Genomic DNA, 105,057 nt, shown 5'->3' on the forward strand with positions numbered 1-105,057 from the left:
GCCCGCCTGATGGCGGGTTTTGTTTTAGCAGTTTATGGCGTTATTATTCGACCGACTGCGGTTTTGTTGCTGGTGCCGTTGCCTGCGTTGCCGCAGCATGACCACCCGCAGAACCTTTGCCAGCAAAATCAAAGGCTGGACGTTCCCAGTTGCCTTGAGTTGTTGCTTGTGGCGCGTAGTTAGGTGCAGGTGCTTTCGTCATTGGTGCCGAGGCAATGTGTTTGAATACGGCACCATCTGGTTGAGTCATCACGGGGTGCTGAACCGCCACAGTAACCGGAGCAATGCTCACAACAGGCTCTGCTGTGATGGTTTCTTCGCTAATCGTGCCTTCAACGACGGCTTCTGACGCGATAGGCTCTTCAACGATGGTCGCTGCTACCGCCGTTTTTGCAACGCCTTCCGCTATAGTTTGTGCCATGACTGGAGCTTCAACCGCCAGCTCTTCAATAATTGGCGCGGGTTCAGCCGCAGCTACCGTTTCTGGTGCAATTTCTGCAACCGGGGCGGTTTCTTCCACAATCGTTTCTTCAACCACCGTTTCTGCAACCATCGAGTCTACAACAACCACGTCCTCAACCACCGGTTCAACTACTGCAACAGGTGCTCGGCCTGGAACGGCTGCCGCTGAAGATGATGACCCACCCGGTTTGTGTTGTGGTGCCGGTGTCGGGGCTACAGCCTCAACAACGGCGGCCACGACAGGCACTTCTGCCACAACCACGGTAGTGACCGGAGCCTCTATTGCTGCCACTTCAACGGGTTGTTCAACCGGGTTTTCGACGAAAACTTGTTGTTCAATAGGTTGAGCGACCGGATAACGCACCCACACTTTGCCTGATGCCATTTCTGGTGAGGCGAAAGCACCGGCCAGCGGCATGGCCGACTGTGTCGGATAACGCTCGTCACGATAACGGCGGCGGCGCTGACCACTGACACGCAGATGACGTGGTGAACGACGTGAACGACGCGGCATACCATTCTCATTATTGGCATTACGATCGTTTGCACTCTCTTCATCGGCCTGAGCTGTGACCTGTGGCAGTAATTTCACCTCTTCCTGTACGACAGGTGAAGCGATATTAGCAACCGGTGCGCTGATGCTGCTTTCTGGCGCTTTACTTTCCAGAACATTCAACTCGTCATTCGCAGATTGAATTCGAACTTTCTGATTCAATTGGCGACGTTGACGGCGCTGCATAACCTGCTGGCGCTCTTCTTGCTCAGGTTGTACATCCTCAACAACACTTACCTCTGCGACTTCAACTTTCGCTTCGACAGGTGCCTGACGTTTATCATCTTGACGGCGACGTTGACGATCACCACGGCGTTGCGGTTGTTGCTCTTGCGGAGTGTTATCCGCTTCTGCGACATCACTCTGCGCTTGTGGTGCCTGCTGAGTAGGGCGTTTATTGCGGCGCTGGTCTTCACGACCCTCACGGCTCGCAGTGTCGCGGCTGTTATTGTCACGAGAGTTGCTATCGCGAGAACTATTGTCACGGCTATTGTTGTCACGAGAGCTACTGTCACGAGTGCTGTTATCACGGCCTTCACGCGGTGTACGCTCACCCCTATCTTTACGGCCATTATTCTGGCGGCGAGGATTGCGGCGATCGTTACGGCGATTTTCGCTGGTTTCGGTTTTCTCAACTTCTACTGGTTTAACTTCTGCTTCAGTTGACGCTGCGGCGAAGATACCTTTCAGGCCACTGAATAGGCGACTAAAGAAGCCTGGTTGGTCTGTATTGACGGTGGTTGCAGGCTGTGGTGCAACTGTCGCGTTAACACTGGCGACAGCCGGTGCAGCTTCTGGTGGCACTTCTGTTGGCAGAGAGAACGTCGCCAGCGCTGGTTGCTCTGGGCGTTTGCGCTCGATGGCGGCTTCTTCCTGCGGCTGCGCCATTTCTGCTTCATGCAGTTGTGGCAACAAGTAGCTCAGGGAAGGAACTTCCTCACCTTTACGCACCCGTAGGACGGAATAGTGTGGTGTCTGCATCTGATCGTTTGGCACGATCACCGCACGCACGCCACCCTGACGTTTTTCGATAGCATTGACGGATTCGCGCTTTTCGTTCAGCAGATACGAGGCAATCTGTACTGGCACAATGGCGTGAACTTCATGGGTATTTTCTTTCAGCGCTTCTTCTTCAATCAAACGCAGAATAGAAAGTGACAGTGATTCGTTGTCACGGACAGTACCAGTACCGCTACAGCGTGGGCACACATGATGGCTTGACTCACCCAGGGATGGGCTGAGACGCTGACGGGACATTTCCAGCAAACCGAAGCGCGAGATGCGGCCAATCTGGATACGGGCGCGATCTTGACGCACGGCATCACGCAGGCGGTTTTCAACTTCACGCTGATGGCGCACCGGTGTCATGTCGATAAAGTCGATGACGATCAGGCCTCCGAGGTCACGTAAACGCAACTGGCGAGCAATTTCATCGGCGGCTTCAAGGTTGGTATTGAACGCGGTTTCTTCGATATCACCACCACGAGTCGCACGCGCGGAGTTGATATCAATTGCGGTTAGCGCTTCGGTGGAGTCGATAACAATAGATCCGCCGGAAGGCAGGCGCACTTCACGCTGGAAAGCCGATTCAATTTGCGACTCAATCTGGTAGTGGCTGAACAGTGGGATTTCACCGCTGTAAAGCTTGATTTTACTGCTGAAATCCGGGCGGCCCAGAGCAGAAATGTGCTCTTTAGCCAGATCAAGAACCTTAGGGTTATCAATCAGGATTTCGCCAATGTCCGGACGAAGATAATCACGGAAAGCACGGACAATCACGTTACTTTCCTGATGAATCAAGAACGGCGCAGGGCGACCTTCAGCGGCTTTTTTAATCGCATCCCAGTGCTTTAGGCGGAATGATAAGTCCCATTGCAGCGCGTCGGCAGATTTGCCAACCCCAGCAGTACGGACAATCAAACCCATGCCATCAGGCAATTGCAGGGAGGATAGGGCTTCTTTCAATTCTGTACGGTCATCACCTTCGATACGGCGGGAAATACCACCGGCACGAGGATTGTTTGGCATCAGAACCAAATAACTGCCTGCCAGGCTGATGAAAGTAGTGAGTGCGGCACCTTTATTACCACGTTCTTCTTTATCAACCTGAACAATAACTTCCTGGCCTTCGCGCAGCACATCTTTGATGTTTGGGCGGCCATGAGATGAATAGTTACTAGGGAAATATTCGCGAGAAATTTCTTTTAATGGGAGAAAACCATGTCGTTCAGCACCGTAATCAACAAAAGCGGCTTCCAGACTGGGTTCGATTCGGGTGATTTTGCCTTTGTAAATATTCGCTTTTTTCTGTTCATGGCCTGGGCTTTCAATATCCAAGTCATACAGCCGCTGTCCATCTACAAGGGCAACACGCAACTCTTCTTGCTGAGTTGCGTTAATCAACATTCTTTTCATCTTTAACTTACTCGTTATTTTTACATTGGCGTTAGAACTGCGGGCAAAATAACCTCATGGCCGGGTAAACCGATGACCCCGAGTCTTCTCGCAAAGCCGTCAACCTCACGGTTGTCGCCTGCATAGGGGCGCATTATTTCGGTAAGCCTGTGTTTCTTTCTGAAAAACAGCGCTTTTATATAAAGGGCAGCTTCTGAATGTAAGGCAACAGATCTGATCCCACTTGCCGGCCAAGCTGCAACCCGCAGCCCGCTAATTGTTTGATTTCACATTACGTCTTACGCCATTGCTGCGTTTTTGTGTTATCAGACAAAGTTTATTATTCCACAAGTCTCTTGGCCTAACGAGAATCAACGCAGAATTAAGGTCATTATTCCATTGCTGACACTGATATAGCAAGATGACTTTACCTGTCTACGTAAAGATTCTTTTACTGTATTCACAGTGTTGGCGGCTATCGTTGTCTTATTAAACAATAAAAGCGCGCAAACGATATCTTCTAATAGTCAGAATGACAGTTAAGCACAGAAAAAGGGGTGGCGCTAATTCCTCGGTGTATTTAGAATCGCGCCCCATGAAAACGAATAATCCAGTAGTACAATTAATCACCATTTCTGCCGACGAAGCCGGTCAGCGGATCGATAACTTTTTGCTCACTAAATTAAAAGGTGTGCCAAAGAGTATGATTTATCGCATTGTGCGCAAAGGTGAGGTCCGCGTTAATAAAGGCCGCATTAAGCCAGAATATAAATTGGTTGATGGTGATGTGGTGCGAGTGCCACCAGTTCGTGTTGCTGAACGCGAAGAAGTGCAGCTATCCCCTAAATTGGATAAAGTCGCGGCGTTGGCCGATTGCATTTTATTTGAAGATGATTACCTGCTGGTGCTGAATAAACCTTCTGGTACGGCGGTTCATGGTGGCAGTGGTTTAAGTTTTGGTGTCATTGAAGGGTTGCGTGCGCTGCGCCCTGAGGCCCGGTTCCTTGAGTTAGTACATCGCCTTGACCGAGATACCTCAGGTGTGTTGTTGGTGGCGAAGAAGCGTTCTGCGCTGCGTTCGTTGCACGAACAGCTACGTTTGAAAAACATGCAGAAAGATTATCTGGCACTGGTGCGTGGCCAATGGCAGGCACACTGCAAAGCGGTTCAGGCTCCGTTGTTGAAAAATATTATGCAAAGTGGTGAACGTGTGGTGAAGGTCAGCAGCGAAGGCAAACCTTCTGAAACGCGTTTTAAAGTCGAAGAGCGTTTTGAGCACGCGACGTTGGTCAAAGCCAGCCCGATAACCGGCCGTACACACCAGATCCGTGTTCATGCGCTACATGCAGGTCACCCGATTGCTTTTGATGATCGTTATGGTGACCGCGAATTTGATCAACAATTGCAGGGGACGGGATTGCATCGTCTATTTCTTCATGCTGCGGCATTACGTTTTGAACACCCTAATAGCGGTGAAACCATGCGTATTGAAGCACCACTGGATAATCAATTGCGTCACTGCTTGTTGATATTGCGCAAGAAAGCAGCAGAAAATAAAGTGTAGAAATAACGGATAAAAAACAGGGTGTCGTTAAACGTACCCTGTTTTATTTATCTGTTACAGCAGTGGGTTTACCCCTTGTTCAATCAGCATCTGATTGAGGGCAATTAATGGCAAGCCAACCAATGTATTAGGATCTCGGCCGGTCAGTCGTTCAAATAATGTAATCCCTAACCCCTCACTTTTAAAACTTCCGGCACAGTTCCAGGGTTGTTCACGCGTGAGATAACCGTCTATTTCTGCATCCGTTAAGGTACGAAAATAAACATCAAATGTTTCGCAGATGCCATTAATACGGTTATTTGTGCTATCCAGCAACGCCAGACCAGTATAAAAAGTGACACACCGACCACTGGCTTGCTGCAATTGTTTCACTGCATTTTCATAGGTGTGCGGCTTGCCGGTTATTTTTCCGTCAATAACACACACCTGATCCGATCCGATAATAAGATGCTGCGGGTAGCGCTCCGCCAATGAGCGGGCTTTTGAACATGCGAGCCGTTGTACCAGAATATCGGCAGCCTCGTTTGGCATCGGAGTTTCATCTGTTTGCGGTATGGCAGTAATAAAAGGTAATTGCAGTTTTTCCAGCAATGCGCGGCGGTATGATGATGTTGAGGCTAAAACTAATTGCGGCATAATATTTTCCATAAATCGTAGCGTAATTTTATCAGGCATTTTAAACTGTCTGCCGCTTCGGAAGCGAATATTGGTGAAAGGTGCGGTAAAAAGGCCTTTTTCTTTGACTCTATGTCGTTACAAAGTTAATATGCGCGCCCTATGCAAAAGGTAAAATTACCCCTGACCATTGATGCGGTTCGTACCGCTCAGAAACGTTTAGACTACGCAGGTATCTATTCGCCTGAGCAGGTTACTCGAGTAGCCGACTCAGTGGTAAGTGTGGACAGCGATGTCGTGGCCTCATTATCGTTTAATATCGATAATCAGCGCCTGGCGGTCATTACAGGTCTTGCGGACGTCGATGTAACATTGATGTGTCAGCGCTGTGGTAACACGTTTGCACACCATGTTCATACAACGTATTGTTTCAGCCCGGTCGTCAACGATGAGCAGGCTGAGGCATTACCGGAAGCGTACGAGCCGATCGAAGTCGACGAATTTGGCGAAGTTGATCTGCTGGCAATGATTGAAGATGAAATTATTCTTTCACTGCCTGTCGTTCCGGTACATGATTCTGAACACTGTGAAGTGTCCGAGGCGGACATGGTATTTGGTAAACTGCCTCCAGAGGCGGAAAAACCCAATCCATTTGCCGTATTAGCCAGTTTAAAGAAAAGTAATTAAGGAGTAAGGTCAATGGCCGTACAACAGAACAAACCCACTCGTTCCAAACGTGGCATGCGCCGTTCACACGATGCACTGACCACCGCCACGCTGTCTGTGGACAAAACTTCCGGTGAAACTCACCTGCGTCACCACATCACAGCCGACGGTTTCTACCGCGGCCGCAAGGTTATCGGCTGAGTAGTACTTGCTAATCTTTAGCAAGGCGATACCTTGACTTGTCTAACCCTCGCGTTAGATGCAATGGGTGGGGATTTCGGTCCCCACGTCACAGTGCCTGCTTCATTGCAGGCGCTGGCCTCTAATCCACAGCTTAAACTTCTGCTGGTCGGGAACCCCGACACCCTCACTCCGTTACTTGTTAATGCCGATCCTTTGTTGCTGGAGAGGTTACAGATAATTCCCGCTGAGCAGGTTATTGCCAGCGATGCTAAACCCTCACAAGCGATTCGTGCCAGTCGTGGCACCTCAATGCGTATTGCATTGGAGCTTGTCAAAAACGGCGATGCGGCAGCTTGTGTGAGTGCAGGGAATACCGGAGCATTGATGGGGTTGGCGAAGATGCTGATTAAGCCATTGGATGGGATAGAACGCCCGGCGTTAATGACGGTGATTCCCAATCAACAACGTAGCAAAACCGTGGTACTGGATTTGGGCGCGAATGTTGAGTGTGATAGCACGATGTTAGTGCAATTCGCCGTCATGGGGGCGGTGATGGCAGAAGAAGTTGTTGGAATAGCGCATCCCCGTGTTGCTTTGCTGAATATTGGCGAAGAGGAAACCAAGGGATTGGATAATATCCGCGAAGCCGCCGCAGTATTAAAAAATACACCGGCTATCAACTATATTGGTTATCTGGAGGGCAATGATTTGCTCACAGGTAAGACTGATGTGATGGTTTGTGACGGCTTCGTGGGTAACGTCACCTTAAAGACTATGGAAGGTGTGATAAGAGTGTTCTTGTCACTGCTCAAATCATCGGGCGAAGGCAGCAAACAGTCGTGGTGGCTTAAGCTCATCGGCCGTTGGCTGCAAAAACGCGTGGCGAAGCGGTTCGGTCATTTGAACCCCGACCAGTATAATGGTGCATGTCTGTTAGGATTACGGGGCATTGTAATCAAGAGCCATGGTGCTGCGAATCAACGTGCATTCGCAGTTGCTATCGAACAGGCGGTACAGGCGGTGCAGCGGCAAGTTCCTGAAAGAATTGCCGCGCGCCTTGAAGCGGTTTTACCCAAGAGTGACTGATCGTCCATGTATACTAAGATTCTCGGTACGGGGAGTTATCTGCCCGCACAAGTACGCAGCAATGCTGATTTAGAAAAAATGGTGGATACGACGGACGAGTGGATTGTCACCCGTACAGGTATTCGTGAACGGCGTATCGCTGGTCTGGACGAAACCGTCGCAAGCATGGCTTTCCAGGCGGCAAACAACGCGCTGGAAATGGCCGGTATTGATAAAAATGATATTGGGCTAATTATCATTGCAACGACGTCTTCAAGCCATGCATTTCCAAGTTCGGCCTGCCAGGTTCAGCAGATGCTGGGCATCAAAGATGCCGCTTCGTTTGATTTGGCGGCGGCATGTGCCGGTTTCACCTATGCGCTGAGTGTTGCGGATCAGTACGTCAAGAGCGGTGCGGTTAAGCACGCTCTGGTGATTGGTTCAGATATGCTCTCTCGGGCGTTGAACCCCGAGGATCGTGGCACTATCATATTATTCGGTGATGGTGCTGGTGCGGTAGTCTTAGGTGCATCAGAAGAGCCAGGTATTCTTTCGACCCACTTACATGCCGATGGCAAGTACGGCGAGTTGCTCGCACTGCCGTATCAGGATCGCCAACATCAAGACCAGCCAGCTTATGTCACGATGGCGGGTAATGAAGTGTTTAAAGTTGCGGTAACTGAGCTTGCCCACATTGTGGATGAGACATTACAAGCCAATAATCTGGATCGCACGGCGCTGGATTGGTTAGTACCGCATCAGGCGAACCTGCGTATTATCAGCGCCACGGCTAAAAAATTAGGCATGGGGATGGATAAAGTGGTGGTCACGCTCGATCGTCATGGCAACACCTCTGCTGCATCGGTCCCTGCGGCGCTGGACGAAGCGGTACGAGATGGGCGCATACAACGTGGGCAGTTAGTGCTACTGGAAGCGTTTGGCGGCGGCTTTACCTGGGGTTCCGCGCTGGTTCGTTTTTGATTTAACAGGCAGTTTTTTGTTTAACGGGAAAGCAAAATGTCGAAATTTGCAATGGTATTTCCAGGCCAGGGTTCGCAATCCCTTGGCATGCTGGCTGATTTGGCCGCACAATTTCCGATAGTTGAAGCGACCTTCAGTGAAGCGTCGTCTGTTCTGGGTTACGACCTCTGGCAGTTGGTCCAACAAGGCCCGGCAGAAGAACTGAACAAAACCTGGCAGACGCAGCCGGCGCTGCTCACGGCTTCCGTGGCTATTTGGCGCGTCTGGCAGCACCAAGGTGGTAAACCGCCTGCGCTGATGGCAGGCCATAGCTTGGGTGAATACTCAGCGCTGGTGTGTGCTGGTGTGCTAGATTTCAAACAGGCGGTTAGCTTAGTTGAATTGCGCGGCAAGCTGATGCAAGAAGCAGTTCCTGAAGGTACTGGTGCGATGTACGCGATTATTGGTCTGGATAACGATGCCATTGCTAAAGCCTGTGAAGCATCAGCTCAAGGTCAGGTTGTCTCGCCGGTAAACTTTAACTCACCAGGTCAGGTGGTTATTGCGGGCAACAAAGAGGCAGTAGAACGCGCAGGTGCTGCTTGTAAAACCGCCGGTGCCAAACGTGCCTTGCCATTGCCGGTCAGTGTGCCCTCCCATTGTGCGTTGATGAAACCTGCAGCGGATAGACTGGCTGAAGCGTTGGAAAACATTGAATTCCAGGCACCTGTCTTCCCAGTGGTAAACAATGTGGATGTGAAAGCTGAAGTCTCACCAGAGGCTATCCGTAGCGCGTTGGTGCGTCAGCTCTATAACCCGGTACGTTGGACTGAAAGTGTTGAATTCATCGCAGCAGAAGGTGTTGAGCTGCTGCTAGAAGTAGGGCCGGGTAAGGTCTTGACGGGTTTGACCAAGCGTATCGTCGATACTCTGGTTGCAGCACCGGTAAACGATGTTGCTACACTGACCAGTGCGCTTGAAAACGAAGAAAGAGGGTAACATGAGCTTCGAAGGACAAATTGCGCTGGTAACCGGCGCGAGCCGCGGTATTGGCCGTGCGATTGCAGAATTATTGGCTGAACGTGGTGCCCGTGTTATTGGTACCGCGACCAGTGAAAAGGGCGCAGAAGCCATTAGTGCCTATCTGGGTAAGAGTGGCAAAGGCTATATGTTGAACGTCGTTGACCCTGCGTCAATCGCGTCTGTATTGACAGCGATTCGTGCGGAATTTGGCGAAGTTGACATTTTAGTTAATAATGCAGGTATTACGCGTGATAACCTGCTGATGCGTATGAAGGACGAAGAGTGGCAAGATATTATTGACACTGATCTGACTTCCGTATTCCGTCTGTCAAAAGCGGTAATGCGCGCTATGATGAAAAAGCGGTTTGGGCGTATCATTACCATCGGTTCTGTAGTTGGGACTATGGGCAATGCAGGGCAGGTTAACTACGCGGCAGCTAAAGCGGGTCTGATCGGTTTTAGCAAGTCTTTGGCGCGTGAGGTGGCTTCACGTGGCATTACTGTCAACGTTGTGGCACCTGGCTTTATTGAGACGGACATGACGACGGCGTTGACAGATGAACATCGCGCAGGCATTTTAGCCCAAGTACCAGCTAACCGGCTTGGGCAGGCTAAAGAAATCGCCAGTGCTGTTGCATTTTTAGCCTCTGACGAGGCCAGCTATATTTCTGGTGAAACGTTACATGTCAATGGCGGCATGTATATGATTTAAAAATCACGAAAGTATTTGCATTATTTGGGGTGAAAACCGCAAAATAGCGTAAAATCGTGGTTTGACCAGCCGAGATTTAGTTGCATCTTTTTCAACATTTTATACACTACGAAAACCATCGCGAAAGCGAGTTTTGATAGGAAATTTAAGAGTATGAGCACTATCGAAGAACGCGTTAAGAAAATCATCGTTGAACAACTGGGTGTTAAAGAAGACGAAGTGAAGAACAGTGCTTCTTTCGTTGAAGATCTTGGCGCGGATTCTCTGGACACCGTTGAGCTGGTAATGGCTCTGGAAGAAGAATTTGATACTGAGATTCCAGACGAAGAAGCAGAGAAAATCACTACTGTTCAGGCAGCTATTGATTTTATCAACGCTAACCAGCAGTAAGCGAACATGCTTTAAGTTTAGATAGTTAGGCGGTCACTCGACCGCCTAAGTTTTTTTTGTCCTAGTGTTATTTTTCCCTCCCTGGAGGACAACCGTGTCTAAGCGTCGAGTTGTTGTGACGGGACTGGGCATGTTGTCTCCTGTCGGTAATACAGTCGAATCCACATGGAAAGCTGTTCTTGCCGGGCAGAGTGGCATCAGCCTGATCAACCATTTTGATACTAGTGCCTATGCAACACGATTTGCTGGCGTAGTAAAAGATTTTAATTGTGAAGATTACATTTCGCGTAAAGATGCACGCAAGATGGACGCTTTCATACAGTACGGTATTGTTGCTGGCATACAAGCCATGCAAGATTCAGGGCTTGAAATAACTGAAGCCAATGCTCCTCGTATCGGTGCCGCGATTGGTTCTGGTATTGGTGGGTTGGGTCTGATTGAAGAGAACCACAGCGCACTGATGAATGGTGGGCCACGTAAAATTAGCCCATTCTTTGTGCCTTCAACCATTGTTAACATGATTGCCGGCCATCTGACCATTATGTTCGGTATGCGTGGGCCAAGCATCTCTATCGCGACGGCTTGTACTTCTGGTGTGCATAACATCGGTCAGGCAGCACGTATCATTGCTTACAATGATGCTGACGTCATGCTGGCTGGTGGCGCTGAAAAAGCCAGTACCCCATTGGGTGTCGGTGGTTTTGGTGCCGCTCGTGCATTATCTACTCGCAACGATAAACCAGAGGCTGCAAGTCGCCCGTGGGATAAAGACCGTGACGGTTTCGTGCTGGGTGATGGTGCAGGCATGATGGTACTGGAAGAGTACGAACACGCGAAGAAACGTGGTGCAAAAATCTACGCAGAAGTTGTGGGTTTTGGTATGAGCAGCGATGCTTATCATATGACCTCTCCACCAGAAGATGGTGCAGGCGCAGCTTTGGCAATGGTGAATGCATTACGTGATGCGGGTGTGAGCACCTCTCAAATCGGTTATATCAATGCCCACGGCACGTCAACGCCTGCTGGCGATAAAGCTGAAACGCAGGCCGTTAAGTCTGTATTTGGTGAAAATACCAAAGTGATGGTTAGTTCCACCAAATCCATGACTGGGCACTTGTTAGGTGCAGCAGGTGCAGTTGAGTCGATCTTCACTGTGCTGGCTCTGCGTGATCAAGCCATCCCACCAACCATTAATCTGGATAACCCAGATGCAGGTTGTGATTTGGATTTTGTTCCGCATGAAGCCCGTCAGACGAAAGGCATGGAATACACTTTGTGTAACTCCTTCGGTTTCGGCGGCACTAACGGTTCTTTGGTATTCCGCAAGGTATAATCATTGCTGTTGGCGTCCTGCTATTGAAAAGGCCCGTTCTTCGGGTCTTTTTTTAATCTAATTGCACCTCACACATAAAATCCCGCTATAACGGCCCCGGTTACTGATAAATCAGACGATATCCATTGCCTGCCTAACGGCTAAAATCTGCTACTGTCAGGGCATTTTTGTCTGTAGAGTCATTATATGCATGACAACGGTCTGTCTGATAGACGAAACCCATCTGATTTAAAGAGAATCTGAATGTTTTGGATTAATGGCGTAGAGCAAAGTTTGATATCGGTTTCAGACCGCTCGGTGCAGTTTGGTGATGGCTGTTTTACGACCGCTCGGATATATAACGGTCAAATAGTCTGGCTTGATCAGCATATACAGCGCTTGCAGCGCGCGACTGAACGTCTTCTTATGCCACCTGTGAACTGGGTTGTATTAAGAACAGAAATGCTTAATGCGGCACAACAGACTGAAAATGCGGTGCTGAAAGTGATCATCAGCCGTGGCAGTGGTGGGCGAGGTTACAGCGGTACAGCCTGCCAGCATCCGACTCGTATTATTTATCTGAGTGATTACCCAGCTCATTATCATCGCTGGCGAGAGATAGGTGTCTCATTGGCACTTAGCCCGATACCGTTGGCGCGTAGCCCGTTGCTGGCGGGGGTTAAGCACTTAAATCGGTTGGAACAAGTACTGATTCGCACACATCTTGAGCAGACAACCGCTGAAGAGGCGCTGGTGCTTGACACTAACGGTATGCTGGTAGAATGCTGTGCGGCTAATTTATTCTGGCGCAAAGGGGAGCGCGTCTATACGCCAGACCTCAGTCAGTCGGGCGTTGATGGTATTATGCGCCAGCGAATTATGACCTTTCTGGCCGCACAGGGAACCCCTGTCAACATTGTTTCGCAGCCCTTAGAAACACTGGCTGATGCGGATGAAGTCATGGTCTGCAATGCGTTGATGCCCCTGCTGCCGGTAAATCGTGCCGACCAATGGGCCTACAGTTCACGGCGGCTGTTTGAGTCTCTGAGTCTAGTATTGCTGTGATGTTTAAGTGATGCGGGTTAAAATAATCCACTGTTATATATCATTATTATATTTAATTTAAAGATGGCTGCCCGATGAAAATAAAAAGTACCAGAACATTAATCCTGTTTGTTGCCGCCTGTTTGGGGTTACTGCTGCTGGGTTATCAGAAAGTTCAAGATTTTGCCGATCAGCCATTGGCTATCCAGCAAGAGACTATTTTTACCCTTCCTGCGGGCACCGGGCGGGTGGCACTGGAGAATTTGCTACAACGTGATGGTCTAATTAAAAATACCCGTTTATTCCCCTGGCTGTTGCGCATTGAACCAGAGTTAGCCAAGTTTAAAGCTGGGACCTATCGTTTTCTGCCGGGAATGACGGTACGGCAAATGCTGGAGCTGCTCGCCAGTGGCAAAGAAGCACAATTCACGGTGCGTTTTATTGAAGGAAAGCGGCTGCGTGATTGGATGGATGAATTACAACAATCAAAATATATAAAGCATGTATTGGACGGGAAGAGTGATGCCGAAATTGCGGTATTACTGGGATTAAAGGACAGCGAACATCCTGAAGGCTGGCTCTATCCTGACACCTATTCATATACTGCCGGAACCACTGATTTGACATTACTCAAACGCGCTCATTCGAAGATGGTGAAGACCGTTGATGAGATCTGGCAAGGGCGGGATCAGTCTCTGCCTTATAAAACGCCCGCTGAGTTGGTCACGATGGCCTCAATCATCGAAAAAGAAACGGCGGTCAATGAAGAGCGCACTAAAGTGGCATCGGTGTTTATCAACCGAATGCGCATTGGGATGCGGCTGCAAACTGATCCGACGGTTATCTACGGCATGGGTGATAAATATAACGGTAACATTAGCCGTAAAGACTTAGAAACGCCTACACCTTATAATACTTACGTGATTTCAGGCTTGCCGCCAACGCCGATTGCCATGCCGGGCCTGGCATCGTTGACGGCGGCTGCGCATCCGGCCAAAACGCCTTACCTCTATTTTGTGGCGGACGGTAAAGGCGGGCATACATTTACCACCAATTTAGCCAGTCATAACCAAGCGGTGCGCGTTTATCGCCAGTCGCTAAAGGATAAGAATGAACAGTAAATTTATCGTTATTGAAGGGCTTGAAGGGGCAGGGAAAACCACCGCCAGAGATACCGTGGTTGCCACATTGCGCGCTCAAGGGATTAACGATATCGTCTTTACCCGCGAACCGGGAGGCACGCCGCTGGCAGAAAAACTGCGTGACTTGATCAAACAGGGCATTGATGGTGAGGTTCTGACCGACAAAGCCGAAGTGCTGATGCTCTACGCCGCTCGTGTGCAATTAGTTGAAAATGTAATCAAACCTGCACTGGCGCGTGGCAGTTGGGTGGTTGGCGATCGCCATGATTTGTCCTCACAAGCCTATCAGGGCGGTGGGCGTGGCATTGACAGCCAATTGATGGCGTCGCTGCGTGACACGGTATTAGGGGCTTTCCGCCCTGATCTGACCTTATATCTTGATTTGCCGCCAGTCATTGGGCTGGAACGTGCTCGCGCACGCGGTGAGTTGGATCGCATCGAGCAAGAGTCGTTGGCGTTCTTTGAACGCACCAGAGCACGCTACCTTGAACTGGCCGCCGCCGATGCCAGCATTAAAACCATTGATGCTTCTGTACCGCTTGAACAGGTGAGTGCCGCTATCAGCCAGGTACTGCAACACTGGTTGGCAACGCAGGACGTGGTGTAATGAAGTGGTATCCGTGGCTTACAGTTCCTTATCGTCAGTGGGTGGGGCAGCATACAGCCGGGCGCGGGCACCACGCATTATTACTGCACTCCTTGCCCGGCAATGGTGAGGAAGCGCTGATTTACGGCCTGAGCCGCTGGCTGATGTGCCGACAGCGGCAAGGTGAGAAAAGCTGCGGTGAATGCCATAGCTGCCGTCTGATGCTGGCGGGCAACCACCCAGATTGGTACGTGCTGTCGCCGGAGAAGGGCAAAAACAGTATTGGTGTCGAACTGGTGCGCCAGCAGATAGAAAAACTCTATTCCCATGCGCAACAAGGCGGGGCTAAAGTGGTGTGGTTACCCCATGCCGAATTACTGACTGATGCTGCTGCGAATGCGTTGTTGAAAACACTGGAAGAGCCACCGGAAAAAACCTATTTCTTGCTCGATTGCCATCAGCCGGCCAGCTTGTTAGCCACCCTGCGCAGCCGTTGTTTCTATTGGCATCTGGCTTGCCCTGATACGGCGACCAGCTTGCAATGGTTGAATCGGCAATTGACGGCAGAGCCAGTTGCAATGCTGACTGCGCTTAAATTGAGTGAGGGAGCACCGCTGGCGGCAGAGCGCTTGTTGCAACCTGAGCGGTGGAGTCTGCGTTCTGCGCTGTGTGCTGCATTGGGTGCCGCACTCAGCAGCATGGACTTACTCTCAATGATGGCACAATTAAACCACGATGACGCCACCGAGCGCCTGCAATGGGTCGCTTCATTACTGCTGGACGCATTGAAGTGGCAGCAGGGCGCGGGTGAGTTTATGGTTAATCAGGATCAATTGCTGTTGGTGCAACAATTAGCACAAGTGGCCACTCCTCCAGTGCTGCTCCACTCAACGAAACAACTGGCTAAGTGTCATCACCAATTATTATCGGTGGTCGGTGTTAACCGCGAATTGTTACTCACCGAGTTTTTACTTAGCTGGGAAACCGCGCTGTCCACGGGCACTTATTCCACGTCACCTTGATTAAATACTCAAAGTAGAAGAGTTTAATATTATGTTGTTAGTCGATTCACACTGCCATCTCGATAGCCTTGATTACCAGACGTTACACAGTAGCGTTGATGATGTATTAGCCAAAGCCAATGCGCGGGATGTGGGTTTTGTACTGGCCGTTGCCACCACCTTGCCGGGTTTTACCGCGATGACGGCACTTATTGGCGAGCGGAAAAATGTCGCGTTCTCCTGTGGCGTGCATCCACTCAATCTTGACGGCGGTTATGATTTTCAGCAGCTCAGGGCGCTTGCGGCAGCGGATAAGGTGGTTGCGCTAGGGGAAACCGGGCTGGATTACTTTTATCAGCAAGACAATATTCCGCTGCAACAAGCCTCTTTCCGTGAACATATTCGTATTGGCCGCGAATTAAATAAACCGGTCATTGTACACACTCGCGATGCTCGCGAAGACACACTTGCCATCTTGCATGAAGAACAGGCCCAAGAGTGTGGCGGGGTTTTACATTGCTTTACAGAAGACAAAGCCACGGCTGGAACACTGTTGGATCTCGGTTTTTACATCTCGTTCTCAGGAATTCTCACCTTTCGTAACGCCGACCAACTACGTGAAGTCGCTCGCTATGTGCCATTGGACCGGCTGTTGGTCGAAACCGATTCGCCTTATCTGGCACCGGTTCCGCACCGTGGTAAAGAGAACCAACCAGCCTATGTGCGTGATGTTGCAGAATATATTGCAGTACTGAAGGGGATCAGCCTTGAATCCTTAGCCCAAGCCACCACAGACAACTTCTGCCGGTTATTTCATCTGGACTCTGCGCGGCTGACCAGTGGAACGCCCCAACTTCCTTAATAATACTTTTTTTTAAGCTCGTAATTAATCGTCGAAACGAGTAATGTTCTCACCCAATTTAGTGGGTGAGGGCAGGTCTTGTTGACGTTTTTTTACAAAAAATGCGCGATTTGATGCAAGTTAAGCGCTTTCTTGAAAGAAACGTGACTGCCATCAAACATTAAGCAGGCTATTTATTTTACTCTTCGTAAAAATTAAAAGGGTGCTTTAGACACCCTTATTCGCAAAGGCTTACTCCCCCCTTTGTAACGCCAATAACGCGAAAATTAAGAACGCGAGAAACAGCTGAAAAGCACCATTACTCAGGAGCACACTCAACTATGTTTAAGAACGCATTTGCAAACCTGCAAAAGGTAGGTAAATCGCTAATGCTACCGGTATCCGTCTTACCCATCGCAGGTATTCTGCTGGGTGTCGGTTCCGCGAATTTTAGCTGGCTACCAACAGTAGTCTCTCACGTAATGGCAGAAGCGGGCGGTTCCGTCTTTGCCAACATGCCGTTGATCTTTGCTATTGGCGTCGCGCTCGGCTTTACCAATAACGACGGTGTATCCGCGTTGGCGGCAGTTGTGGCTTACGGCATCATGGTGAAAACCATGGCGGTAGTCGCACCACTGGTCTTGCATTTGCCAGCAGAAGAAATTGCTGCCAAGCATTTAGCCGATACCGGGGTGTTGGGCGGGATCATTGCAGGCGCAATAGCCGCCTACATGTTTAACCGCTTTTACCGTATTCAATTACCTGAATATCTGGGCTTCTTTGCGGGTAAACGCTTCGTTCCGATCATCTCTGGTTTCACTGCGATCTTCTTGGGCGTGCTGCTGTCCTTCGTGTGGCCACCCATCGGTACCGCAATCCAGACCTTCTCTCAGTGGGCTGCGTATCAGAACTCCGTCGTCGCCTTCGGTATCTACGGCGTAGTAGAGCGTGCGCTGGTTCCATTTGGTTTGCACCATATCTGGAATGTACCATTCCAAATGCAAATTGGTGAATACACCAACGCAGCGGGTCAGGTATTCCACGGTGACATTCCTCGTTACATGGCGGGTGACCCAACTGCGGGTAAACTGTCTGGTGGCTTCCTGTTTAAAATGTACGGTCTGCCAGCAGCAGCAATCGCTATTTGGCATTCTGCTAAGCCGGAAAACCGTGCCAAAGTGGGCGGGATCATGATCTCCGCAGCACTGACCTCATTCCTGACCGGCATCACCGAGCCAATCGAATTCTCCTTCATGTTCGTGGCACCCATTTTGTATGTTATCCATGCAATTCTGGCCGGTCTGGCGTTCCCAATCTGTATCTTGCTTGGGATGCGTGACGGTACCAGCTTCTCACACGGTTTGATTGACTTCATCGTACTGAGCGGCAACAGCAGCCGTATCTGGCTGTTCCCGCTGGTGGGTATCTGCTACGGTCTGGTGTACTACACCATCTTCCGTGTGCTGATTACTAAACTGGATCTGAAAACTCCGGGTCGTGAAGACTCTTCTACTGAACAAACTGCACAGAGCGGCACTGAAATGTCAGCAGCACTGGTCGCAGCCTTTGGCGGTAAAGAAAATATCACTAACCTGGACGCGTGTATCACTCGTCTGCGTGTCAGCGTGGCGGATATTGCCAAGGTTGACCAAGCGGGTCTGAAGAAACTGGGTGCTGCTGGCGTCGTGGTCGCAGGCTCAGGAGTTCAGGCTATCTTCGGAACGAAATCTGATAACCTGAAAACGGATATGGACGAGTATATCCGTAACCATTAATTCAGGCATGGGGAGTACCAAGGGGAGGCGAAAGCCTCCCTTTTTTTGGGTATTTTATGAGGTGTTCATACTATTTCCCGCAATCGCGCCCGAGCTGTTACGGATCTCTCTACCGTTGTGTTGGGTATTTCTACACCATTCACTGCGGAAAATGTTTAATCAGGTTGAAACGAATAGAAATTGTCGCTCATACTGCGTCTTCTCTATTTTACGATGACAAAGGAAATGCGTTATGGCCGAAGAAACGATTTTCAGCAAAATTATACGCCGTGAAATCCCTGCCGATGTGGTTTATCAGGATGAACGGGTGACCGCGTTTCGAGATATCGCCCCACAGGCACCGACCCATATCTTAATCATTCCCAATATTCTTATTCCAACCGTGAATGATGTCACGGCAGAACATGAAGCAACGCTTGGCCGTATGATAACTGTGGCGGCTAAACTTGCCGAGCAGGAAGGGATTGCCGAAGATGGCTACCGCCTGATAATTAACTGTAACAAGCACGCAGGGCAGGTGGTCTATCATATCCATATGCATTTGGTCGGTGGCCGCGACTTAGGTGCCTTGTTGTCACATAAATAATTGACTAATAACTGAGGTAAGCCTATGCGCCGTCTTAAGGTGTTTTTATTACCGCTGATGACGTTCGCTTGCATCGCGACGTTACTAGGGTGCGGCAGCCCGAAAGGGATTGCGGTCAATAAACGACAAACCGTGGTGATGGATTCATCGGTACTGACAGCGGGTATTTTGGCTTCCCAACCCGCCATATCAACATCTTCAGGTAATAACGTGGCACGTTCGGTTGTGAGTAACAGCCAGCATAAGTCGATAAAAATATACTATCGTTTTTACTGGTATGACGCGCAAGGACTGGATGTACCGCCACTGGAAGCACCGCGCTCGGTGATTATTGCACCGGGTGATGATGTGGATATTCAGTCAGTTAACAATAGTTTCAATGCGCGTAGTGCGCGTGTTCATCTATTCCTATAACCGCATATATTTTATACCCAAAGTCATTGGCGTTGCAGGTGGGCAGCAAGCAAACCCCGTGCGGCTGCAAGGATAAAGGGATATTGGAGTGGGACAATGAAAAGGTATTTATCTGTGGCGCTGGTTGCACTGATGCTAACCGGCTGTCTTTCGCGGCCACCGGTTGAGCCAACCGAGCCGCCAGCGACCATTGAACCGGTAACTCCACCGATCATTGAGACGCCACCGCCGGTCGATACAGTGCCGCAGCCGCCGAAAGTGCAATCAATCGACTGGGCCGCCAGCGTTGAGCCGTTAGTGGCTCAGATGGTGAACAGCAAGGATGTGGCGATGGGCAGCATCCTGCTGCTCGACAGTGTTAAAAATAACACCAATGGCGCGCTGCAAACGGCGAAAGCGACGGCTGCACTGCATCAGGTGCTGTCATCTAATAAAAAGTTTGTCTTAATTTCACCGCAGCAATTGGCGGTGGCTAAACAAACACTTGGCTTATCCGAAGAAGACAGCCTGGGCTCTCGCAGTAAAGCGATTGGGCTGGCACGTTATGTCAGCGCGCAATATGTGCTGTACAGCGATGTGAGCGGCGATGTGAAATCACCCACTATTGAGATGCAATTGATGCAGGCTCAAAGTGGTGAAATCATCTGGTCAGGCAATGGCCCTGTCCAGCGCTGATCTCTCGCTTCATGCGCTAATAGCGTGTATCAACCCGGCGGCGAAAACCGTGAGTTGTCACATTAGCCCAGTGTCAGGTCTGACGGGGGAAAGTTGGCGTATTACGGCGGCGAATATCGACTGGCTGGCCCGTGAGCAATCAGCGCAAAAAAGTCAGTTGGGTGTTAACCGCCGTCGTGAACGCAAACTGCTGCACCATGTGGCACCGTCTCATCTATCACCGGTTGTCATTGGTGCTAACCGGCAATGGTTGGTCGTCAATTGGCTCGAAGGTGACGTTGTCACTGGCGCGCAATTTATTGATTTATTAAATAATGGTGAGTTGGCACAACGGCTTTCTTGTTTGCACCGTCTGCCCGCCAGTGGTTATCGCCTCGATTTACATGCTCAGTTAATTCGTTATGCGCGGTTGATTGATCCCAAACGTCGTTCGCCAGATTGGTTGCGGTTACAGCGTGGTTTTATCCGCACAGCACAGCCGCAAGCATTGAAACTGGCGCCGTTACATATGGATATTCACCCCGGCAATCTATTAACGACGGCCGATGGACTGAAGCTTATCGACTGGGAGTATGCCGCTGACGGTGATATTGCACTGGATATTGCGGCGCTATTTTGCGGTAATAATTGGTCAGTGGCTCGGCAACAGGTGTTTTTACAGCACTATTGCCGCAGTGATCACGGTTATCATGACATTGAACGTTTATCCCGCCAGATACAACGCTGGCTGCCGTGGGTTAATTATCTGATGCTGATGTGGTTTGAAGTGCGCTGGCAGCAAACTAATGATGAGACATTCTTGCAATGGGCAGCGCCGCTGCGTCAGCGGTTTAATTTATCGTTTTAAAATGAGGTTGTCGTGGGTCCAGTAATGTTAGATGTTGCCAGCTATGAGCTGGATGCTGAAGAACGTGAGATTTTAAAACACCCGCTGGTGGGCGGCCTGATTTTATTTAGCCGAAACTTTCATGATGCAGACCAACTGCGCGAGTTAGTGCGCCAAATTCGTGCGGCATCCCATGCGCGTTTGGTGGTGGCGGTGGATCAAGAAGGGGGCCGGGTGCAGCGTTTTCGCGACGGGTTTACCCGCCTGCCTGCTGCGCAGTCTTTTGCTGCAATCAATGATACGGTCACGGCGGCAAAATTAGCCGAAGATGCTGGTTGGCTGATGGCGGCTGAAATGATGGCAATGGATATTGATATCAGCTTCGCACCGGTATTGGACATTGGCCACGTCAGCGCTGCCATCGGTGAGCGTTCATTCCACAGCGACCCACAGCAGGCACTGGTCATGGCTGAATGCTTTATCCGTGGGATGCACAGTGCGGGCATGAAAACCACCGGTAAGCACTTCCCCGGCCACGGCGCTGTGACGGCGGATTCACATAAAGAGACACCGCGTGACCATCGGCCACTGGCAGAAATCCGCGCTCATGATATGGTTATATTTCGTGAATTGATCCAGCGGCGGTTACTGGACGCCATTATGCCAGCCCATGTGATTTATACTGAAGCTGATGCGCGCCCGGCCAGTGGTTCGGCGTATTGGTTACAGAAAGTATTGCGTCAGGAGCTGGGCTTTGATGGCATTATTTTCTCAGATGACTTGTCGATGGAAGGTGCGGCGATTATGGGCAGTTATGCTGAACGCGGCCAGGCTTCTCTGGATGCGGGCTGCGATATGATTTTGGTGTGTAATAACCGTCAAGGCGCGGTTAGCGTGCTGGATAACCTGTCACCGGTCAAAGCAGACAAACTGACACGCTTGTATCATTGTGGGCAGTTCAATCGTCAGGAGCTGATGGCATCATCACGCTGGCAGCAGGCAAATACAGCATTATCTGCACTCAGCGAACGTTGGGATGTGCATAAGAGCTTATTGAGATAAGTTATATACTCTACCTAATTCGGGTTGCAGCGCTGGGCGGAGAATGAAGTGCAGCCAACGCCCATGCAGCTTGAAACATGACGAGTATCAGTCGCGAGGATAAATATGATCGTCTATCTACATGGTTTTGATTCTAATAGCCCTGGCAATCACGAGAAAGTCATGCAGTTGCAATTCATCGATCCGGATGTCCGTTTTATCAGCTACAGCACCTTACATCCGCGTCATGATATGCAGCATTTGCTGAAAGAGGTAGATAAAGCCATCCAGCAGGGAGGTGATGCCAACGCATTGATCTGCGGTGTTGGTTTGGGCGGTTTTTGGGCGGAACGTATCGGTTTTCTGTGCGGTATTCGTCAGGTTGCATTTAACCCCAACCTGTATCCGCAGAAAAATATGAGCGGCAAAATTGATCGCCCGGAAGAGTACAATGATATTGCCAGCAAGTGCATTGATGGCTTTCGTGAGAAGAATCGCGATCGCTGCCTGGTGGTGCTCTCCCGCAATGATGAGGTGCTCGATAGTCAACGCGCTGCCGATGATTTGCATCGCTACTATGAAATTGTTTGGGATGAGAACCAAGGTCATAAGTTTAAGGATCTTTCACCGCATCTACAGCGGATAAAAGCCTTTAAAACGCTGGATTAAATGCGTCTATTTGTTAATGAATTGTTGGTTTGCGCTTTTGATCTCGCATCATTTGCGGCCTGGGAAAAATACGTTTTGTGCTTTTTTTAGGCCGTTTTTATCGCTAAAAAAACCAAAATTCAAATTTACCTCCCCGCAGATAAAAAAAACCTAAACTGTGACTAAATGCTAACTATTTGAATCCTATTCCAGAAAAAATCCCTATGCTGGCTCTTTAATCAAAAAAAGTTGATATATATCAATTTTGGTATGACCAAATAACCCTGCGTGATATTCTGACAACAGATTATTGATTTAGCATCAGCGAACCCTATGTTATCTAAGGATATTATTCTTTTACCCTTAGCTAACAATTGGTTCACATTTAGGGGGTTGTTTTGACTACGCCGAAGAAAAAAATCGTTATTATTGGTGGGGGAGCCGGTGGTCTTGAACTGGCAACCAGTCTGGGTCACAAGTTGGGTCGCCACAAAAAAGCCGAGATAGTATTGGTTGATCGCAACCATAGTCATTTATGGAAGCCGCTGCTACATGAAGTTGCAACGGGTTCTCTGGATGATGGTGTGGATGCGCTGAGCTATCTGGCTCATGCCCGTAATCACTCTTTTAATTTCCAACTGGGTTCCTTAACTGACATCAATCGTGACACCAAAACCCTCAGTCTGGCTGAAATTTGCGACGAACACGGAGATGTGCTGCTTACTCAGCGTGAGTTGACCTATGACATTCTGGTCATGGCGCTGGGCAGCACCTCTAACGATTTCGGTACTCCGGGCGTAAAAGATCACTGTATCTTCCTGGATAACCCACACCAGGCACACCGTTTCCACAACGAAATGCTAAACCTGTTCCTGAAATATTCCGCACAGCCAGGCAAGAAGGGCAAGGTTAATATTGCTATCGTGGGCGGTGGGGCAACGGGTGTGGAGTTGTCAGCCGAGCTGCATAACGCGGTGAAGCAACTGCACAGCTACGGTTATGGTGGGTTAGATAATCAAGCGCTGAATGTCACGTTGGTCGAAGCGGGTGAACGTATTCTGCCTGCGTTGCCGCCACGTATTTCTGCCGCCGCCCATCAGGAACTGATTAAGCTGGGTGTGCGTGTATTGACCAAAACTATGGTTACCAGCGCTGATGAAAATGGCCTGAATACCAAAGACGGTGAATTCATTAATGCTGATTTGATGGTATGGGCGGCGGGTATCAAGGCTCCGGACTTTATGAAAGATATCGCTGGGCTGGAAACCAACCGTATCAATCAGTTAGTGGTGGAGCCAACGCTGCAAACCACCCGTGATCCCCACATCTTTGCTATCGGTGACTGTGCCTCTTGCCCGCAGCCGAATGGCGGCTTTGTGCCACCACGCGCGCAGTCCGCGCATCAAATGGCTAGCCGCTGTTACCGCAATATTTTGGCACTGCTCAATGAGCAGCCGCTAAAACCTTATGTGTATAAAGATCACGGCTCGCTGGTATCACTGTCTAAGTTCAGTACTGTCGGCAGCTTGATGGGCAATCTGATGCGCGGTTCAATGATGGTTGAAGGGCGTGTTGCCCGCATCGTCTATATCTCGTTGTATCGTATGCACCAGGTGGCACTGCATGGTTACACCAAGACCGGCCTGATGATGCTGGTGGGTGGGATTAACCGGGTTATTCGCCCGCGTCTTAAACTCCATTAATTATCCTTTATCCTTGGCGCTACAGCGGCGCTAGCTCACCCGAATCACTTACTTATGTAAGCTTCTCGGGAGTGACTCGCTTGCTGCTTTGCTGAAACGCAAATGACTGTGGAGAATGTTTAGAGCTTTAAATATACCGCTGCCAGTTAATTATGGCGGCGGTTTTAGGCTACTTATAAAGCCAAATGAAGGCGTTGCGGTCGTCATCCCCCTGGGTGCGGTGAGTGATAAGTCGCGTTGTCATCAATCTCAAATCTGCGCACGTTTTGCTAAAGCCATTCGCACGTAATGTAAAATTTCTAGCATAAAATTTTGTTGTTGCAAAATACCACGCTCGGATTCCTCCTAAACACACTCATTCACACCTATTATCTGGATGTTTAGTCCATTTGTCCTATTGTTAGGTTAGAGCACATTGTGCAGACTTCCTATCGCTACAAACGGCGAGTCACGCACGCCGTATTCGGTCATCCGGGGAACACTGAGACTGAGCGCTGTCAGATTTTATGGCTGGAACAAGATAAGTTTAGGCTGGCATCTGCCGCAGAAAATGCGTGGTAACACTTTAAGTTTGTCTTTGACATTCAGGAGGATTTCCTGTGAATAAATCAATGTTAGCAGGTGTGGGTATCGGCATTGCGGCAGCTCTGGGTATTGCTGCTGTTGCGAGTATGAATGTTTTCTCCAGCGGACCGCAATACGCACAAGTTCTTACTGCGACACCGATAAAAGAGACGATAAAAACGCCACGACAGGAATGCCGCAATGTTAGCGTCACTCACCGTAAACCGGTGCAAGACGAGCATCAGGTTGCCGGTTCAGTATTGGGCGCGGTAGCCGGTGGCGTGCTGGGGCATCAGGTCGGGGGCGGGCGTGGTAAGGATATCGCTACCGTAGCAGGCGCACTGGCGGGGGGCTATGCCGGTAACCGAGTGCAAAGTAATATGCAGGAAAGTGATACTTACACCACCACTCAACAGCGTTGCCAAACGGTTTACGACAAGTCGCAGAAGATGCTGGGATATGACGTCACCTACAAAATTGGCGATCAGCAGGGGAAAATTCGCATGGATCGTGATCCAGGTACGCAGATCCCGGTCGATAAAAATGGTCAACTGATACTGAACAACCGAGCATAATATAAACTCTGTTGTCGAAAACCTGGTACCAATAGCTCGCGACCTAGTGTTAATTCTGATCGTTTAACGTGATTTATAAGCGAGTGGCATTAACATTAGCGCGGGTTTTTCATTTCTGAACACCCGCGCTAACCATATGATTAAGTGACATGACTTGATTAAGCTACGCAGTGTTGGGCAAATGACGCCAACAGCTCACTGATAAACTTCAACCGTTGCGTCCTGTCACTCAAATCCTGCATAAACTTCAGTTTTGTCGGCCCCTCCAGGCGGAAAATCTGTGGTTGGCGCTGTAGTAGCCCGATGAGATAAACCGGGTCCACTCTGTTTTTATCACCAAACTCGATAAAACCACCGCGCTCATTACCTTCAATCCGCTTGATTCCGAGCTTCTGCGCGTGTTGGCGCAATTGTGCGGTATGTAACAGGTAGCGTGCCGCATCCGGCAGCTTGCCAAAGCGATCGATCAGCTCAACTTTGAGTTCATCCAGCTCCTTCTCATTACGTGCGCTGGCGATACGCTTATAGAACGAAAGCCTGATATTCACATCTGGAATGAATTCCTCTGGCAGCAACACCGGCATCCGCATTTCTATCTCGGTCTGGTTGCTGGTCAAATCTTCCAATGAAGGCTCTCGCCCCTCTTTTAGGGCATCCACCGCACTTTCCAGCAGCTCCATATACAGCGAGAAGCCGATGGTGGTCATCTGGCCGCTTTGGTCTTCACCTAATAGCTCACCGGCACCACGAATCTCCAGGTCATGGGTTGCCAGCGCAAAACCGGCCCCCAAATCTTCCAATGAGGCAATTGCTTCCAGCCGTTTTTTGGCATCAGTGGTCATGGCTTTCGGATTTGGCGTCAACAGATAAGCATAAGCCTGATGGTGGGAGCGCCCGACACGGCCACGTAATTGGTGTAACTGCGCCAGACCAAAGTGGTCAGCACGTTCGATAATAATGGTATTTGCACTGGGAATATCAATCCCTGTTTCGATAATGGTGGTACAGACCAAAACGTTAAAGCGCTGGTGATGGAAATCATTCATCACCCGTTCCAGATCCCGCTCACGCATCTGCCCATGACCAATGGCAATTCGTGCTTCTGGCACTAGCTCAGCCAGCCGTTGGGTGGCTTTTTCGATATTTTCCACATCGTTATAGAGATAATAAACCTGCCCACCACGCAGAATCTCACGCAGAATTGCTTCTCGCACCACCAAGCTATCGTATTCACGCACGAAGGTTTTCACTGCCAGTCGGCGTGCCGGTGGCGTGGCAATAATCGATAAGTCGCGCATACCGCTCATCGCCATATTTAATGTTCGCGGAATAGGTGTGGCGGTGAGGGTCAGAATATCGACATCGGCGCGCATCGCTTTGATGCGCTCTTTGTGGCGCACCCCGAAGCGGTGCTCTTCATCGACAATCAACAGACCAAGGTCGTGCCAGTGCAGGTCACTTTGCAGCAATTTATGCGTACCGATAATAATATCGACTTTGCCTTCGGCCGCTTGTCCCAAAATCACTTGTTGCTCTTTGGCACTGCGAAAGCGAGACATCATTTCAATGCGCACCGGCCAGGTGGCGAAACGATCGCGGAAGTTATCAAAGTGCTGTTGCGCCAGCAGGGTGGTCGGCACCAATACCGCCACTTGCTTGTTATTGGCCACCGCGAGGAACGCCGCCCGCATTGCCACTTCGGTTTTACCGAAACCAACATCCCCACACACTAAACGATCCATCGCCAATGGTTGGCACATATCGCTGAGTACGGCATTGATGGCCTGTTCTTGATCCGGCGTGGTTTCAAATGGAAAGCTTTGACAGAACAACTGGTATTGTTCGCGATCGTGCTTAAATTTAAAGCCCGCTTTAGCGGCGCGTTGAGCGTAGATATCCAGCAGTTCGGCGGCAACATCGCGCACTTTTTCTGCGGCTTTCTGCCGTGCGCGGCTCCAGACATCACCACCCAGTCTATGTAGCGGTGCGTTTTCATCGGCCCCACCGGAATAGCGGCTGATCAGATGGAGCGATGAAACGGGCACATACAGTTTATCTTCACCGGCGTAGGTCAGTATCAGGTATTCAGCTTTGATGCCACCGGTTTCCAGTGTGGTCAAACCCAGATAGCGGCCCACGCCGTGCTCCAGATGCACCACCGGTTGACCGGGGCGCAGTTCTGCCAGATTGCGGATCAGGGTATCGGTATTGATGGTACGGCGGTTATCCTGACGGCGGCGGCTGACGCGCTCACCCAGCAAATCGCTTTCACAAATTAGCGCTAACTGTTTGTCAGTATCAAGGAAGCCGCGCTCGGAGGCACCAATCATTAAATAATGACCGGGTTTTCCCGCCTGAGACAATTGCGTTATCACCGTTGGGCTGAGTTTTATCCGCGCCAGCAAATCCTGCAATGTTTCACGACGGCCCTCACTTTCCACCGAGAACACCACACTGCCGCTGAATGACTCAATAAAGCGGCGCAGGTTATCCAATGGCGCTTTTTGCTGCGCCTGAACCGCTAAATCGGGCAGTGGCTGATAATGTAAGTTGGTATTGGCGGTTTTATCCGCGAGTTCATCGGTCTTAAATTGGACGCGTGGCCATTGCTTTAACTCACTGAACAGCGAGTCAACTCGCAACCACAGGGTATCTGGAGTCAGCAGTGGGCGCATCGGGTCAACACGGCGGCTCTCGAAACGCTGGTTGACATCGAGCCAAAAACGCTCGGCTGAACCTTCCAGATCGCCGGTATTCACCAATAAGGTATTTTCAGGTAAATAACTGAACAGCGAGGGCAGTGGCTGGCTAAAGAACAGCGGTTGCCAGTATTCGATACCGGCAGGCCAAATACCTTTACTCACCTGCTGATAGATGTGTTCAGCATCACGGCGCACTTCAAACTGTTCGCGCCACTGGCTGCGGAACAGCTCAATCGCGGCTTTGTCTATCGGAAATTCATGAGCGGGCAGCAGGTTTATCTGTTCAACTTCAGACAACGTGCGCTGTGAGTCAACGTCAAACACCCGCAGACTGTCAATGTCATCATCAAAAAAATCAATGCGATAGGGTTCTTCGCTGCCCATCGGATACAGATCAAGCAATGCACCACGGGTAGCAAACTCACCATGTTCCATCACCTGATCGACGCTGCGGTATCCTGCTTGCTCAAGCTGAGCGCGCAACTTATCCCGTGACAGGTGCTGGCCTTTCTTCATCACCAGCGCATGACCATGCAGGAATTCGTGCGGGCATACCCGTTGCATCAGGGTATTAATCGGGAGAATAATAACACCGCGTTCCATTGCTGGGAGGTGATATAAGCAAGACAGGCGCGCTGAAATAATATCCTGATGCGGCGAGAAACTGTCGTAGGGCAGTGTTTCCCAGTCGGAGAGGGTGCTCACCGGTTGCGAAGAGAATTGCTGGATTTCATCGCGCAGGCGCAGTGTCGTTTGCATATCCGGAGTAATTAACATCACCGGGCCATCATGGCGTTCAATGATTTGCGCACATTCGACCGCACAAGCAGAGCCAGTCAACTGGCCTAACTGGCGGGTATCACCGCGTCGTGTCGGCAATGAATAACGATATTGTTGGGACATAAGTAGTTAAACAGTCTCTTGGTTTATGGTTAACCGGTTATTTCAGCTGTACAGCAGCAACAGATGATAAATTATCTCGGCGGCTATCCTAGCACGCGAGAGGGGATAGCCACAGACTGGCGCTCTGATTTGGAATAAAAGCCGAAGATATAGGCGGTTAATGGTTCCATAAAGCGGTAGTACCCTTTATTATCCTCAATCACTTTGCTTTAGCAACAGGATCTAAACAGATTTCATGTATCAACCTGTCGCATTATTTATTGGCCTGCGCTACATGCGTGGGCGTGCATCGGACCGTTTTGGTCGGTTCGTCTCATGGCTTTCTACTATTGGCATCACTTTGGGCGTGATGGCGCTGATCACCGTATTGTCGGTGATGAATGGTTTTGAGCGTGATTTGCAGAATAATATTTTAGGGCTGATGCCGCAGGCGCTGATTACCACGCCGCAAGGCTCGCTTGACCCGAATAAAATTCCTGCCTCGGCACTGAAATCACTGCGCGGCGTGACGGATATTGTGCCGCTGACCACGGCTGATGTGGTGTTGCAAAGTGCGCGTAATTTGGCCGCTGGCGTTATGTTGGGCGTTTCCCCAGATCAACATGAACCGCTGGCAGATTATTTGGTGAACGTGCATCTGAAAGATTTGCAGCCGGGTAGCTATAATATGATTCTTGGCGAAAAACTGGCCGCTCAATTGGGCGTTAAACGGGGTGAAACCCTGCGTTTGATGGTGCCGAGCGCCAGCCAGTTCACCCCGATGGGGCGCATTCCCAGTCAGCGTTTGTTCACTATTATCGGTACATTTGCCGCTGACAGTGAAGTGGATGGCTATCAGATGCTGGTTAATCAACAGGATGCCTCGCGACTGATGCGCTATCCGCCGGGTAATATTAGCGGCTGGCGCCTCTTCCTTGACCAGCCGCTGTCGGTAGATAGCCTGAGCCAGCAGACCTTGCCGGAGGGTACGGTATGGAAGGACTGGCGTGACCGCAAAGGTGAGCTATTCCAGGCGGTGCGGATGGAGAAGAACATGATGGGGCTGCTGCTTAGCCTGATTATTGCTGTCGCGGCCTTCAATATTATTACTTCGCTCGGCTTGTTAGTGATGGAAAAACAGGGCGAAGTGGCTATCTTGCAAACTCAGGGGTTGAGTCGCCGCCAAATCATGTTGGTGTTTATGGTGCAGGGTGCGACGGCCGGTGTTATCGGCGCGTTGCTCGGTGCAGGGCTGGGTATTTTACTTGCCAGCCAATTGAACACCCTCATTCCGATCCTTGGTTTGCTGATCGACGGTGCCACCTTGCCGGTTGAAATTAACCCCGTTCAGGTCACGGTGATTGCCCTGTTGGCGATGGTAATTGCTTTGCTCTCCACGCTCTACCCTTCCTGGCGCGCTGCCGCCGCACAACCTGCCGAGGCTTTACGCTATGAGTAACCATCCTTTATTACAGTGTTTAAACCTGTGCAAACGCTATCAGGAAGGGCAACTGCATACCGACGTCCTGCGCAATGTGTCGTTTACTATTGAAGCCGGTGAGCTGATGGCGATTGTCGGCAGTTCTGGTTCGGGTAAAAGTACGTTGCTGCACTTGTTAGGCGGTCTGGATTCCCCAACGTCCGGTGAAGTGATTTATCAGGGGCGTTCATTGAATCAATTATCGTCCAGTGCAAAGGCAGAGTTGCGTAACCGTGAATTAGGTTTTATCTATCAATTCCACCATTTATTGCCTGATTTTACCGCGCTGGAGAATGTCGCGATGCCACTGCTGATTGGCGGTGCCAAACCGGTCGAGGCACAAGATAAAGCCCGGGCGATGCTGGCCGCAGTAGGGCTGGAAAAACGCCGCAAGCATCGCCCTTCGGAGTTATCCGGTGGCGAGCGCCAGCGTGTTGCCATTGCCCGCTCGCTGGTGAATAACCCTTCATTAGTGCTGGCGGATGAGCCGACCGGTAATCTGGATCAGCGTAATGCCGACAGTATCTTCAATTTGCTGGGTGAATTGAATGTCCGTCAGGGCACGGCCTTCTTAGTGGTCACCCACGATTTGCAATTAGCGAAACGGATGAGCCGACAGCTTGAAATGCGTGATGGTCAGTTGCAGCAACATTTGACGTTGGTGGGGGCGCAATAGTGGCAATGGGAATGGGGGTGTCGCCACTGTCACTGCTGATTGGTTTGCGCTTTAGCCGTGGCCGTCGCCGTGGCGGTATGGTGTCGTTAATCTCGGTGATTTCCACCTTGGGTATCGCCCTGGGCGTTGCGGTACTGATCGTCGGCTTAAGTGCAATGAACGGCTTCGAACGTGAGCTGAAAAACCGTATTTTAGCTGTTGTACCGCATGGCGAGATTGCAGTGGTTAATCAGCCATTCAGTGGCTGGCCACAAACCCTACAGCGCATCGAAAAGGTGCCGGGTATCGTCGCTGCGGCACCGTATATCAATTTCACCGGTTTGATTGAAAACAACGCTCAACTGCGTGCAGTGCAGATAAAAGGGGTTGATCCACAGGCAGAACAGCATCTTAGTGCGCTGCCGAGCTTCGTGCCAGGCAATGCCTGGGAAAGTTTTAAAGCCGGGCAGCAGCAGATTATTTTAGGGAAAGGCCTGGCGGACGCCTTAGGCGTGAAGCAAGGTTCGTGGCTGACGGTGATGATCCCCAACAGCGACCCCGAGATGAAATTATTGCAACCTAAGCGTATTCGTTTACAGGTTGCCGGGGTGTTTCAGCTCAGTGGCCAGTTAGATCATAGCTTGGCACTGGTGCCGCTGGCGGATGCACAGCACTATCTGGATATGGGTGACAGTGTCACTGGTATAGCCATCAAAGTAGATGATGTCTATAACGCCAACAAACTGGTACGCAGTGCGGGCGAGGTGACGAATGCTTACGTCTATATCAGTAGCTGGATTGGTACCTACGGCTATATGTATCGCGATATCCAAATGATCCGTACTATCATGTATCTGGCGATGGTATTGGTGATTGGTGTGGCCAGTTTTAATATCGTTTCCACGCTGGTGATGGCGGTAAAAGATAAAAGTGGTGATATTGCCGTGTTACGCACACTTGGGGCTAAAGATGGTCTGATCCGGGCAATCTTTATCTGGTATGGCTTGCTGGCTGGGCTAATCGGCAGTGTCTGCGGGGCGGTGGTTGGCGTGATTGTTTCTCTGCAACTGACTCACATTATTCGCGGATTGGAACGGTTGGTCGGGCATCAATTCTTATCGGGCGATATCTATTTTATCGACTTCTTGCCATCAGAATTGCATTGGTTTGATGTGGCGTGTGTGCTGGCGACTGCGTTGGTGTTGAGTTTAATTGCCAGTTGGTATCCGGCCCGTCGTGCCAGCCGTATTGATCCGGCACAGGTGCTTAGCGGGAAGTAGCTTATCGGGTAATCACTTCGCTGGCGATACTGTGCGGGCAGTCATTAATAAGGGTGAGCGGATGTATTACGGTTTTGATATGGGTGGTACCAAGACAGAACTGGGTGTATTTGATGCCAACTTGCAATGTGTGTGGCAAAAACGTGTTCCTACACCGCGTGAAGATTACCCGCAACTGTTGCAAATATTGCAGAATCTAACGCTGGAAGCCGATGCGCACTGTGGTGTTAAAGGCAGTGTAGGTATCGGTATTCCCGGCTTACCTAATGCTGATAATGGTACGGTGTTCACAGCCAATGTGCCCGCTGCAATGGGGCAATCGTTGCAGGGTGACCTTTCTCGCCTGATTGAACGTGAGGTCCGTATCGATAATGATGCCAACTGTTTTGCATTGTCTGAAGCTTGGGATGCGGAGTTTCGTCGCTACCCAACGGTTCTGGGGTTAATCCTCGGTACTGGTGTCGGTGGCGGCCTGATTGTGAACGGTAATATTGTCAGTGGGCGAAACCATATCACCGGTGAGTTTGGCCACTTCCGTTTGCCAATCGATGCGTTGGATATCTTGGGTGCCGATATTCCACGAGTGCCATGCGGTTGCGGCCATACTGGTTGTATTGAAAATTATATTTCCGGGCGCGGTTTTGAGTGGATGTATCAGCATTTCAATCATGAATCTTTACCTGCCATCCAGATTATTGCTAACTATAATACGGGTGAACCTAACGCTGTAGCACATGTTGAACGCTTTATGGATGTGCTGGCCATATGCTTAGGTAATCTATTGACGATACTTGATCCGCATTTGGTTGTTATCGGTGGCGGGCTGTCTAATTTCGAAAAAATTTATCAGGAACTGCCAAAACGCTTGCCGCAGTATTTATTGCGCGTGGCGCAATTACCACGCATTGAAAAAGCGCGTTATGGTGATGCAGGTGGTGTTCGTGGGGCGGCGTTTCTGCATTTGAGTGAGCGTTAGTTATTATTAATAACATACCCAAACTAATTGATGTTGCAGGTCGGCAGCAAACGAATGAATCCCGGTGAGCTTACATTGGTAAGTGATACGGGTGAGTGAGAGCTGCTAACAACGCTGTAATTTCAAATAGGTAGGGATATATAGAGGCAAAAGGTTATGCGCATTCGCCATCGGCTATGTCGCTTTCGCAAGAATAAGCATTTGCGGCACCAACGTTTTCGCTCCCGCATTTTTCATCGGGACAGTGCCGTCACATCAGAAATGAAAAAACCGTTTGTCGTGGTTCTTACCGGTGCGGGGATTTCTGCCGAATCAGGTATCCGTACTTTTCGTGCCGCTGACGGCTTATGGGAAGAACACCAAGTTGAGGATGTGGCTACTCCTGAAGGGTATCGACGGGATCCTGAATTGGTACAGGCTTTTTATAATGCGCGTCGCCGCCAGTTGCAGCAGCCAGAAATTGCACCGAATGCCGCGCATTTCGCGCTTGCAGATTTGGAAGCGGTGCTGGGCGATAACTTCGTACTGATTACCCAAAATATTGATAATTTGCATGAAATGGCGGGCAGTAAGCGCGTTATCCATATGCATGGTGAGCTGCTGAAGGTGCGTTGCACTCAGTCTGGCCAGGTATTGGATTGGCCGGGCGATCTCAGTGCGGATGAGCGCTGCCATTGCTGCCAATTCCCATCCCCCCTGCGGCCACACATTGTTTGGTTTGGTGAAATGCCGATGGGAATGGATGATATTTATCAGGCATTGGCTGAAGCTGATTTCTTTATCTCGATCGGGACTTCCGGCCATGTTTATCCCGCAGCCGGTTTTGTTCATGAGTCGCGTTCGCAGGGAGCGCATACCGTAGAGTTGAATCTGGAACCGAGTCAGGTGGAAAGTCAGTTTGATGAAAAACACTATGGTTTAGCCAGCAAAGTGGTTCCCGAATATGTGCGCGAATTTTTGACAACCTGCGGTGAGAACCGCCAGGGTGACTAATTACCCTGCTTAATTGGAGCCACCGCTTTGATTAAGTAAAGAATGAATAAATAAGCTATAAACCGAACCGGTTGATGGATAATTCACCCGGTTCGGTTCTGCCATGACTTTTACTATTCTGGTTTAAGTTTGTCTAAAGCTGACCTGACGCAATATTTGATGGTGATCACTTCCCCATAATGATATCCACTATTATGAGGGTGGGAACCATGGACAAATTACTCGACCGCTTTTTCAATTATGTCTCTTTTGATACACAAGCAAAAGCCAATGTAAAATCCGTGCCGAGCACTGAAGGTCAGCGCAAGCTGGCTCAGGCGTTGCAGCAAGAGTTGATTGCGCTGGGTTTTTCCCACGTCACCTTAAGCTGCCACGGCTGCGTGATGGCAACATTGCCAGCGAATGTCTCCTGGCAGGTCCCCACCATTGGTTTTATTGCACACCTTGATACCTCACCTGATTTTTCTGGTAAAAATGTCAATCCGCAAATTGTCGAAAACTACCGTGGAGGCGATATCGCTTTGGGGATGGGGGATGAAATTCTGTCGCCGGTCATGTTCCCTATATTACATAAGTTATTAGGGCAAACGCTAATCACTACCGATGGTAAAACCTTGCTCGGTGCAGACGACAAAGCCGGTATTGCGGAAATCATTACGGCAATGGTGCGTTTAAAAAATAGCGATATTCCGCATGGTGATATCCGTATCGGATTCACCCCTGATGAAGAGGTAGGCAGGGGAGCGCGGTTCTTTGATGTGGCTGAGTTTAATGCGCAGTGGGCCTATACCGTTGATGGTGGCGGTGTGGGGGAGTTGGAGTTTGAGAACTTTAATGCAGCATCTGTGACGATAAAGATTGTTGGTAATAATGTTCATCCAGGAAGTGCCAAAGGAGTGATGGTGAATGCTTTGTCACTGGCAACCCGTTTTCATCAGCAGCTGCCAGTCAATGAAACACCCGAATGTACCGACGGGTATGACGGTTTTTATCATCTGCAAAGTATTAAAGGCACGGTAGAGCGGGCAGAGATGCACTATATTGTGCGTGATTTCAGCCGTGATGGTTTTGAAGCGCGGAAGAAGAAGATAATGGATATCGCCAAATTCGTCGGTAAAGATTTGCATCGCGACTGTTATATCGAAATCATTATTGATGACAGCTATTACAATATGCGTGAACATATCATTAAGCATCCACATATCATAGAGTTAGCGCAGGAAGCGATGTGCGATTGTGGTATTGCACCGATTATGAAACCCATTCGTGGCGGTACGGATGGCGCGCAACTCTCTTTTCTTGGCTTACCATGCCCAAATATCTTTACCGGTGGTTATAACTATCATGGAAAACATGAGTTTATTACGCTGGAAGGTATGGAGAAAGCGGTTGCAGTTATTATGCGAATTGCGGAATTGGCGGCCAGGCGAGCTAAAGAGTCATAGCTTACAGGTTATTAGCAAGTTGATGATAGCAAAACGCCCCCACAGTTGGGGCGTTTTCGTGTGACTCGCAGCGGACATTAGTCTTTGAAATACCAATAGCCGCTGTTTACCAGTTCTGACAGTATCGTCAGGAACGCCGGATCTTCCAGTGCGTTACCTAGCTTCTTGGCATCGACACTGAAGTGCTGACACAGGGCATCGGCAGCGGCGAAGTGAGGTGTATCAATCAACTCTCCGTTGACGAAGCAGTTGTCTCCGATACGCAGAGCGCGCAGGCCACCAAGACGCAGTAATGCCTCACCTTGCATCAGTAAGTCATAGATTTCGCTGGCCTGATAAGGTGGCTCTGGAGGCGAGATATCCAGTTCGTGGCGTGATTGAGAGGTGAATTCGCCAAACCAGTTTTGAAAGTGCTCAGGTTGCTGGAGCAAATCCAACATCATGGCATGCAGCTTATCAATTTCCTGAGGCAATACTTCAGCTGGATGCTCACGCAGTGGCAAATCAGGATCGCTGTAGCGGTGGCTACCCAGCTCGCGAGACAGCACATAGTCGGCAAAGCCGCTGACCAGTTCGCGGCCATTGGGGGCACGGAAACCGACAGAGTAATTCAGCGCATTTTCAAGTGCATAGCCTTCATGGGGAAAGCCCGGTGGGATATAAAAGATATCGCCAGGTTCCATTTCTTCATCAATGATGGCATCGAAAGGGCCAACTTGCAGTAAGTCCGGATGCGGGCAATGCTGTTTCATTTCAGTTTTTTCGCCAACCCGCCAGCGGCGGCGGCCAGAACCCTGAATAATAAAGACATCATATTGATCAAAGTGTGGCCCGACACCGCCTCCAGGGACAGAAAACGAAATCATCAAGTCATCCATGCGCCAGTCTGAGAGTTTGCGAAAAGGGCGCATCAACGCGGCGGCCGGCTCATGCCAGTGATCTACCGCCTGTACCAGCAGTGACCAATTGTTTTCACCTAAATGATCAAAACTTTCAAATGGGCCGTGGGCAACTTGCCAACGGCCATCTTCATGGCTTACCAGCCGGCTATCGACTTCATTTTCCATCGCTAATCCGGCAAGTTCATCCGGAGAGAGAGGATCAATGAAGTTTGCGAAACCGCGCTTGAGGATGACGGGACGTTTCTGCCAATAACGTTGCAGAAAATCAGGCCAATCGAGATTGAGTTGGTAATCCATGTTTATTCCAGGAGAGGGGTGAGCTTGGCTGTGATTATAACGGATGCCAGCTTTTAGTATCAGGGGCTAGCTGGCAAATTTTATTAATCATCGTGATGATCGTGTTGCTGGCCAAAGGTCACCATCATTTTGGCTCCCCCTAGCGGGCTTTCAGTAATGTTAATCTCACCGTGATACTGTTCAATGATTTCGGCGGCGACAGATAATCCAAGCCCTTGTCCGGGGCGCAATGTATCAACCCGTAGACCTCGTTGGAAAATTAATTTGCGTTTACTTTCTGGAATACCGGGGCCATCGTCATCAACCACGATGGTGAGCTGTTTTTCGGTATGAAAAGCTGTAATTTCAACAAATTCTAAACAGTACTTACAGGCATTATCCAGAACATTGCCCATGATCTCCATAAAGTCATTTTTCTCACCGAGAAAGGAAACTTCCGGTGAAATATCCAGCGTTAGCACCACTCCTTTACGTTGATACACTTTATTCAGTGCGCTACACAAGCTATCTAGCAGTGCGGTAACCGAATGGATTTCACGAATTAATGCATTATGCTCAGAACGCATACTGGCACGGTGTAAGTAATAACCAATTTGCTGAGAAATACGGCTTATCTGCTCTAACATAATAGGCTCGACTTCCTCGATAGTCGTCGTTTGCTTGCCGGTTCGCAGAGAGCGCAGCGTGGTTTGCAATACCGCCAGCGGTGTTTTGAGGCTGTGGGTAAGGTCCGACAGGGTAGTGCGATATTTGGTATAACGTTGACGTTCATTGGTCAGCAAGATATTAAGATTACGCACCAGACCTTGCAATTCGCGGGGTGGGTTTTCATCTAACTGATCACGTTCCCCTTTCTCTAGCTGGGTTATCTGGCTGACCAATGCTTTTATGGGCCGCAGGCTCCAGTAGGCCGCCAGCCATAACAAGGGAATGACCAGTAATAAGTTTGCTAGCAGAACATAGCTGAACCAGTTCCACACCAAGTCTGAGCGTTGCAGCTCTTGTGGGATAGTATCTACCACTACAATGGTGAGTTTTGGCAAGCGTGACGTCGCAGGGTAGGTGTTTACTGAGACAGAATGGGTCAGGGCGCTGTTGTCAGTCTCGTCATATTTCTTTAACTGATCCTGAGCCTTCGGGTTATCACCCAACATCATACTACTGATATGTGTTCCGGTATCCAGTTCATAAAATCCCGGTTTTTGTAACCAGCTTTTTTCGATATGAGATTCAAGTTCGGGTACGTGGCGTTGACGCCACAGGATGTTGCCATCTTTATCGTAGATTAGGACGAGTGTCGGGATATTCAGTTCAAGCTCAGGTGGGACTGAAATACTGAGTTTATCGTTATGCCACTGGGCTAAACTGAAGAATAAATTACTTTCGCCCCGGTGAGCGCTAAAAGTATTTTTATCAAAGCTGACGATATAACCAACCACGGCAACCATGCCATACGATAGTGATAACGCCAGAACGACGCCAGCGGTCGCCATCAGGAAGCGCGCGCGAAGAGAAAACGGTTTACTGTCTTTTCTGAACATGTTGTTTAGTTGGCATCAAAACGGTATCCCTGACCACGAATGGTCGTAATCACTTCACCCTCATGTTCTGCCAACAGTTTTTTGCGCAAGCGGCCCATCAATACATCGATAGTGTGGCTTTCACGTAGTTCTGCGTCAGGATACAGTTGCAGCATCAAGGTGTCTTTGCTGACCACTTTTCCTGCATTACGGATAAGAGTTTCGATGATAGTGTATTCAAAGGCCGTCAGTTTAATCTGTTGCTGATTTACGCACAACTCTCGCCGCGAGAGGTCTATTTGGAACGGTGGGAATTCAATCACCTGGGAAGCCAGACCAATGTTACGGCGCATCAACGCCTGCATCCGGGCGATCACCTCTTCCAGATGGAACGGCTTAGTGACGTAATCATCTGCACCTGCCTCCAGCACTGCGACCTTATCCTGCCAACTTTCCCGTGCGGTTAGAACCAGAATAGGTAAGTTTGTTTGGTGGCTACGCCAACGGCGGATGAGACTTAAACCATCTTCGCCGGGGAGACCAAGATCGATAATTGCGATGTCTGGGGCGTGCTCTTGCAAGAAATAGTCGGCTTCTTTGGTATCTTCCGCCGCATCTACCTGATGCCCCATTTCTCGCATTTGAACCGTAAGGTGGTGACGTAGCAAAGCATTATCTTCCACAACTAAAACCCGCATACCACGTTCCTCGATAAGACTTTAGCCGGATAACTAATAATTACCCGGCGAAGTAAAAATAACATCAACGACTTAGAAGTTATAACGTAAACCGACTTGCATTGCCTGATCATTGACCTTCCAGTTATGGTAGGTATAACCGACTTCAGCCGCAAGGCTTTGTGTGAGGGCATAATCTGTGGTGATCCGCGCCTCATGGAAGGCCCTATGGTCATAATTTGCCAGACGATAGGCAACGCCTAAGCCAATATCCTGTGACAGTCTGCTTTTAATACCCACTTCACCCGTGACACTGTTGTAGGTGTTGGTCTTCTTGCCGTCTTTACTGGCATCAAAAACCAGCGCATGGCGGCTACCGCCTACCAGAGTATAAAAATCGATATTGGGTGAAAATGCAAAATGATACCCTAAGCCGAGTACAGCTTCTGCAAGGCCACGATCATTATTAGCAATACTGCTTATGCGGCCATCAATAAATAAATCATTATCAAAACCATAGCCACCGTTAAGGTAAACTCCCCCCATATCACGATTGCCTATATGGCTGTAATTACTACGATCGAATTGTTTATCAAAACGGTCGTTACTGCTAATTGAACCGTATTGTAAACCGCCAGCCACATAAGTGTAATTGTTCGCCATAACGGTAGTACAGGCTCCCATTAGTGCGACGGATAATATAGTTTTTTTTAGCATAATTGATGATTGCTCCTGGAGGTTAACGTCCTTTTGACATCGAACATTATCGGTGATGCCGACTAAACCATGACTAAACAGGGGCTGATGCAGGGGGATAAAAAGTGATAGAGGCGATGCAGGTGATATAAATCACCTGCATCGCCTCATTGAGTTAGTGAAATTACAGGAGGTTACCTGCCTGCAATTTCGCGACTTGGGTATGTCGAGGTGAAAACATTACTTTAATTCATCAACCATCTTTGTGGCCCGACCAATATAATTGGCCGGAGTCATGGCTTTCAGGCGTGTTTTCTCTTCTTCTGGCAGGGCGAGGCTATCGATAAATGCTTGCATACCGGCAGCATCAACACGTTTACCGCGGGTCAACTCTTTTAGCTTCTCATACGGTTTTTCGATGCCATAACGGCGCATAACCGTTTGGATTGGCTCGGCCAACACTTCCCAGTTATGTTCCAGCTCGTCTTGCAGGTGTGCTTGATTCACTTCCAGTTTGCTTATGCCTTTTAGCGTCGCCTGATAAGCTATCAGTGCATATCCCAGGCCAACACCCAGATTACGCAGTACAGTGGAATCAGTCAGGTCACGCTGCCAGCGAGAAACGGGAAGTTTGCTGGCTAAATGGCCGAGCATTGCGTTTGACAGGCCCAGATTGCCTTCGGAGTTTTCGAAGTCGATTGGGTTTACTTTGTGTGGCATGGTGCTTGAGCCAATCTCGCCGGCGATGGTTTTTTGCTTGAAGTGATTCAGTGCAACATAACCCCAGATATCACGGTCAAAGTCGATCAGAATAGTATTGAAACGGGCCACACAGTCAAACAGTTCCGCGATGTAATCATGGGGTTCTATTTGTGTGGTGTATGGGTTCCAGTTAATCCCTAACGATGTGACAAAGCTCTCGCTAAACTGATGCCAGTCTACTTCAGGGTAAGCCACAATATGGGCATTGTAGTTACCTACCGCACCGTTGATCTTACCCAGAATCTCTACTTGAGAGAGCTGACGGAACTGGCGCTCCATGCGGTAGGCCACGTTGGCAAATTCTTTACCTATCGTCGATGGTGTTGCAGGCTGGCCGTGGGTACGGGACAACAGGGGTAAATCGCGGTACTCATGGGCCATGGCCTTAATTGAATCGATAACCTGACGCCACATTGGTAATATCACCTCTTGACGGGCAGTTTGCAGCATCAAGGCGTGGGACAGGTTATTGATGTCTTCTGAAGTACAAGCAAAATGAATGAATTCTGACACTGCGTGCAGCGCCGGGACAGTTGCTACTTTCTCTTTCAGGAAGTATTCAACGGCTTTCACATCATGATTCGTGGTGCGCTCAATGGTTTTGATACGTTGCGCATCCTCTTCATTGAATTCTTGCACGATTTTATCAAGGTAAGCGTTTGCGTCGGTATCAAAAGGTGGAACTTCGCTGATTTTTTCACAGGCGGCCAGTTTTTGCAGCCAACGTACTTCGACCTGTACGCGGAATTTTAACAAACCGAACTCGCTAAAAATTGGGCGCAGCGCGCTGACTTTATCGCCGTAGCGCCCGTCAATAGGTGAAACGGCGGTCAGTGAGGATAATTCCATTGGTGGCGACTCCTGAAGTCAGATTTTAACAATTTTAACTATGAGCAAGAATACTCTGCGCCTGTTTAAACAGGCGGTTACGCGAAAACATCAACTGCAAACGGCTTCCGCCGACTTGCTGCCAAAGTACGGTAGAGCGGATACCGCCCAATAGTGCGGCGCGAATTTTGGCCTGCACTAGCGTACTTTGTAAGATTGCCGGTGAACCGGTGACCTGAATCCGTGGCCCCAGTGGGCTGATGACATCTGTGTAAATCGATGCCAGCGAACTCATCATCGTTTCAGATTCAAGGTCAAAATGGGCCAGTTGCCTATCAAGCTGACTGATGCGTTCACCCAGGGTATTCATGGCGGACTTGTTGGCATTCAGCTTACGTTCCAACACCATCAGGCTTAGGGTATAACGGGTGAGTTCAGCCGCAGGCCCCTGACGATTAGCGTTCAAGACGCTCTGCAACGTTTCTAACCCCATTGTCAACGACTGTTCATTGCCGCCATAGACTGCAAGGGTAGACGAGGGATCGGTCTGTAACAGGCTCCCCAGCACGGTATTCAGTGCATCATTATCGCACTGACCTTCATGCGCCAGTTGCTGAACCACACGGGCAGACTGGCAAACCCCTGCCAATGCCAGTGTAATATCATAATAGTTCTTCGCCACAGTCACTCCTGTAAACGTTCTGGTTTAGTTTGTTACGCTGCCGGTCAGTGGATAACGTTCTTCAATGATACCGCCACCCAGGCACACTTCGCCCTGATAGAAGACGGCTGACTGGCCCGGCGTAACGGCGGCCACTGGAGAGTCAAACCGAACGTCAACGCGCTCGTCATCCAGTGGCGTTACGGTGCAGGGAATATCCTGTTGACGATAGCGTGTTTTTACCACACAGCGGAACGGTGCCGTGACCGGTTGGCGGTCTACCCAGTGAAGCTGTTGCGCTGCCAGGCCAACTGACATCAGCCGCGGGTGTTCATGCCCTTGCGCGACCAGCAGGATGTTGTTAGCGAGGTCTTTATCAACCACATACCACGGGTCATCGCCGCCCTCTTTAGTGCCACCGATACCCAAACCTTTGCGCTGCCCCAAAGTGTGGTACATCAAACCTTGATGTTCACCCACATGCTGGCCGTCTACGGTCATGATAGGGCCGGGTTGTGCTGGCAGATAGCGGCCAAGGAAATCACGGAATTTGCGCTCACCGATAAAACAGATGCCGGTCGAGTCTTTTTTCTTCGCGGTAACCAAATCAAGTTGCTCGGCAATACGACGGACTTCCGGTTTTTCAAGCTCACCCACCGGGAACAGGCTTTGGGCAAGTTGCTCGTGGCTTAAGGTGTAGAGGAAGTAACTTTGGTCTTTATTGCCATCCAGCCCGCGCAATAAACGACTTTTGCCATCGACATCTTGACGACGGACATAGTGGCCGGTGGCGATATAATCTGCGCCCAAGTCTTCGGCGGCAAATTCGAGGAACGCTTTGAATTTAATTTCTTTATTGCACAGAATATCGGGATTAGGAGTGCGCCCGGCTTTATATTCTTCCAGGAACAATTCAAAAACGTTATCCCAGTATTCCGCCGCAAAATTGACGGTGTGCAGCTCCATGCCCAGTTTGTCGCATACCGCTTGCGCATCGGCCAGATCGGTCGCTGCTGAGCAATACTCTTCGCCATCGTCTTCTTCCCAGTTTTTCATGAACAAGCCAGCTACCTGGTAGCCCTGCTGTTGCAACAGGTAAGCGGAAACGGAAGAGTCGACACCGCCGGACATACCGACGATTACTTTTTTCTGGCTGTTATCTGACATGGGAGTCTCACTAACGTTCCTGTGACGATTATGGCGGATGATGAGGGTATCTGAACCACTTCTCGTCACGGGTAAGGCATTATAAAAACAAGCGCCGGATTTTATCACGTTGGCGACAGTGCTGCATTGCCGATTTGACATTATCTGAGTAAATCAAATTCAGCTTTTATAGCGGCCAGTTAAAGCAGCCAACCAGATCGAGTGAATAGCGCTCAGGTTGCTGATAACAGCGGATAGTTTCTGCCACTAATGGGGAGCGCAAATTGTCTGCTTGCAAAATTTCATCCGCACTGAGCCACAGACAGCGGTCGATATCACTGTCATGAGGGTGAGTCGCTAGTGGTGCTAATAGCTCAATGACGAAAGCGAAGCGTAAAAATGGGGTGTTGTCTGGCGCTATCCATTGATGCATTCTCAGGAAAGATTGCGGGGTAGCTCGAATACCCGTTTCCTCCCACAGCTCTCTTTCTGCGGCCTGAAGCAGCGTTTCATTCGCTTCCAGATGTCCAGCAGGCTGATTCCATAATTTTTTGCCACTGATAGTTTCTTCGACCACCAGAAACTTCCCTTGAGCGTGAACCACACAAGCGACGGTAACGTGGGGCTTAAACATGGTTTATCTCCTTCCATTCGCCAGGCTGTAGGTCGCCCAAGCTTAAATTGCCCATACTAAAACGTATTAGACGTAGGGTCGGGAAGCCGATATGGGCGGTCATTCTGCGCACTTGACGGTTACGCCCTTCAAAAAGCGTGATCTTTAACCAGCTTGTTGGGATGGATTTACGCTCTCGGATCGGCGGATTACGTGGCCATAACCACTCTGGTTCGCTCACCAATTCAGCGCCCGCCGGTAAGGTTGGCCCATCTTTCAAGGTCATTCCCCGTTGTAGTTGTAGCAGCGCATCATCGCTGGGTACACCTTCAACTTGCACAAAATAGACTTTACCGGTTTTTTTGGCCGGTTGCGTAAGCCTGGCTTGTAGCTTGCCATCATTGGTTAATACCAGCAGACCTTCACTGTCGCGATCCAGGCGGCCTGCTGCATAAACATCATTAAAAGGAATAAATTCCTTCAAAGTTGTGCGTCCGGACTCATCGGTAAACTGCGGCAATACGTCAAAAGGCTTATTGAATAACAGTACCCGACGTGGGGTGATAACCGCAGTTCGTGTCGCCTGTGCCTTAGTGCTGAATCGGTTAACTTTGTGATTTTTAACAGAGAATTTATTCATGATTATTGCGATTTTGGATGATTAGCGCATTATACCTCAATCTGTTTCGGATTGGCGTGGAACGAATATTCAAGTAGTATTGACACGAATCTTACAAGGCATTAACAAAATCGCGCTGAAGGAGAGGTTGATGGAAAGCAAAGTAGTTGTTCCGGCAGAAGGTAAGAAAATTACTGTCGATGCTCAGGGTAAACTGGTTGTTCCGCATAATCCGATCATTCCATATATTGAAGGTGACGGTATTGGCGTTGATGTGACCCCTGTCATGATCAAAGTGGTAGATGCTGCGGTTAAGAACGCCTATAAAGGTGAGCGTAAAATCTCCTGGATGGAAATTTACACCGGTGAGAAATCAACCCATGTTTATGGCAAAGATGTTTGGTTGCCAGAAGAGACATTGGATCTTATTCGTGATTACCGTGTTGCAATTAAAGGCCCGCTAACTACCCCGGTGGGCGGTGGTATTCGTTCTCTGAACGTTGCTTTGCGTCAACAACTCGACTTGTATGTCTGTCTGCGCCCAGTGCGTTATTACACTGGTACGCCAAGCCCGGTAAAACGCCCACAAGATACCGATATGGTGATTTTCCGCGAGAATGCTGAAGACATCTATGCCGGTATTGAATGGCAGGCCGGTTCACCAGAAGCTGAAAAAGTGATTAAGTTCCTGCGTGAAGAGATGGGCGTGAAGAAGATTCGCTTCCCTGAACAATGCGGTATCGGCGTGAAACCCTGTTCAGAAGAAGGGACCAAACGCCTGGTTCGTGCTGCGATTGACTATGCCATTGCCAATGATCGTGACTCAGTGACTCTGGTTCACAAAGGCAACATTATGAAATTCACTGAAGGCGCATTTAAAGACTGGGGTTACCAGTTAGCGCGTGAAGAGTTTGGTGGTGAGCTGATCGATGGCGGCCCGTGGGTTAAAATCAAAAACCCAAATAACGGCAAAGAGATTGTTATTAAAGATGTGATTGCTGACGCTTTCCTGCAACAGATTCTGCTGCGTCCGGCAGAGTATGATGTTATCGCCTGTATGAACCTGAACGGTGACTACATTTCTGATGCGTTGGCGGCACAAGTTGGTGGCATCGGTATTGCTCCGGGTGCCAACATCGGTGATGAGTGTGCCTTGTTTGAAGCCACCCACGGTACTGCACCAAAATATGCCGGCCAGGATAAAGTGAACCCAGGTTCAATTATTCTGTCAGCAGAAATGATGCTGCGTCATATGGGCTGGACTGAAGCGGCAGACTTAATCATTAAAGGAACCGAAGGTGCAATCCAGGCCAAGACCGTGACTTATGATTTTGAACGCCTGATGGAAGGGGCTAAATTGCGCAAGTGTAGCGAGTTTGGTCAGGATATCATCGATAACATGTAAGTTATTGAGAATGAGAGAACCTTGCGGGAGTGTAGGCTGCCGTGAGGTTTTTTTTTATCTAAATACAGTGCAATGGTGGGAGACTGCCCATCACTGTGCCGGTTTTGTGCTTATTTGTTATTGATTCAATATCCATGCACCAAGTCTTCCTTACCGCATAATTTGAAGAAATTATTTGACTGATTATGGTAACTCTTTATCCTTTACCGCACGTTATCTGGCATATATTTGCTATCTATCCATATTAAGCTTATTTAGCCATCAATGTTCAAGATATTATAAAATTTATTTTATTTTTCTCTCTTAAAACAGAGGTTTATATTGTGACGAAGGATGTAGAAATCGTTAAAGCACGGCATCCGTTAGATAAGCAGCATATCAAGCTAACTTATGTAACTCATTTTTACTGCAATCAGGGAAATATGGACTCTGTTGAGTCTTTGTTGACGGAGTATGAGTCGTACCCTGATGATATTAAGGATGCTGTCGAATTTGTCATCGTTGATGATTGCTCACCTTTAGAGTATGAAGTAAAAGATTACGATTTGAATTTCACATGGTTAAGAATAACCACTGATATTCAATGGAATCAGGCAGGTTCGCGCAATTTGGGCGTAACTTACGCAAAATCTGACAAAATTATCATCACCGACTTAGATTGTCTGCTTCCTGCAGACACGCTGCGCTATCTGGTCAATGCCCGTAACCCAGGGCGCTCACTGTATCGTATCTACCGGACCGATGAAAAAACAGGCAAAGCGTACCGGGGTCACCCAAATCTTTTCTTCATGTCCCGAGCGCGGTTTTTCCGGTTGTTTGGCTATGATGAAGAATTTGCGGGTCATTACGGGTCGGAAGATTATCGTTTTGTGAAGTTTCATAAAGATCACGGCACCACGCCGCGTTATCTGCCTAAAAAGTTTAGATGTATTGAGCGTAATGTTGATAGGAAGAAAAGCTACCATTCTCTGAATCGTGATTTGGCGCATAACGCGCCAATTGATGATCGCAAAAAACGTGAAATTTCGCTGTTTGGCCCTGAGTATGGGCACAGCAGGATATTCCTGAATTTTAACTGGGAAATCAAAAAGGTGCATTCACGTCCTGCCCCAGTTCCTGAGCGAAAGATATGGTGGCGGCCATTATGGTGGTTCCGTTATCTGTTCAGAACGCTCTCGGCATAACGTTGCTTGCTGTAGAGTCATTTCCCTCAATGAGCCGTTATCTGACAGCTCATTGGTATTATCGACTGACGCTGCCATGTTTGAAGCCGACACGTTGTGCAGTTTCAACTGGTTATCAACCTGAAGTGAGTGACTTATGATTTCTCCTGCTCCTTTGCCAAGCGCTCCTCCCGTGCACCGCTATGTGGGTTTGCTGTCTTGTGCAACTGCCTTTCTGTTAGGTGTTGGTTTACCCACTTCAAATTTTATAATGAATTTATCGCTGGTTCTGGCGGTAATCTGTTTGTTATTTAGCCGTGATACCCGTTATGTCAAAGCCTTGGTAAAAAACCCATTGATTTGGTTACCGGCTCTGATGTTTATTTTGTTAGCTGTATCATTGCTCTGGCATCACAACCTGTACGGTAAAGTGATGGTGAGTAAGTATTCTAAATTATTGTATATTCTGCCGTTAGCGATGTTTTTTTTACTGTCCCGAACACTTGCCAGCTATTTTGCCAAAGGTTTTTTAGTGGCTAATGTGGTTATCCTGGCTGCCAGTTTGTGGGTGGGGGTTCTTCATTTGCCGTTAGGACATATTGACCCGCTTAATCCTTCAGTCTTCAAACTACAAATTACCCATAACTTCTTTATGGCTCTGGCTGCCACGCTATGGCTTTCTCTGGCGTTCCGACATCACGGGGTGAAGCGCTGGGGGTACGTTTTGCTAGTCTGTCTGGCTGTGTATAACATCGTATTTATGGTGCAGGGTAGAACCGGTTATGTAGCGCTGGCTGCGGCTTTTGGTGTGTGGGGGTAATGTCACTCTCAACCCGCCAGCGCCTGGGCATGATCGTTTGCGGACTTATCGTCGCAGCGATAATTGTTATGGTGCCAAACCGGGCAGTTGATCGGTTACAACAAGGCGTGACAGAGATTCAAACCTGCTTGGCGGCATCTAATGGCCAGGCCGATACTGCCTGTGATAGCTCAATGGGGCTGCGAACTGCATTTATGCTGGAGTCGGTAAAACTGATTGAGCAAGCTCCGGTGCTGGGCAATGGTGCTGGCGGTTTCTGGTATCAATTCTCCGCAGATGAGTACAGCATTAACCCGCATAATGAATATCTAATGCAAACTGTGCAATCCGGTCTGGTGGGATTAATTCTGTTTCTGGGGTGGATGTGGTGCTATTTCCTTGCGGCTTGGCGTTTGCCAAGTGAGGTCAGAAACGTACTATTGGCAATACTCGGTAGTTATCTGGCTTGTCATCTGTTTAACTCCTTCTTACTGGATTCTTCGGAAGGGCACTTATTTATTATCCTTACGGCGATTGTTGCCAGTTATTCAGTTCTACCGCCCAAAGAACGGTTGGAAATAGAACAAACAGACTAAAACTACTCACAGATAAAATATTTGTTAAATTCAGGAAACAGGTGCACAAAGCGGTACCTGTTTTTTTATCTGTTTAGTCTGATGCTTCTGGCCGTGAACTAAAGTCTAAGCTGTTGTAAAAACAAACCGGCGTATTATTGCGTAGCGATAGCTTAACTTCCTAATAAGCACATGGGCAGGGTTATCAAATATGTCTTTTTACCCCCGTGATAACCTATTTCTATTCAGCCGACGTACCCCGTGGTGGTCCTCAGACACCTGAATATGAGTTACGTGAAGCTGGCTAAGGTCCGGCGATTATTCTTAATGGCGTGATTTAATGCTGTTGATGGTTATCGCTGAACCCTTGCGGCAGATGACATGTAGCCTGATTCCACCTTTGCCACAATCTTCTATTTATAAGCAGATTAATGTTGCCAGAGAGTTACTCAGCGCAATCTTCCGGCCCCCTTAATAGAACGGTCTTTTTCGTGATAACTATCACATAAATAATTTGTTAACGTTAACATTGGTGATTAACATCACGAATATCACCAGACGGATCTTTCCAAAATAAAAAGTTAACGTTAACAATAGGCGTAAATCTCCAACAGGATATCGCCATGCAACATTCTGCCCGCAATCAATATCTGATTTTAAGTGGTTTACTGTTTACGTTTTTCTTCACCTGGTCATCAGCATTCTCTTTATTTTCCATATGGTTAAATCAATATGTCGGGCTAAAAGGTGCTGAAACCGGTGCGACGTTTTCTGCCATCGCTATAACGGCACTTTGCGCGCAGCCGTTATACGGGGTGATACAAGATAAACTGGGGCTTAAGAAACATCTTTTATGGGCTATTGGTATTTTGCTGCTGATCAGTGGTCCTTTTTTTATTTATGTTTATGCCCCTTTATTGCGTATCAATATGCTCGCCGGTGCCGTGGTGGGCGGCTTATATATGGGGATGACATTCTTTGCTGGTATCGGTGCTCTGGAATCTTATACCGAGCGTGTTAGTCGGATTAGTGGGTTTGAGTTTGGTAAGGCTCGAATGTGGGGTTCTCTGGGCTGGGCCGGTGCCACGTTTTTTGCCGGTATGTTGTTTAATATTAATCCTAATATTAATTTTTGGATGGCATCGGCATCGGCCGCATTATTTTTACTGCTGCTATGGTGTTTACGTGAAGTGAAAGTTGATGTGATGGGGCAGTTAGAATATGGCAAAAGTAGTGCTTTGACACTTCAGGATACGCTGTCGTTATTCCGTCTGCCACGGTTCTGGGCGCTGGTGGTGTTTGTTACTGGCGTCAGCGTTTACAACGTATATGACCAACAATTCCCAGTGTATTTCTCTTCTTTATTTGCTGATGCGCGACATGGTAATGAGATGTACGGTTTCCTTAATTCATTACAAGTATTCCTAGAGGCGGGCGGGATGTTTCTCGCACCTTTTTTGGTTAACCGTATCGGTGCTAAAAAAGGTTTGTTACTGAGTGGATTGATTATGGCAATGCGGATATTTGGCTCAGGGTTAGCTCAAGATACCGCCACTATTTCATTGATGAAACTCTTACATGCGGTCGAATTACCCATTCTGCTGATCGCGATATTTAAGTATATCGCCGCCAATTTTGATCCACGGTTATCAGCAACGCTGTATTTAGTCGGCTTCCAGTTTGTCACCCAAGTCTGTTCGAGCATATTTTCACCCCTGGCAGGAATGGGTTACGACCAAATGGGGTTCGCTGATACTTATATAATCATGGGGGCAATCGTCCTTGGATTAACTGTTATCTCCTGTTTTATGTTGCGCGATAAATCGCGTACCGATGATCCTTCTTTGCAATTAACGACCAAGTGAGCACTATGAATTCATTAATTGAGCGAGCAAATGATGCGCTGCAAACGTTAGCTTCTCAGCTCGGCCAACATTTCTATCCACATTATCATTTGGCTCCACCAGCAGGGTGGATGAATGATCCCAACGGGCTAATTTTTTTTAACGGACAGTATCACGCGTTTTATCAGCACCACCCTTATGATGAAAATTGGGGGCCGATGCATTGGGGCCATGCAACCAGCCTCGATATGTTGAGTTGGCAGCATCAACCCATTGCCTTAGCTCCGGGTGATTTATGGGATAAAGACGGCTGTTTTTCTGGTTGCGCGGTAGACGATAACGGTGTGTTAAGTCTGATTTATACCGGACATGTTTGGCTTAACGGTGAGGGTGATGACAGCGCTATTCGTGAGGTACAGTGCCTGGCGACCAGTCAGGACGGGATACATTTTGACAAACAAGGTGTGGTACTGAACCCACCCGAGGGAATCATGCATTTTCGCGATCCGAAAGTGTGGTTTGAAGATGATTGTTGGTGGATGGTGGTCGGTGCTCGAGATGAGCGAGATCATGGGCAAGTCTTGCTATATCGCGGCAGTTCATTGCAGCAATGGCAATTTATACAAGTTTTAGCGCGCGCAGACGACAGCATGGGATATATGTGGGAATGTCCAGATTTCTTCCCGTTAGAAAATGAACACATTCTGATGTTTTCACCACAGGGGCTGGCAGCAAAAGGTTACCTCAATCGCAATTTGTTCCAAAGTGGTGTCTTACGCGGCAAATGGCAACCAGGGGGCGATTTTAAGCCATCTCAACTTTTTACCGAACTGGATCTGGGCCATGATTTCTATGCACCACAATCTCTGCTTACAGCCGATGGGCGGCGAGTCATTATTGGTTGGATGGATATGTGGCAATCGCCGATGCCGACCAAAACCGATAATTGGAGTGGCTGCTTAACCTTGCCACGAGAATTAAGTATTGATTGTGATGGTAATTTATTAATAAAACCGGTGCGGGAGGTTGAAGCACTAAGGCAAGCCGGTGAATTCATCACATCAATGACACTGGCCCAAGAGAAACAACTTTTACATGAAAATTGCCAGAGTCTGGAACTGCAATTGACATGGGATATCACAGCCAGTCATGCAGAAAGATATGGTGTGCAGTTAGCTGATGTCCAAGGAACGGGGGGGAAAGTTTCGGTTTATGTCGATAATCAGGCTAATCGACTAGTTTTGGATAGGTATTACCCACAATATGGACTGACGGGGTATCGCAGTGTGGCATTACCAGAACAGGGGTTATTATCATTACGTATATTTATTGATAGTTCGTCTGTGGAGGTATTTATCAATGATGGGCAAGCTTGTATGAGCAGTCGTATTTATCCAACCGAGCATGAACGCTGTTTATCCCTGTATGCGGAGAATGGTCAGGCCGAGCTACTATACGGTGAATACTGGCAGTTAGTAGCTAGATCATCACGTTGAAATTAAATGGATGCCCGCTCCCGCAGTGGGCACGGCAACCGGCGTGTTGATCGTGATTCTCGTCCTTCAATCAAATGAAGGGCCGCTTCCCGACCAATATCATAATGCGGCAGTTGTACCGTCGTCAGTGGTGGCAAAAATAGTTCTCCGATGCCGACCATATTGTCATAGCCTACCACCGCAACTTGTTGTGGGATGGTAATACCTTTGGCTAGCAGCACTTGGTAGGCCAGAAAAGCGATACGGTCGTTGCCGCAAATCAGCACATCAAAATCAGGTTTTCCCTCAGGGCAGTAGCGATCGAGTAGTGGAATAACATCCTGATAATGCTCATCCCCCGATGCTAAATGGCACTGACGTAACTGCTCTACCGGCAAGGCGAATTCTTGCCACGCTTTTTCTGCACCCGCTCGCCGCGCTTTACCTGCCAAAGTACATTCGGGAAGGTAAATGCACAATGGCCGCTGGTATCCTCGGCGCAATAGCACTTTCATCGCTTGATACTGACCATCAAAGTCATCAGGAATGTAGCTGGGGATAGAATGGTTTTCGCTGACACAATTAGCCAGCACGATATTTTTATCCCGCAGGCGCTCTGGGATAGTGACTTGCCGCAGCCCCATAGATGTGAAAATAATGCCATCAGGACGCTGGGCCAACAGTTGGTTAACTGCTCGCTCGCTATCTTCATGTGAGGTCAGATTGACCAGGAAACTATTCCAGCCAAACTCGCGTGCCGTCAACTCAATAGACAGTAATATCTCGACGGAAAAGGGGGTGGTGGCGGTATCCCATGCAAGCACCGCGAGAGTGGACGTTTTGGTGGTATTACCGCGCATTTTCCGGGCGGAAAAGTCGGGGACATAATTGAGGGCCTCAATGGCTTGCATGACTCGCTGATAAGTCTCTGGGCGCAGTTGGTCTGGGTTATTAATCGCCCGAGAAACGGTCATTAATGAAACTGACGCCAGATTTGCTACTTCTTTCAGCGAAGCCATTACTTTCCTCAATGGATTATGTTACCGCTTTTATTGGTTGATTATCGTTATCTTGCCATTATTGATCAACCTGCGTGTCAGTATTGACTTTCGCTACCAACAAAAAGCCCTCGATGAGTGAGGGCTGGGGGCTAACGGTTGGCTTTATCATCAGCCTTATCAAGCAGGCCATTGGCTATCTTGTTGGCATCAAGATAATGCGTCGAGCTTAAGACCTTGTTGAGCGTGTCACGCACGGTTGACAGAAACAGGTCGTTATCTGATTCATTAGCACATTCAACCATTAAGGCGATCAGCAAAGCTTCATGGGCGATCAAATGATCTTCACCAGATAAGTTTGCATCGGTTTCATCTTTGTGAGCGTTAACAGATGTTTGATTAAGTGATGACATAAAACTCCTTATTTAATAATTGAATAATATCCTGCCTACTATAGCGGGGTTTCTATTTATTGCTATGACAGATGAACCCTGTGTAACAACCGCTATAACAGGTATTAAGAGGGTTTTCCCCAAGTCATCTCCTTTTTAATGTCAATGGCTTGTCAACTGATGCTATTGACCGAACGGCGTTTATCGGTTGCCGGGCCGATATGCGCATCGCCGCAGTGAGCCGCAGAGTTCGATACGCCAGTTCCTCTGCCGCGCCAGCATATTGTTCTGTCATCGCCGCATTTTGGTGGGTCATTTGATTTAACTGACCAATTGATTGGTTTATTTGACCAAGCGCCTGCGTTTGTTCATGAGTTGAGGTACTGATTTCGCTGATCAATGTGGAAACCTGACCGGCCTGTTTGACAATATTATCCATTGTAGCACCGGCATGTTGCACCTGAGTACTGCCATCCCGCATCCTTTCCACACTGGTTTCTATTAACTGCTTGATCTCTTTAGCCGCAGTAGACTAGCGCTGTGCAAGATTGCGCACCTCACCGGCAACCACGGCAAACATATTGTGGGGTTTGCTCAGCAAATCCTGATAGTCAAAGCCACTGGCACGCACAAAAGCGGCGTTGGCGTAGGTAATATTACCGTGAGTATCGGTAGTTGATTGCAAGGTGGTATTGCGACTCCTGCCGACTGACAGGCTTGTTAACTCTCATAATAACCTCAGTAAATGGGGAGATCCCGGATAACAGATAAATAAAACAATTGCTGACGGTCATCGGCGATAAAAGATAAAACTTTATACCTTTATTACTTAAATTATCAACGCACCATAAAAGTGCTATTTATGTATACAGGTACACTTATTTGTGGCGTCCAATTATTTGATGGAAACAATTAATTTATTTTTATTAATTATTTTTTCTAACATTGGCTTCTTTTGGAAAGATCAAGAGAGAGATATCTGGCAGGAAATTTTGGGCCGGGTACAGCAACTTATCGAAGAGAATGTGCTTAAAGCTATTAAAGGCATTTTATTGGGCGATATTGCTGAACTTAAAGGGAAGATTGCATCCGTTGTCGCGGCCTTGCAGGACCATCCTGGTACACCGGAAGCCAAAAGTTTATTTATGAGCGTATCGGTACATTTGGATAGCGTACAACGCAAGTTTACTACTTTTGATCACAAAACCAATTATCATATCCTGCCGATGTATTCAGCAACGGCGCTGATGCAAATAATGTACTGGACCATGGGCATTGAGCGTAAAGACGATATCGGATTGAACAGTAATGAAGTTGGGCAACTTCAACGAAATATTAATCTATTGGTTACACATGTCGAGGATTATATTCATGAGATTTACGATACAGAATTAGAGATCCAATACAACGACTCGGCACCTAATACTGTAGCCAACAATGTTATGTATGTACATGGCTACTGTCGGGTGCATGGTTTGGAGTATACCGAGATCATTCAAAGTATTCAGAAGAATGGAAGCAATACACAGGGGCTGTATTCAACAATACTGAGCTACTCGACTTTCTTTGGTTGGCCAACCAGTCAGGCGCGAATTCTCGCATTAAAAGACGAAATAAATATGCCGGAGCCATTTAAGCCAAAATTAATAAATGGTCGCATAAATCAAATTAAGTCAGTTAAAAGCTATATACGACGTATCGGAGGTGCTTTACGGGTAGGTGGATTAGAAATCACCTTTGAGAATGGTAGTAAGTATTCGCAAGGAACTGTTACTGGTGAATTTAGTTCAATTGACCTTAATGGAGTGTCATTGAAACAATGGAAACTTGGGGTAGTGGCGCAATTGACGAAGCTAAATTTACCTTAAGCGATGGCCGTACCTTTACTGTCGGTCAACGTTATTCAACAAATTACAGAAAGTTTGCGCTTGAGGGACACTATATTTCTGGCATTTTTATTGCCAGCGATCGAAGTGAACTTGCCGGCCAAGCTGCAAATATTTGTGTTTCTTATCATCAGAAACAGTGAAATAAATAATCTAATCTATATAAAGCTGCATTTCGCAGCTTTATATTAAGTTAATTATAAAAAGGAAGTAAAAATTAATAAGATGCCTCTGGCTTTATTTTTATATACTTTTTGCATTTCAGCCTATGCAGTGGAAGAAATGAGTTCAATTTAAGAAACAAATATCCCACCAGAAATGAGTATGCAAAAATCCATCAGGAATAGTGAAACCTATACCTACATAAAGTGTGTTTATAGGAAAAATAAAGATAAAGTTTTTGATGTAACTTCATCTTGGGAATGGGGGCGGATGGGTAGTACAGCCAGTAATTATGCTACAGTTAGCGGTCGTTGATATTCCGGCGCCATTTTAGCTAATATGTTCTATACAAAAGCTAGTCAGCAGGAAATAAAAGATGTTTGTATTAATGCACTAAGTAATAAAGGCATTAACTATAGTGATTTAATACCTTACGCATCTGATTACACTCTTTCTTATTACTACTTATTCTGGAATGAAGGGGGTAATATGCCCTCAATCGATATTGGCAAAACGAAACTGGATAGAATGGTTATTTTTGGCGATAGTTTATCTGATACGATTAATGTTTATAACGGCTCTTATGGAACAGTGCCAAACAGTAATACATGGTTTTTAGGGCATTTTTCAAACGGACTCGTTTGGCATGAATACCTGAGTAAAAAGCATATCAAGGTGCCTGGCTATACGTGGGCAACCGGAAATGCAGAGAGTGGTAATAACCTGATATTCTCTGGGTTGGGCCAACAATTAGACTCATTTGAGTCTTATCTGAAAAAGTCTAATAGATACGATATCGGCCAAACTCTTTTTCTTGCTATGTTTGGCGGCAATGATTTTATCACGGGAAGTAAATCACCGGATGATATTATTAATAACTATAAAACCTCTTTAGTCCGATTGAAAAATCTGGGGGCCAAACAGATCGCGATATTTACTCTCCCTGCGGTCAAAAACTGGAGTCTGTCCGAAAAGGATAAATTAAAAAACAAGTCTATTGAGTTTAATACAAAACTAAGCTCGTTAATCAATATGTTAAAATTAACTTATCCGGATGTTAAATAGATTATACCCGATCTAAGTTCAGCTTTTGATAAAATAATAAAAAACCCTGCAAGCTTCAATTATGTAAATTCTAAGGATACTTGTCTTAATCTGAGAGATTCGAGTCTTGATTATATTGCAGGTGCATCACCGAGAGAGGAATGTAAAAATAGCAATGGAGCATCCGTTTTCTGGGATAATATGCATCCAACGACAAAAATGCATGAGAATATCAGTGATATCTTGGCCGATGAAATTAAACTTTCACTGTAAGTTAGAGTTAAAGACATAAATAACAGTTATGTTGAGTAGAAATGGCGTATGTCTTCTATCGTGGACATACGCCCCTTTATACCATTCTAAGGCTTAACGTGTCGCCAGTGTTGCGGCTATCACATCAGCATAAGGTGCTGTCGGGCGGCCAATCAGTTTGCTTAAGGTATGGCTGTCATCAAATAACCCACCTTTAGCTGCCCCCGCGTCAGAATCCGCCAATAAACTGGCAAAACCTTCAGGTAAACCTGCGCCAATGAGGGCTTGCTTAAAGTCAGCTTGTGATAAATCCTGATATTCTATAGGTTTACCGACTTGACGGGCAATCTCAGCGGAGAATTCAGCCAACGTATAAATGTCATCACCTGCCAGTTCGTAGGTCTTACCTGCCTGATTTTCCATTAACAGCACGGTAGCCGCTGCTTGTGCATAATCTTCACGCGCGGCTGAGGCGATCCGCCCAGTGCCAGTGGCCCCAATAAATACGCCGTGAGCCACCGCAGGCGCGATACTCGCAGCATAGTTCTCGCTGTACCAACCATTGCGCAGTAATACGACTGGCAAGCCAGATTCATGCAACAGCGCCTCAGTTGCCCGGTGCTCCTCACCCAAACCCAATGGCGATTTATCGGCATGTAGCAAGCTGGTGTACGCCAACAGTTTGACTCCGGCACGTTTGGCTGCGGCTATCACGGCAGTATGCTGTGCTATCCGCTGACCGACTTCACTGGATGAAATAAGCAGTAGCTTATCGACGCCGCTAAAAGCGGCGTCCAGAGTGGCGGGTAAGTTATAATCAGCTTTACGCACCTGGACGCCTAAGTCTGCCAGATCTTTGGCTTTTTCAGGGCTGCGCACGGCGGCAATGATTTCGCTGGCAGGGACTTTTTTTAATAATGCGTCGATAACAAGACGGCCTAATTGGCCGGTGGCACCAGTAACTGCGATCATAATGAAACTCCACGTTTGCATTTATAGGAAAAGGTGACTGTTAATGACAAAAAGGAACCGTTTTCTCATCAAAAATTCATTCTTAAGATCATCATATGCAATATACTAACTTTACGTAAGTACGCACCAAAAGGTTAGTATCGAAATAATGGGATCGCAAAATTTGAACAGCCACATTTCATTCCCGGAACAGGTGCGGCGCGGTGAGTTACTCAATGTAGATTGCCCGTCACGAGAGATTCTCAAGCGAGTTACCAGCCGTTGGGGGGTATTGGTATTGATTGCCTTGAGCAATGAAACTCTGCGGTTTAGTGCGCTGAGACGCAAAATCGGTGGTGTCAGCGAGAAGATGTTGGCACAAACGCTACAGAATCTGGAAGAAGACGGTTTTGTTGAGCGGATAGCTTATCCGGTAGTACCGCCGCATGTGGAATATAAGCTGACGCCGTTGGGGAAAGAGATTCAGCAGCAAGTGGAAGGGCTGGCGGTATGGCTGGAGGAGAACTTGCATCGTATTATGGCGCAAAGGCAACCGCGGGCAGAGTCTTAACCGTTGCCCGCGGGTATCTGGTGCGTTGATACATCAATGATGTGGTGTATTACCCACGCTACAGCGATTTCAATGCTTCAAGTGACGCGATAGTCATTGAGGGTACAAACTCGGTCACGCTGTAGTCGGCCACGGCGTTAAACGGGTCTTCAGACACTATTTTGTCCAGTTCTTCGCGTGCGATGCTTTTCACCAAAATAATGCCACCGGTGCGCGGCACTTTGCGGCCGGATGCGATAAACACACCTTGAGCATAATACTTTTTCAACCACGCTTTATGGCTTTCAGTTAAGGGTTCAACAACATCGATCGATTGATGGTAGGTCAGGCTGACAACATACATGAGAAACGCCTTCATGGTGAATGTCTATCAAAGATAACGCCTTGGCAGATGGCTTGCACTTCTAAAATGATAAATCTTTAATCAATATCTTAAACTGTTGCAGCCATCGCCCAATTCTGTCGGGTGAAAGCCATCATGCTTACTTTATTGCTGGCGTGGTTCTGCGTTTGCTGCTTATCGCGAAGCGCGAAAATGGAATAATAAGTCGTCTAATTTTTATCTCGCTCTGTTACGGGATGCCAGGAAATATGGTCTATCATTACGACCTGCCTGGATTGCCGTACCACAATAGTTAATGTGGGGGAGGGGGCGATAATTTACCTTACAGATATTGAAGTTGGCGCTAAAAGAAAACTTGCTACGTCAACATGGGCCAGAGGCAAGCCGCAATGTGTTCGTAGCAAGAGTAAACGGCTTAGCTGTTGTGATCCTGGGCCTCGCGTAAGCGCTCTTCTTCTTCCGCAATGACGGCTTTAATTTCATCAAGCACGCCCTCGACATCGACGGCCTCGGTGCTCTCAGCAAACTCGCCGGTTAACTCAGTTTCCGGATGCAATTTGCCATCTTCATAAAGCGCCCACATCTCTTTGGCGTATTTACGATGAAGTAACTCAGGGGCATATTGACCATAATACTGCGTCATATTTTCGACATCACGCTCCAGCATAGCTTTGGCGTGGTTATTGGCTGCGGCATTGACGGCTTGTGGCAAATCAATAATCACCGGCCCGTCTTTATCCATCAGGACGTTAAACTCAGACAAGTCGCCGTGAACCACCCCAGCACACAACATGCGTACCACATACTGAATCATTATTGCGTGGTCAGTCAGAGCCTGCTCTTTAGTAAATGGCACGTCACTGAGGCGCGGCGCTGCCAGACCATCTTCATCGGTCACCAGCTCCATCAACAAAACACCATCAAGACATGCATAGGGTTGTGGAACACGCACACCGGCGTTGGCTAATAGGAACAGCGCATCCACCTCAGCGGTTTGCCAGGTTTCTTCTTGTTGCTTACGGCCAAATTTGGAGCCTTTGGCCATTGCGCGGGCGTTGCGACTATTACGTACCTTACGCCCCTCTTGATACTGAACAGCCTGCTTGAAACTGCGGTTCTCTGCTTCTTTGTAAACTTTTGCGCAGCGGATCTCAGATCCACAACGGACAACGTACACATCAGCTTCTTTGCCACTTTTCAAACGACGGATGACTTCGTCAACCAAGCCGTCATCAACCAGCGGTTGGATTCGTTTTGGAATTTTCATGGCGTCCTTGTACCCTATTTATGCCCGCGATGGAATGGCTTTGGCTGAATTTTCCTCCAGTTTACCACCCGTAAGGGTTAACGGGGGGTTTTTACTGATTATCCAGCGGCACTGAACTGAGCATTATGCAGTTTGGCGTAAGCCCCTTTACGGGCCAGTAACTCGTGGTGATCCCCTTGTTCTACAATGCCTTCTTTATCGACCACAATGATGCGATCGGCATTTTGAATTGTCGCCAGGCGATGGGCAATCACTAACGTAGTCCGACCTTGCGATAGCGCGGTCAATGCGAGCTGAATGGCCTGCTCAGTTGCCGTATCTAACGCCGATGTCGCCTCGTCCAAGATCAGAATTGGCGGATTTTTCAGGAAAATACGGGCGATGGATAACCGTTGTTTCTGGCCACCAGAGAGTTTTACACCACGCTCACCGACGACGGTATCTAACCCATCGGGTAGGTTCTCGATCAATTCATCCAGCCGCGCTTGCCGTGCTGCCGCCATGATTTCGTCGTCAGTGGCATCCAGCTTGCCGTAAGCAATGTTCTCTCTAATTGAACCACCAAACAGGAAGACGTCCTGCTGCACAATACCGATATTATTGCGCAGAGATTGTTGGGTCATATCACGGATATCAATACCATCAATGGTGATTTTGCCAGAATCCAGCTCGTAGAAACGGGGTAATAATGCGCACAATGTAGTTTTACCCGCCCCTGATGGCCCGACGAATGCCACCGTTTCACCCGCGCGAATTTGCAGGTTCATGTTAATAAAAATTGGATTATGGGGTGAATAACCAAAGTTAACATGCTGATAGTGAATATCTCCGTGCAAATGTCCTACCGACTTTGCATGAGGTTTATCAACAATATCAGGCAATGTATCAATCAGTTGAGTGAATCGTTTGAAACCGGCGATCCCTTTGGGATAACTTTCCAATACCGAGGTGATTTTTGCCACGGGGCGGAAAAAGACCTCAACCAACAGCAAGAAACCGACAAATCCACCGTAGCTCAATTGGCCATGTACCACATACCAGGTTCCCACCACCATGACGATTAGCTGTACCAAACGGGTGCTGAGATAGCTCATGGTCATACTGGTGGTCATGATGCGATAAGCGCGCAGCTTAGTGGTGCGATAGTCTTCGTTATCTTTTGCGAACAGCTTTTTCTCGTGCGATTCATTGGCGAAGGCTTTCACTACCCGGATTCCACCGATGCTCTCTTCTATGCGTGCATTGAAATTCCCTACCTGGCCGAACAGCTGCCGCCAGGTGTCTGTCATTTGCGCACCGTAACGGCTGACCAGATAAGTCATAAAGGGCACTATAATGATGGTAACCATCGCCAGCGGAAGATGAACGGTAGCCATCAGGATAAATGCGCCAATAAAGGTCATTATCGCGATGAAGAGATCTTCCGGGCCGTGATGAGCAATCTCTCCCACTTCTTCGAGGTCTTTAGTGACATGAGTAATGATGTGTCCGGTTTTGGTATTGTCGTAATAACTGAATGACAACTTTTGCAGGTGACTAAATGCCTGACGGCGCATGTCGGTTTCGATGCCGACCCCAAGAGCATGACCCCAATAATTCACAATGGCCATCAGCGCGGTATTTAGCAGATAAATCAGTAACAAACCGGTTGCTGCCCATAGAATCAGCACCCAGTCCTGATTAGGTAACAACTTATCGATAAATAACTTTACCGCCATTGGGAAGCTCAGTTCCAGTAATCCCGCCAGAATAGCGCAGCCAAAATCCAGGTAAAAAAGTCCTTTATACGGGGCGTAGTAAGAAAAGAAACGGCGGAGCATTAAGGCATCCTTAGCAGTTACAAATGAAGAATTCAGTGTCAGTATCGAAGAGAAACGGTTTGCAGCATTATAAATGTAAATGGTTATTAATAGCATTAATTTTGGTGATTATTGGCCGCCAATAAAAATATTTTCGATGGGAATAGCCATTGAAGTCTGCATTATATCGAGTATTGTTAGTGAGCTAATAGAGAGGAATAATAGCAATGAAACTGACGATAACTGATACCCCAACGTCTGCGGATATAGCGGAAATCATCGATGGACTAAAAGCGTTTAACCGTAAATTCGTGGGGGATAATGGCCGTAAGCCTTTAGCTGTGTTTATCACCGGCGAACAAGATGAGAAACTGGGCGGAATTGCCGGTTATACCTTAGGGAATTGCCTAAGTATTGAATATCTATGGGTATCCGACACATTACGTCTTTCGGGGGCAGGCAGTAAATTGATGCAGGCGGCAGAGCAGGAGGCTATTTTACGCGGATGTCAATTCGCTCAAGTAGATACATTCAGCTTCCAGGCCCGGCCTTTCTATGAAAAGCACGGTTACCAATTAAAAATGACATTAGAGAATGTGGTCGGGGGCTACCATCGTTATTATTTAGCCAAAATTTTATGAGACGCTTACCTATTCCCTGAAGGGCATCTATAGGACTTCGTCACCTATTAGGCTATTCTGTTTTACATTGTATTAACCAATGTATATGGAACTGGATATGGCGGATTTATCAATTAAAAAACTGTCATTATGGTCATTAACCTCTTTGGTAGTAGGTTCCATGATCGGTGCTGGCATTTTTTCTTTACCTGCTACATTTGGCCGTGCAACCGGAGGGTTCGGTGCCATTATTGCCTGGATTATTGCGGGGGGAGGGATGCTCGCGCTGGCTTTTGTATTCCAGACGTTAGCACAACGTAAGCCTGATCTGGACTCTGGCGTTTATATTTATGCTAAAACGGGTTTTGGTGATTATGCTGGCTTCGCTTCTGCAATTGGTTTTTGGGCTGGAGCCTGTATTGGTAGCGTATCCTATTTTGTTTTGATCAAATCCACACTGGGGGCTTTTTTCCCGATATTTGGTGATGGCAATACATTATTGGCCGTTTTGATTGCTTCATGTATCTTGTGGAGTTTTCATTTTATGGTGCTGCGCGGTATTAAAGAAGCAGCGGCGATTAATACTATAGCCACGTTTGCTAAAGTTATTCCGATATTTATCTTTGTTATCGTGCTGGCATTTGCCTTTCGCACCGACACTTTTGCATTGAATTTCTGGGGTAGTGATGCGTTGGGCGCTGTGGGGGATCTCTCCCATCTTGATGATTATGGCTATACCGGCCATGCGGCGCTGGAAATAGGCGCGGCATCCCAATCTTTATTCTCGCAGGTTCGTAGCACAATGCTGGTCACGGTATTTGTATTCGTGGGTATTGAAGGGGCGAGTGTATATTCCCGCTATGCCAAGGATAGAAAGCACGTTGGTATCGCAACGGTATTGGGCTTTATTGGTGTGCTATGCCTGCTGGTATTGGTCACTATGCTCTCTTATGGTGTGCTGCTGCGCCCGGAGCTTGCAGCTTTACGCCAGCCTTCAATGGCCGGTGTATTGGAGCATATTGTTGGCCGCTGGGGAGCGATATTTATCAGTGTTGGCCTGATTATTTCGGTCATGGGCGCTTATCTGTCCTGGACGCTGCTGGCGGCTGAAGCGCTATATTCTGCCGCGAAAAGCGATATCATGCCGCAGATATTTGCAACCGAGAATAAGCGTGGAGTGCCTTCAGCAGCCGTGTGGATGTCGAATATTTTCATCCAGTTATTCTTAATTGTCACTCTCTTTACTGAATATGCTTTCCAACTTGCTCTGGAATTAACCAGTTCACTGGTTTTGATCCCGTATCTTTTGGTTGCCGCTTATGGGCTGAAACTTGCCTGGACTCAGGAAACTTACCTGCCTGGTTCATCCAGCCATAAAAAAGATCTCATCCTTGCATTGATAGCAACGCTATATGCGCTATTAATGGTCTATGCGGGAGGCCTGAAGTATATCTTGTTATCGGCGGTGATTTACGGCCCAGGAACTATGTTGTTCATTATTGCAAAGCGTGAGCAGAATAAACCCGTATTTATGCCGATTGAAAAGTGCCTTTTTGCGGTGGCAATTATTGCTGCCACTGCTGCGGTATACAGTCTGGCGACGGGCATTATCTCGGTATAATGGCGATTCGATCTATTTATGTCGCGTTACAATTTGGCTGTTTATCGCGAAACGGTTAAATGAAGTACGTGGCATCGTGTGCTCTTTCTAGAGGTCAAAATACTTAATAGTTATTAATGTATCTGTCTAATGCCTTTAACTTTACAATGGATGGGCTTGATCTATAACGCAGACTACGACAGGATCGTGTGGTTATAACTCAATGTTGAAATGGTCTGATGTTCTTTTATCACTGACGGTATTTGATAATAAACACGATTCTTCTTATGCGAGTTGTGGCTGATGAGCGTTAATTTGCAGGTATTGCTTTGAAAAAACAAAAAGATATCGCCCAAGGTAGTGATTACCCCACGGGCATTGGCGATGCGCAATTTGCGCTCGTGGTTTTACTAACAACATCATGTTTGCTGATTGCAATGACCTTGATTGCGATCCTGTGGTTGATTTGATGAACTACAGATATTAGGGAGACTATGTGGATAAGAGTTTGTTTGATGATAATAAAGTCATCGCACTGATTGGTTTATTGATGGCTGCGCTCATCGTCGTTAGCGTAATGTTTGTGATGACGTACATGGCTGATCGTCAACGTAACGAAGTACAATTCATCGATGTGCAAAATTGCTACAAAAAGGACTGAAGGGTATTATTCGCCGGATTGCACTTGTACGCATCTCAGGCGAAATGAGGAATAGCGGCATGTCATGCTAGCTTCTGATTAATGGCATGCAGTGGTAGTGCAATATTCAGATCAATATCTGTATTTTGTCTGAAGTCATACGGAGTTATGCCGTAGCGTTTTCTGAACATGTATGTAAAGTGTGACTGTGAGCCAAAGCCAAAATCCAAAGCAATATCGAAAATAGTGCTCTCACTGCTTCTTAGTTGATAAACGGCTCCCGCCAAACGCCTTTCTCTGATGTACTTACCTAGTGATACGCCGGTAACTTCTTTGAATATTTTTTGCATATGCCAAAGTGAATAGCCTGAGTAAGCAGCTAGCTCTTCGAGGTAGATGACCCTTCCTAAGTGGGTTTCGACCCATTTACTGAGGGCGCAGACTAACGCGAGATGATTTTCTTGTGACATTTTTTAGTCTGTTTTTTCTGATTGAGAGTATTGCATTATACACAAGTTGAATCGAACAACACAAAACACTGAACCGGCCATTAAGGTGTAAAATGCACAAAAAAGACTTTTCAGTCAGGGTTTGGCAAAAGCGTTATCTGGTGCCATAGTAAAGACGTTGTACCATCTGAAAAGAGCATTTATTGGGGATTTAAAGGCTAAGTTTGGAAAAATAGAAATCAAGAATGATGAGGTGATCGCATGTTGATAACAGTGATTATGACTCTGATAGCGGTTGTGGGCGTGACCGTCTTTCTAAAGATGCCAGTAATGGTCCTGCATAACAGCAAAGGCGCAGGAGGTGATGAACTGTGAGAATTGGAAGATTGTGATTGGCATGAATGTAATGACACTTTCTGGAACCAGGTGATTGATAGCTATCAAACCTGGTTTTTTTACGCCCCAATTCCGCCCCAAAAGATCTATACAGCATTTCTCTTCGAACCAAGCCAATCAATGACACATGGGACTAAGGAAATCTGTCTATTAGCGTGATATCCTTAAAAATATTATTTTGATGGAATTATTTATGTCTGAAATGTTCACTAATGACCAAGAGCTAGTCTCTGACTTGGTTGCTTGCCAACTAGTCATTAAGCAGATCCTTGATGTTATTGATGTTATTGCACCGGCTGAGATACGCGATAAAATGTCACATCAGCTCAAAACTATTGATTTCTCCACACATCCTGTCGGTGCAGACCCTGTGACCAAGCGGGCGATAGAAAAGGCAATTGCACTCATTGACATGAAGTTCACACAAAAGTAGCGCATGGCCCATCGGTATCGTAACGATGGGGGTGCTGTAGCTGTAATTGAATGAGAATTCGCACTACAGTGTGCTGCGGGCTTATAACAAGCCCGCAGCACAGTTATTCGAACACATTATTGCCTATCTTCTTGAACAATGGGCAGTTAGTGATACCGATAATGCCATTTTCGCCATTGATATATTGGGCTGTAGCGACATTTCTGGCGGTTAGATACTTACACTGCAAACCGATGCCAGCAGCATTTTTTTCACTACCAATAAGTACGCCGTAACCTGAAAAGAGCAGGGCGAGGTAGATAATGGCGATTACCAGTAACACTCGGAATAGACTCATGTAATCACTCCAGATAATTAACTTTGCTTTTTTCTAAACAGTGTACTTAACAGTTTAGATTGTAATGATGTGTTAGTTAATAGTAAAAATCCTAAATAATATTGATTTATAAGCTTAAAAAGTCATATGCTAGAAGAAAATGCTGTTGGTGATATATTCAACATGAGTAATTACATCTTGGCTATAAATGGTTCATGTCTAATGCAGTATAATTAAAAAAAATGTTGAGAAAGGTGCCTGATTTGAACATAAAAAAACTTGTTGCGACGGTTGCTATCATTGCCGTTTGTTGCTTGTTTTATCTATTAGCTCTTGACAGCTACTGCGATCAGGGCGGGGGCTTCTCTACCGGTATTTGTACTATTACGACAATTATTCCTTGGTAACGGTAGATTGCTGCTCGTTTATTTAATTTTAAGGAGAAATTATCCCACTTAGTTATTATTAATCACGTTATTCGTCATTCTCTGATTCACCTTTATAGTGGGCAGAGTGATAAGATAGTGCCTTCCTCATGCATGTAATAGGGTAGTCAATGTTGGATACAAATATGGGCGCTTTCGGGATCGCCTCCATCGCTTTGTCACTGCTTATCGTTATTTTCCTCTTAATAGTTTGGTTCTTTTTGAGTCGCGCCAGTGTACGAGCGAATGAACAAGTTAGCTTATTGCAAGAGATAGCCGAACAGCAAAAACGGCAAACAGAATTGCTTAATGCATTGTTGGAAAATGCCACCGGTGTCAAGGTTGGGCAAGACGATGACGATGAAGATGTTGTTTCCCCGCTCGACTTCAAAGGCTTTATTCCGGAAAGATAATTTTCCGATTCTGGCACTGCTATCTGGCAGTGTCAGCTAATTCCGGCCCCCCTTATCAATAAAAAATAAACCCCGTCATTTGTCATAAATCTGTCTTATTCTCACCGTAATGTAGCCATAACTTTTCATAGAATCGGTGACTTAAGATGATTAAATGGTATGAAGAAAGTGACAGTGAAGTGAATCGAGGGATTGCGCTGCTAACCGGTGAGGACCCCGGTAAGTGGTATCCTTACGGCGGTATTAAGGGCAAGGATTACTGTAAGAATCCCTCCGATGCATGGCCTATTATTTATGCCAACAAGATTGGAATTTATTCCCCCGATGTTAATGACAATAATCAGTGGAATGCCCGAATGACTAATCCGCAAGGTGAATGGCAGGCTTATAGCCAAAGCCCTTTGCGTGCCGCCATGATTTGTTATCTGCTCAGCCAGGATGTTTGAACAGATAAGTGACTATTTTCAGCAAGAATGTCTATCCCACGCGTATTTTACTGGTGAGGGAATAGCGATGAATAACAGATCTGTTACTGATCTTCTGGGGCTGATGATGAAACGTATTATTAAAGGGGATTTAAATTTGTCTCACTTGGTCATTGCTCATGCCGCGATTGACCATCATCAAAAATCTTATGGTGAGCGGCGTCAAGGCTGGCCTTCAACTTATCTTATTCGTTATAAAAATAATCGTGTTGCTGTTGAAGTTGTTACCCGACGTCAGTCTTATGTCGCAACATTAATGATTGGTGCTCGTAATCTGAGTAAACTCTGTGGTATTGCGGCATTGTTGCCTTGATTAGCTCAAGTTTATGGCATGGATTCATGCTGCCCTTGCTCAATGAAACGAATTACTTAAATTAATTAAATTTATAGATGCCTATCCAACAGGCATCAAACTACCTTTATCCTTGATGCTGGCGGGTTTAAGTGTTAAAAAACCGCCGCAGATTCATTTATGAAACGCACTGTGTCATGAGTGCGGCAGAGGATAGGATGGAAGAGCAGTTGCAGGATTCAACGCTAAAACGCGGTTTAAAAAATAGACACATTCAGCTTATTGCTTTGGGTGGGGCGATAGGTACCGGATTATTCTTAGGGATAGCGCAGACCATCAAAATGGCTGGCCCCTCGGTAATCCTGGGTTATGCCATTGGCGGTTTTATCGCATTTCTCATCATGCGGCAGCTCGGTGAAATGGTTGTTGAAGAACCTGTTGCCGGTTCATTTAGCCATTTTGCTTATAAATACTGGGGTGATTTTGCCGGTTTCTTATCCGGTTGGAATTACTGGGCCATGTTTATCCTGGTGGGTATGGCTGAACTGACTGCGGTGGGGATCTATATTCAATATTGGTGGCCGGAGATACCCACATGGGTTTCAGCCGCGGTGTTCTTTGTTCTGATTAATGCCATCAATTTAATAAACGTTCGCATGTTCGGTGAGACTGAATTTTGGTTCGCTATCATAAAAGTTGCGGCTATTATCGGTATGATTGTGTTCGGTGCTTATTTGTTGGCATCAGGCTCCGGTGGGCCGGGCGCTTCAGTGACTAACCTCTGGGCACAAGGCGGTTTTATGCCTCATGGCCTTGGCGGTTTGGTGATGGCGATGGCGGTCATTATGTTTTCTTTCGGCGGGCTGGAAATGGTGGGTATCACTGCCGCAGAGGCAGAAGATCCGCAGCACAGCATTCCAAAAGCAACCAATCAAGTGGTTTACCGTATCCTGATTTTTTATATCGGCTCGCTGACGGTGCTGCTCTCCCTTTATCCGTGGGGCAACGTCGTGGAAGGCGGTAGTCCGTTTGTGATGACCTTCCATGCACTGGACAGCAATCTGGTCGCTACCATCCTGAATGTGGTCGTTCTGACAGCGGCGCTATCGGTATACAACAGTGGTGTGTATTGCAACAGCCGAATGCTGTTTGGCCTGGCATCGCAAGGTAATGCACCTAAGTTGCTGACCAAAGTGAATAAACGCGGTGTGCCTATCTTGTCCATTGCGCTCTCAGCATTGGCTACCTCAGCCGGTGTGGTGATTAACTATGTCATGCCGGGTAAAGCTTTCGAGTTATTGATGGCTCTGGTGGTATCGACGCTAGTTATCAATTGGGTAATGATTTGTCTGGCTCACCTGAAATTCCGCGCGGCCAAGATGAAAGAGGGGAGCGAACTACGCTTTAAAGCCTTGTGGTACCCTTACGGTAATTATCTGTGCCTGGTATTTCTTGCCTTCATTCTGGTCATTATGTATCTCACTGAGGGGGTTCAGATCTCAGTGTTAATGATGCCCGTTTGGGTCGTATTATTATGGTGTGGTTTTATCCTCACCCGCCGCAAACATAAAAATAGATTAACTGAAGTTAATGATTCAAATGCAGTCTAGCCGGTTAGCAATAAGGCGATAGAACAGCCGGATATGTGTACAGCATATCCGGCTATTTAAATCAAAGAAGGTATCAGGTCTAATATCTTTTTGTTTACAGCACAGTGTCAAATTAGTAAAAAGTTAAGCGTATTTTAATAGACAAACATCGTTGCACTGATTTGGATCGTTGACGCTAATTGATATTAATTCCTAATACCCCCCATAGCCACGTTTATAATATGGTTATAAGTGGGGTAAGTAGTTTAATAAAATCTTCAATCAGAATTGCCAACGCATCCAGGTAAACAAGACATTTCCGTTATTATGAGTGCCAGGTATATAGGTGGTTTGTAAGGCAAACTTATTATACTCAATTGAAAGCAATGGTAATGGCAACGGAATTGGGATGTAATGATACTCATGACGAGCCGTGATACTGGCCGTAAATCCTACACCAAAACGCCACCCGTCCATCTCACCGGGTATCCACATCTTTTGATAGCCGTATCCTATGATTGGCTCAACTTCGTTGTGTGAATCCATAAACGCCATCGCATAGACTGCGTGCCAGTTGTTATCCTCATCATAGCGATACTTACCATAACCGATGCCCCACGGCCGCTCGTTGTATGACGCTATCTTGTCATCATCATAGGTCCAGCGGTTATGCCAGGTGTTCAGTGGGATATACAGCTCCTGATTAGGGGAGTCCCAGGCGAGGGAGATATTGCGCATCAGACGCTGCCACAAGTTGCCATTGTCGGTGAGATCCGTCGGCTCATGAGCAACAGAGGGTTGGGTGGCTAGTGGGGCAGTCTCTGCCAGAGCGGGTAACACCAAGCCGTACGATAACCCACTCAACATGCAGGTGCTGATAATGTGTTTATAATTCATGATGTAGATCTCTGATGCTGATAAGGGAAATAAGATATCTGTGCATCAGACAATCTTGGTACTTATCAAAGGTGTATTGTCAATTAACACATAATTTATAATTAAGTAAAGGATATAACCCTAAACCTAAACGATTCTATAACGAAAAGGTAATATAGAGTTTAAAACTGTGCGACAGAGTAATTAAAACTCAAGAATAACACATCAAGAAATATCCGACTTTTTATTTTTAAGCGCTAAATGCCAGCGGAACGAGTGATTTGATCGGGTTCAAAAGTGACTAATAAATCATTATTACCCGTATATTTATACATATTCTTTGAGGCATGAACGCACCATTTTAGTGCATCATAGCTTGTGAATGGATTTTATTAAACGATTCTAATATCAGAAATTGTCATTAAGATAATTATGTTTTAATAATTCATGTGTCTATTTATTACTCATCTTTACTTTTTAGATAAATGTCTTCTCGGACTTTACATTCATTACTGTTTTCTTATTTTATGAAAAGAAGACAAGCGAATTTTTAACGAATTTAAACAATGAGTAATATTATTCATCTATAGATAATAACCTGAGGTTAAGTAAGGGGTTAGCTCACCGAAAAGAAATGTCTATAAACGATAGATGGATTGCGGAGGGTATTCATCCATACAGATGATATATTCAATTTTTATATATTTAATGCTAATAAAGTTTATGCAATCCGTTTTTCTTACCTAATATCTCAACTGGAGAATGGAAGGTGGTGACGTAAGCAGTATTATAAAAAAAGTTAGATTAAATGTTAAAAAACAGCAAGAAAGCAGAATGTGACAGTATAATAAAATAGAGCAGAAAATACGATGACCTTCAACAAATTTTGGCATATTTACGCATTTTTTATGTGTAATAGTTTTAAATATGTGCGACAGGTTCACCCTTCATTAAAAATGGCTTGCCATCGAATACAGAGTATGTGATAACGCATATGGGTAAAACGAGGTACAGTTCTGTATATGTGTGGCATTTTCAGTAAAGAAGTTCTGAGTAAAGACGTTAGCGTTGAATACCGCTTCTCTGCCGATCCTTATCTTAGTGCCTCAAGCAGTAACGACTCTAGTTTGTCTATGTAAACGCCTACGGGCGAGTTAAACAATCCAAAGGAAATACTCAAGATGGCAAAGATCAAAGGTCAAGTTAAGTGGTTCAACGAGTCTAAAGGTTTCGGTTTCATCACTCCAGCTGACGGCAGCAAAGATGTGTTCGTACACTTCTCTGCAATCCAGGGTAATGGCTTCAAAACCCTGGCTGAAGGCCAGAACGTAGAGTTCGAAATCCAAGACGGTCAGAAAGGTCCGTCTGCAGTAAACGTTACTGCAATCTAATCAGCTCTTTTGCTGTTAAAAACCCGCCTTTGTGCGGGTTTTTTCGGTTCAGTCACTTGTTTACGTTGAAAAATAGCAGAACCGCTATCCACTTATTAAGGTAATATAATCAAGCCGGAATATTGATTGCGGCCTTTAATCCCGGGGTGATGGGGGTTAATAGCCTGCTGCTGGCAGGTTCGGCGAAAGCTGGTGTATTTGAACTGTGCTTGAGTGCCCGCCTCTGTTGCCGTCGTCGTGCATATAGTGCAACTGCCCACCTGGTCAATAAGCGAAATCCCTGCGCTGCGTAATTGGTCTTCGGCAATAGCCGCCAGATTAAGGTGGCGAAAACGTGGCGTAATGATATTTCTCGCCATCGGCAATTCATCAATAAAGCGCTCGACCAACTCTTCATTAACTTGATAACAGCAGGGGCGGGCGGCAGGCCCAATAGCGGCCACCCAATTAGCTGGCTCATCATCGCGGGAAATACGCTCGATCATACGTAAAACAATGCCATCCAATAACCCGCGCCATCCGGCATGAACAACCGCGATTCCTTTCCCCTGGCGCTGACTGAAGATAATCGGCAAGCAATCTGCTGTCAGCACGGTTAATAAGATGCCGGGCTGAGCGGTATAAAGCCCATCAGCTTCGCCACACTGTTGCCCTGGTTCTGTTACATCAATAATAGTCGTACCATGAACCTGCTTTTTATTGGCCTGAGAAGCCTGATAAGGCTGTAGGCACTCAGGCAATAATACGGATTTACTCCCAAAACCGTGGCGTATTGCTGTGATTTGGCTAAGTTGTGGTGAAAAATCGATCATAAGGCTTACCTGAGAGAGAAAAAGTGCTCACTCAGTGTAAGCCGATTTTTAAGTTGTTGACCAGTCACCTTTTCTGATAAAAAGCACGGTTAGCGAATTGTTGCAAAATAACGCATCTTGTATCACTGTTTTATCTCAGTTTTCATTGGAGATGGGGTCTAATGACGGCTATGTAAGTGGCGACCATTCAGGATTGATCCCAGTGATCTCTAAAAGTAAAAAATGACAATAACAACTTTATTCGCTGGCGTTTTAGCTTGCTATGCGGGGCTATTTTCATGTCGTTGGCCGGCCTGTTAGCTCGCGTTGCTTGGTTACAAGTTATTGAGCCTGATCCGTTAGTCAAAGAAGAAGATATGCGTTCATTGCGGGTGGTGGTAACGCAGAATTCGCGAGGCATGATTACTGACCGTAACGGGCATCCGCTGGCGGTCAGTGTGCCGGTTGAGGCCATTTGGGCTGATCCGAAAATCGTGCTTGAGCAAGGTGGCGCGGGCAATTCAGCGCGTTGGCAGGCGTTAGCCCAAGCGTTAAATTTGCCGTTAGATCACTTAATCAACCGGATTAACCAAGCGCCAGCAGCCCGTTTTATCTATCTGGCAAGGCAGGTGGAACCTGATGTTGCCGAGTATATTCAAGGGCTTAAACTGCCTGGCATCGCGACAAAAGCCGAATCACGCCGCTTTTATCCCGCCGGTGATATTGCCGCCAATCTGGTGGGTTTCACCAATATTGATGATCAAGGCATTGAAGGTGTTGAAAAAAGCTTTAACTCACTACTAAGTGGCACCGCAGGGAGCCGTGTCGTGCGTAAAGATCGTTTTGGCCGAGTGGTCGAGGATATTTCTTCTACCGATAGCCATCCGGCACAGAATGTTCAACTGAGCATTGATGAGCGGCTACAGGCAGAAGCCTCACATGCGCTGACGAATGCCGTAATGTTTAATAAGGCCGATTCCGGTTCAGCTATTGTGATTGATGTTAATACCGGCGAGGTATTAGCGATGGCTAACTATCCTCTCTTTAATCCCAATAATCGTGCCGCCACGCCGGAAGAGAATTTCCGGAATCGGGCTATCAGTGACATTTTTGAACCTGGTTCGACCGTGAAACCGATGGTGGTAATGACCGCATTACAGCGGCATCTGGTACAACCAGATACGGTGCTGGATACTCACCCTTATATCCTCAGTGGCCACCAAATTAAAGATGTGGCGCTTTACCCGGCACTGTCGTTGACCGGCGTTTTGCAAAAGTCGAGTGATGTCGGCGTGTCTCGTCTGGCCTTGGCCATGCCCGCTTCCGCACTGATACAAACCTATAGCTTGTTTGGTTTAGGCAAACCGACTCAATTGGGCCTAACCGGTGAAAGCCGTGGTTTGATGCCCCATCGCCAGCGCTGGAGCGATTTAGATCGTGCAACATTTTCTTTTGGTTACGGCCTGATGGTGACGCCACTGCAATTGGCTCGGGTGTACGCCACTATCGGTAGCTTCGGCATCTACCGGCCATTATCGATAACAAAGGTCGATCCGCCGGTCTTGGGGACGCGGGTCTTTCCGCAAGCCTTGGTTCGTCAGGTTGAGCACATGATGGAAAGTGTCGCGCTACCGGGAGGTGGTGGTATTAAAGCCGCAGTCAGAGGGTATCGGGTGGCGGTTAAAACCGGTACCGCCAAGAAGATCGGCCCTAATGGGCAGTATGTGAATAAATATATTGCTTATACCGCCGGTGTTGCCCCAGCCAGCCAGCCGCGATTTGCCTTGGTGGTGGTCATTAATAACCCACAAGGCGGTAAGTATTACGGTGGGGCGGTTTCGGCTCCGGTATTTAGCGATATTATGGGGCAAATATTGCGTACCATGAATGTTGCACCGGATGCCATTCCCTCCGATGGGACTCGCCACAGCTAATCTCAAGTGATTACTGGGATAACTTGTGTAACAGGCCGGTGGCAGCTTGCAACAAAGGGTGTGCTTCTTTAGACTAACGCCGCATCTGCCCGCTATTCTGGCGGTTATTTATCTGTTATCTGGAACTTTCAACCATGTCTTATCAATGCCCCCTTTGTCATCAGGTCTTGCAGCTAAACCAGCAGCAATGGCGTTGCAGCAATAATCATCAATTTGATTGCGCCAAAGAGGGTTATGTCAATTTAATGCCGGTGCAGCATAAAGGTTCAAAGCAACCCGGAGACAGCCCTGAGATGATGCAGGCGCGGCGGGCATTTTTGGATGCGGGTTATTACCACCCCTTACAACAGCGGGTGGCCGAAATACTCGATGAGGCATTGCCGTTTGATGCCACCATGCTATTGGATATCGGTTGTGGTGAGGGCTATTACACTGCCGCCGTAGCTGACCGGTTAAACCGAATGCGACAAATGGCTGTTTTCGGCCTTGATGTAGCCAAAATCGCAGTAAGATATGGGGCCAAGCGCTACCCTCAGGTTAACTTTTGTGTTGCATCCAGTCACCGCCTGCCTTTTGCCAATGCAACATTTGATGCGGTGCTACGTATTTATGCACCTTGCAAAGCAGCAGAACTGGCCCGCACTATCAAGCCCGGTGGGATTGTGGTCACTGTTGCACCCGGTCCACGTCACCTTTATCAGCTTAAAGACCTTATTTATTCTGAAGTACAGCTCCATGCGGATAATGACGAGTCTCTGAAAGGGTTTGAACGGGTCAGTAGTGAAAGGCTGGCTTATGAAATGAAGTTGCCTGGTAAACAAGGTTTTAATTTATTGCAGATGACACCTTTTGCCTGGCGCGCCTCTATTGAGTGTGGACAGGCGCTGGCCGCCCGACAATCTTTTGTCTGCGAGACGGATTTTGTTATTGCGCTACATCGCCGCAAAGAACGGGATGTGATCGAGTGCGAGTAAGATATTTGCTCTGGCCTGTCAGTGAGCAGGCCTTGAAGGCATAACTTTGTATAGTTTCAGTATTAAACTCATGCCACACCGTGGGCGGAAGAAATGGCATTGTCAAAATAATGGCATTAATATATATCATATTAATGAAGAATATCCCTGATGAAGAATAAATAACACACTTAACTCAAATTTATAAGTTTATATATTACAGGTTTGTTATTTTAGATCCAGATTTCGCCATGTTCGCCCTCCGGACTCCGTTACAAGAACTGAGGGAACGAAGCGTATTCCCTCAGCAATTTTTAGTGCTAAATCAGCAACTTCTTGTTTATTCGATATACCACTTTCATAATTGAACTCTCCTTCAGGTAATTTATAGATTTTCTCTCTACCTATCAGGCGGGTAAAGCCTGCATCGACCATTTTTTTATTAAGTGCCTCATAGTCGCCATCCACTGCATTATGCAAAACGATACTGACCGTGAAGTACGGCATATCTTCCCTTCAAAGTTATCAGATGATGAACTTTATATATCACAGCGTAATTAGCGATATTTTGATCAGCATCTACTTGCTGAGCAAGCAGTGAAAATAACCGTATAAACAGCAGGGTGCCACGCGTTGATCGCAGGCAATTCTCGCCATGTCGTTACCTGTAGTTATCATCTGTATTACATGCTTTATTCAATCCATTCACGTCATCAAAAAAAAACAATAATTTATATGCTGAATTGCGGAAATGCTTGCATTGAGAAGTGTTATACGGATAATCCTGAATCCTTATAATAAGCATTCTCATTAGTGATGTATTTGCAAACTTCAGGGGTATTAACACGATGAATCAGGCAACATCTCGTAGCATCGATCAGCGGCGGCTTGCACCGCGCCTATTGTGCGTCATGATCGGTGCCGCATTAGGCACCTTATCGGCTTCGGCATGGTCTGCTACTGCCGCTGAAGATACAGCTAAAAGCACGAAAAATACCACGACTACTGCGGATAAAACTGCAACCGAGAACGTTGCAAAAACTGACACCATCACTGTCGTCGGCACTCCGGAAACTTTCCGGGCCGGTGGCAATGATTTAATTCCAACCTATTTAGATGGTCAGGTGGCGAATGGTGGCCGTATTGGTTTCCTTGGGCAGCAAGACGCGCGCAACGTGCCATTTAACGTGATTAGTTACACCTCTAAGATGATTGAGGATCAGCAGGCAAATACTATTGCTGATGTGGTTAAAAATGACGCGTCAGTGCAGAATGTGCGCGGTTCCGGTAACCCGTCACAAAACTATCGCATTCGTGGTTACAACCTCGATGGCGATGATATTTCATTCGGTGGTCTGTTCGGCGTGTTACCACGCCAGATAGTCTCTACCAGCATGGTTGAGCGGGTTGAAGTGTTTAAAGGTGCAAATGCCTTTATTAACGGTATTTCCCCGAGCGGCAGTGGTGTCGGCGGCATGATCAACCTCGAACCTAAACGTGCCGGTGATACTCCGTTGACTCGCGTTACGGTGGATTATGGTTCAGCATCACAAGTGGGCGGGGCGCTGGATGTGGGTCGCCGTTACGGTGACGACGATCAATTCGGTGCTCGAGTTAACGTATTGCATCGTGAAGGTGAAACGGCCATTAAAGATGAGAAGAATCGCCTAACCGCACTTTCCACCGGGCTTGATTACCGTGGTGACCGCGCTCGTACCTCATTGGATATCGGCTACCAGAAGCAAACTATTCACCATATGCGCACTAGCGTTGGTATTGGTAGCGCGACTGAGATTCCAGAGCCGCCATCATCTACTCTGAATTATGGTCAGTCGTGGGTGTATACCGATCTGGAAACGACCTTTGGTATGCTGCGCAGTGAATATGATGTTAGTCAGGATTGGACAGTATATGGCTCCATTGGTGCCAGCCGTAATGAAGAAACGGGCCAGTATGGTTCGCCAACCCTGACAAACGCCAATAACGGCGATGCAACTATTTTTCGGCTGTATGTTCCGTATGTGGCTGATTCTATTGCCGGTCTCGGGGGCGTTCGCGGTCATTTTGATACCAGTTTTATTACCCATAAAGTGAACTTGGGTTATGCAGCCAACTACCGTACTACCAAATCGGCCTATAATTCCTCAGATTCCGTCAATACAAATATTTATAATCCGGGCGTAATCCCTTTCCCACCAACTGGGAGTGGCCCATATTCTGCTAGCGCTAGCCAAGATCCACAACTGACCAGCCAAGTGCGGGCATCCGGCCTTTCATTGTCTGATACCTTATCAATGATGGATGACAAAGTGTTGGTCATGTTAGGGGTACGCCGTCAGGAAGTGAGCATTCGTAACTTCGACAGTGGGGTGCCAAACAGTGCGGGTTCACTGGATGCAATGAAAGTCACGCCGATTTACGGTGTGATGGTGAAGCCGTGGGAAAAGGTTTCTCTGTATGCCAACCACATTGAAGCCTTAGGGCCGGGTAAGGCTGCACCGAGTGAATTTAATGGCAAGCTGGTGGTTAACAAAGGCCAAATCCCAGGAATTATTCATTCCAAACAGAATGAAATCGGTATGAAGTTCGATAACCAGCGCTATGGTGGCACGTTGGCTTTGTTCGAGATAACTCGCCCGACTGGCACGGTTGATCCTGTCACTAACGTTTATGGTTTCTATGGTGAGCAGCGTAACCGCGGTGTTGAGTTGAATGTGTTTGGTGAGCCGGTCTTTGGTACCCGCCTGTTAGGGAGTGCCATTTGGTTGGATCCTAAACTGACGAAAACTCAGAATGGCACCCATAATGGTAATGATGCGGTGGGTGTGGCGCGTTATCAGTTAGTCTTCGGTGGCGAGTATGATATCCCAACAGTTGAAGGCCTGACCGCAACCGGTACAGTAGTGCGCTCTGGTTCCCAATATGCCAACGAAGCCAATACCTTGAAACTGAAACCTTGGACGCGTCTGGACTTGGGCGTGCGTTATACCATGCCAATGAAAGATACTAGCCTGACATGGCGTGCTAACGTTGAGAACGTGACCAACGAACGTTACTGGGAGTCGGTTGAAGATTCTGGCACTTACATCTATCAGGGCGACCCACGAGCACTGAAATTATCAGTCTCAATGGATTTCTAATACTGAATTGATATTTGCCGATAGTTGATAGAATAAAAACCCCGCAGTTCTCCACGAACGCGGGGTTTATTTTTTATCTGGGCTTTATTTTACCGTGAGAATAAAAGCTCTTCGCCACTAGGCGAGGCGATAGATGTGCTCGTAAAGGATATTAAAGCCGATACCTATCAGCACAATGCCACCGATAATTTCCGCGCGTTTACCCAGCAGCGGGCCAATATAGCGGCCAATCAGCATCCCGAGTGTTGCCATAATCATGGTGGCTAACCCAATCGCCATTGCGGTGTGAACAATATTCACTTGCAGGAATGCCAAACCAACACCAATGGCCATAGCATCAAGGCTGGTGGCAATCGCGGTCATGACTAATACCCCGAAGCTGTGGCTGCGCATTTTTTCGCTTTCTTCGACCTGCTGTTTTGCGCCTTCAAATATCATGCGGCATCCGAGAATAAACAGCAGACTGAAAGCAATCCAGTGATCCCATTCCAGAATATACTGGCTGGCAAACAGGCCGATACACCAGCCAATGAGCGGAGTTATCGCTTCTATTACGCCAAATATCAGACCTGTGCGGATAGCTTCTCTAAAGCGAGGTTTGTGCAGGCTAGCGCCTTTACCAATTGATGCGGCAAATGCGTCCATAGACATAGCAAAAGCAAGAATAAGTGTTGCAGATAGATTCATAGAAATAGACTCGGCCGGGCGGCTCCATATACACGTAACCCACCCCCAACCTAACGACGGAGCTACGTGTCTATGGTCTCGCCAACCTTACCAAGGCTGCCCGCACCACGCTTCAATAGATGAAACGAGTATGTTGATACGGGCGTTTCTGCTTATCAACATATCCGCTGATATATTGCACAGAAACCGGCTACTCCCCATGAACGGCGCAACCTTAACATATAAATTATTATATTCACAACCCCAAATAGAATAAGGTATATCAATTGATATTGATAATGATTTTCATTAACGCAGGATTAGCAAGAATAGAGTATATAAGCATCAATAACGGTGTGGAAATAAGCGCTGGGGGACGTTTGTATTTTGCTGGGAAATTAATCAATCAAGTTGTTAGTTAATTGATTTCATTCCCAGCTGTTATTTTTATGATTGATTTTCAAGGAAAAAATTATAAATTCTTTCCAGGTCATCTAATTGTTTAACTTGGATCAGTAACCGACGCTGTTCTAACTGAATCACTAAAATGCCATCTTCAGATAAATTCATACTTTTTATCCGATGGTATTCAATAAAGGTATTGGCGTAGAAGAAACCTGTATTTTTTAACAATAACTTGGGCCAGCGAATGTAAGAAATATAGACTGCAATTAACGCTAAACCTAACAATAAATAAGTGGTTAAGGCAGCACCGTGCGCCATGACATTATTGTAAATAAGGATGCCAATTAATCCGACAAAGATAGCACAATCGAGTCTACTTTTACGTTTCAGGTGAACTTGTAGCCGGGTTTTACCTTTCATCATGTTCATGATGAATTCATCGAAGATGGCATAAGCTAGCAGTAGGGCGATAAAAACCACGAGGATGGCATCAGTAACCGACATGCAAAAACTCCTAACATACCCTTTATCTTGCAAATTGCAGGTGTATTTTCCGCCATCCTGCACTGTGAAATTTATTAGGTATGGGTATATATCCGAAATAAAAAACCGGAGGTTATTCCCCCGGTTTTGCTCAATCTAACCGTAGAATTATGGTGCCAGGAAGCCAATCCAGTAGCCGAAGATACCGATGGCAAAGAAGCCCATAATGATCCACAGTGCGTTAACTTTACGGCGTAATAACCACATACAGCCGAAGGTTAATAGTAATGGCACCAAGCCTGGCATCAACTGGTCAAGAATGGTTTGTACCGTAGTGACAGTGGTTTCACCCGCTTGATTGGTTATTTTGGACACCACCACCGGAATGTTGACGTGTGTCCATTTGTTGACCAAAGCCCCCATAACAAAGAGGCCGAGGATAGACGCCCCTTCCGTCAGTTTTTGTAGCAGGCCACCGTCCATATCGCTGACGATATTGACGCCTTTTTTGTAGCCGTAGGCCACACCGTAATAACGCGTCAGCAAACGAACCAGGTTAAACAGAACAAAGAACAGCAACGGGCCAAGCAAGCTACCGCTCATCGCGATACCGGCACCGAGCGCCGCCAATACCGGGCGCACCGTACCCCAGAATATAGGATCACCCACACCGGCCAGCGGCCCCATCAGACCGACTTTGATCCCGTTGATTGCTGCATCGTCAATCTCTGCACCGTTGGCTCTCTGTTCTTCCATTGCCAGCGTGACACCCAGAATTGGGGCGGCCACGAAGGGTTGGGTGTTGAAGAATTCCAAATGGCGTTTGATTGCCTGTTTGCGCTCTTCCGAATTCTCCGGATACAGGCGACGAATGGCCGGTACCATAGAGAAGCAGAAACCCAGCGCCTGCATACGTTCGAAGTTCCACGACCCTTGGAAGAGGTTAGAGCGGATAAACACACCGCGGATATCGGCGGGCGTGAGTTTCTTTTCACCAGTCGTTGTTTTATCAACACTGGTTTTATCAAGCACAGTTGTTGTATCAACCATTTCTCTCACCTTTTCCTAGTCTAATTCGTTATCAAGATCATTATTTGACGGGCCAGACTGTACAACTTGAGACTTGTTGTATTTCGGGCTGAGCTGGATATACAGCAGGGCCATAACCACACCAATAACACCCAAGGCCACCAGGTTGAAGTTGGTGAATGCGGCAGTGACGAAACCTAAGTAGAAGAATGGCATCAGGTAGCCAGCACGCATCATGTTGATAACCATGGCGTAACCGACTACGACGATCATACCACCGGCAATGTTCAAGCCACTGGTAACCACATCAGGAATCGAACTGAGCAGCATCTGAACTTCAGATGTCCCAACCGACAAGGCAACGATCAGGGCAGGGATAGCGATACGCATCGCCTGCAAGAACAGGGCAGAAATGTGGATCCAGGTTATCGCGCGTAGGCTGCCACGTTCGGCGGCACCATCGGCGGCGTGTTGGAAAGCAACCGTAATGGTACGAACGATGATGGTTAATACCTGACCTGCGGCGGCCAGTGGGATAGCCAGTGCGATACCGGCACCGATATCTTGACCACCAGCAATAACCAGAATGGTCGAAATAATTGACGCCAGCGCGGCATCAGGCGCTACAGCAGCACCGATGTTCATCCAGCCGAGCGCGATCATTTCTAAGGTACCGCCGATAATAATACCGGTTTTCATATCACCTAGAACCAGACCTACCAGAGTACAAGCAACGAGAGGACGGTGAAATTGGAACTCATCCAGAATGGAACCCATCCCGGCGATACAGGCAACGATAAATATCAGCACAATCTGAAGAGTAGTGATCTCCATTGTACTTCTCCTATGACCAAAAAAGCTGAGTAAAATAACCGTGTTCCAAAACAGAACAGGGCATTACCTTTCTACGTGTTTTTAATAAATCTATTTATTCAGTTTGTTGATTAAATCCATCATTTTAAGTCGGCTATCCGAAGAGACTTTACGCACTTCCAGCTCAATACCACGCGCATTGAGTTTATTAAAAGCAGCGATATCTGTTTCATCAACGGAGACGGCGTTATTCACCTGGGTTTTCCCCTGACGGAATGCCATGCCACCAATATTGACTGACTTAATATCTACGCCACCCTCAACCATACGCACGACGTCGCTTGGGTTGGTAAATAACAACATAACCCGGTCTTTGGCATATTTCGGGTTGTTGTAAACACGAATAGCTTTCTCAACATCAACGACGTGCGCGGTGACACCCGGAGGGGCAACCTGTTTGAGCAAGGTGCTACGCATTTTGTCGGCAGCCACTTCGTCACTGACCACAATAATGCGGCTTACGTTAGTTTCTTTGGTCCAGCGAGTGGCGACCTGACCATGAATTAGGCGGTCATCAATACGTGCCAGCCCGATCTTCATGTGATCATTCGGGCCTAAAGCGACGGCAGGAGCTGCGGCAGCTTTACGTACAGCGGCTGCGGGTTGCGGGAGAGCGGTAGCCACATCAGGGTTAACCGTTTTTAATGCTTTCACGCCCTCACGACCGGTTTCCACCGCGACTGCAACCAATTGGGCAAATGATGGATCATCATCACGCGCCATAAAGGTTTCAGCCAACATTGGAATATTAACCCCGGTGACGACCTCATAGTTCTCTTTATCGATAGCAATGCGGCTGGCGGCATTAAACGGGCTGCCACCCCAGGTATCAACCAGGAATAAAACACCTTTACTGGTGTCTAATCCGGTCAACTTACCGTCGTATTTTTCAATCAACGTTTCGGCATTCTCACCTGGGACGAAATCGATATAAGCGACATTACTTTGCTCGCCTAAAATCATTTCAGCTGTCTTTAGCAGTTGTTCTGCCGCAGCCCCATGTGTGCCAATGATAATAGCTATACTCACTCGCTACCCCCTCTGTTAACTCAGAATTGAGTTCTCACACGTACAGAAAAATCACTTTGACCAAAACTACTTTCACCAAAAACACTTCGGTTCACATTGAATCCATTAATGATAGCCGCAATATTGCCTTACCACCGCCGATTTAGTCATAACATCAATGAATCGATTCAGGTGTATGTTCCAAAGTTATTGGATGGGATTTATTTTAGTCAGTGAAAAAATAAATTATGTGACGCTGTTCATTTATTCAGACATGTTATGAATGATTTAGCTTACTTGGATAATTAAACATCACTTAAGTGAACAGGATCATGGTCGGACGAGCGATTTTGTTTAACGAGCGAAACGGTGAATTTAATCAGAATGAATTTTTGTACCAACTCATTGGATAAATGCGACTATGCCAACAAAAAAATTCCTGATAAAGTTGGCGCTTCTATTAATTGTCAGGAGTTAAGGGCCTCAGCTCTCCCTATGGACTGTCACCGAAGTTACTGTTTACTTAGCGTTAATACCCAACCAGTGGGGTTAAATCTGGTTATCAAATCACGCACATCTGCTGCGTCTAATGTCACCCGATCTTTCTGCGTATTTATTCTGACAACCGTACTGCGGCGTTTTGCTGCGTCTGTTGTCGAGTGCTCATCATCTAAATCGTGTTCTTATTTACGGAGTCTGACATGGAATTTCTAATGGACCCCTCAATCTGGGCAGGGTTAATGACGTTAGTGGTACTGGAAATTGTTCTGGGTATCGATAACCTGGTCTTTATCGCCATATTGGCCGATAAACTGCCGCCTAAACAGAGAGATAAAGCCCGTATCATCGGTTTATCTCTTGCGCTGATCATGCGTTTGGGGCTGCTATCGGTCATCTCCTGGATGGTAACGCTGACCACACCGCTGTTCAGTGTCGGCAGTTTTAGCTTCTCCGGACGAGATTTGATTCTGTTAGTGGGGGGGCTATTCCTGCTATTCAAAGCCACTACGGAGCTACACGAAAGGCTGGAGGGTAACCAGCACGATGACAGTGCCAGCAAAGGTTATGCCAGCTTCTGGGCCGTTGTTGCGCAGATAGTGGTGTTGGACGCGGTCTTCTCACTGGATGCCGTCATCACTGCTGTGGGGATGGTCAATGATTTGGCTATCATGATGACCGCTGTCGTGATTGCTATGGGCGTGATGTTACTGGCGTCGAAAACGCTGACCCGGTTTGTTAACGCGCATCCGACCGTGGTGGTGCTCTGTCTGAGTTTCCTGTTGATGATCGGCCTGAGTCTGATCGCCGAAGGTTTCGGCTTCCATATTCCGAAAGGCTACCTGTACGCCGCGATTGGCTTCTCTATTTTGATAGAGCTGTTCAACCAGATTGCACGGCGGAACTTTATCAAGCAGGAATCCCGCTTGCCACGGCGTCAGCGTACCGCTGAAGCGATTATCCGTTTGATGGGCGGGCGTCAGCAGCAGGAGCCACAACACGGCGACACACAGCAGACGATGCCAGCAGAAGCGTTTGCAGAAGAAGAGCGCTATATGATTAGCGGCGTACTGACGCTGGCTTCGCGCTCAATGCGCAGCGTTATGACACCGCGTACTGAGATCTCCTGGGTGGATTGCAATCGCTCACAAGCAGAGATCCGCGAGCAACTGCTGGATACACCGCACAGCTTGTTTCCCGTTTGCCGTGATTCATTAGATCAGATAATTGGTGTGGTTCGCGCGAAGGATTTGCTGGTTGCCATTGAACGTGGTGATTCTATCTGTGAGTTTGCTGCGGCAACCCCCCTATTGTGGTGCCGGACACCATGGATGTGATTAATCTGTTGGGGGTACTGCGTAAAGCCAAGGGGCGCTTAGTGGTGGTTAATGATGAGTTCGGCGTGGTGCAGGGGCTGGTTACGCCGCTGGATGTGCTGGAAGCGATCGCCGGTGAGTTCCCTGACGAAGATGAAACACCAGATATCATTACTGACGGTGATAGTTGGCTGGTGAAGGGCGGGGCAGACTTGCACTCTCTGGAACAGGCGCTGGATTGTCAGGCGTTAGTTAGCCCGACGGCAGATTATGCCTCGCTCGCCGGTATGCTGCTGTCGCACTCAGGCCATATGCCGACGGCGGGTGATGTGGTTGAGCTGCATAATCTGCGTTTTGAGATTATGGAGGTATCAGATTACCGCATCGAACTGGTGCGCATTACCAAGCTGCATAACGATCAGGAAGAGTAAGGCGAGTTTATCTTCTGGAAACTGATGGCGCGACTGCACTAATGGGCACACTGCGGCGACCCATTCGGCACATTTCCCTGCCTGATGACGTCGTTACCCCGTATCTGACTGCATAAAACATCTGACCGCATAAAAAAGGGGAGCTTCGGCTCCCCTTGGTGATCACGATTTCTTTTACGGAAAGAAATTAATTACATTGCACCTTGATTGCCAACCCCCCGCGGGAGGTTTCGCGGTATTTAGCATTCATATCTTTGCCCGTCTCAAACATGGTCTCGATAACTTTATCGAGTGAGACGCGCGGTTCGCTGGTACGGCGCATTGCCATACGTGCAGAGTTGATCGCTTTCACGGAGGCTATCGCATTACGTTCAATGCAAGGCACTTGTACTTGACCTGCAACCGGATCACAGGTCAGCCCCAAGTTGTGTTCCATGCCAATTTCAGCGGCGATACAGACCTGAATCGGGCTGGCACCCAGTAATTCAGCCAGACCAGCCGCTGCCATTGAACACGCCACGCCCACTTCACCCTGACAGCCGACTTCTGCACCAGAAATAGATGCATTCATCTTATACAAAATACCAACAGCACCGGATGACAGGAAGTAGCGGATAAAGATTTCAGGCGTTACTGGCTCGATAAAGTGATCATAATAGGCCAGTACGGCCGGAACGATACCGCAGGCGCCGTTAGTGGGGGCGGTGACCACACGGCCACCCGCTGCATTCTCTTCGTTAACGGCCAGTGCGAACATATTGACCCAATCAATGACAACCATAGGATCGTTGGACAGTTTATCGGAGGAAACCAGCAAACGGCGCAATGCGGATGCACGACGTGGTACGCGCAATGGCCCCGGTAGCACTCCCTCGGTATTCAAGCCGCGATCGATACACGCGCGCATAGTCTGCCAGATCGCGGTGAAATAGGACTCAATCTCTTCTTTACTGTGCATCGCCAGCTCATTCTGCATCACCATTCCAGAGATAGACATCCCTGTTTGTTCACAGTTAGCCAGGATTTCTTCCGCAGAATCAAACGGATAAGGCACGCTCACTTCATTGACTGCCGCTTTGCCAAAATGCTCTTCATCGACGATAAAACCACCACCGATGGAGTAGTAGGTTTTGCTGAGCACTTTCTCATTGCCAGCGAAGGCGTGGATCTGCATACCATTTTCATGCAGCGGCAGATTATCGCTGCGGAACACCATTCCACCTTCACGCGGGAAGTCTACCTCGTGCAAGCCATTGGCTAGCATCAGTTTTTGGCGTAATTCTACATCACGGATAAAGGCCGGAATACTGTCGATATCCACGGTATCTGGCATGTTACCTGCCAACCCCATAATAATGGCAATATCGGTATGGTGACCTTTCCCTGTCAGTGACAGTGAGCCGTAAACATCAACGGCAACCCGTGTGACAGAAGGCATCAGTCCTTGAGATATCAGTAAGTCAGAGAACTGCTTACCGGCTTTCATTGGCCCAACAGTATGAGAACTGGACGGCCCAATACCAATCTTGAACATATCAAAAACACTAATCACGCTAAAACTCCTTAACAAAGCCTTTTGTTATTCCCGGTGCATATGAATGTGGCCGAGAATATCTGTATTAAGTATAAGAGCGCTGTGGATAGCAGCAGGTTACTTTGTATTAAGTCTTGCTATCACAGGCCATGTTAGTTTGGGTCCTACTGGTGTTAGCGGTATCAATTTGATATCACAACAATGTCATCTCGCTACCAATTAATCGTTATCACTACCAGGTTTTAACCTTACTTTTTTAGTGGTTTATAGTGATGAATGTTATTTTACAGATATTTCATAACGCTGACAGGCGATTTTACAGTTTTTTTAAAATGGATGTGCAGGGAAAATAGGGTAAAAATCGTTGTGATGTGGTGATAGGGATCGCTTTATGCTGTTATTGCGCTTTTTTAGCCGCCACGATGTGACGGTTGTCACTGATACCCGGTATTAGGTAGCGCGTTTTACTGTCAGAGAGTGACCTGCTGTGCCAGACGGCGGATGATGGCTGCCGTCAACCCCCAGATAAATTGGCTTTCGTACCAGGAAAGATAGACGCGGTGATTGAACCCTCCACGATGAATATCCAGCGCATAATAACGAGAGAGGCGGAGTGCTTCATGTAAGGGGATTTCAAACAGCCCGGCGACTTCTTCTTCATTGCCATGAAAAGCAATATCGGCGGGGACTAATCCTACGATGGGGGTTACCTGATAACCACTGGAGCTATCGAGTGGGGCCAATTGCCCCAAGACATGTACTGACGATGCTGGGATCGCCACTTCTTCTTCGGCTTCGCGCAGCGCGGTATCAATCAGTGAGCGGTCATCGTGATCGGCTTTGCCACCGGGGAAAGCAACCTGACCGGCATGTTTGCGCAAGTGGTTTGAGCGCCGGGTTAACAGCAGCGTGGGTTCTGGGCGGCAAATAATCGGGATCAACACCGCCGCATGATGGCTGTTAGCCGAGAAACTGCCCGCCGGAGGCAGTTGTAGCTGAAAACGGCTGATAAACTCCATCAGGGCACGCCCTGTCATTCCATCATTCACAGACAGTTACTCACCAAATGATTGATTTCCCAACTGCGGCAAGATACGGGCAACTTTATCGAAGGTTTCCTGATATTCAGCCTGTTCCTGACTATCAGCCACTATCCCCCCGCCAGCAGAGCAATATATTTTACCGTTTTCCGTCAATAAGGTACGAATGGTGATATTGGTATCCATCGTGCCGCAGCAACTAATATAGCCAATGTTGCCGCAATAGGCATTACGCCGATGTGGCTCAAGTTGCTCAATGATCTCCATCGCGCGGATTTTAGGTGCGCCGGTAATCGAACCACCAGGGAAACAGGCGCGCAGCAAGGCTGTAGCCGGACAATCGGTGGGGAGCGTGGCGGTAATGGTGCTAACCAAATGATGCACTGCCGGGAAAGGCTCTACCACAAACAGCTCAGGTACTCGAACACTGCCTGGTTGTGCGACGCGGCCAATGTCATTACGTAACAGATCGACAATCATCAGATTTTCCGCCTGATCTTTGGCTGAATGCGCCAGACGTTCAGCTTGCAAACGGTCCTGTTCGGGATTCGGCAACCGTGGCAACGTGCCTTTAATGGGGCGAGTCTGAATTTGATGGTTTTCCAACCATAAAAAACGTTCCGGCGAGACACTCAGAATTGCATTATGCGGCAAGCGGATAAAGGCTGAAAAGGGTGCCCGGTTGCTGCGATTCAGTGACAGAAACGCTTGCCATTCATCTCCCTGATATTCAGCACTGAATCTCTGTGCGAGATTAATTTGATAACAGTCGCCACTGTGCAGATATTCCTGAATCTGACGGAATTTCTCGCCATATTGCGCCCGCGATATATTTGCTTGCCAGTGGCTGGTCAGTTTGAATGGCATGATAGTTTTAGGGGCTTTTTGCTGCTGTAGCCACTGCCAGCGCTGCTCCACATCGCCGTGGCAAACTAAGGTCAGCTTGTGCAATTGGTGATCAGCAATCAGTGCCCAATCATACAAGCCGATAGCCATATCCGGCAACGCGACATCTGGAATCGCCAACGCAGGGAGTTTCTCCACGCGCCGCCCCAAATCATAACCAAATAACCCCAAGGCTCCGCCCAGAAATGGCAGGTCAGGATGTGGTGAGATAAGAGGCAAGAAATTATCCAGTTGTTGCTGCAATAAAGAGAACGGGTCGGCAAGCGAGCATTCCTGCTCTTGCGCACCCATGATCTGGGTTTCCAGGCCGTGGGTCGTGAGTGTTATCTGTGGGTCAGCGACCAAAATATCAAAGCGATTGTGAGTGTGTTCGGCAAAACCAGAATGCAGCAGCATCGCCCAGGCTTGATGAGCAAGCGGGGAGAATTGTTGGATTACGGCCTCAGGCTGATAAGGCAAGACTTTGAAAGTCAGGGATTTCTCACTCATGAATGGCTATTCTTTTCTTTCAGATGATTATATTTAGAGAAATGGCTGTCCAGTGGCATAATCGCCGCGCTCACAGCGAAACTGCCTGATAGATTACCATAATTTACTCAATGTAATGGGCGGATAGTTTAGTGGCAGTGGGTCACCGCAGACAAAAATAACCAAGTATAGACCCTCCGTGCTTAGCGTTGCTGGGGTATACTTAAGAATTATATGCAGGAGATAAATCAATGCTAGCGGGTATGCCTTCACTTTCCCATGAGGAACAGCAAGAAGCGGTCGAACGTATTCACAAATTCATGTCGGAAGGGATGAGCAGTGGCGAGGCGATTGCATTGGTGGCAGCGGAGATCCGTGAGCGGCACCAGGACGATCCCCAAGCGATGGCTATTTTTGAAGACGATGATTTTGATGAACACTCTGAGTCAGATTATCGCCGTGATAATGAGCAAGATGCGGATGAAATCGAGGACCCTTACGAGGGGTAATGCCTCACGCCGTTACCGACTCACAACCAAACCCGCCACACAAGGCGGGTTTGTTAATAGCGCTACTTGCCACTCACCACCACGGCATCAGCTGCTCGTTTTGCCACTTCAATCGCCACCGCAATATCCTCTGCCACTGCCAGCGCAACCCCTAAACGGCGTTTGCCGGCAATATCAGGTTTACCAAATAAGCGAATTTGCGTATCTCCGCTCAAGGCATTTTCTAAACCGTGGTAAGCCACATTTTGGCTGGTAAGTTCTGGCAAAATGACCGCGGAGGCAGCCGGACCATATTGGCGAATGGTGCCGATGGGTAAGCCTAAAAATGCGCGAACATGTAAAGAAAACTCAGACATATTCTGTGATATCAAGGTTACCATGCCGGTATCGTGTGGGCGTGGAGAGACCTCACTAAAGATAACCTCGTCGCCACAAACAAATAATTCCACACCAAATAGCCCGAACCCTCCAAGTGCTTTCACTACATTTTCCGCAATCTCTTTCGCGCGCTGTAAGGCGATATGACTCATGGCTTGCGGCTGCCATGATTCACGATAATCTCCCTCTTCCTGACGGTGGCCAATTGGCGCGCAGAAATGGATGCCATCAATAGCATTGATGGTCAGCAAGGTAATTTCAAAATCAAAACGTACCAAACCTTCAACAATGACCCTGCCACCCCCGGCACGCCCCCCTTGCTGGGCATAATCCCATGCGGCTTTAAGCTGCTTTTCGCCCCGGATCAGGCTTTGGCCTTTGCCAGACGAACTCATCACAGGCTTAACGATACAGGGGAAACCGATCGCGCTCACGGCTTGATGGAACGCACTTTCAGTATCGGCAAAACGGTAGCTGGATGTTGGTAATTGTAGGGTTTCCGCCGCCAAACGGCGAATACCCTCGCGGTTCATGGTCAGGCGGGTGGCTTCGGCGCACGGCACCACACGCAGGCCCTGCGTCTCAAGTTCAACCAACATATCGGTGGCGATAGCTTCTATTTCAGGCACGATATAATGTGGTTTTTCCAGCTCAACCAACTGCTTGAGTGCTGCGCCATCCAGCATGTTAATCACATGGCTGCGATGAGCGACATGCATCGCGGGCGCGTCTGCGTAGCGATCAACGGCGATAACTTCCAACCCTAATCTTTGGCATTCGATAGCCACTTCTTTGCCCAACTCGCCAGAGCCGAGCAACATGACACGGGTTGCACCGGGGCGCAGAGCGGTTCCAATAGTCAACATAGTTCGTTACCTACATCAGTGAGAAAATGGCGGATTAATTTGACGCACGATAAATTTTACCGGAAATAGTATACGAGAAAACAGCGACGAAAACGATTGCGTATCTGGGCGGGAATAGAAACCTGCCTGAGCCATTTGCGCAGCGCATTGCGTATTTAGCCTGTTTTTTGCGGTTTCATTCCGGCATCGGGCCTATCTCTGGTATTATCGCGCCAAAATCTTGCGCTTGCCTTCAGGCCATCGCTGCCATTCCATCCAGTTATAAGAGTTACCGCCGTGAGCACAATGTCCTTTTCTTCCCTGACACTGCCTGCTGAGCAGTTGTCTAATCTAAACGAACTTGGCTATACCGAGATGACACCGGTACAGGCCGCGGCATTACCCGCCATCCTCAATGGGCAGGATGTGCGGGCGAAAGCTAAAACCGGCAGTGGCAAAACCGCCGCATTCGGTATCGGGCTGCTCGACAAAATCGCGGTGGGGGAGTTCGTTACCCAGGCGCTGATTCTATGCCCGACTCGCGAACTGGCAGACCAGGTCAGTAAAGAGTTACGCCGTTTAGCGCGCTTTACTCAAAACATTAAAATCCTAACACTGTGCGGCGGCCAACCGATGGGCCACCAATTGGATTCTCTGGTTCATGCGCCTCATATCGTCGTGGGTACACCGGGGCGCATTCAGGAGCACCTGCGTAAAAAGACACTGGTACTGGATGAACTGAAAATTCTGGTTTTAGACGAAGCTGACCGCATGTTGGATATGGGTTTTACCGATGCCATTGACGATGTGATTGCTTACACCCCTGTGCAGCGCCAGACTTTACTGTTCTCTGCCACCTATCCGGCAGGTATTGAGCGGATCAGCGCCAGAGTGCAGCGTGAACCGCTGAATGTTGAAGTCGATGATGGTGATGAAGAGCCGGCAATTGAGCAGGTGCTGTTTGAAACCACCCGTGAGAAACGCTTACCGCTGCTGATTTCAGTATTAAGCCATTATCAGCCAGATTCTTGCGTGGTGTTTTGTAACACCAAAAAAGACTGCCAGAGTGTTTATGAGGCTTTGGAATCCCGTGGTATTAGTGTTCTGGCCTTACACGGTGATTTGGAACAACGCGATCGCGATCAGGTATTAGTGCGTTTTGCTAACCATAGTTGCCGGGTGTTGGTTGCAACCGATGTTGCTGCCCGTGGTCTGGATATCAAAGATTTAGCGCTGGTGGTTAACTTTGAACTGGCGTTCGATCCTGAAGTGCATGTTCACCGTATTGGTCGCACTGGGCGAGCAGGGATGAGCGGCCTGGCTGTCAGCCTGTGTACGCCACAAGAGATGACCCGCGCCCATGCCATTGAAGATTATCTGCAAATTAAATTGAAGTGGACTTCCGCAGAGCAGATTAGCCGCAGCACCAACACCATGCCGGAGCCGGAAATGGTGACGCTGTGTATTGACGGTGGGCGTAAAGCCAAGATCCGCCCCGGTGATATTCTGGGTGCTTTAACCGGTGATGCAGGCTTGACGGCGGCAGATGTAGGTAAAATCGACATGTTCCCGGTCCACGCCTATGTTGCTATTCGCAAAGCCAGCGCCAAACGAGCCTTACAACAGTTGCAGCAAGGTAAGATCAAAGGCAAAAATTGCAAAGCCCGTTTACTTAAATAATCACGTCGGGGGAAGGGCAGTTGCTCACCCCGAAAAAGCACTGTATACTGTGTTTATATACAGTCACTGGTGGGCGAGAAGGATATAGAAAAATGGCCGTTGAAATAAAATTCGTCGTAGTAAGACAAGGTGAGGAAAAAATGACGTTCACAACCAAAAAAGAAGCCGATGCCTACGATAAAATGCTGGATCTGGCGGATAACTTATCAGAATGGTTGTCACAATCACCTCTGTCACTCGAAGAAGAACAACGCGAGTCATTAAGCTTCTTCCTGGCAGAAAACAAAGATGCCTTAGGGCAGATTCTGCGTGGTGTCAGCCCTGCGATACCCATTGATGGCATACAAAAAGTAAAATCTGAAAAGAACAACGCAGATAAAAAAGCCAAACCTGAAGAGAATCAAGCGGCTTAATCTGGCAACTTTCGGCAGAAAGTGAAAAAGGGATCTAAAATGAATCGTGAAATCACCTTCTTCCGTCGCTTTGAGGCGGATATCCTGGCTGATCGTAAAACGATCACTATCCGGGATAGCAGTGAAGCCGATTTCTACCCAGGGGAAACCTTACGGGTGTGTCGTAATGAAGATGGCGTGTTTTTTTGTCACATTTTGGTCAAGTCTGTCACGCCAATCACTTTGGATGCCCTGACAGAACGCCATGCTGAGCAAGAGAATATGTCATTGAGTGAACTGAAAAAGGTAATAAAGGAGATCTATCCCGGCCTGAAGCAGTTTTACGTGATTGAGTTTACGCGGTGTTCATAACACAGTATTAAATTTATTGTTTATCAATGCAATTACACTCTGTAACCTACCTTTCAATCATCGCTACTGCCGCTGGATAGAGATAATAATATGTGGAGGAGCAATGAAAAAGACAGGATTAACCTTGGTGTTGGCTACCGTATTGGCGGGTATGACAGTAAGCGCGCAGGCTCAGGAACCACGAGTAGCAAAAGTTGCTGCTTGCCCCGGTTTAAATCAATCGCAAGTCGCCACACAGGTCAAAAGGGACTTTCAGCAAAATCGCATCACTCGTTGGACATTAGATAAAAAACTGTTAGGCACAGATAGCCCGGTGGTATGGATCAATACCGTTGATATCACCGGCAACGATGATATCTGGCAGGTTCCACTTACCGCCCGTGGTAACAAAGGCGATAAAACCTATCAGGTGGTCCTCGATTGTAAGGCGGGCACCATCACCTATACCCTGCGAGCTTAAAGCCATAACTCTGGAGTTAAGCTAATCACGGCCAAACAGGTGCTGGCGATAACATATCCTGCACCTGTCTATCTTCCTGTTTATTATTGAATGAGTTCCCAGTAACTAAATTATAAGCGTGTGCTGCCACTTGGCATCAAACGGCAATCGTGTCACTCTCGCTATAACGTTACAGAACAAAGAACACAGATGGATACCCCAATCAATGACCACACCTCCAAAGGCAGATAAACGTCCCTATCCGATGACGCTACACGGTGATACCCGTGTTGATGATTACTATTGGCTTCGAGATGATGAGCGCACAGATGCTGACGTTTTGGGTTACTTGCAAGCCGAAAATGACTTCACTAAAGCGGTGCTTGAGCCGCAGCAATCCTTGCGTGAGACGCTCTATCAGGAGATGGTGGATCGCATCCCGCCTCAGGAGGAATCCGTTCCTTACACCCGAAATGGTTATCGCTATCAGACCCGTTTTGAACCTGGCAATGAATATGCAATCAACGTGCGCCAGCCAGTTTGGGCCGATAGCAGTTGGGAAACGTTGCTGGACGGTAATCAGCGCGCAGCAGAAAGTGAGTTTTATACCTTAGGCGGATTGGATGTTAGCCCTGATAACCAATTATTGGCTGTTGCAGAGGATTTTTTATCACGCCGTCAATATGATATCCGGATAAAGCATTTACAAAATGATGTCTGGTTTGATGAAGTGATCAGCAATACCTCCGGTAACTTTGAGTGGGCTAATGATTCAAAAAACCTCTATTACGTGCGTAAGCATGAAAAAACCTTATTGCCATACCAAGTCTATCGCCATGTTATCGGCAGCGATTCGCAACCAGACCAACTGATTTATGAGGAAACTGACGACACCTTCTATGTCAGTCTGGAAAAAACCACCTCTGAGCGATTCATCCTTATCCACTTAAGCAGTACTACAACATCAGAAATCTTATTGTTGGATGCCGATCAGCCTGAAGCGGTGCCGCAAATGTTTGGGCCACGCCGTAAAGATCATGAATATGGGTTAGATCACTATAAGCAGCATTTTTACATTCGTTCTAATAAAGACGGCAAGAATTTTGGTCTGTATAAAATTGCGGAAACCAGCAGTGAACCCGCTGATTTTTCAGATGAATCAAAGTGGGAATCGTTGATTTCGCCAAGAACTGCTGTGATGTTGGAAGGTTTTAGCCTATTTCGCGATTGGTTGGTAGTCGAAGAGCGCAGTGACGGGCTGACTCATTTACGGCAGATTCACTGGGATACTGGCGATCAGAAGTCTATCACTTTCGATGACCCAACTTATGTCACCTGGCTGGCTTATAACCCAGAGCCGGAAACAGAACTACTGCGCTATGGATATTCCTCCATGACCACGCCCAGCTCGATGTTTGAGCTAAATATGGACACGGGCGCTCGTCAGTTGTTGAAACAGCAGGAAGTGAAAAATTTCATGCCGGAGCAATATCGCAGTGAACGGATTTGGGTGACAGCAACAGATGGCGTGAAAATCCCGGTTTCATTGGTTTATCACCGCGACCACTTTGTTTCTGGCGGCAATCCGTTGCTGGTCTATGGTTATGGCTCGTATGGTAGCAGCATGGATCCGGCATTCAGTGGCAGCCGTCTAAGCCTGCTGGATCGTGGTTTTGTTTTTGCACTGGCACATATTCGCGGTGGTGGCGAGCTGGGTCAACAATGGTATGAGGACGGAAAGTTATTGAATAAACTAAATACATTCAATGACTTTACTGATGTAACCAGAGCGTTGGTTGCCGAAGGTTATGGTGATGCCAACCGTGTGTTTGCTATGGGGGGCAGCGCCGGGGGCTTGCTGATGGGAGCCGTTATCAATCAGGCACCTGAGCTGTATAAAGGTGTCGTGGCACAGGTGCCTTTTGTTGATGTAGTTACCACTATGTTGGATGAGTCGATTCCATTGACTACCGGTGAGTATGACGAGTGGGGCAATCCGAATGATGAGGTGTACTACAACTACATTAAGCAGTACAGCCCTTATGATCAGGTGAAAGCGCAAGATTACCCGCACATGCTGGTGACCACCGGGTTGCATGATTCACAAGTCCAGTATTGGGAGCCTGCTAAATGGGTCGCTAAGCTGCGTGAAATGAAGACGGATGACCGTCAACTACTGCTGTATACCGACCTGGATTCAGGGCATGGGGGGAAATCAGGCCGCTTTAAAGCGTATGAAGATATCGCTCTGGAGTACGCATTTATTCTGGCCCTGGCCTGATTCAGACAGCAAATTACGTCAGATAATGGGTCAGGGTATGGCGCATATCTGGGGTAAGGTCGCTGATAGAGGTTAGCATCCAACGCAGGTAGTCCGGATCTTGCCGGGCTATCTGTTCAATGCTTTTCCTCGGTATTTACCGAACTTAAATGTCTGCAATATCAGAGGCTGTTGCGTCATCTCTGCCATCTGTTGTGCATTCCATCCAGAGTCTTTCATTATGCGCTGCAACAGTGCGGCGGTAACGTAGCAGTCATATAACGCACGATGAGGATAGAGGTTATCCGGCACTGAGACATTCAGGCGCAAAGCGTATCGCAAATATTGATTACTGTGCTTAATATCAGGATAAAGCATTCGGGCCAATTTGAGGGTGCAAATCCATTGTCCTCCCATCTCGGGTAAGACGCCACGATCAAAGGGAGCATTATGAGCGACGTAATAAGGGCTGCCTTGGTATTTCCTGACCGCAACGGCAATCCGTGGTTTGCCTTCAACCATCTCTTCGGTGATATGGTGAATAACCATAGCGTCAATACTGATAGGCCGGTCCGGGCTAATCAGGTCGCTCATGGGATTATTCAATACGCCATCAACCACATCAATAGATGCCACTTCAACGATACCGCCTTCTAAACCACAGGTTTCAGTATCGATAACACGAAAATACATTTTTATTCCCCGCAGGCAATCGCCAAATCATAGCAACAAAAAACCCGCCTTGTGTGGCGGGTTTACTGACGAGACGAAAAGCCCGTTTATTCAGCGCTGGTAGACGATGATTTTTTGTCACGTTTCTCAGCTTTTTTCTCAGCTGGCGTTTTTAGTGGCTTTTTCTTCGCGTTCTTTTTGCTGTCCATTCCCTTACTCATGGCTTGCCTCTCTTTACCTTCGGTTAGGTTGGTACGCGCTCCTATTAACCACCTAATCCGAGTAAGTTGCAAGGGAAGAAAGCATTGATGCACTTAATTTGTTGTTTAACCTGATTATTATTAAATAATAATTCATCCAGTTATAGTTTAATTGTCATGATGTGGCGGTATGAGAGCGGCAAAGCTGTCAAGATATGGCGTAATTATCGCCAGTTGATGAAATTAATGGGTTGATTGACGTAAATGTGATGTTTTGTCGTTGACCCAGTGGGCTGTATAGGCTTTGATAACTTCATGTCTAATAACAAACATGGAAAAAGAATGGAACAGTTACGTGGGCTATATCCAGCGTATGAACCTTACGACAGTGGCTTATTAGACACCGGCGATGGGCACCATATTTACTGGGAACGCTGTGGGAACCCCAATGGTAAGCCCGCGGTATTTATACATGGCGGCCCTGGCGGCGGAATTGCGCCTTACCATCGGCAACTTTTCAATCCGGTTAAATATAATGTGATGTTGTTTGATCAACGCGGTTGTGGGCGGTCTACGCCCCATGCCAGCCTCGATAACAACACCACCTGGCATCTGGTGGATGACATTGAACGGCTGCGTATAATGGCTGGAGTGGATGAATGGCTGATCTTTGGTGGCTCTTGGGGGTCTACGCTGGCACTGGCTTATGGGCAAACCCATCCTGAGCGGGTCAGCGAGATGGTGCTACGTGGGATTTTCACCCTGCGCAAAAAAGAGCTGGATTGGTATTATCAAGACGGAGCATCGCGTTTCTTCCCTGAGAAGTGGCAACGCGTACTTTCTATTTTATCACCCGAAGAACAGAACGATGTGACGGCGGCATACCGCAAGCGCCTGACATCACCGGATAGGGCTGTGCAACTGGAAGCGGCTAAGATTTGGAGCTTATGGGAAGGTGAAACGGTTACCTTGCTACCCACTAAAAACGCCTCTTCATTTGGTGAAGAGGCGTTTGCACTGGCCTTTGCCCGCATCGAAAACCACTATTTTACCCATCTTGGTTTTTTAGACAGTGACAACCAGTTGCTGGATAACGTGACGCGTATCCGCCATATTCCTGCGGTCATTATTCATGGTAGATATGATATGGCGTGCCAGCCGCAGAATGCCTGGGATCTGGCGCAGGCATGGCCTGAGGCTGAACTGCATATTGTCGAGGGAGCAGGGCACTCTTTTGACGAACCGGGAATTTTGCATCAGTTGATTCTGGCCACCGATAAATTCGCCGGTTAACAACTCATTACCCATTGAGGCGAATATAAGTTCTTACTCCACAGACTCCCCCCGCCAGCCAATCGCTTGCGGGAGGGGGTTATCACTTCACTTTCGGCTCATAGGGCAGACGCGACAGTTTGTGTGATTCACTACGGTAATGAGCTAATCGCAGCAGAAAATATTCACGCAGCTCATCAGGTTGTTCGCGTGCAACCATTTCAGGAATCACCGGCATATTGTAGCGCTCTTTAAATGCTACACCCGAAGCGGCCAGATCAACGTTCATTTTTGCTGTTTCTTCATCAGAAAGTTCTGCCAAATTGTATCCCACGGTTTTCTCCTTTCGGGATCATATGCTATGGCGCAAAAGGTAATGCAGACGGCAGATATTGGCAAGTAGGTTATGTTGCTACCTGCGAGAATAAAGTAATCACCATAAATAGATGATATTAATATTTATCGTATTGATTATCATTGAGTGATTTTTAATTCAAATAAGAATCGTTCTTTTTAGTGTTCATAACTTAACGTAAATAACTAACTATTTTTTATTTTCATAAAAATCTATATTAAACATGGCCTTATATATAATTTATTTTTTTATTAAATATTAATGTGAATAGGGTGTTCTTATTTTGTTTTTAGCTTGGCATAATACACCGAGTTAATCGTTGCTTACCTGCATTATAAAAATAAGGGAATTATTATGTTGAAAACAGAAATGGCAAAAAAGCTCAATGAGCAGCTGAATCTGGAATTTTACTCTGCAAATCTTTATCTACAAATGAGCGCCTGGTGCAGCGACAAAGGTTTTGAAGGTGCTGCGGCATTTTTAAAAGAGCATTCTCAAGAAGAGATGCAGCATATGCAGCGTTTGTTTGAATACCTTAGTGGAACTGGCTCCATGCCTGTGCTGGGTACCATCACCGCACCGCCAATCGATTTCGCATCGCTGGCTGATGTATTTGAACTGACGTATGAGCATGAACAACGTATTACGACTAAAATTAATGAGTTAGCGCATGTGGCTATGACCACTCACGACTACTCTACATTCAACTTCCTGCAATGGTATGTGTCTGAACAACATGAAGAAGAAAAACTGTTCAAATCTATTCTGGATAAATTGGCGTTGGTAGGAAATAGCGGTAATGCGTTATTCTTTGTCGATAAAGACTTGAAAACAATGGCGACTCAGAGCCACAGTCAGGCTTAATCGCTCCCCTGGCCGTCGCCTTAAAAAGTACCCGCCGCAGTGTCCAGCCCCCAAATCACGGGATCAGGAACTGCGGTTTTTTGTTGTATAGTGAAGGCATTTAATTTCGTGTGGTTACCTATCTTGTTGTTTTCGTGCTAATAGCATGTGGTTTAGCTTGGGTTTCTCGACTTCCCAAGGTTAAATCGTTATCATTTGCAATAACGGCGTAAGTAATTTGATTTATTGCTTATATTTCAATCGTCGTTCAGAATTTGGCGCTTTATTTTGTGTGCTATCTCACAGGTAGTACAATTGACTGGAAGTGATAGGGGTTCACGCTGCCAATATAAGATATGGTTGGTAGTAGGTTGATTCTTCTCCCCATCGATTAAGGGATACCATGACTGTTTCTAAAGTACGGTTTATTCGCAAAATACGTTCTTCCTGCCGTATGCTTTCGGCATTAATTGTATTATTCGTTGGTCTTTCCAGCCAGCAAGCTTTGGCTCATGCACACTTGAAAGTCGAGTCTCCCGCTGCCGATACCACTATAAATGCGGCTCCAGAGGCACTGACCCTGGCTTTCTCTGAAGGTATAGAACTGAATTTTAGCGGTGTTAAAGTCATTGGCCCTGATAACCATGTGGTAAAAACCGGCGAGCTAAAATTAGATCCAGCGAACAATACACAATTGATTTTGCCAATCGATAATGCCTTAACCGCCGGAAAATATAATGTTTCATGGCATGTGGTTTCTGTTGATGGTCATAAAACTAAAGGCACATATAGCTTTACTGTGAAATAAATATGTCTTTAGCGACTCTATTCGTACTGTGTCGCTTTCTGCACTTTCTGGCGGTGATGCTGATGTTTGGTATTAGTATATTCACCGCCTTGCTAGCACCAGATCGCTTCTCTTCGACACTCAGAACGCGCCTGTTACCCCTGTTTACCTTCAGCACACTGCTGGGGCTGCTTTCTGCTATTGGTCTTTTGGCAATTCAGGCAGGCATGATGGGCGATGGCTGGGCTGATACTTACCGGCTAACCGTTTGGTGGGCAGTATTGGGAACCCGATTTGGTCAGGTATGGCAGTGGCATCTTGCATTATCCATCTTGAGTATGTGGATTGTAGTGCTGGGTACAACCCGTTTTTACTATCAATTGATGGTAGGGAGTTCCACTCTATTATTGGCAAGCCTGGCATTTACCGGGCACGCGGCGATGCATGATGGTGCTCTGGGGTGGATTCATCAAACTAATCAAATCATACATCTACTCAGTGCAGGTTATTGGGTGGGGTGTTTACCCGCGCTGTTGATTTGCCTTACATATAGCCTTAACTCTGATGTTAAACGCGAAGCCATCACTACGTTGGTTCGGTTTTCAAGCTGGGGGCATCTGGCGGTTGCATTGGTACTGGCCACCGGTGCGATTAACAGCATTATCATGCTGCGTGATACCTCGCTGGCACTGACATCGGACTATCAGATATTACTCCTCTGCAAGGTGGTTTTGGTTATGTTCATGCTGGTGGTTGCGTTGCTTAACCGTTATCGGATCGTTCCGATGCTCAGGCAGCTACCGACAAAGGCCCACTTCTGGCTGGTGGTAAATAGCGGCATCGAAATCATCCTTGGTGCTGCCGTATTACTGCTAGTGAGCATTTTTGCCACGATGGCTCCGGTATAACGTAAAATAAACAGCCGCAGAGATTGTCAGTATGCTTGCATCAATGTGGATGTATGCGAGAAAATCAACGCATTCAGCTAATTGAGGAAATATAAGATGAAAGGTTTTGTGCTAGTACTATCACTGCTAATATTGTCGACTAATGCTGTTGCTGCGGGAAAAGTCATCACTGTCAGTAAGTTTGAATTTGGTAAGCAATGGGCGTTTAGCCGTGAAGAAGTGATGCTGGAATGTCGCACCGGGAATGCGCTTTTTGTGATTAATCCCAGTACCTTAGCGCAATATCCTTTGAATGACATTGCCACTGAACAAATGAAGTCGGGTCACGTATTGGCAAAACCTTTAGATGTATTGTTGTTGGATGACAGCACCAAACCAGGTCAAAAAATGAGTTTGGAGCCATTCCAGTTGCGTGCAATGACATTGTGTGGAAAATAATCAGCCTGACTACAGCTTATCGAGATATTAGATTATATTTAACAGCCAGTTAGCTATTCGATGATCAGTTAAAATAGTCATAATCAAAATCAATTTACAACCGTGACTATTTAGTTCCATAGCTAGGTTGGCGAAACACATGTACTCGACTACTCTTAAAGAGTAAGGCTGAATAAGCCTACGTTAATGCCAACTTTTAGCGCACGGCTCTCTCCCAAGAGCCATTTCCCTAGACCGAATATAGGAATCGTATTCGGTCTCTTTTTAAACTGTTGATTTTAATTGATTTTTTGTGTTCCCCCCGAAATTTCCCCGAAATCCTATAGTCGGCCTAAATCTCAACCCACTCATTTTTACGTGAATCCAGGTATACATTCGTCATTTTCATCGATTTGTGTCCAAGCAATTTCTGTGCAAATTCCTTACCGTATTCTGCTTCATAAAGACGTGATGCTAGGCTGCGGATCTCGTGAAAGCTGGGAGGGGAAATGTCATAAACCAGATCGGTTGCCTTCAATGCTTTAACAAATGCTTTGGTGAGCGAGTCCGCATTTAAGGCTCCGGGTTTTCGGCCTGAGCTTTTACTGGATGAGCTGATGAGATATTCACTTTTACTATTATTCAGGCACTTCTCTATAATTTCCCCAACCGTGGTATTCATTATTTCCAGCCGTAATGATAGCGATATCGCTATCTGCATCTTGGTTTTACTCTGGACTATCCAAAGCTTGCCATTATGTACATCACTTCTTTTTAGTTGCCGCACGTCATCACAGCGTTGGCCGGTAGTCAGCGCTAACGCCAGGCTAAGTTGAACCCAGTTTTGCTGTTGGCCGGCAGCCTCATAAATCTTGCAAAAGGCAGCATAGTCGAGCCGTTCCCGCTTAACTTTTGGTGATGGAGTGCGTGTTGCTTCCACAGGATTGGTGCTAATTAACCCATCAGCAATGGCTTCCCTAAACACATCAGATAAAACAGAACGCAAATTTACTGCCATCGAGCTTTTACCGTTATCGACATAGGTGTTAATAAAATTAGCGATATGCTTGGTGGTAACGGTTTCGATCGGCCTATCTCCAAATTGCTGGTTAATATATCCGATTTGCAGGACTCTCATTTTCATAGTGTTCTCAGCCAGCTCACGACGCTTTAATATCTCTGAATAGCGCTTTAGCCAACTCGCTACGGTATTAACTTCGGCTTTAGCCGCAGGAGTTGGGGCAGGGGCTTGCAATCGTTCCAGTAGGGCTACTGGCTGAAAGTTTGATTCAATAATCCCTATCCCGGCAGTAATACCACACTACCTGGCTTCGAGGTAGAGGATATTTTTCAATATATGTGGGAAACATCTGATAATTAGTTTCGAGCTTGGTGCCGTGAATGTTTAATGGCAAACTTGGTTTTTGATCTAATGCTTAGGTTAATTAATCTAACTTCAGGTTGTTGATAACTTATGATGAATTCATCATAATCAAAAATATATATCTACGCTATGTAAATAAAATCGGCGCTGGATACGGTAACTTTAAAGGGAATTTATCCGATGACGAGCGCTAAAGAATTAGCCACCAAAATGGCTGACTCTATCAATTTAAAAAGTGGCTTTCTTCGTAGTTTTGCTGGCGGTGCTTTGGAGTTACCTGTTGATTTGTACTATCTGGGATACGATTTCCTCGATACTGACAATCGTTGGGCTAATAGTATAGATAAAGAACGTTGCATTAGATTAGTTAAGCGTGGTTTGCTAACGGGGAAAATCTGGAAAAAATTGCAAACGTAATTTTCACACGATATTTGGATAAGGTTGACGCGGATAAACTCAAAAACATAGCGATTAACGGCTCAGCCAGCATTGCAGGAAGTATGGTGGCAAACAGACTTGTTTTGGGTAATGTCGGCGCTATCTTTGCCAGAAATTTAATCGCAAAAATGCTGATAGGTTTTTCATTCACGACCATACTATCAATTGGGGCTGTTCAGTCCCGTGCTGTTTATACATCCCGTGAACTGAGTATGCGTGACCCTGAGTTATACGCCTATCTTAACCGACTTGGGGATCTCGACCTGTTATATTTTTTGGTAGAAAAACGGATTAGGCCATTCGAGGACGCTACCGCATTATGGTCTCGAAATCGTCAACTCTTTGATGAAGTCACTAAGTACTTCTTTCAAAAGGTCAGGTATTAATGAACCTACTTAAGCGTTTAGCCTCGCGCGGAATTGCAGGCCTTTGTGATTTTGTCATACTCGCAACAATTGCCTCTATAGTCTGGTTCTTATTCATATCTGAATCCGAATTTAGATACTTTAAGGCCGCGTTATCCTGTGTCGGATTTATCATCGCATATGCCATTTACTATATTGCAGATAAAATCCATGACGGCGTATAACTTTGCGTAACCAAACATGACTTGCAGATACCGGGTAATTAAGCCCGGTTTTGTATTTTACGCTTCAGTTAAAACAGCATCAGGAGACACTGGCCACTCGATATTTAGCGCATTCGAAACATCAGCGTTTTCACCTTCACTCGATATTGCTTCCACGCTTTCAAGTCGGCGCGGAGTTTATCTGGCACATCATCGCCACCATCTTCTAGCCCCTCAACTTTATCTAACAACGCACCTATCATGTCGGATGCCTGCGATAAAATAGTCGTCTGATTTTCTCGGGCTTCAATAACCATCTGTTGCAGCACTTGTGGTGAGGGGCCAGCTAACCATTCGCCATTCTCACCTGCGTAATAAGTCGGGTCTGGTCGGTGGCCATTCATTACAATGCAATTGTCGGGTAACTGAAACGCATCTGAATAGCTGATATATTCAACATTGGTTCCTAGCTCTGAGTATATTTTCATGTTTAAGCCCCTTGTGTCACTCAGGACCTCGATTGACATTTGATTTTAAATGCCCAGTTTAGTTTTTAACACTTCATAAAGTGTTTTTCCACCATGTGCTGAATGGGGGCGATGACAGTTATAAAATGCCTCCCATTCCGCTAGTTTTTCATGGAGGTCGACATCATCCGTATAATCGATAAGCTGATAAAATTCCTGTTTATCTGTCAGATGAGAACGTTCTACTTTTCCATTTAATCTCGGTGTCGCTGGTTTGATATAAACATGCTCCATCCCTAACTCATGCACATGCCAGTTAAATTCCACCTGGAACTCATGGCCATTGTCTGTTCTGATAGTCTTTATTCGGAAAGGAAACTTATTCACAACGTAATCAATAAAATCAATCGCATTAGCTTGATTATGCCGCTCATAAATTTTTAAGGCACGTATCCGAGTCGCATCATCAATTGCGGTATATTGAAAACGCTTAATCCGTTGACCATTAGGGCTATTAAAAAACAAGAACTTAACATCAACCTGTACATGATGCCCAGGAACCTGTTTCTCATAGCGCTTGAACAACGGCTTAGAGCGTTGTCGTTGATTTTGTGGAAGTTGATTTAGTCTATTTCGAAGAAGGACGTAATAACAGCCAGAGCGAGATACCTTGATATTATGAAATCGTAACAAGTACCACGATATTCTCTGAGGTCCAAAATGGTATGTTGTACGCAAGTAAATTATTTGCTCTTCAATGTGTTTTGCCACACGTCGAGTAGGATTTTCTGGGCAAGGCTTATGATTGATTAATCCTTGTTCTCCATAGCACTCATAGGCTTTTTTCCATGTGTAATAGGTTTGCCTGCTAATACTAAAATGTCTGCAGGTTTTAGCGACATTTTTGGCATTATTTGCATAGTTTAAGACTTTTGTTTTGAGCGCTATATCTCGCTTCGCTTTAGCATTCATCATATCCAGACCTCCGGCTACAGTTAGAAAACACTAACTGTCCACCGAGGTCCAGACTTTCACAGACAGCGAAAGCGCTGTTCATGGCCTGGGAAGCGCGAGGAAAGCCCGCTGATTTG

General features: G+C 47.4%; 98 protein-coding genes, 7 pseudogenes and 1 riboswitch. Of the genes and pseudogenes, 67 read left to right on the forward strand and 38 right to left on the reverse strand.

Annotation, left to right across the window (positions count from 1 at the left end; all coding sequences use genetic code 11):
* Positions 1-43: 43 nt before the first annotated feature.
* Positions 44-3,430: a ribonuclease E gene (rne, locus tag YALDO0001_RS07435; RefSeq protein ID WP_042839554.1), complete on the reverse strand. Its 3,387-nt coding sequence runs from the start codon at positions 3,428-3,430 to the stop codon at positions 44-46.
* Positions 3,431-4,004: 574 nt separating this feature from the next.
* On the opposite strand from rne, the gene rluC reads away from it, so the two are divergent.
* On the forward strand, positions 4,005-4,973 hold the full coding sequence (rluC, locus tag YALDO0001_RS07440; RefSeq protein WP_004701525.1) for a 23S rRNA pseudouridine(955/2504/2580) synthase RluC: 969 nt from the start codon (positions 4,005-4,007) through the stop codon (positions 4,971-4,973).
* 54 nt (positions 4,974-5,027) lie between these two features.
* Here rluC and YALDO0001_RS07445 read toward each other — a convergent pair whose 3' ends face one another.
* Positions 5,028-5,609, reverse strand: coding sequence for a Maf family protein (locus YALDO0001_RS07445; RefSeq protein ID WP_042839570.1), 582 nt, complete (start codon positions 5,607-5,609; stop codon positions 5,028-5,030).
* A gap of 141 nt (positions 5,610-5,750) precedes the next feature.
* On the opposite strand from YALDO0001_RS07445, the gene yceD reads away from it, so the two are divergent.
* From yceD to YALDO0001_RS07555, 23 genes and pseudogenes are all read left to right on the forward strand, one after another.
* Entirely contained in the window at positions 5,751-6,275 is a 525-nt protein-coding gene (gene yceD / locus YALDO0001_RS07450; protein ID WP_004701529.1) for a 23S rRNA accumulation protein YceD, read from the forward strand.
* Between the two features lie 12 nt (positions 6,276-6,287).
* Positions 6,288-6,455 (forward strand): 50S ribosomal protein L32, encoded by a 168-nt coding sequence (gene rpmF, locus YALDO0001_RS07455; protein ID WP_002210931.1) that lies wholly within the window; start codon positions 6,288-6,290, stop codon positions 6,453-6,455.
* A 33-nt stretch (positions 6,456-6,488) separates the two neighbouring features.
* Complete coding sequence (gene plsX, locus YALDO0001_RS07460) at positions 6,489-7,523, forward strand: phosphate acyltransferase PlsX (protein WP_071841487.1); 1,035 nt, start codon at positions 6,489-6,491, stop codon at positions 7,521-7,523.
* 6 nt (positions 7,524-7,529) lie between these two features.
* Positions 7,530-8,483 carry a beta-ketoacyl-ACP synthase III gene (locus tag YALDO0001_RS07465; protein ID WP_004701534.1) on the forward strand — a complete coding sequence of 318 codons (954 nt, stop codon included), beginning with the start codon at positions 7,530-7,532 and terminating at the stop codon, positions 8,481-8,483.
* Between the two features lie 36 nt (positions 8,484-8,519).
* Complete coding sequence (gene fabD, locus YALDO0001_RS07470; protein ID WP_042839555.1) at positions 8,520-9,461, forward strand: ACP S-malonyltransferase; 942 nt, start codon at positions 8,520-8,522, stop codon at positions 9,459-9,461.
* 1 nt (position 9,462) lies between these two features.
* Positions 9,463-10,197, forward strand: a complete 735-nt coding sequence (fabG, locus tag YALDO0001_RS07475; RefSeq protein WP_004701537.1) for a 3-oxoacyl-ACP reductase FabG — start codon at positions 9,463-9,465, stop codon at positions 10,195-10,197.
* A 153-nt stretch (positions 10,198-10,350) separates the two neighbouring features.
* Complete coding sequence (gene acpP / locus YALDO0001_RS07480; protein WP_002220787.1) at positions 10,351-10,587, forward strand: acyl carrier protein; 237 nt, start codon at positions 10,351-10,353, stop codon at positions 10,585-10,587.
* Positions 10,588-10,681: 94 nt separating this feature from the next.
* Positions 10,682-11,920, forward strand: a complete 1,239-nt coding sequence (fabF, locus tag YALDO0001_RS07485) for a beta-ketoacyl-ACP synthase II (RefSeq protein WP_042839556.1) — start codon at positions 10,682-10,684, stop codon at positions 11,918-11,920.
* Positions 11,921-12,163: 243 nt separating this feature from the next.
* Positions 12,164-12,971: pseudogene (gene pabC / locus YALDO0001_RS07490) on the forward strand (aminodeoxychorismate lyase).
* Positions 12,972-13,038: 67 nt separating this feature from the next.
* Positions 13,039-14,064, forward strand: a complete 1,026-nt coding sequence (gene mltG, locus YALDO0001_RS07495) for an endolytic transglycosylase MltG (protein ID WP_004701545.1) — start codon at positions 13,039-13,041, stop codon at positions 14,062-14,064.
* Positions 14,054-14,692: a dTMP kinase gene (tmk, locus tag YALDO0001_RS07500; RefSeq protein WP_042546225.1), complete on the forward strand. Its 639-nt coding sequence runs from the start codon at positions 14,054-14,056 to the stop codon at positions 14,690-14,692. The genes mltG and tmk overlap by 11 nt, the downstream gene beginning before the upstream one ends.
* Positions 14,692-15,693, forward strand: coding sequence for a DNA polymerase III subunit delta' (gene holB, locus YALDO0001_RS07505; RefSeq protein WP_004701547.1), 1,002 nt, complete (start codon positions 14,692-14,694; stop codon positions 15,691-15,693). Before tmk ends, holB begins: the two co-directional genes overlap by 1 nt.
* Positions 15,694-15,724: 31 nt before the next feature.
* Positions 15,725-16,534 carry a metal-dependent hydrolase gene (locus YALDO0001_RS07510; RefSeq protein ID WP_004701549.1) on the forward strand — a complete coding sequence of 270 codons (810 nt, stop codon included), beginning with the start codon at positions 15,725-15,727 and terminating at the stop codon, positions 16,532-16,534.
* 320 nt (positions 16,535-16,854) lie between these two features.
* Entirely contained in the window at positions 16,855-18,288 is a 1,434-nt protein-coding gene (gene ptsG / locus YALDO0001_RS07515; RefSeq protein WP_004701551.1) for a PTS glucose transporter subunit IIBC, read from the forward strand.
* Between the two features lie 232 nt (positions 18,289-18,520).
* Positions 18,521-18,874 carry a purine nucleoside phosphoramidase gene (hinT, locus tag YALDO0001_RS07520; RefSeq protein WP_004701553.1) on the forward strand — a complete coding sequence of 118 codons (354 nt, stop codon included), beginning with the start codon at positions 18,521-18,523 and terminating at the stop codon, positions 18,872-18,874.
* A gap of 24 nt (positions 18,875-18,898) precedes the next feature.
* Positions 18,899-19,288, forward strand: coding sequence for a YcfL family putative periplasmic lipoprotein (locus tag YALDO0001_RS07525; RefSeq protein WP_004701555.1), 390 nt, complete (start codon positions 18,899-18,901; stop codon positions 19,286-19,288).
* A 96-nt stretch (positions 19,289-19,384) separates the two neighbouring features.
* Entirely contained in the window at positions 19,385-19,963 is a 579-nt protein-coding gene (lpoB, locus tag YALDO0001_RS07530) for a penicillin-binding protein activator LpoB (RefSeq protein WP_042839557.1), read from the forward strand.
* Complete coding sequence (thiK, locus tag YALDO0001_RS07535) at positions 19,944-20,810, forward strand: thiamine kinase (protein ID WP_082167916.1); 867 nt, start codon at positions 19,944-19,946, stop codon at positions 20,808-20,810. Before lpoB ends, thiK begins: the two co-directional genes overlap by 20 nt.
* A gap of 24 nt (positions 20,811-20,834) precedes the next feature.
* Positions 20,835-21,851, forward strand: a complete 1,017-nt coding sequence (gene nagZ, locus YALDO0001_RS07540) for a beta-N-acetylhexosaminidase (protein ID WP_004701560.1) — start codon at positions 20,835-20,837, stop codon at positions 21,849-21,851.
* Between the two features lie 105 nt (positions 21,852-21,956).
* Positions 21,957-22,499: an alpha/beta hydrolase YcfP gene (ycfP, locus tag YALDO0001_RS07545; protein ID WP_004701562.1), complete on the forward strand. Its 543-nt coding sequence runs from the start codon at positions 21,957-21,959 to the stop codon at positions 22,497-22,499.
* Between the two features lie 377 nt (positions 22,500-22,876).
* Positions 22,877-24,181, forward strand: a complete 1,305-nt coding sequence (locus tag YALDO0001_RS07550) for an NAD(P)/FAD-dependent oxidoreductase (protein ID WP_004701563.1) — start codon at positions 22,877-22,879, stop codon at positions 24,179-24,181.
* Positions 24,182-24,598: 417 nt separating this feature from the next.
* Entirely contained in the window at positions 24,599-24,742 is a 144-nt protein-coding gene (locus tag YALDO0001_RS21205) for a hypothetical protein (RefSeq protein WP_004701569.1), read from the forward strand.
* 38 nt (positions 24,743-24,780) lie between these two features.
* Positions 24,781-25,320: a glycine zipper 2TM domain-containing protein gene (locus YALDO0001_RS07555; RefSeq protein ID WP_042546217.1), complete on the forward strand. Its 540-nt coding sequence runs from the start codon at positions 24,781-24,783 to the stop codon at positions 25,318-25,320.
* Positions 25,321-25,478: 158 nt separating this feature from the next.
* Here YALDO0001_RS07555 and mfd read toward each other — a convergent pair whose 3' ends face one another.
* The gene (gene mfd, locus YALDO0001_RS07560) at positions 25,479-28,925 is read right to left on the reverse strand and encodes a transcription-repair coupling factor (RefSeq protein WP_004701573.1); all 3,447 of its coding nucleotides are present in this window, start codon (positions 28,923-28,925) and stop codon (positions 25,479-25,481) included.
* A gap of 235 nt (positions 28,926-29,160) precedes the next feature.
* On the opposite strand from mfd, the gene lolC reads away from it, so the two are divergent.
* The 6 genes from lolC (at position 29,161) to pepT (ending at position 35,733) form a co-directional block, all read left to right on the forward strand.
* Positions 29,161-30,363, forward strand: a complete 1,203-nt coding sequence (lolC, locus tag YALDO0001_RS07565) for a lipoprotein-releasing ABC transporter permease subunit LolC (RefSeq protein WP_004701578.1) — start codon at positions 29,161-29,163, stop codon at positions 30,361-30,363.
* The gene (lolD, locus tag YALDO0001_RS07570) at positions 30,356-31,060 is read left to right on the forward strand and encodes a lipoprotein-releasing ABC transporter ATP-binding protein LolD (RefSeq protein WP_042839559.1); all 705 of its coding nucleotides are present in this window, start codon (positions 30,356-30,358) and stop codon (positions 31,058-31,060) included. Before lolC ends, lolD begins: the two co-directional genes overlap by 8 nt.
* Before the next feature lie 11 nt (positions 31,061-31,071).
* Positions 31,072-32,319 (forward strand): lipoprotein-releasing ABC transporter permease subunit LolE, encoded by a 1,248-nt coding sequence (gene lolE, locus YALDO0001_RS07575; protein WP_042839560.1) that lies wholly within the window; start codon positions 31,072-31,074, stop codon positions 32,317-32,319.
* A 61-nt stretch (positions 32,320-32,380) separates the two neighbouring features.
* Positions 32,381-33,295 carry an N-acetylglucosamine kinase gene (gene nagK / locus YALDO0001_RS07580; RefSeq protein WP_042839561.1) on the forward strand — a complete coding sequence of 305 codons (915 nt, stop codon included), beginning with the start codon at positions 32,381-32,383 and terminating at the stop codon, positions 33,293-33,295.
* Positions 33,296-33,451: 156 nt separating this feature from the next.
* On the forward strand, positions 33,452-34,288 hold the full coding sequence (cobB, locus tag YALDO0001_RS07585) for a Sir2 family NAD+-dependent deacetylase (RefSeq protein ID WP_004701585.1): 837 nt from the start codon (positions 33,452-33,454) through the stop codon (positions 34,286-34,288).
* 209 nt (positions 34,289-34,497) lie between these two features.
* Positions 34,498-35,733, forward strand: coding sequence for a peptidase T (gene pepT / locus YALDO0001_RS07590; RefSeq protein ID WP_004701588.1), 1,236 nt, complete (start codon positions 34,498-34,500; stop codon positions 35,731-35,733).
* Between the two features lie 77 nt (positions 35,734-35,810).
* On the opposite strand, the gene YALDO0001_RS07595 is transcribed toward pepT, so the two are convergent.
* The 9 genes from YALDO0001_RS07595 to rluE all read right to left on the reverse strand — a co-directional run bounded on the left by YALDO0001_RS07595 (position 35,811) and on the right by rluE (position 44,475).
* A complete protein-coding gene (locus tag YALDO0001_RS07595; RefSeq protein ID WP_004701590.1) occupies positions 35,811-36,932 on the reverse strand; it encodes a ribosomal protein uL16 3-hydroxylase in 1,122 nt (373 codons plus the stop codon).
* An 83-nt stretch (positions 36,933-37,015) separates the two neighbouring features.
* Positions 37,016-38,473, reverse strand: coding sequence for a two-component system sensor histidine kinase PhoQ (phoQ, locus tag YALDO0001_RS07600; RefSeq protein WP_004701593.1), 1,458 nt, complete (start codon positions 38,471-38,473; stop codon positions 37,016-37,018).
* Positions 38,474-38,478: 5 nt separating this feature from the next.
* A complete protein-coding gene (gene phoP, locus YALDO0001_RS07605; protein ID WP_004701595.1) occupies positions 38,479-39,150 on the reverse strand; it encodes a two-component system response regulator PhoP in 672 nt (223 codons plus the stop codon).
* Positions 39,151-39,222: 72 nt separating this feature from the next.
* Entirely contained in the window at positions 39,223-39,846 is a 624-nt protein-coding gene (locus YALDO0001_RS07610; RefSeq protein WP_004701596.1) for a YPO1635 family putative outer membrane beta-barrel protein, read from the reverse strand.
* 219 nt (positions 39,847-40,065) lie between these two features.
* Positions 40,066-41,436 carry an adenylosuccinate lyase gene (gene purB, locus YALDO0001_RS07615; protein WP_004701598.1) on the reverse strand — a complete coding sequence of 457 codons (1,371 nt, stop codon included), beginning with the start codon at positions 41,434-41,436 and terminating at the stop codon, positions 40,066-40,068.
* 34 nt (positions 41,437-41,470) lie between these two features.
* A complete protein-coding gene (gene hflD, locus YALDO0001_RS07620; protein WP_042839562.1) occupies positions 41,471-42,097 on the reverse strand; it encodes a high frequency lysogenization protein HflD in 627 nt (208 codons plus the stop codon).
* 24 nt (positions 42,098-42,121) lie between these two features.
* On the reverse strand, positions 42,122-43,243 hold the full coding sequence (gene mnmA / locus YALDO0001_RS07625; RefSeq protein ID WP_004701601.1) for a tRNA 2-thiouridine(34) synthase MnmA: 1,122 nt from the start codon (positions 43,241-43,243) through the stop codon (positions 42,122-42,124).
* Positions 43,244-43,409: 166 nt separating this feature from the next.
* The gene (locus tag YALDO0001_RS07630) at positions 43,410-43,856 is read right to left on the reverse strand and encodes an NUDIX hydrolase (protein WP_042839563.1); all 447 of its coding nucleotides are present in this window, start codon (positions 43,854-43,856) and stop codon (positions 43,410-43,412) included.
* Positions 43,849-44,475 (reverse strand): 23S rRNA pseudouridine(2457) synthase RluE, encoded by a 627-nt coding sequence (gene rluE / locus YALDO0001_RS07635; protein ID WP_004701606.1) that lies wholly within the window; start codon positions 44,473-44,475, stop codon positions 43,849-43,851. The genes YALDO0001_RS07630 and rluE overlap by 8 nt, the downstream gene beginning before the upstream one ends.
* Positions 44,476-44,605: 130 nt before the next feature.
* Between rluE and icd the strand changes: the two genes are divergently transcribed.
* The 5 genes and pseudogenes from icd to YALDO0001_RS07660 all read left to right on the forward strand — a co-directional run bounded on the left by icd (position 44,606) and on the right by YALDO0001_RS07660 (position 51,736).
* A complete protein-coding gene (gene icd, locus YALDO0001_RS07640) occupies positions 44,606-45,859 on the forward strand; it encodes an NADP-dependent isocitrate dehydrogenase (RefSeq protein ID WP_004701608.1) in 1,254 nt (417 codons plus the stop codon).
* Positions 45,860-46,182: 323 nt separating this feature from the next.
* Positions 46,183-47,043 (forward strand): glycosyltransferase family A protein, encoded by an 861-nt coding sequence (locus YALDO0001_RS07645; RefSeq protein ID WP_004701610.1) that lies wholly within the window; start codon positions 46,183-46,185, stop codon positions 47,041-47,043.
* A gap of 136 nt (positions 47,044-47,179) precedes the next feature.
* Positions 47,180-48,417 (forward strand): annotated as a pseudogene (locus YALDO0001_RS07650) (O-antigen ligase family protein).
* A 602-nt stretch (positions 48,418-49,019) separates the two neighbouring features.
* Positions 49,020-50,261, forward strand: coding sequence for an MFS transporter (locus tag YALDO0001_RS07655; RefSeq protein ID WP_004701616.1), 1,242 nt, complete (start codon positions 49,020-49,022; stop codon positions 50,259-50,261).
* 5 nt (positions 50,262-50,266) lie between these two features.
* The gene (locus tag YALDO0001_RS07660; protein WP_004701617.1) at positions 50,267-51,736 is read left to right on the forward strand and encodes a glycoside hydrolase family 32 protein; all 1,470 of its coding nucleotides are present in this window, start codon (positions 50,267-50,269) and stop codon (positions 51,734-51,736) included.
* A gap of 2 nt (positions 51,737-51,738) precedes the next feature.
* Here the strand turns inward: YALDO0001_RS07660 and YALDO0001_RS07665 are convergent, their stop codons facing one another.
* From YALDO0001_RS07665 to YALDO0001_RS07675, 3 genes and pseudogenes are all read right to left on the reverse strand, one after another.
* Complete coding sequence (locus YALDO0001_RS07665) at positions 51,739-52,734, reverse strand: LacI family DNA-binding transcriptional regulator (RefSeq protein WP_004701619.1); 996 nt, start codon at positions 52,732-52,734, stop codon at positions 51,739-51,741.
* Positions 52,735-52,865: 131 nt separating this feature from the next.
* Positions 52,866-53,126 (reverse strand): hypothetical protein, encoded by a 261-nt coding sequence (locus YALDO0001_RS07670; protein ID WP_004701621.1) that lies wholly within the window; start codon positions 53,124-53,126, stop codon positions 52,866-52,868.
* 124 nt (positions 53,127-53,250) lie between these two features.
* Positions 53,251-53,682 (reverse strand): annotated as a pseudogene (locus tag YALDO0001_RS07675) (methyl-accepting chemotaxis protein); the annotation flags it as partial.
* Between the two features lie 325 nt (positions 53,683-54,007).
* On the opposite strand from YALDO0001_RS07675, the gene YALDO0001_RS07680 reads away from it, so the two are divergent.
* The 3 genes and pseudogenes from YALDO0001_RS07680 to YALDO0001_RS19690 all read left to right on the forward strand — a co-directional run bounded on the left by YALDO0001_RS07680 (position 54,008) and on the right by YALDO0001_RS19690 (position 56,218).
* Entirely contained in the window at positions 54,008-54,973 is a 966-nt protein-coding gene (locus YALDO0001_RS07680) for a hypothetical protein (protein WP_004701629.1), read from the forward strand.
* A gap of 342 nt (positions 54,974-55,315) precedes the next feature.
* Positions 55,316-55,618: pseudogene (locus tag YALDO0001_RS22635) on the forward strand (SGNH/GDSL hydrolase family protein); the annotation flags it as partial.
* 63 nt (positions 55,619-55,681) lie between these two features.
* The gene (locus YALDO0001_RS19690) at positions 55,682-56,218 is read left to right on the forward strand and encodes an SGNH/GDSL hydrolase family protein (RefSeq protein WP_493666645.1); all 537 of its coding nucleotides are present in this window, start codon (positions 55,682-55,684) and stop codon (positions 56,216-56,218) included.
* A 345-nt stretch (positions 56,219-56,563) separates the two neighbouring features.
* Here YALDO0001_RS19690 and YALDO0001_RS07690 read toward each other — a convergent pair whose 3' ends face one another.
* Positions 56,564-57,421 carry an SDR family oxidoreductase gene (locus YALDO0001_RS07690; RefSeq protein WP_004701633.1) on the reverse strand — a complete coding sequence of 286 codons (858 nt, stop codon included), beginning with the start codon at positions 57,419-57,421 and terminating at the stop codon, positions 56,564-56,566.
* A gap of 139 nt (positions 57,422-57,560) precedes the next feature.
* On the opposite strand from YALDO0001_RS07690, the gene YALDO0001_RS07695 reads away from it, so the two are divergent.
* The gene (locus YALDO0001_RS07695; protein ID WP_071986387.1) at positions 57,561-57,971 is read left to right on the forward strand and encodes a winged helix-turn-helix transcriptional regulator; all 411 of its coding nucleotides are present in this window, start codon (positions 57,561-57,563) and stop codon (positions 57,969-57,971) included.
* A 58-nt stretch (positions 57,972-58,029) separates the two neighbouring features.
* Here YALDO0001_RS07695 and YALDO0001_RS07700 read toward each other — a convergent pair whose 3' ends face one another.
* From YALDO0001_RS07700 to YALDO0001_RS07710, 3 genes are all read right to left on the reverse strand, one after another.
* The gene (locus YALDO0001_RS07700) at positions 58,030-58,314 is read right to left on the reverse strand and encodes a YciI family protein (protein ID WP_004701637.1); all 285 of its coding nucleotides are present in this window, start codon (positions 58,312-58,314) and stop codon (positions 58,030-58,032) included.
* Between the two features lie 415 nt (positions 58,315-58,729).
* Complete coding sequence (locus YALDO0001_RS07705) at positions 58,730-59,581, reverse strand: PA4780 family RIO1-like protein kinase (RefSeq protein WP_004701640.1); 852 nt, start codon at positions 59,579-59,581, stop codon at positions 58,730-58,732.
* Positions 59,582-59,679: 98 nt separating this feature from the next.
* Positions 59,680-61,401: an ABC transporter ATP-binding protein gene (locus YALDO0001_RS07710; RefSeq protein WP_004701641.1), complete on the reverse strand. Its 1,722-nt coding sequence runs from the start codon at positions 61,399-61,401 to the stop codon at positions 59,680-59,682.
* A gap of 206 nt (positions 61,402-61,607) precedes the next feature.
* Here YALDO0001_RS07710 and YALDO0001_RS07715 point away from each other — a divergent pair, with 206 nt between their 5' ends.
* The 4 genes from YALDO0001_RS07715 (at position 61,608) to YALDO0001_RS20690 (ending at position 64,261) form a co-directional block, all read left to right on the forward strand.
* On the forward strand, positions 61,608-62,021 hold the full coding sequence (locus YALDO0001_RS07715; RefSeq protein ID WP_042839565.1) for a GNAT family N-acetyltransferase: 414 nt from the start codon (positions 61,608-61,610) through the stop codon (positions 62,019-62,021).
* A 97-nt stretch (positions 62,022-62,118) separates the two neighbouring features.
* Complete coding sequence (locus tag YALDO0001_RS07720; protein WP_042839566.1) at positions 62,119-63,621, forward strand: amino acid permease; 1,503 nt, start codon at positions 62,119-62,121, stop codon at positions 63,619-63,621.
* A gap of 308 nt (positions 63,622-63,929) precedes the next feature.
* Positions 63,930-64,070, forward strand: a complete 141-nt coding sequence (locus YALDO0001_RS21470; RefSeq protein ID WP_004701650.1) for a hypothetical protein — start codon at positions 63,930-63,932, stop codon at positions 64,068-64,070.
* A gap of 26 nt (positions 64,071-64,096) precedes the next feature.
* The gene (locus YALDO0001_RS20690; RefSeq protein WP_004701652.1) at positions 64,097-64,261 is read left to right on the forward strand and encodes a hypothetical protein; all 165 of its coding nucleotides are present in this window, start codon (positions 64,097-64,099) and stop codon (positions 64,259-64,261) included.
* A gap of 62 nt (positions 64,262-64,323) precedes the next feature.
* On the opposite strand, the gene YALDO0001_RS07730 is transcribed toward YALDO0001_RS20690, so the two are convergent.
* On the reverse strand, positions 64,324-64,710 hold the full coding sequence (locus tag YALDO0001_RS07730) for a helix-turn-helix domain-containing protein (RefSeq protein ID WP_042546185.1): 387 nt from the start codon (positions 64,708-64,710) through the stop codon (positions 64,324-64,326).
* Between the two features lie 568 nt (positions 64,711-65,278).
* Here YALDO0001_RS07730 and YALDO0001_RS07740 point away from each other — a divergent pair.
* Positions 65,279-65,518: a DUF2766 family protein gene (locus tag YALDO0001_RS07740; RefSeq protein WP_042546183.1), complete on the forward strand. Its 240-nt coding sequence runs from the start codon at positions 65,279-65,281 to the stop codon at positions 65,516-65,518.
* A gap of 103 nt (positions 65,519-65,621) precedes the next feature.
* Here the strand turns inward: YALDO0001_RS07740 and YALDO0001_RS07745 are convergent, their stop codons facing one another.
* A complete protein-coding gene (locus tag YALDO0001_RS07745; RefSeq protein ID WP_042546182.1) occupies positions 65,622-65,855 on the reverse strand; it encodes a YobH family protein in 234 nt (77 codons plus the stop codon).
* Between the two features lie 242 nt (positions 65,856-66,097).
* On the opposite strand from YALDO0001_RS07745, the gene mgrB reads away from it, so the two are divergent.
* The 5 genes from mgrB (at position 66,098) to YALDO0001_RS07765 (ending at position 69,059) form a co-directional block, all read left to right on the forward strand.
* The gene (gene mgrB / locus YALDO0001_RS20050) at positions 66,098-66,241 is read left to right on the forward strand and encodes a PhoP/PhoQ regulatory lipoprotein MgrB (RefSeq protein ID WP_071986388.1); all 144 of its coding nucleotides are present in this window, start codon (positions 66,098-66,100) and stop codon (positions 66,239-66,241) included.
* A gap of 149 nt (positions 66,242-66,390) precedes the next feature.
* Positions 66,391-66,672: a YebO family protein gene (locus YALDO0001_RS07750; RefSeq protein WP_004701660.1), complete on the forward strand. Its 282-nt coding sequence runs from the start codon at positions 66,391-66,393 to the stop codon at positions 66,670-66,672.
* Between the two features lie 146 nt (positions 66,673-66,818).
* Entirely contained in the window at positions 66,819-67,118 is a 300-nt protein-coding gene (locus YALDO0001_RS07755; protein WP_004701661.1) for a phage protein NinX family protein, read from the forward strand.
* A gap of 106 nt (positions 67,119-67,224) precedes the next feature.
* Complete coding sequence (locus tag YALDO0001_RS07760; protein ID WP_042839572.1) at positions 67,225-67,470, forward strand: DUF4060 family protein; 246 nt, start codon at positions 67,225-67,227, stop codon at positions 67,468-67,470.
* Between the two features lie 197 nt (positions 67,471-67,667).
* Positions 67,668-69,059 (forward strand): amino acid permease, encoded by a 1,392-nt coding sequence (locus YALDO0001_RS07765; protein ID WP_042839567.1) that lies wholly within the window; start codon positions 67,668-67,670, stop codon positions 69,057-69,059.
* 261 nt (positions 69,060-69,320) lie between these two features.
* On the opposite strand, the gene pagP is transcribed toward YALDO0001_RS07765, so the two are convergent.
* Positions 69,321-69,935, reverse strand: coding sequence for a lipid IV(A) palmitoyltransferase PagP (gene pagP / locus YALDO0001_RS07770; protein ID WP_004701668.1), 615 nt, complete (start codon positions 69,933-69,935; stop codon positions 69,321-69,323).
* A 1,001-nt stretch (positions 69,936-70,936) separates the two neighbouring features.
* Between pagP and YALDO0001_RS07775 the strand changes: the two genes are divergently transcribed.
* Together YALDO0001_RS07775 and cspE are read left to right on the forward strand one after the other, a co-directional pair.
* A complete protein-coding gene (locus YALDO0001_RS07775) occupies positions 70,937-71,053 on the forward strand; it encodes a DUF2627 domain-containing protein (protein ID WP_002211058.1) in 117 nt (38 codons plus the stop codon).
* A 42-nt stretch (positions 71,054-71,095) separates the two neighbouring features.
* Positions 71,096-71,305 (forward strand): transcription antiterminator/RNA stability regulator CspE, encoded by a 210-nt coding sequence (cspE, locus tag YALDO0001_RS07780; RefSeq protein WP_002221949.1) that lies wholly within the window; start codon positions 71,096-71,098, stop codon positions 71,303-71,305.
* Between the two features lie 95 nt (positions 71,306-71,400).
* On the opposite strand, the gene pgeF is transcribed toward cspE, so the two are convergent.
* Entirely contained in the window at positions 71,401-72,117 is a 717-nt protein-coding gene (gene pgeF, locus YALDO0001_RS07785; protein ID WP_004701693.1) for a peptidoglycan editing factor PgeF, read from the reverse strand.
* A 212-nt stretch (positions 72,118-72,329) separates the two neighbouring features.
* On the opposite strand from pgeF, the pseudogene ftsI reads away from it, so the two are divergent.
* Positions 72,330-74,030: pseudogene (ftsI, locus tag YALDO0001_RS07790) on the forward strand (peptidoglycan glycosyltransferase FtsI); the annotation flags it as partial.
* A gap of 134 nt (positions 74,031-74,164) precedes the next feature.
* Positions 74,165-75,004 (forward strand): 23S rRNA (guanine(745)-N(1))-methyltransferase, encoded by an 840-nt coding sequence (gene rlmA, locus YALDO0001_RS07795; RefSeq protein ID WP_004701699.1) that lies wholly within the window; start codon positions 74,165-74,167, stop codon positions 75,002-75,004.
* A 207-nt stretch (positions 75,005-75,211) separates the two neighbouring features.
* On the opposite strand, the gene YALDO0001_RS07800 is transcribed toward rlmA, so the two are convergent.
* Positions 75,212-75,490 (reverse strand): hypothetical protein, encoded by a 279-nt coding sequence (locus YALDO0001_RS07800; RefSeq protein WP_004701701.1) that lies wholly within the window; start codon positions 75,488-75,490, stop codon positions 75,212-75,214.
* Between the two features lie 341 nt (positions 75,491-75,831).
* Between YALDO0001_RS07800 and YALDO0001_RS07805 the strand changes: the two genes are divergently transcribed.
* Complete coding sequence (locus YALDO0001_RS07805; RefSeq protein ID WP_004701704.1) at positions 75,832-78,123, forward strand: TonB-dependent receptor; 2,292 nt, start codon at positions 75,832-75,834, stop codon at positions 78,121-78,123.
* 117 nt (positions 78,124-78,240) lie between these two features.
* Here the strand turns inward: YALDO0001_RS07805 and mntP are convergent, their stop codons facing one another.
* The 5 genes from mntP to manX form a co-directional block, all read right to left on the reverse strand.
* Positions 78,241-78,810: a manganese efflux pump MntP gene (mntP, locus tag YALDO0001_RS07810; protein ID WP_004701706.1), complete on the reverse strand. Its 570-nt coding sequence runs from the start codon at positions 78,808-78,810 to the stop codon at positions 78,241-78,243.
* 6 nt (positions 78,811-78,816) lie between these two features.
* A riboswitch (yybP-ykoY riboswitch) is annotated at positions 78,817-79,021 on the reverse strand.
* 215 nt (positions 79,022-79,236) lie between these two features.
* A complete protein-coding gene (locus tag YALDO0001_RS07815; protein ID WP_004701710.1) occupies positions 79,237-79,698 on the reverse strand; it encodes a DUF986 family protein in 462 nt (153 codons plus the stop codon).
* A gap of 147 nt (positions 79,699-79,845) precedes the next feature.
* A complete protein-coding gene (locus YALDO0001_RS07820; protein WP_004701712.1) occupies positions 79,846-80,727 on the reverse strand; it encodes a PTS mannose transporter subunit IID in 882 nt (293 codons plus the stop codon).
* Between the two features lie 15 nt (positions 80,728-80,742).
* Positions 80,743-81,540: a PTS mannose/fructose/sorbose transporter subunit IIC gene (locus tag YALDO0001_RS07825; protein ID WP_004701713.1), complete on the reverse strand. Its 798-nt coding sequence runs from the start codon at positions 81,538-81,540 to the stop codon at positions 80,743-80,745.
* Between the two features lie 90 nt (positions 81,541-81,630).
* Complete coding sequence (gene manX, locus YALDO0001_RS07830; protein WP_004701715.1) at positions 81,631-82,608, reverse strand: PTS mannose transporter subunit IIAB; 978 nt, start codon at positions 82,606-82,608, stop codon at positions 81,631-81,633.
* Between the two features lie 680 nt (positions 82,609-83,288).
* Here manX and YALDO0001_RS07835 point away from each other — a divergent pair.
* Positions 83,289-84,832 (forward strand): annotated as a pseudogene (locus YALDO0001_RS07835) (TerC family protein).
* A 187-nt stretch (positions 84,833-85,019) separates the two neighbouring features.
* Here YALDO0001_RS07835 and YALDO0001_RS07840 read toward each other — a convergent pair.
* From YALDO0001_RS07840 to pabB, 3 genes are all read right to left on the reverse strand, one after another.
* Positions 85,020-86,384, reverse strand: a complete 1,365-nt coding sequence (locus tag YALDO0001_RS07840; protein ID WP_004701720.1) for an L-serine ammonia-lyase — start codon at positions 86,382-86,384, stop codon at positions 85,020-85,022.
* A gap of 452 nt (positions 86,385-86,836) precedes the next feature.
* A complete protein-coding gene (locus YALDO0001_RS07845; RefSeq protein ID WP_042839568.1) occupies positions 86,837-87,403 on the reverse strand; it encodes a CoA pyrophosphatase in 567 nt (188 codons plus the stop codon).
* Between the two features lie 18 nt (positions 87,404-87,421).
* Positions 87,422-88,801, reverse strand: a complete 1,380-nt coding sequence (gene pabB, locus YALDO0001_RS07850; protein WP_004701724.1) for an aminodeoxychorismate synthase component 1 — start codon at positions 88,799-88,801, stop codon at positions 87,422-87,424.
* Between the two features lie 230 nt (positions 88,802-89,031).
* Here pabB and YALDO0001_RS07855 point away from each other — a divergent pair, with 230 nt between their 5' ends.
* Positions 89,032-89,289: a YoaH family protein gene (locus YALDO0001_RS07855; protein ID WP_004701726.1), complete on the forward strand. Its 258-nt coding sequence runs from the start codon at positions 89,032-89,034 to the stop codon at positions 89,287-89,289.
* A gap of 62 nt (positions 89,290-89,351) precedes the next feature.
* Here the strand turns inward: YALDO0001_RS07855 and purT are convergent, their stop codons facing one another.
* The gene (gene purT / locus YALDO0001_RS07860; RefSeq protein ID WP_004701728.1) at positions 89,352-90,533 is read right to left on the reverse strand and encodes a formate-dependent phosphoribosylglycinamide formyltransferase; all 1,182 of its coding nucleotides are present in this window, start codon (positions 90,531-90,533) and stop codon (positions 89,352-89,354) included.
* 276 nt (positions 90,534-90,809) lie between these two features.
* Here purT and dbpA point away from each other — a divergent pair, with 276 nt between their 5' ends.
* The 5 genes from dbpA to YALDO0001_RS07885 all read left to right on the forward strand — a co-directional run bounded on the left by dbpA (position 90,810) and on the right by YALDO0001_RS07885 (position 95,676).
* Positions 90,810-92,192, forward strand: a complete 1,383-nt coding sequence (gene dbpA, locus YALDO0001_RS07865) for an ATP-dependent RNA helicase DbpA (protein ID WP_042546169.1) — start codon at positions 90,810-90,812, stop codon at positions 92,190-92,192.
* A 92-nt stretch (positions 92,193-92,284) separates the two neighbouring features.
* Entirely contained in the window at positions 92,285-92,605 is a 321-nt protein-coding gene (locus YALDO0001_RS07870) for a YebG family protein (RefSeq protein WP_004701734.1), read from the forward strand.
* 39 nt (positions 92,606-92,644) lie between these two features.
* The gene (gene yqfB, locus YALDO0001_RS07875; protein ID WP_004701735.1) at positions 92,645-92,956 is read left to right on the forward strand and encodes a N(4)-acetylcytidine aminohydrolase; all 312 of its coding nucleotides are present in this window, start codon (positions 92,645-92,647) and stop codon (positions 92,954-92,956) included.
* 103 nt (positions 92,957-93,059) lie between these two features.
* Positions 93,060-93,416: a protein YebF gene (gene yebF, locus YALDO0001_RS07880; protein ID WP_004701737.1), complete on the forward strand. Its 357-nt coding sequence runs from the start codon at positions 93,060-93,062 to the stop codon at positions 93,414-93,416.
* Between the two features lie 205 nt (positions 93,417-93,621).
* Positions 93,622-95,676 (forward strand): S9 family peptidase, encoded by a 2,055-nt coding sequence (locus YALDO0001_RS07885; protein WP_042839569.1) that lies wholly within the window; start codon positions 93,622-93,624, stop codon positions 95,674-95,676.
* 13 nt (positions 95,677-95,689) lie between these two features.
* Here YALDO0001_RS07885 and exoX read toward each other — a convergent pair.
* Positions 95,690-96,348, reverse strand: a pseudogene (gene exoX / locus YALDO0001_RS07890) (exodeoxyribonuclease X).
* A gap of 521 nt (positions 96,349-96,869) precedes the next feature.
* On the opposite strand from exoX, the gene pip reads away from it, so the two are divergent.
* The gene (pip, locus tag YALDO0001_RS07895) at positions 96,870-97,820 is read left to right on the forward strand and encodes a prolyl aminopeptidase (protein WP_004701743.1); all 951 of its coding nucleotides are present in this window, start codon (positions 96,870-96,872) and stop codon (positions 97,818-97,820) included.
* 82 nt (positions 97,821-97,902) lie between these two features.
* Here the strand turns inward: pip and YALDO0001_RS07900 are convergent, their stop codons facing one another.
* Positions 97,903-98,133, reverse strand: coding sequence for a DNA polymerase III subunit theta (locus YALDO0001_RS07900; protein ID WP_004701745.1), 231 nt, complete (start codon positions 98,131-98,133; stop codon positions 97,903-97,905).
* Positions 98,134-98,508: 375 nt separating this feature from the next.
* Between YALDO0001_RS07900 and ftnA the strand changes: the two genes are divergently transcribed.
* The 4 genes from ftnA to YALDO0001_RS07920 all read left to right on the forward strand — a co-directional run bounded on the left by ftnA (position 98,509) and on the right by YALDO0001_RS07920 (position 101,130).
* On the forward strand, positions 98,509-99,018 hold the full coding sequence (ftnA, locus tag YALDO0001_RS07905; protein WP_004701747.1) for a non-heme ferritin: 510 nt from the start codon (positions 98,509-98,511) through the stop codon (positions 99,016-99,018).
* A 382-nt stretch (positions 99,019-99,400) separates the two neighbouring features.
* Positions 99,401-99,805: a CopC domain-containing protein YobA gene (yobA, locus tag YALDO0001_RS07910; protein ID WP_049596176.1), complete on the forward strand. Its 405-nt coding sequence runs from the start codon at positions 99,401-99,403 to the stop codon at positions 99,803-99,805.
* A gap of 2 nt (positions 99,806-99,807) precedes the next feature.
* Positions 99,808-100,692 carry a copper homeostasis membrane protein CopD gene (gene copD / locus YALDO0001_RS07915; protein ID WP_042546160.1) on the forward strand — a complete coding sequence of 295 codons (885 nt, stop codon included), beginning with the start codon at positions 99,808-99,810 and terminating at the stop codon, positions 100,690-100,692.
* Positions 100,693-100,788: 96 nt separating this feature from the next.
* Entirely contained in the window at positions 100,789-101,130 is a 342-nt protein-coding gene (locus YALDO0001_RS07920; RefSeq protein WP_004701753.1) for a YebY family protein, read from the forward strand.
* A 331-nt stretch (positions 101,131-101,461) separates the two neighbouring features.
* Here the strand turns inward: YALDO0001_RS07920 and YALDO0001_RS07925 are convergent, their stop codons facing one another.
* Entirely contained in the window at positions 101,462-102,364 is a 903-nt protein-coding gene (locus YALDO0001_RS07925) for a tyrosine-type recombinase/integrase (RefSeq protein ID WP_004701755.1), read from the reverse strand.
* Positions 102,365-102,673: 309 nt separating this feature from the next.
* Here YALDO0001_RS07925 and YALDO0001_RS20695 point away from each other — a divergent pair, with 309 nt between their 5' ends.
* On the forward strand, positions 102,674-102,910 hold the full coding sequence (locus YALDO0001_RS20695; protein WP_004701758.1) for a hypothetical protein: 237 nt from the start codon (positions 102,674-102,676) through the stop codon (positions 102,908-102,910).
* Positions 102,911-103,624: 714 nt separating this feature from the next.
* Here the strand turns inward: YALDO0001_RS20695 and YALDO0001_RS07940 are convergent.
* Complete coding sequence (locus tag YALDO0001_RS07940; RefSeq protein ID WP_231585789.1) at positions 103,625-103,987, reverse strand: tail fiber assembly protein; 363 nt, start codon at positions 103,985-103,987, stop codon at positions 103,625-103,627.
* Positions 103,988-104,032: 45 nt separating this feature from the next.
* Positions 104,033-104,941, reverse strand: coding sequence for an IS481 family transposase (locus YALDO0001_RS07945; protein WP_004701762.1), 909 nt, complete (start codon positions 104,939-104,941; stop codon positions 104,033-104,035).
* Positions 104,942-105,057: the final 116 nt, after the last annotated feature.

The organism is Yersinia aldovae ATCC 35236 (genome assembly GCF_000173735.1).
Classification (GTDB): domain Bacteria; phylum Pseudomonadota; class Gammaproteobacteria; order Enterobacterales; family Enterobacteriaceae; genus Yersinia; species Yersinia aldovae.

Coding starts and splice junctions, on each gene's coding strand:
- pepT (WP_004701588.1), top strand. CDS start 34,498: ATGGACAAATTACTCGACCGCTTTTTCAATTATGTCTCTTTTGATACA.
- YALDO0001_RS07700 (WP_004701637.1), bottom strand. CDS start 58,314: ATGTATGTTGTCAGCCTGACCTACCATCAATCGATCGATGTTGTTGAA.
- YALDO0001_RS07705 (WP_004701640.1), bottom strand. CDS start 59,581: ATGAAAATTCCAAAACGAATCCAACCGCTGGTTGATGACGGCTTGGTT.
- yceD (WP_004701529.1), top strand. CDS start 5,751: ATGCAAAAGGTAAAATTACCCCTGACCATTGATGCGGTTCGTACCGCT.
- purT (WP_004701728.1), bottom strand. CDS start 90,533: ATGTTGACTATTGGAACCGCTCTGCGCCCCGGTGCAACCCGTGTCATG.
- ycfP (WP_004701562.1), top strand. CDS start 21,957: ATGATCGTCTATCTACATGGTTTTGATTCTAATAGCCCTGGCAATCAC.
- thiK (WP_082167916.1), top strand. CDS start 19,944: ATGGCCCTGTCCAGCGCTGATCTCTCGCTTCATGCGCTAATAGCGTGT.
- mltG (WP_004701545.1), top strand. CDS start 13,039: ATGAAAATAAAAAGTACCAGAACATTAATCCTGTTTGTTGCCGCCTGT.
- copD (WP_042546160.1), top strand. CDS start 99,808: ATGTCTTTAGCGACTCTATTCGTACTGTGTCGCTTTCTGCACTTTCTG.
- YALDO0001_RS07820 (WP_004701712.1), bottom strand. CDS start 80,727: ATGGTTGATACAACAACTGTGCTTGATAAAACCAGTGTTGATAAAACA.
- YALDO0001_RS07660 (WP_004701617.1), top strand. CDS start 50,267: ATGAATTCATTAATTGAGCGAGCAAATGATGCGCTGCAAACGTTAGCT.
- pabB (WP_004701724.1), bottom strand. CDS start 88,801: ATGAGTGAGAAATCCCTGACTTTCAAAGTCTTGCCTTATCAGCCTGAG.
- YALDO0001_RS07510 (WP_004701549.1), top strand. CDS start 15,725: ATGTTGTTAGTCGATTCACACTGCCATCTCGATAGCCTTGATTACCAG.
- YALDO0001_RS07775 (WP_002211058.1), top strand. CDS start 70,937: ATGTGTGGCATTTTCAGTAAAGAAGTTCTGAGTAAAGACGTTAGCGTT.
- YALDO0001_RS07670 (WP_004701621.1), bottom strand. CDS start 53,126: ATGTCATCACTTAATCAAACATCTGTTAACGCTCACAAAGATGAAACC.
- rpmF (WP_002210931.1), top strand. CDS start 6,288: ATGGCCGTACAACAGAACAAACCCACTCGTTCCAAACGTGGCATGCGC.
- phoQ (WP_004701593.1), bottom strand. CDS start 38,473: ATGTTCAGAAAAGACAGTAAACCGTTTTCTCTTCGCGCGCGCTTCCTG.
- fabG (WP_004701537.1), top strand. CDS start 9,463: ATGAGCTTCGAAGGACAAATTGCGCTGGTAACCGGCGCGAGCCGCGGT.
- phoP (WP_004701595.1), bottom strand. CDS start 39,150: ATGCGGGTTTTAGTTGTGGAAGATAATGCTTTGCTACGTCACCACCTT.
- mnmA (WP_004701601.1), bottom strand. CDS start 43,243: ATGTCAGATAACAGCCAGAAAAAAGTAATCGTCGGTATGTCCGGCGGT.
- mfd (WP_004701573.1), bottom strand. CDS start 28,925: ATGTCCCAACAATATCGTTATTCATTGCCGACACGACGCGGTGATACC.
- YALDO0001_RS07920 (WP_004701753.1), top strand. CDS start 100,789: ATGAAAGGTTTTGTGCTAGTACTATCACTGCTAATATTGTCGACTAAT.
- pgeF (WP_004701693.1), bottom strand. CDS start 72,117: ATGATCGATTTTTCACCACAACTTAGCCAAATCACAGCAATACGCCAC.
- YALDO0001_RS07760 (WP_042839572.1), top strand. CDS start 67,225: ATGAAACGTATTATTAAAGGGGATTTAAATTTGTCTCACTTGGTCATT.
- YALDO0001_RS07720 (WP_042839566.1), top strand. CDS start 62,119: ATGGCGGATTTATCAATTAAAAAACTGTCATTATGGTCATTAACCTCT.
- YALDO0001_RS07595 (WP_004701590.1), bottom strand. CDS start 36,932: ATGGATTACCAACTCAATCTCGATTGGCCTGATTTTCTGCAACGTTAT.
- cobB (WP_004701585.1), top strand. CDS start 33,452: ATGCGCATTCGCCATCGGCTATGTCGCTTTCGCAAGAATAAGCATTTG.
- YALDO0001_RS07680 (WP_004701629.1), top strand. CDS start 54,008: ATGGAAACAATTAATTTATTTTTATTAATTATTTTTTCTAACATTGGC.
- rne (WP_042839554.1), bottom strand. CDS start 3,430: ATGAAAAGAATGTTGATTAACGCAACTCAGCAAGAAGAGTTGCGTGTT.
- lolD (WP_042839559.1), top strand. CDS start 30,356: ATGAGTAACCATCCTTTATTACAGTGTTTAAACCTGTGCAAACGCTAT.
- YALDO0001_RS07870 (WP_004701734.1), top strand. CDS start 92,285: ATGGCCGTTGAAATAAAATTCGTCGTAGTAAGACAAGGTGAGGAAAAA.
- nagZ (WP_004701560.1), top strand. CDS start 20,835: ATGTTAGATGTTGCCAGCTATGAGCTGGATGCTGAAGAACGTGAGATT.
- YALDO0001_RS07745 (WP_042546182.1), bottom strand. CDS start 65,855: ATGAGTCTATTCCGAGTGTTACTGGTAATCGCCATTATCTACCTCGCC.
- YALDO0001_RS07750 (WP_004701660.1), top strand. CDS start 66,391: ATGTTGGATACAAATATGGGCGCTTTCGGGATCGCCTCCATCGCTTTG.
- YALDO0001_RS07690 (WP_004701633.1), bottom strand. CDS start 57,421: ATGATCGCAGTTACTGGTGCCACCGGCCAATTAGGCCGTCTTGTTATC.
- yobA (WP_049596176.1), top strand. CDS start 99,401: ATGACTGTTTCTAAAGTACGGTTTATTCGCAAAATACGTTCTTCCTGC.
- rluC (WP_004701525.1), top strand. CDS start 4,005: ATGAAAACGAATAATCCAGTAGTACAATTAATCACCATTTCTGCCGAC.
- YALDO0001_RS07715 (WP_042839565.1), top strand. CDS start 61,608: ATGAAACTGACGATAACTGATACCCCAACGTCTGCGGATATAGCGGAA.
- YALDO0001_RS07630 (WP_042839563.1), bottom strand. CDS start 43,856: ATGTTTAAGCCCCACGTTACCGTCGCTTGTGTGGTTCACGCTCAAGGG.
- acpP (WP_002220787.1), top strand. CDS start 10,351: ATGAGCACTATCGAAGAACGCGTTAAGAAAATCATCGTTGAACAACTG.
- icd (WP_004701608.1), top strand. CDS start 44,606: ATGGAAAGCAAAGTAGTTGTTCCGGCAGAAGGTAAGAAAATTACTGTC.
- YALDO0001_RS07940 (WP_231585789.1), bottom strand. CDS start 103,987: ATGAAAATATACTCAGAGCTAGGAACCAATGTTGAATATATCAGCTAT.
- YALDO0001_RS20695 (WP_004701758.1), top strand. CDS start 102,674: ATGACGAGCGCTAAAGAATTAGCCACCAAAATGGCTGACTCTATCAAT.
- pagP (WP_004701668.1), bottom strand. CDS start 69,935: ATGAATTATAAACACATTATCAGCACCTGCATGTTGAGTGGGTTATCG.
- YALDO0001_RS07445 (WP_042839570.1), bottom strand. CDS start 5,609: ATGCCGCAATTAGTTTTAGCCTCAACATCATCATACCGCCGCGCATTG.
- holB (WP_004701547.1), top strand. CDS start 14,692: ATGAAGTGGTATCCGTGGCTTACAGTTCCTTATCGTCAGTGGGTGGGG.
- hinT (WP_004701553.1), top strand. CDS start 18,521: ATGGCCGAAGAAACGATTTTCAGCAAAATTATACGCCGTGAAATCCCT.
- YALDO0001_RS07525 (WP_004701555.1), top strand. CDS start 18,899: ATGCGCCGTCTTAAGGTGTTTTTATTACCGCTGATGACGTTCGCTTGC.
- YALDO0001_RS07845 (WP_042839568.1), bottom strand. CDS start 87,403: ATGACAGGGCGTGCCCTGATGGAGTTTATCAGCCGTTTTCAGCTACAA.
- nagK (WP_042839561.1), top strand. CDS start 32,381: ATGTATTACGGTTTTGATATGGGTGGTACCAAGACAGAACTGGGTGTA.
- YALDO0001_RS07610 (WP_004701596.1), bottom strand. CDS start 39,846: ATGCTAAAAAAAACTATATTATCCGTCGCACTAATGGGAGCCTGTACT.
- YALDO0001_RS07465 (WP_004701534.1), top strand. CDS start 7,530: ATGTATACTAAGATTCTCGGTACGGGGAGTTATCTGCCCGCACAAGTA.
- YALDO0001_RS19690 (WP_493666645.1), top strand. CDS start 55,682: ATGGTTATTTTTGGCGATAGTTTATCTGATACGATTAATGTTTATAAC.
- YALDO0001_RS07800 (WP_004701701.1), bottom strand. CDS start 75,490: ATGCCGTACTTCACGGTCAGTATCGTTTTGCATAATGCAGTGGATGGC.
- YALDO0001_RS07825 (WP_004701713.1), bottom strand. CDS start 81,540: ATGGAGATCACTACTCTTCAGATTGTGCTGATATTTATCGTTGCCTGT.
- YALDO0001_RS07765 (WP_042839567.1), top strand. CDS start 67,668: ATGGAAGAGCAGTTGCAGGATTCAACGCTAAAACGCGGTTTAAAAAAT.
- YALDO0001_RS07805 (WP_004701704.1), top strand. CDS start 75,832: ATGAATCAGGCAACATCTCGTAGCATCGATCAGCGGCGGCTTGCACCG.
- YALDO0001_RS07945 (WP_004701762.1), bottom strand. CDS start 104,941: ATGATGAATGCTAAAGCGAAGCGAGATATAGCGCTCAAAACAAAAGTC.
- YALDO0001_RS07855 (WP_004701726.1), top strand. CDS start 89,032: ATGCTAGCGGGTATGCCTTCACTTTCCCATGAGGAACAGCAAGAAGCG.
- cspE (WP_002221949.1), top strand. CDS start 71,096: ATGGCAAAGATCAAAGGTCAAGTTAAGTGGTTCAACGAGTCTAAAGGT.
- yebF (WP_004701737.1), top strand. CDS start 93,060: ATGAAAAAGACAGGATTAACCTTGGTGTTGGCTACCGTATTGGCGGGT.
- YALDO0001_RS07730 (WP_042546185.1), bottom strand. CDS start 64,710: ATGTCACAAGAAAATCATCTCGCGTTAGTCTGCGCCCTCAGTAAATGG.
- fabD (WP_042839555.1), top strand. CDS start 8,520: ATGTCGAAATTTGCAATGGTATTTCCAGGCCAGGGTTCGCAATCCCTT.
- pip (WP_004701743.1), top strand. CDS start 96,870: ATGGAACAGTTACGTGGGCTATATCCAGCGTATGAACCTTACGACAGT.
- YALDO0001_RS07815 (WP_004701710.1), bottom strand. CDS start 79,698: ATGTCGGTTACTGATGCCATCCTCGTGGTTTTTATCGCCCTACTGCTA.
- YALDO0001_RS07710 (WP_004701641.1), bottom strand. CDS start 61,401: ATGCTCCGCCGTTTCTTTTCTTACTACGCCCCGTATAAAGGACTTTTT.
- yqfB (WP_004701735.1), top strand. CDS start 92,645: ATGAATCGTGAAATCACCTTCTTCCGTCGCTTTGAGGCGGATATCCTG.
- YALDO0001_RS07755 (WP_004701661.1), top strand. CDS start 66,819: ATGATTAAATGGTATGAAGAAAGTGACAGTGAAGTGAATCGAGGGATT.
- lolE (WP_042839560.1), top strand. CDS start 31,072: ATGGGGGTGTCGCCACTGTCACTGCTGATTGGTTTGCGCTTTAGCCGT.
- lolC (WP_004701578.1), top strand. CDS start 29,161: ATGTATCAACCTGTCGCATTATTTATTGGCCTGCGCTACATGCGTGGG.
- YALDO0001_RS07740 (WP_042546183.1), top strand. CDS start 65,279: ATGTCTGAAATGTTCACTAATGACCAAGAGCTAGTCTCTGACTTGGTT.
- tmk (WP_042546225.1), top strand. CDS start 14,054: ATGAACAGTAAATTTATCGTTATTGAAGGGCTTGAAGGGGCAGGGAAA.
- lpoB (WP_042839557.1), top strand. CDS start 19,385: ATGAAAAGGTATTTATCTGTGGCGCTGGTTGCACTGATGCTAACCGGC.
- rlmA (WP_004701699.1), top strand. CDS start 74,165: ATGTCTTATCAATGCCCCCTTTGTCATCAGGTCTTGCAGCTAAACCAG.
- ftnA (WP_004701747.1), top strand. CDS start 98,509: ATGTTGAAAACAGAAATGGCAAAAAAGCTCAATGAGCAGCTGAATCTG.
- ptsG (WP_004701551.1), top strand. CDS start 16,855: ATGTTTAAGAACGCATTTGCAAACCTGCAAAAGGTAGGTAAATCGCTA.
- YALDO0001_RS07885 (WP_042839569.1), top strand. CDS start 93,622: ATGACCACACCTCCAAAGGCAGATAAACGTCCCTATCCGATGACGCTA.
- YALDO0001_RS07655 (WP_004701616.1), top strand. CDS start 49,020: ATGCAACATTCTGCCCGCAATCAATATCTGATTTTAAGTGGTTTACTG.
- YALDO0001_RS07665 (WP_004701619.1), bottom strand. CDS start 52,734: ATGGCTTCGCTGAAAGAAGTAGCAAATCTGGCGTCAGTTTCATTAATG.
- purB (WP_004701598.1), bottom strand. CDS start 41,436: ATGGAATTATCCTCACTGACCGCCGTTTCACCTATTGACGGGCGCTAC.
- mntP (WP_004701706.1), bottom strand. CDS start 78,810: ATGAATCTATCTGCAACACTTATTCTTGCTTTTGCTATGTCTATGGAC.
- rluE (WP_004701606.1), bottom strand. CDS start 44,475: ATGAATAAATTCTCTGTTAAAAATCACAAAGTTAACCGATTCAGCACT.